This is a genomic window from Tenacibaculum ascidiaceicola (genome assembly GCF_047470925.1).
GTDB lineage: Bacteria > Bacteroidota > Bacteroidia > Flavobacteriales > Flavobacteriaceae > Polaribacter > Polaribacter discolor.
The window spans coordinates 57672-173014 of the sequence record NZ_JAZKJP010000010.1 but is presented as its reverse complement, the minus strand read 5'-3'; the positions used below and the strand labels follow the sequence as shown (position 1 = coordinate 173014).

The 115343-nt window shown below is 31.5% G+C and carries 108 protein-coding genes and 1 pseudogene (1 of these 109 only partly in view); 64 read left to right on the top strand and 45 right to left on the bottom strand.

Going from position 1 to position 115343, the window contains the following annotated elements:
- The 5 genes and pseudogenes from VBY68_RS10555 to VBY68_RS10535 all read left to right on the top strand — a co-directional run.
- Nucleotides 1-531, top strand: the 3' portion of a protein-coding gene (locus VBY68_RS10555; RefSeq protein ID WP_415269699.1) for a hypothetical protein. 225 nt of this gene lie to the left of the window's left edge; the window shows 531 of its 756 coding nt (coding positions 226-756); its start codon lies beyond the left edge, outside the window; its stop codon occupies nt 529-531.
- 71 nt (nt 532-602) lie between these two features.
- Nucleotides 603-1169 (top strand): annotated as a pseudogene (locus tag VBY68_RS10550) (cysteine hydrolase family protein).
- A 129-nt stretch (nt 1170-1298) separates the two neighbouring features.
- On the top strand, nt 1299-1472 hold the full coding sequence (locus tag VBY68_RS10545) for a YciI family protein (protein WP_201796540.1): 174 nt from the start codon (nt 1299-1301) through the stop codon (nt 1470-1472).
- A gap of 231 nt (nt 1473-1703) precedes the next feature.
- On the top strand, nt 1704-2435 hold the full coding sequence (locus tag VBY68_RS10540; RefSeq protein ID WP_415269698.1) for a helix-turn-helix domain-containing protein: 732 nt from the start codon (nt 1704-1706) through the stop codon (nt 2433-2435).
- A 99-nt stretch (nt 2436-2534) separates the two neighbouring features.
- Entirely contained in the window at nt 2535-3191 is a 657-nt protein-coding gene (locus tag VBY68_RS10535) for a peroxiredoxin-like family protein (RefSeq protein WP_099216363.1), read from the top strand.
- A 722-nt stretch (nt 3192-3913) separates the two neighbouring features.
- On the opposite strand, the gene VBY68_RS10530 is transcribed toward VBY68_RS10535, so the two are convergent.
- Nucleotides 3914-4036, bottom strand: coding sequence for a hypothetical protein (locus tag VBY68_RS10530; RefSeq protein ID WP_415269697.1), 123 nt, complete (start codon nt 4034-4036; stop codon nt 3914-3916).
- A gap of 821 nt (nt 4037-4857) precedes the next feature.
- Here VBY68_RS10530 and VBY68_RS10525 point away from each other — a divergent pair.
- The 5 genes from VBY68_RS10525 to VBY68_RS10505 all read left to right on the top strand — a co-directional run bounded on the left by VBY68_RS10525 (nt 4858) and on the right by VBY68_RS10505 (nt 11942).
- Nucleotides 4858-6018, top strand: coding sequence for a WD40/YVTN/BNR-like repeat-containing protein (locus tag VBY68_RS10525; protein ID WP_415269696.1), 1161 nt, complete (start codon nt 4858-4860; stop codon nt 6016-6018).
- A gap of 462 nt (nt 6019-6480) precedes the next feature.
- Nucleotides 6481-7911, top strand: a complete 1431-nt coding sequence (gene hglS / locus VBY68_RS10520) for a 2-oxoadipate dioxygenase/decarboxylase HglS (RefSeq protein ID WP_415269695.1) — start codon at nt 6481-6483, stop codon at nt 7909-7911.
- A 122-nt stretch (nt 7912-8033) separates the two neighbouring features.
- Nucleotides 8034-8492 (top strand): Lrp/AsnC family transcriptional regulator, encoded by a 459-nt coding sequence (locus VBY68_RS10515; RefSeq protein WP_241210203.1) that lies wholly within the window; start codon nt 8034-8036, stop codon nt 8490-8492.
- A 36-nt stretch (nt 8493-8528) separates the two neighbouring features.
- Nucleotides 8529-11426, top strand: a complete 2898-nt coding sequence (locus tag VBY68_RS10510) for an FAD-binding and (Fe-S)-binding domain-containing protein (protein ID WP_415269694.1) — start codon at nt 8529-8531, stop codon at nt 11424-11426.
- Nucleotides 11427-11489: 63 nt separating this feature from the next.
- Complete coding sequence (locus VBY68_RS10505) at nt 11490-11942, top strand: hypothetical protein (protein ID WP_099276458.1); 453 nt, start codon at nt 11490-11492, stop codon at nt 11940-11942.
- On the opposite strand, the gene ctlX is transcribed toward VBY68_RS10505, so the two are convergent.
- Nucleotides 11939-12874: a citrulline utilization hydrolase CtlX gene (ctlX, locus tag VBY68_RS10500; RefSeq protein WP_415269693.1), complete on the bottom strand. Its 936-nt coding sequence runs from the start codon at nt 12872-12874 to the stop codon at nt 11939-11941. The two genes, VBY68_RS10505 and ctlX, sit on opposite strands and share 4 nt — an antisense overlap.
- A 157-nt stretch (nt 12875-13031) precedes the next feature.
- Between ctlX and VBY68_RS10495 the strand changes: the two genes are divergently transcribed.
- Nucleotides 13032-13517, top strand: a complete 486-nt coding sequence (locus tag VBY68_RS10495) for a DUF2938 domain-containing protein (RefSeq protein WP_415269692.1) — start codon at nt 13032-13034, stop codon at nt 13515-13517.
- Between the two features lie 99 nt (nt 13518-13616).
- Here the strand turns inward: VBY68_RS10495 and VBY68_RS10490 are convergent, their stop codons facing one another.
- On the bottom strand, nt 13617-14660 hold the full coding sequence (locus tag VBY68_RS10490; protein ID WP_415269691.1) for a flavin-containing monooxygenase: 1044 nt from the start codon (nt 14658-14660) through the stop codon (nt 13617-13619).
- Between the two features lie 295 nt (nt 14661-14955).
- Here VBY68_RS10490 and VBY68_RS10485 point away from each other — a divergent pair, with 295 nt between their 5' ends.
- The 11 genes from VBY68_RS10485 (at nt 14956) to VBY68_RS10435 (ending at nt 24603) form a co-directional block, all read left to right on the top strand.
- The gene (locus tag VBY68_RS10485; RefSeq protein ID WP_415269690.1) at nt 14956-15684 is read left to right on the top strand and encodes a DUF4272 domain-containing protein; all 729 of its coding nucleotides are present in this window, start codon (nt 14956-14958) and stop codon (nt 15682-15684) included.
- A 67-nt stretch (nt 15685-15751) separates the two neighbouring features.
- Nucleotides 15752-16330, top strand: a complete 579-nt coding sequence (locus VBY68_RS10480; RefSeq protein ID WP_273693837.1) for an Lcl C-terminal domain-containing protein — start codon at nt 15752-15754, stop codon at nt 16328-16330.
- Nucleotides 16331-16561: 231 nt separating this feature from the next.
- Nucleotides 16562-17890 carry a TolC family protein gene (locus tag VBY68_RS10475; RefSeq protein WP_415269689.1) on the top strand — a complete coding sequence of 443 codons (1329 nt, stop codon included), beginning with the start codon at nt 16562-16564 and terminating at the stop codon, nt 17888-17890.
- A gap of 10 nt (nt 17891-17900) precedes the next feature.
- Complete coding sequence (locus tag VBY68_RS10470; protein ID WP_415269688.1) at nt 17901-19109, top strand: efflux RND transporter periplasmic adaptor subunit; 1209 nt, start codon at nt 17901-17903, stop codon at nt 19107-19109.
- 2 nt (nt 19110-19111) lie between these two features.
- Nucleotides 19112-19855 (top strand): ABC transporter ATP-binding protein, encoded by a 744-nt coding sequence (locus VBY68_RS10465; protein ID WP_415269687.1) that lies wholly within the window; start codon nt 19112-19114, stop codon nt 19853-19855.
- Nucleotides 19856-19857: 2 nt separating this feature from the next.
- Complete coding sequence (locus tag VBY68_RS10460; protein WP_415269686.1) at nt 19858-21078, top strand: ABC transporter permease; 1221 nt, start codon at nt 19858-19860, stop codon at nt 21076-21078.
- Entirely contained in the window at nt 21071-22105 is a 1035-nt protein-coding gene (locus VBY68_RS10455) for a sensor histidine kinase (protein ID WP_415269685.1), read from the top strand. Before VBY68_RS10460 ends, VBY68_RS10455 begins: the two co-directional genes overlap by 8 nt.
- Before the next feature lie 2 nt (nt 22106-22107).
- Nucleotides 22108-22845 carry a LytR/AlgR family response regulator transcription factor gene (locus VBY68_RS10450; protein ID WP_415269684.1) on the top strand — a complete coding sequence of 246 codons (738 nt, stop codon included), beginning with the start codon at nt 22108-22110 and terminating at the stop codon, nt 22843-22845.
- A gap of 225 nt (nt 22846-23070) precedes the next feature.
- Nucleotides 23071-23427: a hypothetical protein gene (locus tag VBY68_RS10445; protein ID WP_124590782.1), complete on the top strand. Its 357-nt coding sequence runs from the start codon at nt 23071-23073 to the stop codon at nt 23425-23427.
- Between the two features lie 346 nt (nt 23428-23773).
- Nucleotides 23774-23926, top strand: a complete 153-nt coding sequence (locus tag VBY68_RS10440) for a hypothetical protein (RefSeq protein WP_415269683.1) — start codon at nt 23774-23776, stop codon at nt 23924-23926.
- A gap of 164 nt (nt 23927-24090) precedes the next feature.
- Nucleotides 24091-24603, top strand: coding sequence for a M23 family metallopeptidase (locus tag VBY68_RS10435; protein ID WP_415269682.1), 513 nt, complete (start codon nt 24091-24093; stop codon nt 24601-24603).
- Nucleotides 24604-24606: 3 nt separating this feature from the next.
- Here VBY68_RS10435 and VBY68_RS10430 read toward each other — a convergent pair whose 3' ends face one another.
- The 3 genes from VBY68_RS10430 to VBY68_RS10420 all read right to left on the bottom strand — a co-directional run bounded on the left by VBY68_RS10430 (nt 24607) and on the right by VBY68_RS10420 (nt 26897).
- Nucleotides 24607-24831, bottom strand: coding sequence for a hypothetical protein (locus VBY68_RS10430; protein WP_099216474.1), 225 nt, complete (start codon nt 24829-24831; stop codon nt 24607-24609).
- A complete protein-coding gene (locus VBY68_RS10425; RefSeq protein WP_099216344.1) occupies nt 24818-26206 on the bottom strand; it encodes an MATE family efflux transporter in 1389 nt (462 codons plus the stop codon). The genes VBY68_RS10430 and VBY68_RS10425 overlap by 14 nt, the downstream gene beginning before the upstream one ends.
- Nucleotides 26207-26333: 127 nt before the next feature.
- The gene (locus VBY68_RS10420) at nt 26334-26897 is read right to left on the bottom strand and encodes a fasciclin domain-containing protein (RefSeq protein ID WP_415269681.1); all 564 of its coding nucleotides are present in this window, start codon (nt 26895-26897) and stop codon (nt 26334-26336) included.
- Between the two features lie 159 nt (nt 26898-27056).
- Between VBY68_RS10420 and tpx the strand changes: the two genes are divergently transcribed.
- The 7 genes from tpx (at nt 27057) to VBY68_RS10385 (ending at nt 34530) form a co-directional block, all read left to right on the top strand.
- Complete coding sequence (gene tpx, locus VBY68_RS10415) at nt 27057-27554, top strand: thiol peroxidase (RefSeq protein WP_415269680.1); 498 nt, start codon at nt 27057-27059, stop codon at nt 27552-27554.
- A gap of 6 nt (nt 27555-27560) precedes the next feature.
- Nucleotides 27561-27941, top strand: coding sequence for a diacylglycerol kinase family protein (locus VBY68_RS10410; protein WP_124590778.1), 381 nt, complete (start codon nt 27561-27563; stop codon nt 27939-27941).
- 27 nt (nt 27942-27968) lie between these two features.
- A complete protein-coding gene (locus tag VBY68_RS10405; protein WP_415269679.1) occupies nt 27969-30437 on the top strand; it encodes a DNA translocase FtsK in 2469 nt (822 codons plus the stop codon).
- 39 nt (nt 30438-30476) lie between these two features.
- Nucleotides 30477-31130 (top strand): outer membrane lipoprotein periplasmic chaperone LolA1, encoded by a 654-nt coding sequence (locus VBY68_RS10400; RefSeq protein WP_415269678.1) that lies wholly within the window; start codon nt 30477-30479, stop codon nt 31128-31130.
- A 93-nt stretch (nt 31131-31223) separates the two neighbouring features.
- Nucleotides 31224-32696, top strand: a complete 1473-nt coding sequence (locus tag VBY68_RS10395; RefSeq protein WP_415269677.1) for an LptF/LptG family permease — start codon at nt 31224-31226, stop codon at nt 32694-32696.
- Entirely contained in the window at nt 32674-33816 is a 1143-nt protein-coding gene (gene ribB, locus VBY68_RS10390; protein ID WP_099216337.1) for a 3,4-dihydroxy-2-butanone-4-phosphate synthase, read from the top strand. The genes VBY68_RS10395 and ribB overlap by 23 nt, the downstream gene beginning before the upstream one ends.
- A gap of 435 nt (nt 33817-34251) precedes the next feature.
- Nucleotides 34252-34530 carry a hypothetical protein gene (locus tag VBY68_RS10385; protein WP_415269676.1) on the top strand — a complete coding sequence of 93 codons (279 nt, stop codon included), beginning with the start codon at nt 34252-34254 and terminating at the stop codon, nt 34528-34530.
- 138 nt (nt 34531-34668) lie between these two features.
- Here VBY68_RS10385 and VBY68_RS10380 read toward each other — a convergent pair whose 3' ends face one another.
- The 4 genes from VBY68_RS10380 to VBY68_RS10365 all read right to left on the bottom strand — a co-directional run bounded on the left by VBY68_RS10380 (nt 34669) and on the right by VBY68_RS10365 (nt 38086).
- Nucleotides 34669-35592 (bottom strand): AraC family transcriptional regulator, encoded by a 924-nt coding sequence (locus VBY68_RS10380; protein WP_415269675.1) that lies wholly within the window; start codon nt 35590-35592, stop codon nt 34669-34671.
- Nucleotides 35564-36112, bottom strand: a complete 549-nt coding sequence (locus VBY68_RS10375; RefSeq protein WP_415269674.1) for an alpha/beta hydrolase — start codon at nt 36110-36112, stop codon at nt 35564-35566. The genes VBY68_RS10380 and VBY68_RS10375 overlap by 29 nt, the downstream gene beginning before the upstream one ends.
- 365 nt (nt 36113-36477) lie before the next feature.
- Complete coding sequence (locus tag VBY68_RS10370) at nt 36478-36786, bottom strand: hypothetical protein (RefSeq protein WP_415269673.1); 309 nt, start codon at nt 36784-36786, stop codon at nt 36478-36480.
- On the bottom strand, nt 36773-38086 hold the full coding sequence (locus tag VBY68_RS10365; protein WP_415269672.1) for an NAD(P)/FAD-dependent oxidoreductase: 1314 nt from the start codon (nt 38084-38086) through the stop codon (nt 36773-36775). Before VBY68_RS10365 ends, VBY68_RS10370 begins: the two co-directional genes overlap by 14 nt.
- A gap of 114 nt (nt 38087-38200) precedes the next feature.
- On the opposite strand from VBY68_RS10365, the gene VBY68_RS10360 reads away from it, so the two are divergent.
- Nucleotides 38201-38635 carry a DUF7738 domain-containing protein gene (locus VBY68_RS10360; protein WP_415269671.1) on the top strand — a complete coding sequence of 145 codons (435 nt, stop codon included), beginning with the start codon at nt 38201-38203 and terminating at the stop codon, nt 38633-38635.
- Here the strand turns inward: VBY68_RS10360 and VBY68_RS10355 are convergent.
- The 8 genes from VBY68_RS10355 to VBY68_RS10320 form a co-directional block, all read right to left on the bottom strand.
- Entirely contained in the window at nt 38630-39157 is a 528-nt protein-coding gene (locus tag VBY68_RS10355) for a hypothetical protein (RefSeq protein ID WP_415269670.1), read from the bottom strand. The two genes, VBY68_RS10360 and VBY68_RS10355, sit on opposite strands and share 6 nt — an antisense overlap.
- Nucleotides 39158-39580, bottom strand: coding sequence for a secondary thiamine-phosphate synthase enzyme YjbQ (locus tag VBY68_RS10350; RefSeq protein WP_415269669.1), 423 nt, complete (start codon nt 39578-39580; stop codon nt 39158-39160).
- A gap of 9 nt (nt 39581-39589) precedes the next feature.
- Complete coding sequence (locus tag VBY68_RS10345) at nt 39590-40339, bottom strand: LytR/AlgR family response regulator transcription factor (protein WP_415269668.1); 750 nt, start codon at nt 40337-40339, stop codon at nt 39590-39592.
- A gap of 2 nt (nt 40340-40341) precedes the next feature.
- A complete protein-coding gene (locus VBY68_RS10340) occupies nt 40342-43257 on the bottom strand; it encodes a sensor histidine kinase (RefSeq protein WP_415269667.1) in 2916 nt (971 codons plus the stop codon).
- Nucleotides 43258-43345: 88 nt separating this feature from the next.
- A complete protein-coding gene (locus tag VBY68_RS10335; protein WP_415269666.1) occupies nt 43346-44671 on the bottom strand; it encodes a hypothetical protein in 1326 nt (441 codons plus the stop codon).
- Between the two features lie 83 nt (nt 44672-44754).
- Nucleotides 44755-46917: a choice-of-anchor D domain-containing protein gene (locus VBY68_RS10330; protein ID WP_415269665.1), complete on the bottom strand. Its 2163-nt coding sequence runs from the start codon at nt 46915-46917 to the stop codon at nt 44755-44757.
- A gap of 267 nt (nt 46918-47184) precedes the next feature.
- Nucleotides 47185-49092 (bottom strand): molecular chaperone DnaK, encoded by a 1908-nt coding sequence (dnaK, locus tag VBY68_RS10325; protein ID WP_415269664.1) that lies wholly within the window; start codon nt 49090-49092, stop codon nt 47185-47187.
- 136 nt (nt 49093-49228) lie between these two features.
- Nucleotides 49229-49834 (bottom strand): NUDIX hydrolase, encoded by a 606-nt coding sequence (locus VBY68_RS10320; RefSeq protein WP_124590768.1) that lies wholly within the window; start codon nt 49832-49834, stop codon nt 49229-49231.
- A gap of 7 nt (nt 49835-49841) precedes the next feature.
- Here VBY68_RS10320 and pyrE point away from each other — a divergent pair, with 7 nt between their 5' ends.
- Both pyrE and VBY68_RS10310 read left to right on the top strand, forming a co-directional pair.
- Entirely contained in the window at nt 49842-50492 is a 651-nt protein-coding gene (pyrE, locus tag VBY68_RS10315; RefSeq protein WP_099216326.1) for an orotate phosphoribosyltransferase, read from the top strand.
- A 10-nt stretch (nt 50493-50502) separates the two neighbouring features.
- Nucleotides 50503-50892: an orotate phosphoribosyltransferase gene (locus tag VBY68_RS10310; protein WP_099216325.1), complete on the top strand. Its 390-nt coding sequence runs from the start codon at nt 50503-50505 to the stop codon at nt 50890-50892.
- Here VBY68_RS10310 and VBY68_RS10305 read toward each other — a convergent pair.
- On the bottom strand, nt 50887-51624 hold the full coding sequence (locus VBY68_RS10305; RefSeq protein ID WP_273693857.1) for a biotin--[acetyl-CoA-carboxylase] ligase: 738 nt from the start codon (nt 51622-51624) through the stop codon (nt 50887-50889). The two genes, VBY68_RS10310 and VBY68_RS10305, sit on opposite strands and share 6 nt — an antisense overlap.
- Before the next feature lie 86 nt (nt 51625-51710).
- Between VBY68_RS10305 and rsfS the strand changes: the two genes are divergently transcribed.
- From rsfS to VBY68_RS10275, 6 genes are read left to right on the top strand one after another with little or no spacing between them, the layout of a single operon-like run.
- Nucleotides 51711-52079, top strand: a complete 369-nt coding sequence (gene rsfS / locus VBY68_RS10300) for a ribosome silencing factor (protein WP_047789323.1) — start codon at nt 51711-51713, stop codon at nt 52077-52079.
- A 25-nt stretch (nt 52080-52104) separates the two neighbouring features.
- The gene (gene ftsH / locus VBY68_RS10295; protein ID WP_099216323.1) at nt 52105-54030 is read left to right on the top strand and encodes an ATP-dependent zinc metalloprotease FtsH; all 1926 of its coding nucleotides are present in this window, start codon (nt 52105-52107) and stop codon (nt 54028-54030) included.
- A 10-nt stretch (nt 54031-54040) separates the two neighbouring features.
- Complete coding sequence (locus VBY68_RS10290; RefSeq protein WP_099216322.1) at nt 54041-54631, top strand: hypothetical protein; 591 nt, start codon at nt 54041-54043, stop codon at nt 54629-54631.
- 3 nt (nt 54632-54634) lie between these two features.
- Nucleotides 54635-55429: a phosphatidate cytidylyltransferase gene (locus VBY68_RS10285; protein ID WP_124590764.1), complete on the top strand. Its 795-nt coding sequence runs from the start codon at nt 54635-54637 to the stop codon at nt 55427-55429.
- Nucleotides 55430-55457: 28 nt separating this feature from the next.
- Nucleotides 55458-55715: an acyl-CoA-binding protein gene (locus VBY68_RS10280; RefSeq protein WP_099216320.1), complete on the top strand. Its 258-nt coding sequence runs from the start codon at nt 55458-55460 to the stop codon at nt 55713-55715.
- A 5-nt stretch (nt 55716-55720) separates the two neighbouring features.
- Nucleotides 55721-56353: a YceI family protein gene (locus tag VBY68_RS10275; RefSeq protein ID WP_099216319.1), complete on the top strand. Its 633-nt coding sequence runs from the start codon at nt 55721-55723 to the stop codon at nt 56351-56353.
- Nucleotides 56354-56410: 57 nt separating this feature from the next.
- On the opposite strand, the gene VBY68_RS10270 is transcribed toward VBY68_RS10275, so the two are convergent.
- The gene (locus VBY68_RS10270; protein WP_415269663.1) at nt 56411-57949 is read right to left on the bottom strand and encodes a peptide MFS transporter; all 1539 of its coding nucleotides are present in this window, start codon (nt 57947-57949) and stop codon (nt 56411-56413) included.
- 199 nt (nt 57950-58148) lie between these two features.
- Here VBY68_RS10270 and VBY68_RS10265 point away from each other — a divergent pair, with 199 nt between their 5' ends.
- Genes VBY68_RS10265 through VBY68_RS10250 form a run of 4 tightly spaced genes read left to right on the top strand, consistent with a single transcriptional unit; the run spans nt 58149 to nt 63286 of the window.
- On the top strand, nt 58149-58835 hold the full coding sequence (locus tag VBY68_RS10265; RefSeq protein ID WP_099216318.1) for a TetR/AcrR family transcriptional regulator: 687 nt from the start codon (nt 58149-58151) through the stop codon (nt 58833-58835).
- Nucleotides 58819-60489 carry a peptidase domain-containing ABC transporter gene (locus VBY68_RS10260; protein ID WP_099216317.1) on the top strand — a complete coding sequence of 557 codons (1671 nt, stop codon included), beginning with the start codon at nt 58819-58821 and terminating at the stop codon, nt 60487-60489. The genes VBY68_RS10265 and VBY68_RS10260 overlap by 17 nt, the downstream gene beginning before the upstream one ends.
- Nucleotides 60490-60495: 6 nt before the next feature.
- Nucleotides 60496-61857 (top strand): HlyD family secretion protein, encoded by a 1362-nt coding sequence (locus tag VBY68_RS10255; protein WP_415269662.1) that lies wholly within the window; start codon nt 60496-60498, stop codon nt 61855-61857.
- 31 nt (nt 61858-61888) lie between these two features.
- Nucleotides 61889-63286, top strand: a complete 1398-nt coding sequence (locus VBY68_RS10250) for a TolC family protein (RefSeq protein WP_415269661.1) — start codon at nt 61889-61891, stop codon at nt 63284-63286.
- On the opposite strand, the gene VBY68_RS10245 is transcribed toward VBY68_RS10250, so the two are convergent.
- From VBY68_RS10245 to VBY68_RS10185, 13 genes are all read right to left on the bottom strand, one after another.
- Complete coding sequence (locus VBY68_RS10245) at nt 63281-64384, bottom strand: hypothetical protein (protein ID WP_415269660.1); 1104 nt, start codon at nt 64382-64384, stop codon at nt 63281-63283. The two genes, VBY68_RS10250 and VBY68_RS10245, sit on opposite strands and share 6 nt — an antisense overlap.
- Nucleotides 64385-65470 carry an amidohydrolase family protein gene (locus tag VBY68_RS10240; protein ID WP_099216314.1) on the bottom strand — a complete coding sequence of 362 codons (1086 nt, stop codon included), beginning with the start codon at nt 65468-65470 and terminating at the stop codon, nt 64385-64387.
- Between the two features lie 88 nt (nt 65471-65558).
- The gene (locus VBY68_RS10235; RefSeq protein WP_124590760.1) at nt 65559-66089 is read right to left on the bottom strand and encodes a 3-hydroxyanthranilate 3,4-dioxygenase; all 531 of its coding nucleotides are present in this window, start codon (nt 66087-66089) and stop codon (nt 65559-65561) included.
- A 96-nt stretch (nt 66090-66185) separates the two neighbouring features.
- The gene (locus VBY68_RS10230) at nt 66186-66962 is read right to left on the bottom strand and encodes an SDR family oxidoreductase (protein ID WP_124590759.1); all 777 of its coding nucleotides are present in this window, start codon (nt 66960-66962) and stop codon (nt 66186-66188) included.
- Nucleotide 66963: 1 nt separating this feature from the next.
- On the bottom strand, nt 66964-67182 hold the full coding sequence (locus tag VBY68_RS10225; protein WP_028893065.1) for a DUF6500 family protein: 219 nt from the start codon (nt 67180-67182) through the stop codon (nt 66964-66966).
- On the bottom strand, nt 67175-68617 hold the full coding sequence (locus VBY68_RS10220) for an aldehyde dehydrogenase (RefSeq protein WP_415269659.1): 1443 nt from the start codon (nt 68615-68617) through the stop codon (nt 67175-67177). Before VBY68_RS10220 ends, VBY68_RS10225 begins: the two co-directional genes overlap by 8 nt.
- Nucleotides 68618-68669: 52 nt before the next feature.
- A complete protein-coding gene (locus VBY68_RS10215; protein ID WP_099216310.1) occupies nt 68670-69083 on the bottom strand; it encodes a RidA family protein in 414 nt (137 codons plus the stop codon).
- Nucleotides 69084-69150: 67 nt separating this feature from the next.
- Complete coding sequence (locus VBY68_RS10210) at nt 69151-69669, bottom strand: DUF1697 domain-containing protein (RefSeq protein WP_415269658.1); 519 nt, start codon at nt 69667-69669, stop codon at nt 69151-69153.
- A gap of 11 nt (nt 69670-69680) precedes the next feature.
- Nucleotides 69681-74519 carry a DNA repair ATPase gene (locus VBY68_RS10205; protein WP_415269657.1) on the bottom strand — a complete coding sequence of 1613 codons (4839 nt, stop codon included), beginning with the start codon at nt 74517-74519 and terminating at the stop codon, nt 69681-69683.
- An 82-nt stretch (nt 74520-74601) separates the two neighbouring features.
- Nucleotides 74602-76671 (bottom strand): flotillin family protein, encoded by a 2070-nt coding sequence (locus VBY68_RS10200; protein WP_099216307.1) that lies wholly within the window; start codon nt 76669-76671, stop codon nt 74602-74604.
- 23 nt (nt 76672-76694) lie between these two features.
- Complete coding sequence (locus VBY68_RS10195; RefSeq protein WP_099216306.1) at nt 76695-77405, bottom strand: hypothetical protein; 711 nt, start codon at nt 77403-77405, stop codon at nt 76695-76697.
- A 2-nt stretch (nt 77406-77407) separates the two neighbouring features.
- Nucleotides 77408-78121: a PspA/IM30 family protein gene (locus VBY68_RS10190; RefSeq protein WP_124590750.1), complete on the bottom strand. Its 714-nt coding sequence runs from the start codon at nt 78119-78121 to the stop codon at nt 77408-77410.
- 12 nt (nt 78122-78133) lie between these two features.
- Entirely contained in the window at nt 78134-78529 is a 396-nt protein-coding gene (locus VBY68_RS10185; RefSeq protein WP_415269656.1) for a type III secretion system chaperone family protein, read from the bottom strand.
- A gap of 241 nt (nt 78530-78770) precedes the next feature.
- On the opposite strand from VBY68_RS10185, the gene VBY68_RS10180 reads away from it, so the two are divergent.
- Entirely contained in the window at nt 78771-79529 is a 759-nt protein-coding gene (locus VBY68_RS10180) for a helix-turn-helix domain-containing protein (RefSeq protein WP_415269655.1), read from the top strand.
- A gap of 1 nt (nt 79530) precedes the next feature.
- On the opposite strand, the gene VBY68_RS10175 is transcribed toward VBY68_RS10180, so the two are convergent.
- The gene (locus tag VBY68_RS10175) at nt 79531-80928 is read right to left on the bottom strand and encodes an FAD-dependent oxidoreductase (RefSeq protein WP_415269654.1); all 1398 of its coding nucleotides are present in this window, start codon (nt 80926-80928) and stop codon (nt 79531-79533) included.
- A gap of 4 nt (nt 80929-80932) precedes the next feature.
- Nucleotides 80933-82192 (bottom strand): kynureninase, encoded by a 1260-nt coding sequence (kynU, locus tag VBY68_RS10170; RefSeq protein WP_415269653.1) that lies wholly within the window; start codon nt 82190-82192, stop codon nt 80933-80935.
- A 147-nt stretch (nt 82193-82339) separates the two neighbouring features.
- On the opposite strand from kynU, the gene VBY68_RS10165 reads away from it, so the two are divergent.
- The 3 genes from VBY68_RS10165 to VBY68_RS10155 are packed head-to-tail and all read left to right on the top strand — an operon-like array spanning nt 82340 to nt 84203.
- Complete coding sequence (locus VBY68_RS10165; RefSeq protein WP_415269652.1) at nt 82340-83116, top strand: IclR family transcriptional regulator; 777 nt, start codon at nt 82340-82342, stop codon at nt 83114-83116.
- Between the two features lie 9 nt (nt 83117-83125).
- Nucleotides 83126-83692 carry a Crp/Fnr family transcriptional regulator gene (locus tag VBY68_RS10160; protein WP_273693877.1) on the top strand — a complete coding sequence of 189 codons (567 nt, stop codon included), beginning with the start codon at nt 83126-83128 and terminating at the stop codon, nt 83690-83692.
- A 58-nt stretch (nt 83693-83750) separates the two neighbouring features.
- On the top strand, nt 83751-84203 hold the full coding sequence (locus VBY68_RS10155; RefSeq protein WP_415269651.1) for a DoxX family protein: 453 nt from the start codon (nt 83751-83753) through the stop codon (nt 84201-84203).
- Between the two features lie 69 nt (nt 84204-84272).
- Here VBY68_RS10155 and serA read toward each other — a convergent pair whose 3' ends face one another.
- Nucleotides 84273-86165: a phosphoglycerate dehydrogenase gene (gene serA / locus VBY68_RS10150; protein WP_415269650.1), complete on the bottom strand. Its 1893-nt coding sequence runs from the start codon at nt 86163-86165 to the stop codon at nt 84273-84275.
- Between the two features lie 169 nt (nt 86166-86334).
- Nucleotides 86335-87144, bottom strand: coding sequence for a UbiA prenyltransferase family protein (locus VBY68_RS10145; protein WP_099216295.1), 810 nt, complete (start codon nt 87142-87144; stop codon nt 86335-86337).
- 131 nt (nt 87145-87275) lie between these two features.
- Between VBY68_RS10145 and gcvP the strand changes: the two genes are divergently transcribed.
- The gene (gcvP, locus tag VBY68_RS10140) at nt 87276-90131 is read left to right on the top strand and encodes an aminomethyl-transferring glycine dehydrogenase (RefSeq protein WP_415269649.1); all 2856 of its coding nucleotides are present in this window, start codon (nt 87276-87278) and stop codon (nt 90129-90131) included.
- Between the two features lie 51 nt (nt 90132-90182).
- Here the strand turns inward: gcvP and VBY68_RS10135 are convergent, their stop codons facing one another.
- Nucleotides 90183-90470, bottom strand: a complete 288-nt coding sequence (locus VBY68_RS10135) for a hypothetical protein (RefSeq protein ID WP_099216293.1) — start codon at nt 90468-90470, stop codon at nt 90183-90185.
- Between the two features lie 621 nt (nt 90471-91091).
- Here VBY68_RS10135 and VBY68_RS10130 point away from each other — a divergent pair.
- Nucleotides 91092-91961 (top strand): zinc-dependent peptidase, encoded by an 870-nt coding sequence (locus VBY68_RS10130; protein WP_415269648.1) that lies wholly within the window; start codon nt 91092-91094, stop codon nt 91959-91961.
- Nucleotides 91962-92068: 107 nt separating this feature from the next.
- On the opposite strand, the gene VBY68_RS10125 is transcribed toward VBY68_RS10130, so the two are convergent.
- The gene (locus tag VBY68_RS10125) at nt 92069-93700 is read right to left on the bottom strand and encodes an ABC-F family ATP-binding cassette domain-containing protein (RefSeq protein WP_415269647.1); all 1632 of its coding nucleotides are present in this window, start codon (nt 93698-93700) and stop codon (nt 92069-92071) included.
- A 1278-nt stretch (nt 93701-94978) separates the two neighbouring features.
- On the opposite strand from VBY68_RS10125, the gene VBY68_RS10120 reads away from it, so the two are divergent.
- Both VBY68_RS10120 and VBY68_RS10115 read left to right on the top strand, forming a co-directional pair.
- Complete coding sequence (locus tag VBY68_RS10120) at nt 94979-95881, top strand: protein kinase domain-containing protein (RefSeq protein ID WP_415269646.1); 903 nt, start codon at nt 94979-94981, stop codon at nt 95879-95881.
- A 2-nt stretch (nt 95882-95883) separates the two neighbouring features.
- A complete protein-coding gene (locus tag VBY68_RS10115) occupies nt 95884-97434 on the top strand; it encodes a tetratricopeptide repeat protein (RefSeq protein WP_415269645.1) in 1551 nt (516 codons plus the stop codon).
- 44 nt (nt 97435-97478) lie between these two features.
- On the opposite strand, the gene holA is transcribed toward VBY68_RS10115, so the two are convergent.
- Nucleotides 97479-98480, bottom strand: coding sequence for a DNA polymerase III subunit delta (holA, locus tag VBY68_RS10110; protein WP_415269644.1), 1002 nt, complete (start codon nt 98478-98480; stop codon nt 97479-97481).
- 221 nt (nt 98481-98701) lie between these two features.
- On the opposite strand from holA, the gene VBY68_RS10105 reads away from it, so the two are divergent.
- The 3 genes from VBY68_RS10105 (at nt 98702) to VBY68_RS10095 (ending at nt 101439) form a co-directional block, all read left to right on the top strand.
- Entirely contained in the window at nt 98702-99145 is a 444-nt protein-coding gene (locus tag VBY68_RS10105) for a type I restriction enzyme HsdR N-terminal domain-containing protein (RefSeq protein ID WP_120187398.1), read from the top strand.
- Between the two features lie 258 nt (nt 99146-99403).
- Nucleotides 99404-100033, top strand: a complete 630-nt coding sequence (locus tag VBY68_RS10100) for a hypothetical protein (protein ID WP_099216505.1) — start codon at nt 99404-99406, stop codon at nt 100031-100033.
- A 407-nt stretch (nt 100034-100440) separates the two neighbouring features.
- Nucleotides 100441-101439 (top strand): glycosyltransferase family 2 protein, encoded by a 999-nt coding sequence (locus VBY68_RS10095; RefSeq protein ID WP_121147056.1) that lies wholly within the window; start codon nt 100441-100443, stop codon nt 101437-101439.
- Here the strand turns inward: VBY68_RS10095 and VBY68_RS10090 are convergent.
- The 3 genes from VBY68_RS10090 to VBY68_RS10080 form a co-directional block, all read right to left on the bottom strand.
- A complete protein-coding gene (locus VBY68_RS10090; RefSeq protein WP_415269643.1) occupies nt 101431-102099 on the bottom strand; it encodes a hypothetical protein in 669 nt (222 codons plus the stop codon). The two genes, VBY68_RS10095 and VBY68_RS10090, sit on opposite strands and share 9 nt — an antisense overlap.
- An 86-nt stretch (nt 102100-102185) precedes the next feature.
- Nucleotides 102186-102806 (bottom strand): L-threonylcarbamoyladenylate synthase, encoded by a 621-nt coding sequence (locus VBY68_RS10085; protein WP_099216508.1) that lies wholly within the window; start codon nt 102804-102806, stop codon nt 102186-102188.
- Nucleotides 102807-102809: 3 nt separating this feature from the next.
- Complete coding sequence (locus VBY68_RS10080; protein WP_415269642.1) at nt 102810-103310, bottom strand: IS1096 element passenger TnpR family protein; 501 nt, start codon at nt 103308-103310, stop codon at nt 102810-102812.
- 58 nt (nt 103311-103368) lie between these two features.
- On the opposite strand from VBY68_RS10080, the gene VBY68_RS10075 reads away from it, so the two are divergent.
- From VBY68_RS10075 to VBY68_RS10065, 3 genes are read left to right on the top strand one after another with little or no spacing between them, the layout of a single operon-like run.
- Nucleotides 103369-103785 (top strand): PaaI family thioesterase, encoded by a 417-nt coding sequence (locus VBY68_RS10075; RefSeq protein ID WP_028893045.1) that lies wholly within the window; start codon nt 103369-103371, stop codon nt 103783-103785.
- A gap of 1 nt (nt 103786) precedes the next feature.
- Nucleotides 103787-104638 carry an alpha/beta fold hydrolase gene (locus VBY68_RS10070; protein WP_415269641.1) on the top strand — a complete coding sequence of 284 codons (852 nt, stop codon included), beginning with the start codon at nt 103787-103789 and terminating at the stop codon, nt 104636-104638.
- The gene (locus VBY68_RS10065) at nt 104635-105672 is read left to right on the top strand and encodes a chorismate-binding protein (RefSeq protein ID WP_415269640.1); all 1038 of its coding nucleotides are present in this window, start codon (nt 104635-104637) and stop codon (nt 105670-105672) included. The genes VBY68_RS10070 and VBY68_RS10065 overlap by 4 nt, the downstream gene beginning before the upstream one ends.
- Nucleotides 105673-106054: 382 nt before the next feature.
- Here the strand turns inward: VBY68_RS10065 and VBY68_RS10060 are convergent, their stop codons facing one another.
- Nucleotides 106055-106417 carry a PUR family DNA/RNA-binding protein gene (locus VBY68_RS10060; RefSeq protein WP_099216511.1) on the bottom strand — a complete coding sequence of 121 codons (363 nt, stop codon included), beginning with the start codon at nt 106415-106417 and terminating at the stop codon, nt 106055-106057.
- 82 nt (nt 106418-106499) lie between these two features.
- The gene (locus VBY68_RS10055) at nt 106500-108254 is read right to left on the bottom strand and encodes an ABC transporter ATP-binding protein (RefSeq protein WP_415269639.1); all 1755 of its coding nucleotides are present in this window, start codon (nt 108252-108254) and stop codon (nt 106500-106502) included.
- A gap of 155 nt (nt 108255-108409) precedes the next feature.
- Between VBY68_RS10055 and VBY68_RS10050 the strand changes: the two genes are divergently transcribed.
- The 8 genes from VBY68_RS10050 (at nt 108410) to VBY68_RS10015 (ending at nt 115340) form a co-directional block, all read left to right on the top strand.
- Nucleotides 108410-109510 carry a Glu/Leu/Phe/Val family dehydrogenase gene (locus VBY68_RS10050; RefSeq protein ID WP_099216513.1) on the top strand — a complete coding sequence of 367 codons (1101 nt, stop codon included), beginning with the start codon at nt 108410-108412 and terminating at the stop codon, nt 109508-109510.
- Between the two features lie 77 nt (nt 109511-109587).
- Nucleotides 109588-110526: a transcription antitermination factor NusB gene (nusB, locus tag VBY68_RS10045; protein ID WP_099216514.1), complete on the top strand. Its 939-nt coding sequence runs from the start codon at nt 109588-109590 to the stop codon at nt 110524-110526.
- 39 nt (nt 110527-110565) lie between these two features.
- A complete protein-coding gene (locus VBY68_RS10040; RefSeq protein WP_415269638.1) occupies nt 110566-111033 on the top strand; it encodes a DUF1573 domain-containing protein in 468 nt (155 codons plus the stop codon).
- On the top strand, nt 111033-111353 hold the full coding sequence (gene yajC / locus VBY68_RS10035; protein ID WP_099216516.1) for a preprotein translocase subunit YajC: 321 nt from the start codon (nt 111033-111035) through the stop codon (nt 111351-111353). Before VBY68_RS10040 ends, yajC begins: the two co-directional genes overlap by 1 nt.
- A gap of 80 nt (nt 111354-111433) precedes the next feature.
- On the top strand, nt 111434-112363 hold the full coding sequence (locus tag VBY68_RS10030) for a YbbR-like domain-containing protein (RefSeq protein ID WP_415269637.1): 930 nt from the start codon (nt 111434-111436) through the stop codon (nt 112361-112363).
- Between the two features lies 1 nt (nt 112364).
- Nucleotides 112365-112955 carry a dephospho-CoA kinase gene (coaE, locus tag VBY68_RS10025; protein WP_415269636.1) on the top strand — a complete coding sequence of 197 codons (591 nt, stop codon included), beginning with the start codon at nt 112365-112367 and terminating at the stop codon, nt 112953-112955.
- A gap of 109 nt (nt 112956-113064) precedes the next feature.
- Nucleotides 113065-114630: a sensor histidine kinase gene (locus VBY68_RS10020; protein ID WP_099216519.1), complete on the top strand. Its 1566-nt coding sequence runs from the start codon at nt 113065-113067 to the stop codon at nt 114628-114630.
- Nucleotides 114631-114641: 11 nt separating this feature from the next.
- Entirely contained in the window at nt 114642-115340 is a 699-nt protein-coding gene (locus VBY68_RS10015; protein ID WP_099216520.1) for a response regulator transcription factor, read from the top strand.
- Nucleotides 115341-115343: the final 3 nt, after the last annotated feature.

Below are 115343 nucleotides of genomic sequence, written 5' to 3'. Positions count from 1 at the left end.
TTCTTTCAAAAGTTCTTTTATATAAGAGGCTCAGCTCTTTCTCTTTCAGAAAATCCTTTGCTAAAAAAGTACTATAAAAAATGGCAAGAAATAGTGCCAAATGAAAAGTTAACCAAAAGTGTAAATAATCAAATTATTGAGAATTATTGCTCTGGTGTTTACATTCCTCAAAATAAGGTTACTGAATTATTAAATGATTATGAAAGCGATTCTGAAATTAAAAAAGAATTAAACTATTTGTTTTCACACGATAGAATTAACGTTTTCCTTAAAGCTTTAAACTTTTCAAAAGACAATAAATTAGGTTTATTAGAAGCTACAGAAGTTATAGAACCTAATCCGATGGACTTAAATAATTCGTCATGCTTTTCTAACTTGTTTAACTGTGATCCTGAAGGTGCACTACTGTATCAACAAGCTGCTATGGAACAAATTGCAGCTATTAAAAAAAGTGATAGTGTAAATGAAGAAACTTCAAAAACGAAACCTCAAGAAAAAAAGAGTTTCTGGAAAAAACTATTTGGAAAATAAGTTAAGAACTAGTTATCCTAAGTATTATTCATATTTAAAACTTTTATACTGTATTAAATAATAACTTAAGCATGAAATTAAGAGAAAAAAATCCAGCTTTAATCCTTGTAGATGTCCAAAAAGCTTTCTTAAACGAAGAATACTGGGGCGGTAATAGAAACAATAAAGATGCTGAAATTATTTGCGGAAAAATATTAAACAAATGGAGAGAACTAGATTTACCTATTTTTCATATAAGGCATAGTTCTACAAACCCAAATTCAAAACTTAATAAACAAAATGATGGTTTTAATTTTAACGAAAATGTAATACCGTTAGAAAATGAACCTATAATAACTAAAGAAGTGAATAGTGCTTTTATTGGAACCGATTTAAAAGAACTATTAGATGAACAAACCATTACAACTCTTGTTATTGTTGGGATAACAACCAACCATTGCGTATCAACAACTACTAGAATGGCTGGTAATTTTGGATTTGAAACTTATGTAATTTCAGACGCCACAGCTGCTTTTGATAGAATTGGTATTAATGGATAAAAATATGATGCTAAAACAATACATTTAACCTCTCTTGCTAACTTAAGTGAAGAGTTTGCTACAGTAATAGATTACGAAAAGTTAATACACAAAATTTAATTTTTTAATGTTTATAATAAAGCTTACTTACAAAACTGAACTCGAAAAAATTGACTGTTTTTTAAACGAACAACATGAATTGGAAACTTCCTTGCTTCTGAACGATAAGCTCCAAAAACTGGTGGCTTCATGTTAGCGAAAGCTGAAAGCAAATCTGAACTAGAAAATACTGTTAAAAAAGATCCTTTCAAAGCAAACGGATTAGCTTATTATCAATTAACTGAATTCATTCCAATCAAAACCTGTGATAAACTAAAGTTTTTAATGAAAAAAGAAAATACATATAACAACTTAGAACTCTAAAATAAAACCCCACTTTTATAGTTGTTTTACTTTAACAAAAGTTTGAATATTATCTCTCCTGTTTCTCTTAACAAACACTTTTTTCCCTATAGCAAGCCTCATTCAAAATTGATTACTTAGACTTCTAATCTAGAATTAACATATTTTTGCGCATAGCTTAAGGATTATATAAATATCCCGACAAATTTGGAGCTGAATAATTAATTTAAAGCTCTGTTTTAAAGAAGTACAATGGTATACACTATAAAAAATAACGAGAAAATAATTCCAAATAAAAAGAACCTACTCATTCTTTTTAATGGAAATATAACTATAGAAAAAGACGGAAGCGTTTTTGCTATTCCTGCTAAAAGTTACTTCTTTTTTGATGCTAAATTTGATATTATAGCAACCTCCCCTTTTATAGAAGGTTTTGTAGCCGAACTAAATGAACACGACTTAAAAAAATTTCCCGATTTGGAAAAAGATTTGTCAAATATCAATATCCCTTTTGAAGTGTTGAAAATTAAAAATTATGACAATAAAAAAAGTAAGATACACTCGTTGTTAAAGGCTAAAAACAATAGTCGTCTTTTAGAAAGCTATACTCATGTTTTATGGAGTGAATTTATAGGTGATTTTAAGAATAGCTTAAAAGCACAATCCATTACAGTACAATTTTCAGAATTAATTGATCAAAACATAGAACACAATTATTGCGCAGGTACCTATGCAGAAATGATGGAAATACCTCTTAAAAAATTAATACAAGAAATTAAACAGACTGAAAATAAAACACCTTGTAAATTTATTACTGAAAAAGTAATTGAAAAAGCCAAAGACAAGTTACTAAATACCAAAGACACTAGCCAAATGATTGCCTATCAATTAGGTTTTGATGATCCTTATTATTTTATCAAGTATTTTAAAAAGCAAACAAAACTCACTCCTACACAATTTAGAACACAAAACTCAGCAACTTAATAGGTTGGGAATTTATTCCATCATTTTATAATTTATTCCATTTTTCTGCATAGCAAATTCTTTGACATTTGTAGTATTAAATAAAACCTCTTACTAAAAATGAACTTATCAAAAAGTCTTGCTGAAAGAAAAGCGACTAATAAACAAAACATACCAGCCGAAAAATGGACTATTATGGAAGCCAGTACAAACAAACTAAAAGCACAATCGTTAAGTACTGAAGCTTTACAAACAGGAGATACACTTCCTTCGTTTACCCTACCCAACGTAAACAATAAAAACATATCACTTACTGATTTTAAAGAAGATTTTTTAGTAATTTCTTTTTACAGAGGTGGATGGTGTCCTTTCTGCAATATGGAGTTACGTGCCTTACAAAACATCCTCCCCCAACTTAGCAAGTTAAATACTGCGTTAGTAGCCATTAGTCCAGAAACTCCAGATAATTCATTAACTACTTCGGAAAAAAACGAATTAACTTTTAGTGTTTTAAGTGATTTTGAAAACCAATATGCAAAATCATTAGGGTTAGTTTTTCAACTACCTAAAGATTTAAGAGCCGTATATCATTCTTTTAATCTTGATGTAGACAAACACAATGGAAACAAAGATTATGAATTACCAATGCCTGCAACCTACATTGTTAATAAGGAGAGAGAAGTTATATACAATTTTACACCAGAAGATTATACAGAAAGATTAGATCCAGAAAAAGTACTAGCAATAATATCAGAAGCTACTTTACAAAAGCAATAACACCTTTTTTAACCACAACATTTTAACCTCCTACTTAACAAACATTTTTCTATAGTAAAGTTTGTATACAATGCTTCTCGCTTAAGGGGAATAACGCTCTCCCTTAAGTAAGGAGTATTGTTCTTGTTACCTATGGAGTGTCATTCCCTTTAGGCTTGAGGCATCCTCCTGATAATAAAGAGATTCTTTTTCCTTATTTATTTCCCTATATTTGAGAGAATAAAAATTGCTAAAAATTAAGTTATTCCATAAAAAATTCAACACAGCATTTGAAGCTTTACTTCTATGGTTAGCTAAATTGACTATAAACTCAAAAAAATGATTAAACTTATATTTAAGTTAAGCTCTATCCAAATTGGACTCCTTTTATTTTTCATGCCTTTTTTTGTTGGAATATTAGAAGGATTAATATCTTTAATTTCTTTTTTCTTAAATTTTGACTTTAACTTCCCTTTATTTGAAAGTGCTCTTTTAATAATGCATTTTCTTTTTCTTATGTGGATTTGGTGTATTGCTGTAACGATAAATGAGAAAAAAATTAAGATTAAAAACACCTTATTTAAAGTTTGTTTTTTATTCTATTCTACACATAGACTTCTAGACTTTCTGCTTAATTTAAACTTAGATATATTTAAGGAAGGATGGTTTCTTGATAATAAAACTATAATTTTAATAGAACTTTTAGTACTTCTTTACGGAGTACTTGTCTTTGCCTCATATATCTACATAGCAGTTTTTACAGGCAAGATAATATCTAAAATACCCATTAATAACTCTAGATTTAAGTTTATTAATGATTTTCCTAACTTTTTACTTATTCTTGTTTTTCCTTTGGGTATTCCCATTTTACACTCAAAAATTCAACTTTTCTTAAAAGAAAATGAATTATTTTATTTTACAAAATCAAAAAATAAGTACCCAGTTAACTTTAGTAAAAAGCCTTCCAAAAAAAACAAAAATGATGTCATAGCTAATAAAGAAAAAATCGACAAAGAAGACCATACTAGATTTATGCCCAAATAAATAATTTTATACAAACGCAAAACCATTACTCTTTATTTTGCATCGTTTTAAGCAAACTAATCCAAAATATAAAAAAATCAATATGCAAAATCATTAGGACTAGTTTTTCAACTACCTGAAGACTTAAGAAGTGTATACTACTCTTTTAATCTTAACGTAGATAAGCACAATGGAAACAAAGATTATGAGTTACCAATGCCTGCAACCTAAATTGTAAATAACGAGAGAAAAGTTATATACAACTTTACACCAGAAGACTATACAGAAAGATTAGATCAAGAAAAAGTACTAGCAGTAATATCTGAAGCTACTTTACAAAAGCAATAACACCTTTTGTAACCACAACACTTTAACCTTCTACTTAACAAACATTTTTCTATAGTAAAACATTGTATACAATTACTCGCTTAAGGGGAACGAAATTCCCCTTAGTTAGAAAACAACATCTCAATTAAGCCTGAAGTATTGTTTCCTCATTATTGTAGTATTACTCCTAAGCTTAAATTATTACAAATAACTAAAAAAGAAAAGTTCTATTATAAAGGCTTTAATCCTGTTTTGTTATGTTTGTATAACACAAACTATACAAAACTTGTATAGCTGAAATGTACCTAGTACAAACAGACAAAAATTACTTAGAATTATGAAAATACCCCAATTACCTATCTTATTATTTACAATTACTCTTTTCTACTCTTGTATCAATAATAAATCAAACAAAAATGACCTTACCCCAAAAGCATACAAGGTTAGTAAAAGCTTTATACCAATAAATAAAGCTCCTGGAATAGAATACAATACTTATAATAATATTACCCAAAATCAATATAAATTTACCAATACATCCTCTAATCAAGAAGTTTCGATACTTCATCATCTAGATGAAACTGGATTTCATTTTTATCAAGGCCTTAAGTTTAAAAATAACAACCTTGGTGTTATAGTTGGCGGAACCAGATTAAGCGCTAGAATCACCCAAAATGGTGGAAAAACCTGGAAAGAAGTTAGTTTTTCTAGATTTGCCAACTCCTTTCTATCTGTAGATTTTTCTGGAAATAATATTTTTATAGTTGGAGCTAATAACTATATTTATAAAAGTGAAGATTTTGGAAAAAACTGGAGTGTTTTTGATACTAAATACTTTTTTAAAGACAACCAAAGTAGGTATCAAAAATTCAAATATTATAAAATTAGATTTTTAACAGAAAAAATAGGTTTTATTGTCGGAGAACATGAGCGCCATTCCGTAATATTAAAAACAATAGATGGAGGCGAAAACTGGAAAATCATTAAAAATAATAACCTCCCTAAAAATGAAAAAGGCATATCAGATATAGCAAAACTTTCTGCTGATGAATTAATAATAACCACATTATCTGGAAAATGCTATAAAAGTATTGATGGAGGAATTAACTGGCAACTTCTATACTCTGGAGAAAATACTGTATTATCTTCTGTTGCTTTTTTTAACCCCAAAACTGGTTTTATTGGCGGTTTAAACAGTATATTATTGTATACAAATGATTCAGGGAAAACTTGGAAAAAAACACACATGCCTTATGGAGAAATATCTGATATAGCTATTCATAAAAATAATGCGTTTATAACAACCTCTTTTTATACTTCTGGTGAAGCTATATCATTTGTTTTTAAAATTGATAGTAAAGGAACAAATACTCAGCCTTTTTTAACAAAAAAAGATGACTCTGTGTTTTTTGAAGCAGATTCATATGCTATTCAAGTACTTAATAAGCATATTTATATTCTAGACAGAAATAACTTATATCAAACAATTATAAATTAAAAAACTACTCCTCTTAGGCAAAAACAACAAACCTATTAAACCTTGGGTATTGTCCCAATACTAATGGAACACCTTTTTAATTTATAATTGTTTGAGAGAAGAAAATTACTGTAAATTAAATTTTTCCATATAAAATTCAACTGGAACTCTATCTACTAAACACTTATTTACTATTATTCTTAAAGTTAAGAAACTCTTGATTTTTTGTTTAAGATATACATTCCTTGCTTATTCTCTAATAGAATTAAGAACTCAGAAATATTTTACTAAGGCTTATACACAGGAACAAAGTCAAATTGACTTTTAAAAAACATTTTTTCAGTAAAAATTGTCTTTTTGTTTTTAAAAAACGCATTAACAAAAGCAAATCAACTCAAAATAAACATCAATAAAACAAAATTCACTTTTATAGACTCTAAAAAAAATTAAATTCATTTAATTTGTAGCAAATTTCAACAAACTATGTCATCAAAAAATAAACTAGAAAGTTTTACTAATACGGCTGAAGGACTTGTCTCTCCAGAGTACATTCGTAACCGTTTCTCTAAAATTATGTCTGATATGTACAAGAAAGAGGTACCACTTTATGGTGATCTACTTGATTTGGTTCATGACATAAATGAAAACGTTCTTTCAGAGTCTAAAGAAATTGAAGAGCAGTTAGCACATACTGGAGAATTAACTCGACTAAATATGGAACGCCACGGAGCAATTCGTTTAGGTAAACCCTATGAGCTATTTACTATGAGGCGTCTGTTTAAGGTTATGGGAATGTATTCTGTTGGTTACTATGATTTAGCCCCAGCTGGTGTTCCTGTTCATTCTACGGCGTTTAGAGCTATTGAAAGCACCGCTCTTAACCAAGCTCCATTCAGAGTTTTTACCTCTTTATTACGTATAGATTTAATTGATGATGCTCAGCTTCGTAGCAATGTTGAAACTATTTTAGAAAAACGTCAAATTTTTACAGAAAAAGTTTTACAACTTATTGATAAATCTGAAAAAGAAGGAGGTTTAAACAAAGAAGATGCTGAAACCTTTGTTCAAGAAGCATTAGAAACTTTTCGTTGGCACGATACTGCTACTGTAGATTATGAAATGTACGAAGCTTTACTAAATCAACACAGATTAATTGCTGATGTAGTTGCTTTTAAAGGACCTCACATCAACCACTTAACTCCTAGAACTTTAGATATAGATAAGGTACAAGTAAGTATGGAGGATCGTAATATTCCTCCAAAAGACAATATAGAAGGACCTCCTGCAAGAAAATGCCCTATTTTACTACGTCAAACAAGCTTTAAGGCATTGACCGAAAAAGTAACTTTTAAAAACAATGTTGAAAAAGAAGAAATAGGCGAACATAAAGCTCGTTTTGGTGAGATTGAACAACGTGGTGCAGCATTAACTCAAAAAGGACTTGACTTGTATCATGAACTGTTAGGTAAAACACGTAAAGCTATTGGTGGATCACCAACTGCTGAAAATGCCTCAGAATACAATGAATTATTAGCAGAAAATTTTAAAGTTTTTCCTGATAACTACGAAGAGTTACAATCAAAAGAGCTGGCTTACTTCCATTACTTTACCACCGATAAAGTAAAAACCTTATCTAAAGATAAAGTGTATACAAAAGAAGATGTAAACCAATTATTAAAGGATGGTTATTTAAGCATAGAACCTATGGTCTACGAAGATTTCTTACCTGTAAGTGCAGCAGGAATTTTTGCTTCAAACTTAGGAACAGATGATGCTAAACGTGAATATAAAGGTACTTCTAATCAATCATTATTTGAAAAAGATTTAGGTGAACCTGTTTATAAGTTAACAAAATGGTATGAAGATATGCAAGATGAAAGCATACAAAACTGCTTGTCAGTAATAAATGCTTAATCATAAAATCGAATATTGAAAAAGTGTAGCCGTATATTTGCATTATCGGCTACACTTTTTTCGTTAAAAACGATTGTTTATCTTGTAGCTTATATTAAGTTTATTCTAACAAAATTATTCTTTTGGAAAATCAATTTGATTATATAGACAAACAAATACTTTCAAAATTACGTTTAGACGCTCGTAAAGCCTATTCACAAATTGCGGAAGAATTAAAAGTTTCCAACTCCTTAATTCATCAGCGCATTAAAAAGCTAACCGCTGAAGGTGTTATTAAAAATGCTGAGTTTGTTTTAGAAGAAAAGAACTTAGGTTATAAAACCAAATCATACACAGGTATTCGATTACGTGAAGCTCGCTTTGCTAAAGAAGTAATGCATGAGTTGGAAAAAATACCTGAAATCACCGAATGTAACTTTGTTTCCGGTTACTACGCTATTTTTATTTTAATCTTTGCTAGAGACAATGAACATTTACAAAAAATACTATACGATAACGTACATTTAATTAAAGGAGTGGCAGGAACCGATACTTTTATATGTTTCGATACCTGTTTTAAGCGTCACATTCCAATAGAATAATTAACAACACTACCCACATTTTAGGTATTTAAGATAATGGTACAAACAACACAACTAGAAACGTTCAAAAAATCATTAACTGGCGAACTATTTTTTGACGACCTACATAAAAACATTTACGCAACCGATGCTTCAGTATATCGTAAAATTCCACTAGCAGTTGCCTACCCTAAGAATATACAGGATATTCAACTGTTAATTGATTTTGCTACTAAGAACAATATTACCTTAATTCCTCGTACTGCAGGAACTTCGTTAGCAGGACAGTGTGTAGGAGATGGAATTGTTGTAGACGTTTCTAAACACTTTACCAACATATTGGCTTTTGATGAAATTAACAAAACCATTACCGTAGAGCCAGGAATTATTCGTGATGATTTAAACCGCTTCCTAAAACCTTTCGGATTGTTTTTTGGTCCGAATACCTCAACCTCTAACCGTTGTATGATTGGCGGAATGGTAGGTAACAACTCTTCAGGAAGTACTTCTATACGTTACGGAGTTACCCGCGATAAAGTCATTGCTATTCAAGGTTTGTTAAGTGATGGTAGTGAAGTTACTTTTTCTGAAATTACCTCAGCTGAATTCAACCAAAAGAAAATAGAGAATTCATTAGAAGGAAACATCTATCGTGCTATTTATACAGAGCTTTCTCAAGAAGCTATTCAGCAAGAAATTAAAAAAGAATTCCCAAAGGAAAGCATTCACCGAAGAAATACTGGGTATGCTGTTGATGAGTTTTTAACTTTCGATTTATTTGGCGGAACTGAACCAACTATTAACCCTGCTAAATTTTTATCAGGAAGTGAAGGTACTTTGGTATTTTCAACCGCTATCACCATTCAACTAGACGACTTACCTCCTACCCAAAGTATTATGGTGTGTCCACATTTTACTAGTGTAAATGAAAGTTTAAAAGCTACCGTTACCACCATGAAACACACGCTCTATGCTTGTGAATTGATGGATAAAGTAATTTTAGACTGTACTAAAAACAACCGTGAACAAGCAAAAAATCGTTTCTTTTTACAAGGAGATCCTGAAGCTGTATTAATGTTAGAAGTTTCTGCAAATACCATTGAAGAAGCAGAAGTACTAGCCGATAAACTTATTGAAGATTTAAAAGCAAACAACTTTGGATACCACTATCCTAAAGTGTATGGTGAAGACATTGCTAAAGTGCATCAATTACGAAAAGCTGGTTTAGGATTATTAGGGAATATAGTGGGAGACGATAAAGCGGTAGCTTGTATTGAAGATACTGCCGTAGCCCTAGAAGATTTGCCTAACTATATTGAGGAATTCACCAAGATTATGGATAAATATCAGCAAAGAGCAGTGTATTATGCACATGCAGGAGCTGGTGAGTTACACTTACGTCCTATTTTGAATTTAAAGAAAAAGGAAGATGTAGTACTGTTTAGGAAAATAACTACTGAAACTGCTGAGTTAGTTAAGAAATATCAAGGGTCCTTTAGTGGTGAACATGGTGATGGTATTGTGCGTGCAGAGTTTATTCCATTGATGATAGGTGATAAAAACTATCAACTATTACGAAGAATAAAAAAGGCATTCGATCCAAATAACGTATTCAATAAAGGAAAAATTACGGATGCTTTTCCTATGGATCAAAGTTTACGTTATGAAATTGACAGAAATGAACCTGAGATAAAAACTATTCAAGATTTTTCAGATAGCGAAGGTATTTTAAAACTAGCTGAAAAATGCAACGGTTCAGGTGACTGTCGTAAGTCTCCTGAAGCAGGCGGAACACTCTGCCCAAGTTACCGAGCTACTCGAAACGAAAAGGAAACTACACGAGCTAGAGCAAACACATTACGTGAAGTGTTAACCAATAATACTGCTAAAAACAAGTTCGATTCTAAAGAACTAAAAAATATTCTTGACCTATGTTTAAGCTGTAAAGCTTGTGCTAGCGAATGTCCGAGTAATGTAGATATTGCTTCGATGAAAGCAGAATTCTTATACCAATATCAAGAAACAAACGGGTATTCTTTCCGCAGTAAATTGTTTGCTAACAATGCCAAATACAATAAATTAGGAAGTAAGTTCCCTGTGCTAACAAATTTCTTTACCAATACTACCCTAGCTAAAAAAGTTATGGGAGTTGCTACAGAACGTTCTGTTCCTAAATTAGCTAAACAGCCATTAAGTACTTGGTTAAAAAAATACCAATCGACAAACTCAAAAAAAACCGTTTATATATTCAACGATGAATTTACCAACTACTACGATACTGAAATTGGTAAAGATGCCGTAGTGGTATTGGAAAAGTTAGGATACGAAGTAAAAACGGTAGATCATGAAGAAAGCGGACGTAGCTATATATCTAAAGGTTTTTTAAAGGAAGCTAAAGAAATTACTAATAATAATATTACTATTTTTAAAGAATTAATTTCTGAAGAAACACCACTCGTTGGAATTGAACCTTCTGCTATTTTAACCTTTAGAGACGAATACTTACGTTTAGCAGATGATAAAATATCTGCCAAAAAGCTTTCTGAAAATTGTTTTACTATTGAAGAGTTTTTAGCGAACGAACATGCTAATGGTTCCCTAGATACAACTAAGTTTAGTAATGAAACAAAGGAGCTTAAAATACATGGACATTGTCATCAAAAAGCATTGTCTAGTACACATGCTTCTTTTTCTATATTAAATATTCCCAAGAACTATAAAGTAACCATTATGAATACCGGTTGTTGCGGTATGGCTGGATCTTTTGGATATGAAAAAGAACATTATAAAGTAAGTATGCAAGTGGGTGAAGATACGTTGTTTCCTAAAGTTCGAAATTGTTCAGTTGATACTGAAATAGTAGCCGCTGGTACGAGTTGCCGTCATCAAATTTATGACGGAACAAAGCGTCTAGCAAAACATCCTGTAACAATTTTAAGAGAAGCTTTACTATAAATAATTGATTTTCATATCATTATTTTGTACTTTTAAGACGATTAACTCTTAAAATGTACTATTATGGCGAGCAATAAAATAATATTTAGCAATGCGCTGCTAATTTTTGCGGGCATTGTTGGCTTCTTTCTAATTATGAAAATTTTTGGATTGGAAGATGTTTCCGAACTGCGTTTTTTAAACTTTGCTTTCGTTCTTTATGGTATTAACAGAGCTATAAAAACCAATATCATTAAAAACCACGAATCGTTATATTTTAGCAATTTTTTATTAGGGATTGGAACCTCTATAATTGCTGTAGCCTTAACCATTTTAGGTCTTATTATATATGTAGATTTTATAGATCCTGGTTTTATGACTATACTTGAACAATCTTCTTTTTGGGGTCAGAATTTAAGTTTACCTCTAGTTGTATTTGCATTAGCTATTGAAGGAATTGCTTCTTCAGTAATCTGTTCTTTTATCTTAATGCAGTACTATAAAAACTATAAAGTCTCAAATACAATGGTTGCTTAGGCTCTTGGTAAAAAAACCTCAGCCATCATACAACGAGCACTTCCACCACCACAGGTTTCTATAGTTTCTAGAGAGCTGTGTAGTATTTTGCTGTGCTTTTCTATAGCTTTAACTTGATTAGAATTCAACGAATTAAAAGCAGAGGAACTCATTACTAAGTAACGTTCATCATTTGTTCCTTTAACTTGTAACATGTTTCCTGCAAATTGTGTTACTTGTTGTTCTGAAATGGCAATAACTTCTTTTCCATCTGACTTTAAGTGTTTTAATAAGTTTTTCTTTTCTTTTTTATCATCTATCGAATCTAAACATACCACCGCAAAACTTTCTGCAACACACATCATTACGTTTGTATGATAAATAGCTTCTCTACTTCCCTCAACCGTTTGATTTGCTGTAAAAATTACAGGAGTATATTCAAAATCTTCACAAAACTCAATAAATAGTTCTTCATCTGCACGAGGAGACAAAGCACAATACGCTTTTCTGTTGTGCCTATCTAAAATCATACTTCCAGTTCCTTCTAAGAAAACCTCTTCCTCTTCTGCTTCAGAGTAGTCTACAACATTTTCTATTACAAACCCTTTTTCTTCCAAAATCTCTAGTACATCTTCTCTACGCTCTAAACGTCTATTATCTGCAAACATTGGATAGATAGCAACATCTCCATTTTCATGAAAAGAAATCCAATTATTTGGAAACAATGCATCGGGTGTATTTGGTTCTTTAGTATCTTCAACAACTACTACAGTAACACCAACAGCTTCCAATTTTTCTACAAAAGCATCAAACTCTTCTTGTGCCTTAGCATTGATTGATGCAGGTAACATTCCTGACAATTCTTGCTGGTAATAGTTATTTACTGCTGTTTGTTCATTCATCCTAAAACTTGCAGGACGAACCATTACTATTGTATTTGTTGTTTGTTGCATACTGCGAATGTAATAAGATTTTGGTTTGTTTTAACAACCAAAACAGTAAAGAAAAGCTACTAAATTTAGTTAAGTAGTATTAATTTATCCTGTTATTTCTATGTTTTGTCCTATCACAACCTTCTTCACTCATTTTACTTTTGTCTAAAAAAACAACATGAATAATTTATTTCAAATAATTTTAATAGGTGTTGGAGCAACAGCAACTATGGATGTTTACTCCGTAATCTTAAATTACTTTGGCATCAAAACTCTTAACTACAAGTTTCTGGGGCGTTGGATTGGGTATTTTTTTGATGGCAAATTTTCACATCATACAATATTTACCACTCCTTCTATAAAACATGAACATATAATCGGCTGGATTGCGCATTATACTATTGGAGTTATGTTCGCTTTACTCTTGGTGCTTATTTTTGATAAAAAATGGCTTGAAAGTCCTACTCTTTTACCAGCTTTAATCATAGGGATAGTAACTGTTATAGCTCCTTTCTTTTTTATGCAACCTGCTTTCGGATTAGGTATTGCCGCTTCTAACGTTCCTGACCCAATCAAAGCTAGAATAATGAGTTTAATTACACATACCGTATTTGGTTTTGGATTATTTTTAAGTGCAAAGATTTTAAATATTCTAATTAAGTAATTAGACTTATTTTTTTAGGGAAGTACCCTTAATTCTATAAACTCATCTAACAAAACCCCTAAATAATACTTTTAGTGGTTTTGCTATTATACTTAAAATTTATTTTTTACTAATTATATCTGCCAAATAGCTAGCATCTTTTGATACACCTCCTAGAGTGGCAGAACCACGCGTATACATCCAAGGTAAACCTATAAAATACAGCCCTTCAATATTACTTACTCCTCTATAATTTTTTGGATAGTTATCTGAGTCTAACTCCAAACCTTCTATCCATTTAAAATTAGGACGATATCCTGTTGCCCAAATAATATTTTTTATTGATGTTACTTTTTTGTTTTCAAAAACAACTTCATTATCCAACGCATCTTTAGTTCTTCCAACAGTAACTACATTTTCACGGGATAAAATTTCTTTTACATCAGTACCAATTACAGGTTGCAACGATGTGCTTATTTTTTTCCCTATCCAACTGTACTTGTTAAACTTTAAAAAACCTATAAGTGTAAACCACCACCATAAAGTTTTACCTAAAAATTGCTGAGGTAAGGTTTTCACCTTCGTATCACCCGAAAAATAAACCGTTTTTGATTTTTTATCCTTAGATATTTCATCCAGAATTTGATATCCAGAATCTCCTCCTCCAACAACTAACACATCTCCTTCTTGCAACTGTTTACTATTTTTATAGTAATTACTGTGCATTTGCAATACTTCATCAGATAGTTTAGTATGACAAGGTGGTGTGTATGGTATATGAAACGGTCCGGTTGCTACAATTATATTCTTAGCTAGAATTTCTCCTTCATTATAGATTACATGAAATCCTTTAGCCGATTTTTTTACAGAAGTAACTAATGTGTTTAGTTGTACAGGAATATCAAACTTCTTTACATACGATTTAAAGTAATCGCTAACCTCATATTTAGATGGATAATGCCCTTTAGGAGCATTAAATTTTAAACCAGGTAAGTGATTATATTCAGTTGGTGTAAATAATTTTAAAGAATCCCATCTATTTAGCCAAGAGGCTCCTATTTCTTCTTCTCCATCTACTACTATAAAACTTTTTTCCATCTTTTTTAAGTGGTAAGCCATGGATAAGCCTGCTTGTGCACCACCCATAATCACAAAATCTAACATCTAAAATCATTTTCATTAAGAGCTCAAATATAGATACTTTAAACAAGCGCGTCAAACTTTTCTCGGAACTGTAAATATTCCTAAAACCACAGAGCACTTATTTTCAACACATTAAACTCATTACAAGCAAAATAACTTAAGTTTTGTTTATACAAATAAAAGCATGTAACCAAATAATCTCAATTCATAAAAGCAGTCGTAACACAAAATTCTCATCAACCTTTACTATATTTTAACAAACTTTATATCAATACCTGTTGCTTTTATAAATATTTTCACCAAAAAAAAACAAACTATGGGATGGTTTAACAGAAAAAAAACTTCAAAGAATAATACACCTAAACCTGAAGTAACTCAAAGAGATTCTTCAACAATTAGATCTCAATCAATTGCTACTTGTCTTGACGCTGGATTTCGTCCTGCAAGTTCTCTTCCTACAATAAGAGAAACAAAATTAAGACCTGCTGACGAAATTGCAGGAAGACTCCACGCTATAAAAGCTCTTGTTTTATGGCTTATGGTGCCTACAGAAAACTTACCTGACGAAAAAATAATTAACTTCATTAATCAAAATAAACTTCTTGGTTACATGACCACAGAAGAAAAAGAAATACTTAATGCTTCTAGAAATAATATTGAGTTAAGAAATTCTATTGGTTGGAAGTTTGAAAACGCATGGGCACTTGCTTGGTACTTTGGTTATGATGAACCTGAGATTTCTGGTCAAATGATGACAGGAGAGCAAATGCAGGAAATCTTAATAAATCATACATGTTCACTTGATACTTTAATTAGTGATTGGTTTCCTCAGCAACACACTCTAGAAGAAGAAAAACTGGTAGAAAAAGAGGATTTATTTTACTGCTTACATAATGCAGTAAGAAGTGCTCAACTAGGAGGAAACACTGCTCCTGATGGCTTCGACCCTATTGGAAATGGAGGAGTTATACATGAACGTAGACATTCGTTAACATGGATGCTTTCTAACGGTACTGAATGGGAAGATACCGATCTTAGCACATAAACTTAAATAAAACAGGAGAAGTTAATTTATAGACTCATAAATTTGTAAAAATTGAAATTTTAAGAATATGAGAATACTTATCCTTGCTGTTTTACTACTTAACTTTTCTTCATGTAAGAACTCTAAAAAAGAAAATAACGAAGCTAAAAAGAAACCTGAAGTAAAAGTAGAAAAAGTTACTGCTGATAACAACCAAAAGACTATTGATTCTACTCTAATTGTGTTAGACTCTACTACAAACTTGGTTTGGATGAAAAAAGATTTTAGTACAATTGAGAAAAGGTTTTTAAATAAATGGAATGAAGTTTTTGAGTGGCAAGAACAAATGAACTCTATTAACTACGCAGGATTCAGCGACTGGAGAGTTCCTAGTATAAAAGAATATCGTTCTATCAATAAAAATAAAAAAGACAGAGTTAATTATAAACAAGTATTTACAGAAATTGACTCTACTTTTTTTTGGGGAAAAGGAGCCTATGCTTTCTGGAGCTCAACAACACCTAATAAAAACACTGCCAGCTACATAAGTTTTAAAGAAGGGTTTGCTGTATCTGGAAACAGAGAAAAAATTATAACATACACAAAAAAAGATAAAGGAAAATCGTTTGGTATGAGTGTTAGATTAGTTAGAAGTAAAGTCAATTAAAATATTTACAATGATTGTTATAAAAGCTACTACTAAAGACACTAAAGAAATTGTTTTTGTATGTTATTAGCAATAGAAGACATTGTTTATAAATTTATTGGAGAAAGTTCTACAGAAAATCTTATCGATAAAATTTAATCTTTTATATAGACAATAGCTTCAAACTTCTATTACAATTTATTAAAATTGAGATATGTTTCATTTTTGAAGTGTTAATTAAAAACACATCAAATGAAAGTATATCTTTTCATAACCTCTTTATTTTTTGTACAGTTAAATTTTGCACAAGAAAAAGAGGTATCTAAGTCTAAAATTTGGACATTAAGTGATTGCATAACCTATGCTGTAGAACATAATATTACCTTAAAAAATGCTTCTTTAAACAAAACTCAAGCATCAGTTAATTATCATAAAGCTAAAGCATCAAGGTTACCAAATCTTTTCGGTTCTGCCTCACAATCTTTTACAAATGGTAACTCTATTGACCCTATAACAAGTAACTATGTAACAGACCAAATATATAGTACCAATGTAGGATTAAACAGTACTATTACTTTATTTCAAGGGAATCAAATAAATAATCAAATTTCTCAAAACAAATTACTATTAAATCAGAGTGCCTTTTTAGAAGAAGAAACTAAAAACAACGTCATTTTAAGTGTTTTAGAAAATTATTTACAGATTTTGCATGCAAAAGAAGGTATTACCATTGCTAAGAACAATCTAGAATCTACCCAAAAAGAGGTAGAAAGAGCTAAAGCTAGATTAGATGCTGGTACAATTGCTTTAAGCGACTATACCGAAGCCATCAGTCAGGCTGCAATCAATAAATATGCTTTTATCAATGCTAAAAACACCTATCAACAATATCTAATTGCTTTAAAACAATTGTTAGAATTAGCTCCGACACAAGATATTGAAATTGAATCTTTAGATAATGAAACAGATTACTCTACAATTCTTATAAACAAAATAGACATCTATAACAAAGTATTGGGTATTTTACCTGAAGTTGAAGCGAGTAATTTAGAGATTAAAGCAAGCGAAAAGGGCTTAGACATTGCTAAGGGTGCATACTTACCAACCTTATCTTTAACCTCTAGTCTTGGTACAGGGTATACAAGTATCGATAATAGTTCATTTTCTAACCAATTTAATGTGAATTTTAATCAAAGAATTGGGCTTTCTCTCAATATCCCAATTTTTAATCGTAATCAAACTAAAGCAGCTGTAAAAACGGCAGAAGTTAATATTGAGAAGTCCAAAATAAACAAGCTAACTACAGAAAAAGAAGTATATAAAAAAGTAGAAACTGCTTACCAAAACGCACTTTCTACCCAAGAACAACTAGTTGCTGCAAAGGCTTCAATGGAAGCTGCAAAACAATCTTACACGCTTGCTCAGAAAAAATACAAATTAGGAAGCTTAAGTACAACAGATTTAGTCATTAGTCAAAACACTTATACCAGTGCTCAGCAAGATTATTTACAATCTAAATACCTAAGCATTCTATACCATCAATTATTACAATTTTACCAAGGAAATCCTATAACACTTTAATTAAACACTTATGAAATCTAAAAAAAATATTGTCATAATCGGCATTGTATTAGCCATAACTGCCTTAATACTCTACAATCTATTTCAACCTAATGAAAATGTTGTTATCGAAGCCAAAACTGTTTTAGCAAAAAAAGAAAATGTAACCACTTTGGTTACTGCAACTGGTACTATAGAACCTATTACACAAGTAGAAGTTGGTACACAGGTTTCTGGTGTTGTTAAAAAAATTTATGTAGACTACAATAGTGTTGTAAAAAAAGGACAGCTTATTGCCGAACTAGATAAAACCAATTTAAAAGCAGCTCTTACACAAGCACAGGCTAGTTATAACAATGCTATCAATCAACGTAATTATACAGAAACCATTTACAAAAGACAAAAAACGTTATTTGACAACCAAGTAATTAGTAAATCTGATTATGATGATGCTCTATTTAATTTTCAAACCGCAAAAAGTACTGTTACACAACGCTCATCAGAATTAAAAACAGCTCGAACAAATTTAGAATACGCTAATATTTATTCGCCTATTGAAGGGGTTGTATTATCTAGAAATATAGATGAAGGACAAACCGTTGCTGCAAGCTACAGCACTCCAACATTGTTTACCATTGCTCAAGATTTAAAAGATATGCAAGTAGAAGCTGATGTTGACGAAGCCGATATAGGCAATGTTAAAAAAGGACAACGCGTAACTTTTACCGTTGATGCCTATATAGGAGAAGTTTTTGAAGGTGAAGTTACTCAAGTACGTTTAAATCCGAAGGTTACCTCTAATGTTGTTACTTACACTGTTGTAATAAAAGCTAAAAATCCTGATTTAAAGCTAAAACCAGGATTAACAGCAACCATTTCCATCTACACTTTAGAGTTAAAAGATGTGTTAACTGTTGAGGCAAAAGCTGTAAACTTTAAGCCAGAACCAACAGCTTTCGCTCAATATTTTCAGCAACAAAACCTAACTGAACCTACTAATAAGCCTCAAAAGGAAGGATCTACACTTTGGCTTTTAAACAACAATGGTTCTATAACATATAAACCTGTAACTCTTGGTGCAAACGATGGTGTGAACGTACAAATTGTAAATGGAGTTAAAGAAGGAGACAAACTAGTATACAGCCTTAAAAGTAAAAATCCTGTAACCAATAATGCTCAAGGCGCTAGTGAAAGTCCATTCATACCTAAACCTCCAGGGGCTAATAAAAAAGGGAAATAGTTATGGCAAAAAAAGCAATTAAAATACAAAACTTAAAGCGTGATTTTACTATGGGATCAGAAACCGTTCATGCTTTAAAAGGAATTTCATTTGACATTCATAAAGGTGAATTTGTTACTATAATGGGGTCTAGTGGTTCAGGAAAAAGTACCATGCTTAATATTTTAGGGTGCTTAGATCAACCTACATCAGGCTCATATGAAATTGACGGTGTTAGAATAAAAGATTTAAACAAAAGTGAACTAGCTACAATTCGTAATGAGAAGATAGGATTCATTTTTCAATCTTATAATTTATTAGCAAGAACATCTGCTATAGAAAATGTAGAGTTACCCTTACTTTATAATAGTAAAGTAACTTCTGAAGAACGAAGAAAACGTGCTATTAAAGCTTTAGAAATGGTTGGTTTAGGTAAACGATTGTACCATACCCCTGCTCAGCTTTCTGGAGGACAACAACAACGGGTAGCCATTGCCAGATCATTAGTAAACAATCCTGTAATGATTCTTGCAGATGAGGCAACGGGAAATTTGGACACTAGAACTTCTTATGAAATCATGTCTTTATTTCAAGAACTAAATCAACAAGGTATAACGATAACTTTTGTAACACACGAACCTGATATTGCCACATTTAGTAATCGAACTATTGTACTTAAAGACGGAGAAATTATACAAGATTATAAAAACAACGACGTGCAATTTGCAGCTGAACACTTAGCTAAATTACCTATAGAAAACCACTAATCATGAGAATGTTAAACCTACTAAAAATAGCATATAAAGCTATAATCCTTAACAAAATCCGAACACTACTAACCATGCTTGGCATTATTATAGGTGTAGCATCAGTAATTACTATGTTAGCTATTGGTGAAGGATCAAAAAAGAGTATTCGTTCAACTATTTCTAGTATGGGATCTAATATGGTTACTATTAGGCCTGGTGCCGATATGTTTGGTGGCGTTAGGTTAGATCCTAATTCTATCAAATCTTTAACACTAAATGACTATCAAGCTATAAAAGAACAAGCCAGTTTACTAACATATATAACTCCAATAGTTAATAGTGGTGGACAAGTTATTAACGGCTCTAATAACTGGCCTTCTACAATTTACGGAGTAAATCCTGATTACTTAAACATTAAAACTGTAGGTTTACAAAACGGTAGTATGTTTACTGATGCTGAAGTACGATCAGCAGCTAAAGTAGTTCTGTTAGGACAAACTGTGGTAGAAAATCTTTTTTCCGATGATGAAAATCCTGTTGGACAAACTATTAGGTTTAACAACATTCCGTTTAAAATTATTGGTGTCTTAGAAAAAAAAGGTGAAAACACTTTTGGTCAAGACCAAGACGATGTCGTTATTGCCCCTTACACAACAGTTCAAAAGCGTATTTTAGCTATTAATCATTTGAATCAAGTTATGGCTTCCGCTATTAGTGAAGAACGTGCTCCTGATGCTGTTACTCAAGTTACCGAAATTTTAAGAAAACAACACAAACTAACAGATAATGAAGATGACGATTTTAATGTACGCTCTATGGAAGAATTGATTTCAACCTTTAGTGCTACAAGTGAAATGCTAACTATTTTATTGGTAGCTGTAGCAGGTATTTCTTTGTTAATTGGAGGAATTGGCATTATGAATATTATGTATGTATCGGTAAAAGAACGTACTAAAGAAATTGGTTTACGTATGGCTGTTGGTGGTAAAGATTCTGATATTTTAATGCAATTCTTAATTGAAGCTATTTTAATTAGTGTTACAGGTGGTTTATTAGGCGTAATCCTAGGTTTAAGCGCTACTATTTTTGTTGAAAAATTCTTAAATTGGCCTACAAGCGTTGCCCTATATTCTATAATTATATCATTTGCAGTTTGCGCTATTACAGGTATATTTTTTGGCTGGTACCCTGCTAGAAAAGCATCGGCTTTAAACCCAATTACGGCTTTACGTTATGAATAAAAACAAAAAAATAACACTCTTTACACATGCCTTAGTTTGGTTTGTTTTAATATGCATGCCCTATGTATTATCTTATGGTCAAGGGCAAGAAATAAATCGAGTTATAGCTCATTTTTGGATCCCCCTAGTTTTTTATGCTGTTATTTTTTACTCTAATTATTTCATATTTATAGATCGGTTTCTATTTAGAAAAGAAACCGTTCTATTTGTTCTTACTAATGTATTAATGATTGCTGTTTTTATTACTTTAAAAGAACAAATTGAAGATGCTTTTTTTAATGATTTGATAAGTCCTCCAAATGAAAAAAAAGGTATAGAACCTCCTTTTAAAATGCTTATTTATGTGCAAATGTCGTTGTACATGGCTCCTTTACTGTTTTCAATAGTAATAAAAACCACCCAACGTTGGGTTAAGACTGAAGCCGAACGTAAAGAAGCTGCTAATTTTAAACTGCAGTCAGAGTTAAAACATTTACACTATCAATTACAGCCGCACTTCTTTTTTAACTCACTAAACAATATTTATGCTTTGGTTGATATTTCACCAGATCAAGCCAAAACATCTATACACAGTTTGAGTAAACTAATGCGTTACATGCTATATGAAACCAATGTAGAATTGATTCCACTTTCAAAAGAAATTGATTTTATGATCAAGTACATAGAGTTAATGAAGCTTAGACTATCAGACAAAACTGTATTAAATTATAATTTTCCTTCTGAAAAAACAGGTATTAAAATAGCTCCACTGCTATTCATTTCACTAATAGAAAATGCTTTTAAGCATGGTGTTTCTGCTACTAAAAAAAGTACTATTACTGTGGAGATGTTTTGCAAAAACAACACTGTATATTTTAAAATAGAAAATGATAATTTCCCTAAAAAAACAGACGATAAAAGCGGTTCGGGTATTGGTTTACAAAACTTAGAAAAACGCTTACAATTATTATATACTAACAAGTATAAGTTTGAAACTTCATTAAAAAATGAACGCCTTTCAGTACTTTTAGAAATAGAAACAGTGTAATTATGAGTAGTCTGAAAATTTCTTGCATTGCTGTTGATGATGAACCTATGGCACTTAATTTAGTAGAAAGCTATATAGAAAAAACTCCTTTTTTAGAGCTCAAAGCTAAATGTAGTAATGCCTTAGAAGCAATGGACTTTATTAAAACTACGCCTGTAGATTTGTTGTTTTTAGACATACAGATGCCCGATTTATCAGGTATCGAATTTTCTAAAATGTTGTCAAAAAATTCACGTATTATTTTTACCACAGCATTTGACCAATATGCCATAGAAGGTTTTAAAGTAGAAGCTTTAGACTATTTACTAAAGCCTTTTGATTATGCCGAATTTTTAACGGCTGCAAATAAGGCACAACATTGGTTTGAGCTTGTAAAGAATCAAAAAATAAATCCTAAATTATTATCTAAAGAAAAAGAATTTCTATTTGTTAAGTCTGAATACAAACAACTTCGTATTAAATTATCGGATGTTTTATATTTTGAAGGGTTAAAAGATTATATCAAAATTTGGTTAAAAAATCAGCCAAAGCCTATTCTTACTCTAATGAGCTTAAAATCATTAGAACAAGAGCTACCAGAATCGCAGTTCATGCGTGTGCATCGATCATTTATAGTAGCATTAAACAATATCAATATTATAGAGCGTAGCCAAATAATTATTAACGACAAACGTATTACTGTATCTGAACATTACAAACCTAATTTTTTAGAATTTATAAACAAAAATTCACTTGATTGATATGAAAAACACTCTAATTTTAAACAATTAATAAACTAAAACACAACATTTAAAAATGAACAAAATAGAAATTCACAAAAGTCTTAAGAAATAAACGAAACAATTAGGACTAGCTTGACAAATAAACACACTTCAAATTAGAAAGTAAAAACTATTATTTAGCTTATTCATTTTACAATTTAACCTATTATATAGACAAACAGAAAAAGTAAAAACATAAACAATATGAATAACACATTCGTTTCAATCAAATCTGGATATTGGGAATCTACAGGTAAAAATCCATTTTGGATAAGTGTCAACAGCAATAAAGTTTATTGGTTAGGTATGAATAATAAGTCTAGTGAAAATAATCTTGGAGAAAACTGGTGTCATGTAGGTCATGGAGAAATCAATGATAATAAAATTACCTTGTCTTGGTCGGATATTCCTGTTGGTAAGGATAAATTAAAAGGAACCATAGTAATTGAAATAATTGATGCAACTCATATGAAGGTTGTTGAAGATTCTGGAAATTTTGGAAAATCAGAATGGACTTGGGTATCTGACTCTAAAAAGTTCTCGGAATTTGTAAGCCAATAGAACAACTTGATAAAGCATATCAAACTTCATTATAGATGAAGAATGGAATTCATACATAGCTATGGAAAAGCTGCTTTATCAAATAACAATTAATATATTGTAGTTAGCGATTAATCTTTTGACCATTGAGTAATGGACAGCGAAGGAAACCAAATTAGAAAAATAGGTCCACAGTCTTCTTATCCTCATTTTTGTCTTTTTTTCTAAAGACGACAAACAACTTATTATAAATTCTTGCTATTTTTATAAGAGCATTATTATTGGCGTAGATACTAACAACTTAAATGGAACAGAGGTTGAATCTTATGTAGATGAAGCCGATAATTTTAAAGTTATTGATGATGAAATGAGAGTTTATGTTGGTACAACTACTAAGGATTACTATATCTTAAGAGATGAAGATGGGTATATTAAAGCCTTTGACCAAAACGGAAATTGTATTTGGAGGCATTTTTTAGGAGCTACCATAAGTAGTATTGTTATTTCTGATGATAAATAAACTCTATGGGTAGGTTCTTACACTGGTTTTGTTCACAAATTAAGGCTAGGTAAAGGACATAGAGATACGCACACAATAGGTAATGGAAATCATTACGAAGATTTCAGATTAATTCTTTGGAAAGGAGAAGAAACAGAACTTTGGTGGTAAAACTATAAAACAACATGTTTAAAATAAAAAAGAAACTACTTATTCTTTTAATAATTCTATTAACAGGCTTTTTAATTCCTCAAAACTTAAAAATGCCTGTTAATGGAGCTACCAAATCTGATTACAATCCAAAATCATTTTGGTATTACCCTTGGGGAAAATCAGTTACCCATAAAGGGGTTGATATTTTTGCTAAAAAAAATACTAAAATAACCTCATCAACCTATGGACTAGTTCTATTTTCTGGAAAAATAAGTATGGGCGGAAATATTGTTGTTATATTAGGTCCAAAATGGAGATTACACTACTATGCACATTTAGAAGAGGTAAAAACAACTTCTTTAACTTTTGTAAACAATAATTCGGAAATTGGAACTGTTGGCACTAGTGGAAATGCTGTGGGGAAAGCTCCCCACCTACACTATTCCATTTTATCTCTAATACCTTATGTTTGGAAAATTGATTCAGAAAAACAAGGGTGGAAAAAAATGTTTTATCTAAATCCTATTGATTACTTAGAAGAATAGCTCTTATTCTAATCCTTCCATTTCAGCATCATAAAATAATCCTGCTGCTTCAATTAACCCTTCTAACTCATTAGCTAAGTCTTGTTCGTTTTCGTTAGACAAGTCTTCAAACCACTCAATTTCATCATCTTTTAAATTTATTAAAAAACGAGGATACTCAGTATGTAAAACAAAAATATCTTCTGGGTGTTCGCTATTATCTGCTAATAAAAATTTAGGTAAGTTCATGGTGTTTTGTTTTAATAAGTTCAATAGTTAATTTGTTAAATCGTATAAACAGTAAAATTGATGCTGTGGTTAATCCTGCTAGTAAACCTAGCCAAATACCAAAGCTTCCATACATTTCTTCTGAACCGAAGAAAAAACTAATAGGAAAACCTACTACCCAATACGATATAAAAGTAATTAATGTAGGCATTTTTACATCTTGTAAACCACGTAAAGCCCCTAACATTACAACCTGTATACTATCACTAATTTGAAAAATTGCAGCTGCAATTAACAAATTTGCTGCTATAGTCATTACCTCCATATTATCTGCATAATTTTCAGCATCGCTTAAATCAACATATAAATTTGGTAATGATTTATGAAAAACAAAGAAAAAAGTAGCAAATATAACTGCCAGTATAGTTCCTAAGAAAAATATTGAAAATGCTATTCTACGTAATTCTTTATAATTTTTTAATCCTTTTTGATTTCCTACTCTAATCATAGAAGCAACACTTAATCCTGTCGCTACCATAAATGTCATAGAAGATAAATTCAATGCTATTTGGTTCGCTGCCTGCGGATTTTTCCCTAACAATCCACTTAACCAAATTGCTGCCGTGAAAATGGCTACTTCAAAAAACATTTGCATAGCACTTGGTGTTCCTAAATTGATGATTTTTCGAATCATTAAAGTATCTAACACAAAGATTTTGATATTCGTAACCAAACGTTTTGAACGTTCTTTTTTACTTAACAACCACCATAAATATACTACCATTACAAACCTTGACAGTAAAGTTCCGTATGCAGCTCCCACAATACCTAATTGAGGAAAACCAAACTTCCCATAAATGAGTAAGTAATTCAACAATACATTCAACACATTAGCAATCAATGTTGCATACATAGGGTAGCGAGTCATTGACATTCCATCACTAAACTGTTTAAATGCCTGAAAAATAATCATAGGAATTAACGAAAAAGCTACCAAATCTAAGTATGGAATCGCCAACTCAACCACTTCTATAGGTTGTTTCATTAAATACATTAATGGCTTAGAAAAAAACACCACTAAAAACAACATAATTCCCATCATAGTACATAAGAAAAGTCCATGTTTAAATGCGGACTTTGCCTGTGTAAAATTGTTAGACGAATCAGCCTCAGCAACCAAGGGTGTTATTGCTGTAGAAAAACCAATACCTAACGACATCGCAATAAACATAAAGCTATTACCCAATGAAACCGCAGCTAATTCAGCAGTTCCTAATTGTCCTACCATTATATTATCTATAAAACTCACAAAAGTATGCCCCAACATACCTAACATTACAGGAGCTGCAAGTTTTAAGTTATATTTAAATTCTGATGTATATTGCTTAATGTTCAATTTAGTACTCTTTTCAGCTTGCAAAAATACAACTGTTATCTAAAATAATGCAGGGTTATAACAAAATAAAAACCGCTTAAAAAAGCGGCTTTTATAACATCAAAATAATTACACTTTATTCTTGTGCTTACGATTTAGGTAATAAAACACTATTAATTACATGAATTACTCCATTAGATTGATTTACATCTGCAATAGTAACCTTTGCTTTACCTCCATTTGCATCTGATATATAAACATTTCCCCCTTTCATCCATGCAGTGATTTTACCACCATTAACAGTATCTATAGAAACCTTACCTCCTTTATCTTTTATTAATTTCACTAGTTCATTTGCACTCCATTTACCGGCAACAACATGGTACTTCAAAATGGCCTGTAATTTCATTTTGTTTTCTGGTTTCAATAACGATTCAACTACCCCTTCTGGAAGCTTATCAAAAGCCTTATTTACAGGAGCAAAAACTGTAAAAGGTCCTTTACTTGATAAAACATCTACTAAGTTTGCTGCTTTTACAGCAGCTACCAATGTTGTATGGTCTTTAGAGTTTATGGCATTCTGTACAATGTTTTTTGATGGATACATTTCTGCACCTCCAACCATTTTTGTTTCCTCTTGTGCCGTAATACTATAGCTGGTAAATAAAGCGACTGCTAAAACGGTTACTTTTAAAAAGTTTAAGGTTTTCATAAATAATGATTTTTAAATTAATATATTTCTATTTAATCATACCTACGAAAAAGATTATCTCTTGGTTTTATAAGAAATTAAAATCCTAAGGAAAACTTAGAATATCCTTATAAGTTATTTAATTATTCTTATTTTTGATTTTCCTAAAACACATATAAAATGGCTTCAATAACTCTAAAAGGTAACACAATAGAAACAATAGGTAACTTACCTGAAACTGGAACTAAAGCAATTGATTTTTCGTTAGTTGCAACTGATTTATCTGTTAAGAATTTAGGTGACTTTAGTGGTTCTATATTAATTTTAAATATTTTTCCAAGTGTCGACACAGGTACTTGTGCTACATCTGTTAGAGAATTCAACAAAAAGGCCGCCAACTTAGAAAACACAAAAGTTTTATGTATTTCTAGAGACTTACCTTTTGCTCAAGGTCGTTTTTGTGGTGCTGAAGGCATTGAAAATGTAGTAATGCTATCTGATTTTGCTGCGGGTCGATTTGGTAAAGACTATGGTTTAGAAATTGTTACAGGGCCTTTAGCAGGCTTACACTCTCGTTCTATTGTTATCATTGATGAAAATGGTAATGTAACCTATACAGAACAAGTAAACGAAACTGTAGATGAACCTAACTATGAAGCTGCATTAAAAGCTCTTTAAAAGCATATGAAAAACCCGAATGACGGCTTTTTAAAAGGACGCATACGTAGTATTAAATTTGCAGTAAAAGGAATGTGGTTATTAATAACTACAGAAGATAGCATAAAAGCTCAACTTACATTTGCTTTAATTGCTACTATCTTCGGATTTTACTTTAATATATCTGCAACAGAATGGATGATTCAAACTTTGGCTATTGGTATTGTTTTAGTAGCAGAAGCCTTAAACACAGCTATTGAAAAAGTAGCTGACTTTATACATCCAGATTATCATAAAAAAATAGGCTTTATAAAAGATATTGCTGCTGGTGCTCCTGCGTTTGCGGCCTTTATATCACTAATTATTGCTGGGATAATTTACCTTCCTAAAATAATAGCTATATTGTAGCGTTCAATTTATTTCTAACAAAAATACATGGCAAAAAAGAAGACAACTGTTCAAAAAAAACAGCCAAAAATATCTATCATAAAAAAGATTAAAACCTTTTTTTCAAACAGGCAAAACCAAACTATTTTAGGTTTTTTTCTGTTATTGTTTTCTATATTTTTAACTGTTGCTTTTATTTCTTTTTTCTTCTCTTGGCAAGAAGACCAGAGCACACTAAGTCAATTTACAGATAGAACTATCCCTACTAAAAATCTACTAGGAAAAATAGGTGCTAAACTAAGTGATTTCCTTGTATACAAAGGTTTTGGTTTAGGAGCTTTTATTATCCCTTTAACATTGTTTTTAACTGGTGCTAGAATTTTACTACAGACCAATTTAAAAAGAATTATAACCTCATGGAATTGGGCTATTTTAATTATGCTTTGGTTTGCTACAGCTCTTGGTTTTGTTGAAAAAAAGTATGCCCTTTTATCAGGCGTTATTGGTTTTGAATTAAATGAATACCTACAAACTTTCTTAGGTAAAACAGGGCTAGCAATTTTACTCATTTTCTTTTTAGTAGCTTATTTAATCATCCGATTTAGTATTACTCCTGAAGCAATTAGCGAAAAAGTAAAAGTTAATAAAGAGAAAAAAGCTAATGCTATAAAAGATATTCTAAAAGTTAACAGAGACGACTCTACTATTGTAAACGATACTGATGTTAACACCAATTCTGAAGTTCCTAAAACTGAAGAAGCTAAAAAAGATAAATCAGATTTTGAATTATCTCTAGAAAATTTACAACCAACTATTTCTAACTATTCTGGTGTTGATGAAACTACTGATAATGAAAAGAAAAAAGAAATTTCTTTAGACATCTCCCAAAACAGTGAGCCTATAACAAATATATCAGAAGACAGTAAAAAAGAAGTAGAAGTTGCTATTGAAAAAATTGCAGAAGAAAAAAGCGTTACCGAAAACTTATCCGATCAATTAATAAAAGATTTTGGTGAATTTGACCCTACATTAGAATTAGGAAACTTCAAATTCCCAACCTTTAACTTACTAAAAGAATACAACGAAAGTATTTCTGTTGACCCAACTGAGCTTGAAGCAAAGAAAAATCAAATTGTAGAAACTTTAAAAAACTACAAAATAGGTATTGCACAAATAAAAGCTACTGTAGGGCCAACTATTACCTTATATGAAATTGTCCCTGAAGCTGGAGTACGTATTTCAAAAATTAAAAACTTAGAAGACGATATTGCTCTATCGCTATCAGCTTTAGGAATTCGTATCATCGCTCCTATTCCTGGAAAAGGAACCATTGGTATTGAAGTACCTAATAAAAAAGCAACTATTGTTTCTATGCATTCGGTAATTTCTTCAAAGAAATTCCAAGAGTCTCCAATGCAACTTCCTATTGCTTTAGGTAAAACTATTTCAAATGAAACCTTTGTTATCGATTTAGCCAAAATGCCTCACTTATTAATGGCAGGTGCTACTGGACAAGGTAAATCGGTAGGATTGAATGCTATTTTAACATCACTTCTATACAAAAAACACCCTGCTGAAGTAAAATTTGTATTGGTTGACCCAAAGAAAGTAGAATTAACATTATTCAACAAAATAGAACGTCATTACTTAGCAAAATTACCAGATGATTCTGAAGCCATTATTACAGATACTACTAAAGTAGTAAATACTTTAAACTCTTTATGTATTGAAATGGATAACCGTTACGACTTGCTTAAAAATGCCATGGTTCGTAACATTAAAGAATATAACGCTAAGTTTAAAGCTCGTAAACTAAATCCTGAAAACGGACACCGCTTTTTACCATATATTGTATTAGTAATAGATGAATTTGCTGATTTAATTATGACCGCTGGTAAAGAAGTAGAAACTCCTATTGCTCGTTTAGCACAATTAGCACGTGCAATTGGTATCCATTTAATTGTAGCAACGCAACGTCCTTCTGTAAATGTAATTACAGGAATTATTAAAGCAAATTTCCCTTCTAGAATTGCTTTTAGAGTAACTTCAAAAATTGACTCTAGAACTATTTTAGATGCTCCTGGAGCAGACCAATTAATTGGTCGAGGTGATTTATTATATTCAGGAGGAAATGATATTATACGTATTCAGTGTGCTTTTGTAGACACACCTGAAGTAGAAAAAATTACTGATTTTATTGGCTCTCAACGTGCATATCCAGAAGCTTATTTACTTCCAGAATATGTTGGTGAAGAAGGTGGCACAAATCTTGATGTTGATATCGCAGACAGAGATAAACTGTTTAAAGAAGCAGCTGAAGTTATTGTTACCGCACAACAAGGTTCGGCATCGTTATTGCAACGTAAATTAAAGTTAGGCTACAACCGTGCTGGTAGATTGATAGATCAATTAGAAGCCGCGGGTATTGTAGGTCCTTTTGAAGGTAGTAAAGCACGACAAGTACTTGTACCTGATTTAATTGCCTTAGAGCAATTATTAGAGAGTGAAAAGAATTAATAATTATAAACTATTCCGAAAGTGGAAATAAGAAAGACGATGAAAAAAATAGGATTATTATTTATTGGATTATGTATTAGCATTAGTGCTATGGGACAAACAAATTCTTCTGAAGCAAAAAAACTGCTTGACGAAGTTTCAAATAAAATGGGTACCTACAGAAATATGGTTATCGGTTTTAACTCTTCTTTAATAAATAAAGAAGCTGGTATTACCAATGACCCTCCTATTAGAGGAGAAATTACTTTATCTGGTGAAAAATATAACTTAGACTACCTTGGAAACACCTTTATTTTTGATGGAAAAAAGTTAGTTGTTATCAACCAAGACGAAAAAGAAGTTAGTATTAATAATGGTAACTTAGATGAAGAAGACGGTTTTATTTATCCTTCTAAATTACTAACTTTTTACAAAGAGGGGTATAATTATCAAATGGGAACTTTAAAAAACAGTAATGGACGTAAAGTTCAGTATATAGACCTTACTCCTATTGACAGTAACTCTGATATTGTTAAAGTTCAATTAGGTATTGATGCTAAAACAAAACATATTTACAAATTAACACAAATAGGATCTAACGGTGCTGAAACTACCTTTACTATTACTAAGTTTAAAAGTAACCAGCCTATACCTGCTCAACTTTTTTCTTTCGACAGAAATAAGTACACTAAGCAAGGATACTATATTGACTAAAAAATTACACAAAAGTTTTGTTCTTGATTTACTTTAAAAATCATTAACAAAACTTTTGTGTTTATATTCCACTAACCTACTACCTTTGCATCTGTGAAAACATTAGACAGATATATATTAAAAAGCTTTATAGTTCCCTTTTTAGCAACCTTCTTTATCATTCTATTTGTACTGGTAATGCAAGCGCTATGGTTAGCTTTTGATAATTTTGCTGGTAAAGGTATTGGTATTGGTATTATTTTAAAATTCTTGTGGTATACAACACTTCTTGTAGCTCCTCAAGCCCTACCTATTGGTGTTCTACTATCTTCTATTATGACACTTGGTAGTTTATCTGAAAACTACGAATTCGCTGCAGCAAAATCTGCTGGAGTTTCGTTACAACGAATGGTTCGCCCAATTGTTTTCTTAGCTATATTTTTAAGTGGTATTAATTTTCTATTTCTAAATTATGTTTACCCGTATGCAATGCTTAAGCAATTAAATATGAAGGTTAACATTAAGAAAAAACAACCTGCCATTGCTTTAGTTGCTGGAAGCTTTAACACAGAGTTACCTAACTTCCAAATAAAGTTTAAAGAAAAATACGGAGAAGAAGACAATCTTTTAAAAGAGGTAATGATTTATGATTTATCTTCTAAAAAAGGAAATAACAAAATTATTACTGCAAAAAGTGGTGAAATACTTTCAGAAGAAGGTAGTCGTTATATGACCTTAGTATTAAAAGATGGTTACTACTTTGAGCATCACTTAAAAAATGGAGCTTCGTTTAAGGAACGAGAAAAAATGCCTGCTTCGTATGCTGACTTTGAAAAGTACACCATTAATATTGATATTTCTTCTTTTAGTAATGATGATTTAGAAGAAGAAAAATATAAAACAAACTACAACATGTTAAGTTTGGCTCAGCTAAAAGATACTTTGCCAACGTTGAAACAAAATTACGATGCTTTTGTTAAAAGTAGAGCCAAAAATCTATTTTTGAGTATTGATGTGGAGGATTTACATCAGTATCCTGATTCACTTATAAACAAAGACCTTTCATTAGATATTCTTGAAAACTTTGAGTTAAAAGCGAAACAAAATATTCTATCTACAGCTACCTCTAAATTAGAGCGTACTATAAACAACAATAAATCTAACAAAGACACTTTAAAAAACAAACGTAAGTATTTAAACTTATATGATATTGAGTTTTACAATCGTGTAGCCTTTTCACTTTCTTGCTTATTACTCTTCTTTATTGGTGCTCCTTTAGGTTCTATTATTAGAAAAGGCGGTATGGGATTACCTATGATTTTAGCAATCGCAGTTTACGTTTTGTACTTTTTCTCTAATACTTTTGGAAGAAACTTAGCAGAAGAAAGTTCACTTACAGCCATTACTGGCTCTTGGCTAAGTGTATTTTTAATGCTACCTTTGGCTATAACTTTAACTGTTAGAGCTACTAAAGACAAAGGACTATTTGACATTAATGGTTTTTTTGCTCCAATACGAAACTCTGTAAAAAACTTATTCTCTAAAAAGGGAAAATCACAACATAATGACAACACAAACTCCAACTAATATTCAATTAAATACAATTGAAGAAGCTATAGAAGACATTAAAAACGGTAAAGTTATTATCGTAGTTGATGATGAAGATCGTGAAAATGAAGGTGATTTTTTAGCTGCTGCTGAAAAAATTACTCCTGAAATGATCAACTTTATGGCAACACATGGTCGTGGATTAATTTGTACTCCTCTTACTGAAACTCGCTGTAAAGAATTAGAGCTAGGAATGATGGTTAGTAACAATACCGACCCAATGGAAACTGCTTTTACCGTATCGGTAGACTTACGTGGAAATGGTGTTACTACTGGTATTTCTGCTTCAGATAGAGCTAAAACCGTGCAAGCATTGATAAATCCAAGTACTAAACCTTTTGATTTAGCTAGACCAGGACATATTTTTCCTCTGAAAGCTAAAAATGGAGGTGTATTACGTAGAACTGGACATACTGAAGCTGCCATTGATTTTGCTCGTCTAGCTGGTTTAGAACCTGCTGGCGTTATCGTTGAGATTATGAATGAAGACGGTACTATGGCTCGCCTACCCCAACTAATAAAAGTTGCTAAAAAATTTGACTTAAAAATCGTTTCTATTGAAGATTTAGTAGCTTATAGAATGGAACACGATTCTTTAATTGAAAAGAAAGAAGACTTTAATATTCAAACTCGTTTTGGTGATTTCCGTTTACGAGCTTACCAACAAACTACCAATAACCAAGTGCATATTGCTTTGACTAAAGGTACATGGAGTAAAAACGAACCTATTTTAACTCGTGTAAACTCTACTTTGGTAAACAATGATATATTAGGAACCTTAACTAACAACGCTGATAAAAAGCTTGACCAAATGTTTAAGGTTATTAACGATGAAGGTAGAGGTGCTATTTTGTTTATTAATCAACAAATGCAAGCATTGAACTTATTAAATAGACTTCGTATTTTAAAAGAAAACCAAGCTAAAGGAGAAATGAAAGCTCCTAATGTAGTCATGGACAACAAAGATTTTGGTATTGGTGCACAAATTTTGCACGATTTACACATTCACAAACTACGTTTAGTTTCTAACACTAAACAAACCAAACGTGTGGGAATGATTGGTTACGGACTAGAAATTGTTGATTACGTAAATTACTAATCAAAAAATAATATAAGACAAAAATCCCGAGTTAATTAACTCGGGATTTTTGTCTTATATAACTATCGGTAATTACAGTCTTCTTTTTCAATCTTACTAATTAACTAACATTTTTCTACAACAAATAGTTTGTTTGAAAACACATCTATTAGGCAGTGAATATTACTCTCCTTACTATGGAAGTGTCACTCCCCTTATGCAGGAAAAGACACCCCAATTAGGCTTGGTGTATCATTTCCATTATCCTTGGGGTATAACCTCTATAATAATTAAATATCTTTTATGTTTATTTTTTATATTTGACGCTATAAAAGTTGCTATAAATTCCTTCCTATTTATTATTGAAGAATACAATAGTAATTTTTATTATGCTCATATGTTAGTTGCATACATTGAGGATTAAAAGTGAAAAGAAAATTTAATCAATACAAAAATATGTTAGAAATATTAGCAATAGTTTTTTTAGGTAAAAAAATAGCTGAATTGGCAGAAGAAAAAGGAGAAAATCCTAAAAAGTGGAGAGGTATAATGATTGGCTCTTGGTTTGGAGCAGAAATTTTGGGAATTGTAATATTTGCCTCTACAGTAGGAATAAGTGATGACACTATTTTTCCTGCTGCAATTACAGGTCTAGCTTGTGGGTTAGCTAGCTATTTTATTGTTAGAAGCATGCTATCTTCAAAGCCAAACACTTCTCTAAAAGAATTATCATAAGGAACAGCTGTAATAACTTACTCTGCATATAACCTTAATCGTTAGCTCACTAGATAGTATTATCTTATAAAATTTAAATATTGCATAGTATCCTAAGGGGTTCTATGTAATATACACCTATAGTATTACGATAACTTTCTACTCCACAGGAATACAGAAATCTACAATACATTTCCCTTCTGGATGTTCATTAGGGTTATTGTAAAAAATCTCATACGGATCTTGATCTGCTTTTTTGAAACCATGTTCACTCATCCACACAAAACTACTTTCCCATGCTTGTTGAAATTCTGACGGAGTAATTTCTAAACGAGATACTATACATTTTGCTTCGGGGATTTTTTTTACACTCACTTCTCCTTCAGTTTTTACCTCTGAATTTAAAGTTAAACAAACACTCATTCTTATTTTGTCTTCATCAGTAATTTTTGGACTGTCGTGATATACCGTTAACATTCTTAAATTTTCCTGCTGCATTAACCCTTTAGGATAAGCCCATTGCATCAATTTATTGTAGGTATTACCAACCGCTTCCATTTTTCCTTGATGTGTCAGATAGGCAACTTTTAAGATTGGCATTTTTTTCACTTCAGTTTTAGCTTTCATTTGCATCCATTTTAAGTTTGTATGTATGTTACAAATGTATTGCTCAAACTGTGTTTCTATTTTTCCTTTCTTGCCTTCTGTTTTACAAATCTTGCTATATTTTAGTGGACTTTCTTTTTTAAAATCAACAGGACTTATTCCATAAAACTTTTTAAAAGCCCTTGAAAATGATGACAAAGTTGCAAAACCTACTATTTCGGATACTTCTGTAACCGTTTTATTCTTTTTATTTAGTAAAAAAGAAGCTGCCTTTTCTACTCTCTTTCTAGTAATAAAATCATTAACCGTTTCTTTAGTTACTGCTTTAAAAAGTCTATGAAAATGATATGGAGAGAAATATGCCTTTTCTGCTATTTCGTCTAAAATAAGTTTCTTTTCTAAATTCTCTTCAATAAAATCAATAGCATTACTTATGCGTACAGCTGTTTTATTGGGTATTTTTTGATGTGGATTCATAACTACTTTTTATTTGTAAACATAACCTTTTAGCAAACTCTTCTTCCTTATACATTTCATGTACTTTCTCCGGAATTATACTATAATCTACCTTCATCTTTTCAAACCAATTATTATTTGGCTTGTAGTTATCTTCTTCTCCAAAATAAAGTATTGCTTCGGCTTTCGGTTTTTCTGTTTCATAACGTAATCTTGTGGATGAAATAGCATAAAGTTTTTCAATATCTAAACCTTTTAAACAGGCTTTCCAAGCTATAGTTCCTCCTATACTGAAAGCTAGTACAGTGAATCGTTCTTTTTCTAACTCTACTAAGCTTTTAACTGCCCTCTCAAGTCCTCCATTTACAAAAGAAATATGTCGTTCTTCTTCTGATAAATTTTCCCTTGGCATCTCTGCTAGTTCACAACTACTATAAAATGTAACTTGAAAGTCTTCTGACAATTTATCCACATACATAGCAACCCAACTAGCATCTGTAACTCCCCAAAGGTCTGATAAAATTATTAATCGATGTTTCATGTGCTACTATCCTTTTTTTGCAAAACGAAAAATACAAAGCCTCCAGCAAAATATAAAACAACATCTAACACATCAGCTGTATACCTTGTATAATATTTAGGTAAAACAAACTCAAATAGCACTGAATACATTACACATATATAAAATACTACTCCTAAAGAAATTTGAAAGCACTTATCATTTCTACTCCATTGCAAAATAAAGAGACAAACTGTTAATACAATAGGTATTATTAAAAAGTCGTTTACATAATTATTAATGGTAGAGGGAAGTTTTACGCTTAACTTTTGCGCAACATAGATAAGACTTCCTATAATTATTGAAACTATAAAGTAATATGTAAGTATTTTTTTTTGCACGTTACCCTACCCTGCTGCAACCATAGCTACAAACCATGCTATTAAAGCACCAATAGCACTTACTAATAAATATGCTGAATATAAAATCCATCCAGCAACTCGATACAACCAGAATGAATGCTTCTTTAATCGTTCTGCTAAATTTGGATTTTCTATTTCATGTTTTGCCTTTTTAAGCTCTTCTTCTTTATATTCAGTAACTTTTTGTTCTTGTTTTTTTTTAAAAGAAATTAATGTGTTACAGTTTTTACAATAATCCCTATTCTTATTAAAAACTCCACAGTTTGGACACTTAACATTTCTAGTGATTGCCATTTTCTTGTTCTTTAAAACTATACTTGTTTTTCTTTTTGTAAGGACGGATGATAAGCCTTGTTTCTCTATCAAAACGTACATAGTTGTATACCCAATTCATAAACACTACTGCTTTATTTCTAAATCCGATAAGTGAAAATAGATGCACAAACATCCAAATAAACCAAGCAAAAACTCCTTGAAATTTCCAACTAGATAAATCTACTACTGCTTTATTTCTTCCAATAGTTGCCATTGACCCCTTGTTATTGTACACAAATGGTTTTTGCTTTTTACTTTTTAGTTTTGCTAAAATATTTTTCCCTAGCAATCTACCTTGTTGAATAGCTGGTTGTGCCATCATTGGATGCCCTTTTTCATAATCCTTAGTTTCCATGCATGCTACATCTCCAATAGCATATATATTATCATATCCAATTACTTTATTATATTCATCTACCTTAAATCGATTGGCTCTTTCAACTATACACTCTTTATTTAAACCATTTACAGCAGCTCCTTTTACTCCCGCAGCCCAAATAACTGTTTGTGCTTTAAAATGATCGTCACCATTAGTAGTTACAGTCTCTCCATCGTAATCCAATACACGAAGATCTTTCCATACATCTACCCCAAGTTTTATTAAAAAGTCTTCTGCTTTTTCTGAAGCTTTATTACTCATTCCTTTTAATAACTCTCCTGAACTTTGAATAAGGTTAATTTTCATTTGTCGAATATCCAAATCAGGATAATCTTTAGGTAAAATTCCTTTTTTCATTTCAGCTAAAGCTCCGGCTAACTCTACTCCTGTTGGTCCACCTCCAACGATAACAAAATTCATTAACGCTCTTCGTTTCTCTAAATCGGTAACCAATAATGCTTCTTCAAAGTTTTCTAACACCAAACTACGAATATTTAATGCTTGTGGAACCGATTTCATTTCCATAGCATACCTTTGAATGTTAGTATTTCCAAAGAAATTTGTTGTTGATCCTGTAGCTATAATCAACTCATCATACTCTAAGTCTCCTATTGTAGTTTCTATATAGTTTTTCTCTGTATTTATTTGAGTAACTTTTGCTAACCTGAAGAAAAAGTTTTCTACATCGTTAAATCTTTTTCTTAAAGGAAATGCTATACTATCAGGTTCTAATCCTCCTGTTGCCACTTGATATAATAAAGGCTGAAAAGTATGGTAATTGTGTTTATCTATTAAAACTACCTGTAATTCTTGGTTTTCTAGAGCTCTTGCAGCTGCCAATCCTGCAAATCCTCCTCCGATAATAATTACTCGAGGAAAACTTGTTTGAGGTATGTTCATTGTTTACTAGGGTTTTATATCTAAAAAGCAAATTTAACTAAAAGAGAAAGGAGTTAGTTGAAATTTATTTTTTAGTTTTACGTTAAACCCCCGTTAATCAAATCAAGAACTGTCATGTTTAATTTTTTAAAAAAGAAAAAAGTAAAGAGTTTAACTATAGTGTGCGATACAGACGTTATACATATTAATAGTAAAGCTCTTACATTCCCCACTAATTACGACGCTTTGGTTGAAGTTTTAGGCAAGCCAAGTAGAGAATTAAAGAAAAGTAATGATTATATTATTTGGGATACACATGGTATTTTTTGTGGTTATACTGAAAGAGATAATATTTTATCTATAAATATTTATCAGAATAAAAAAGATAGAAGTGAGTACAACACCAAAAAACAGTTTAAAGGAAAGCTTTTTTTAAATAATGAAGAAATTACTAATAATGAGTTTGGTAAAATTCCATTAGGAAAAGTTGCAATTCACAGACTAGGTAGGGAAAGCGACACTCGTTTTGGATTTAGTCTTGGCGTTAATAGAGATTATAAAGACTCATAACTCTAACTTTATTTGCTGTAGAGTTTTGTTTGTTATTACCAGTTTATTGATTATTTTTTTCCTCAAAACATCAATATCTTCTTCGTAATAACGCGCCCATTTATACTCTTTAAATAAGGTTTGAATTTGCTTTAGGCGTTGATGTACTAATTCTGAATTCATTAAAAAGTGATTATTTTCTAAACCTTCTTCAACTCTTTTTATGCTTGCTTTTGCTTTTGTATAGTCTACCTCTAAATAGAATACTTTATCGATACTGTTTAATGGATAAAAGCTTGACCAATTCGCATACCCAACATAATATTGCTGATTTTTATAATTATCTATTCCTTGAATTTTCCATCTGCAATTGGCAACTCTACCCCAATGGTTTGAATAGCGAAAAACTCCATCTTCTGTATAATAGTAATAACTCCCCGATTTGCTTTGAAAGTGCGCTTTCATATCATCAAAAAAATTGATGTTTTGCATTTCAAACTCACAATACGTACTTCTATAAAAATTGAATTTATGATACCTCATTTAATTTCCAAAAGCGGTTAGTACTACTTTTCTTCTTCCTCCATAATTTCTGTGTTCTCCTAAATATACTCCTTGCCAAGTTCCTAAATTAAGTTGTCCATTGGTTATCGGAATTTGTACCTGACATCCTAATATAGAGCTTTTAATATGTGCTGGCATATCATCGGCTCCCTCATAATCGTGTTTGTAGTATGGCATATTTTCTGGAATCATTTTGTTAATATGCGATTCGAAATCCATTCGTACAGTTGGATCAGCATTTTCATTAATTGTTAAACTTGCAGATGTATGTTTAATAAATGCCTGGAACTGCCCTACCTTAATATTTTTAAGTTCTGGAAGTGCTTCCAACAGAATATCTGTAATCAAATGATAACCTCTATCAAATGCTGGTAATTGAATTTCTTTTTGGTAAAATTGCATTTTACAAATCTAAAATACTTCTTTTATAATTTTTAGAAATTCTTGCTTTTTTGTTTTTGAAATAGGAATTGTTGTTTGATTTTGCATTAGTAAAAAATCTCCGTCTTTTTTTACAAATTTTTCTAAATAATGAAGGTTTATTAAGTAAGATCTATGACATCTAAAAAATAAGTTATTTCCCTGAAGTTGATTTTCAAAGTATGCTAGTGGTTTACAAATTAATTCTCTTTCTTTATTTGCTAAATGTACTTTTGTATACATTCCATCTGCTTCTAAGTATAAAATATCTTCATGCGAAACAAAAATAATTTCTCCAGGTACTTCTAAAGCTATTTTATGTGATGATAACGATTGAATGGCTTTTTTTAACTCTGAAAATTGTGCTGTTACCTTTTTTTGGTTAATATTAACTTTTGCTTTATTTATAGCTATTCGTAACTCTTCTCTATCAATTGGTTTAACCAAATAGTCTATTGCAGATAATTTTAATGCTTCTAATGCGTATTGTTGATATGCTGTTGTAAAAATTAATTGAAACTCTATAGGTTCTGAAATGAAATCTAATATTTCTAAACCTGAGTACTCAGGCATTTCAATATCTAAAAAAACAATATCTGGATTGTTTTCTTTAATTGACTTTACTCCATTTACTAAGTTATCTGCTGTAATAACATTTTTTATTTCAGGAAAAAACTCTGTAAGCATCGTTTTCATTACACTACGTGCTTTTGCCTCATCATCAATTATTAAAACTTTCATTATTAAATTCTTTTTATTTTTAGTGTTACTATCGTTCCAGTAGCATTATTGTTTTCATCTACTTTATCCGTAAAATCTACTGAAATATCAAATAACTTTTCTTTCTTATACAACGATACTCGCTCTTGGGTAGCGTTTACAGCAAAAGACTTATGTCCTTTTCTTTTCTTATTAATTTCTGAAGATTTTTTTCGTCCAACACCATCATCTTTTATCGTTATAATTAAAACCTTGTTAATATTTTCTTCTACTGTTATCCATAAATTCCCTCGGTCTTTCTTATGAACAAGTCCGTGTTTTATAGCATTTTCTACAAAAGGTTGTATAAACAACGGCGGAACTTCAATTTGATCTTTATTTATGTTTTTATCTACTAAGAAGTGAACCTTAAATTTATTTTCAAATCGTAATTGCTCTAATGATATATAAATCTCGAGTGAACTAAGTTCTTCTTTGAGTAGTATTACATTTACTCTACTATGATTTAAATACATTCTTATTAAACGAGAAAATTTAACTAAGTAATCACTTGCTAAATACTTCTCATTCTTCATTACATAATCTTGAATAGCTCCTAAGGAATTAAAAATGAAATGAGGATTCATTTGTGAGCGTAAGTTTTCTAGCCTTAACTTACTTATTCTACTATCTAAAATTACCCTTTCTAGTTCTCGTTCTCCTTCCTCCTCTTTCCATTTTAATTTAATTCGGTAATATATTATTATTCCTAAAACAGATATTATAAATATTGTCACGATAAACCACCAACTTTCCCAAAAAGGCTTTTGTACAATTATTTTAACTCCTTTACTTTCTTTTCCTATACTTCCATCTAAACTTTTGGTTCTAAGTAAAAACTTATATTTTCCTGATGGAATTCCAATATATCTTACTACATCATCGTTTAACTCAGATGTTTGCCATTCTGTATTAAAACCTAAAAGTTTATATTGAAAAACATTTTTACTACTAGATTTAAATCCATTAGCTTTAAAGTTAAATGTAATGTCGTTAGTTTTGTAAGGCAGTTTGTATTTTGTTTTTATTTCTTGTTCTATTCCTCCAATTTTAACATTACTTATGTAGGCTAACGGAGCTAATTTTGGTTCTATTAACTCTGGAACAGATGTGTTTATTCTACATAAAAAATTGTTACCAGGTATCCATAAATAATTATTTTGTATTACTGGAGTTTTAAATTTTATAGCACTTTTATCAGTTAAGTTTATTATATTTATTATTTTTTTATCTGTATCGTATCGCTGTATTCCTTTTTCAGTAACAATCCATAGAAAATTGTCCTTCCCTAAAATTCCTTTTATTTGAGATTGTAACAATCCGTTTAAACATGTTATGCTGTCAGTTACTTTTCCTGCCTCTAAACCTAAAATTTTATCTCTTGTAGTTGCCCATATTTTACCGTTAGTAGTTTGAGTATATTCAGAAAAAATAATAGGTTTATTTTGATGATGTACTGGAATAGTTTGTAGTTTACTGTTATAGGCTACCGTTCCATCAATATAAGTAACGTAAATAAGTTTGTTTTTTGAATCGTAATGAGTACTAATAGGTCTTTTGTTTTCTAAAACTATATATTCTTTATTCCTAGAAAGTTGAGTATAAATAATAGCACGTCGATATGATAGATACACCAATGAATCTTTATTTATTTTCGTAAAACCTTTAGCTGTGGTAAACTGATTTCCTACATTAGTAATTTTTAACTTTTTTATATCATATGTATAGCTACTAGTTCCGTTTGTGCTTATATATGCTTTTTGTAGGTTTTTATTATATTTTATTTTATTAACAGGTCGTTGATTAGATAAACTGATAATTTTATAATCGTTACCTTTTGTATTGTAATCTATTAAATTACCATTTTGAGTTCCTAATAACAGCCTATTATTACCAATAGTTTCTATTGAGATAATATCTTCTTTTATCTCTAAAAAACTTTTCTTCGTTATTTCTAAACTTGGCACAACGAAAATTCCATTTTGCAGTGTTGTAAGCCAATAATTATTCTCATAATCTTTTAAAACATCGGTTATATGATAGTCTTTAAAAATTTGTTTAGTATTATTTACTTTATTCTTATTTAAAGTTCTGTAAATACCTTTTGATGTTAACAACCAGTTTTCTTTAAACTTTTTGGTGTTATAAATCTGTGCTTTTTCAAGAGTTTGAGGAAGTTTTGCTGTGGTAATTTTTCTTGTATGTATATTAATTGAAAATGGTTTTAAGACATCTTTATCTAACTTAATTACAATCTCATCGAACCATTGAAACATTTGAAAATTTCCATTATCTAAAAAATATTTTTCTTTATTACATTTTACTTTTCTAAAAACAGGTTCATCTTCATTTTCATAAACATGAGTAATTATATTTCTTTCTTTTAAATTATAATAAAAAAAACCGTTTTCAGATTTTGCTATTTTTGAAATTTCTGCATTTAAATCTTTTTTTACAAATCCAGTTTTTTTAGCTATAAGATAGCTCTTCTTCTGTGATAGAAAAAAGATATTATTCTTCATCACTATTAAATGAGCATAGGTTCCTTTTAAATCATTTGAAAAATCTTTAAATAATTGTAATTCTTTATTTACTACTTTATAAATATGTCCTGAAATGGTCGAACACCAAATTTGTCCTTCCTCATCTATTTGTAAGTTAAAAATACTTTTTGTGGTTGAAATAGTATTTTTAACTTGCTTAAACCTTTTGCCATTGTAATAAAACAAACCTTGCTCCCCTCCCACCCAAACTAGGTTATTTTTATCTTGTATAATATTATAATTTGCTAAAGATACTAATCCATCATCAGATGTAAATTGTGTATAAAAAGGCTCCTGTGAAAATACATTTTCAAAGAGAAAAGAAATAAAGACTAGTATATAAAAAGTTTTTTTCACAAATTTAATTTTACTATAAAAAAAGGTGGTTATGCAATAATACGCAAAACACCACCTTTTAGAACTACTCTTAACTTAAAGTCTATATTTAGTTTTTAGGTTTAGCATCACATTTTACATATCCTCCATAAGGAGCTCTAACACTTCCTCTGTTAATTCCATTAAAAAAAGGACTTCCATATTTTCCGCCTCCAGTGTAATCTCTTCTTACTATAAACTGTTGTAACATACATTGTCCATCTGAATTTTTCTGTACAACAGCTCCTACAGCCCATTGATATAAAGGCACTCCTGTTACCTTATGTTTTACTGTTGACCACCTATTTGATGCCATATATTGATATATATTTTGCATACTCATTTTACCGTAGTACTTATTCAACCCACTTACAGCTGCATTTTTAATTGCTGAATTTTTATCGAAACTTCCTTTTGAAGGCATTACAACACTATTTAACTTTGCTCCTAACCAATCTTTACGTAAGTTATCAAACTTAGCAAAAGTTGTTTGAGATGTTAATTCAGGATTTTTATAATACTTCTTAATTTTTTCTGGATTTTTAGCAGCAATTACAAACTGTTTTGGTTGAGCATTATTCATCCATTTATGGCCTTCATTATCATTTTTATGATATACTTCAGCCCCTATTAACAACACCCCTGGTTCTAATAAAAGCACATTAGCATTGGTCCACTCTGGTCCACCTCCCATTCCAAACTGAAACTGAATGTTTCCTTTGTCTGCAGATTTTCTATATTGCTCTGGAACTACACCATAACGTTTTTGTTCTGGAGTGAAATAAGCGTTTAATTGATACGTTGTCGGATCATATTCAATAGAAAAACCTTCATAAATATCACCTGGATTGCTATCAAAATGACTTGACGGATTTCTAACAAAATATTGTGATAAATGGTAGTAACCAGACAGTTCCATCTTATCAGAAAAACCACCATCGTAAGCAGGCATTTTTTTAAATTTCGTTCTGTTTAATACATAAATTTGATTGTCTTTAAATTTATCATTTTCACTACTTTCTATAGGTGAAGGAATTTCGCTCACAACTGTTCCTTTACTATTTTCTTTAGCTAATAAGGCTTCTTTTTCAGCTACTTGTTTTTGTTGATACTCTTTGTACTTTTTAAAATAAAAATCTTGCTTTTCTTTATCGTTGGGATACTTTTTAGCTAACTCTTTTTTAAACTCTTCATCTGAATATTCATTTGTATTAGACGTTGAATTAGTATTTGAACTTGTAGTTGATTTTTCTATTGATGAAGAAGCTTTCTCTTCTATTTTTTTTGTTACTTTTTGCTTAGCTTTTTTTAACATGTTACCAAACTGAGCATTGGCTGTTTGATGAAACAAAAAACTAGCGAAGAATAAACAAACTAATATTGTATATTTTTTCATCTTTATTATTGTTTTTACCGTGAAAAGTCACCTGCTTTTACACAGGTAACTTTTTTTGAATTATTATTTAAAAGGACTATTTTTTATTGACATGCGACTGTACTCCAAGAAGCTCCAGATGGCTTAGCCCATTGGTTTGCTTGCGTATTTGGTGGGTTTAAAGGATCAAAACCAGCATCATGTTGAATACACGTTAAGTCATCATTTCCATCTGCAATCATATAAATGAAATTTACATTATTACCATTTGCTACGTTTAAACTTGTTAAATTATTATTTCTTAAATGCAATGAAATTACTCTTGAATTATTAGAAATATCCATGCTTGATAAGTTGTTATTATAAGCAACAAGTGTTCTTAAATCTGGATACATAGAAACATCTAACGTACTAATTTGATTCTGTTCTAAATATAAAGTTCTTAAACCGTTTGCAATAGTAGGTAACACTAACGTAGAAATATTGTTACCTCCACATTGAAAATTCACTAAGCTAGAATGATTTGTTAAATCTATTGTACTAATACTATTTTGCTGAATTAATATTGTTTGTAAAGCTGTATTAGCTGAAAGATCTAATGAAGTTAAGTTATTGTTTTTTAACGACAAATGTGTTATTGCTGTGTTTTGGCTTAAATCTATACTTGTTAAAGAGTTGTTCATTGCATGAAATTGTGAAATATTTTCAAAAACCTCTAAACCAGTAACATCTGAAATACTAAGACCATCTACACGAATGACACCTGTGTAAGCTTGTGCTTCTGAAACCTGAATTTCACCATCTCCATTTGTATTTATCGATGAATTCCCTACCAATGCTGACTTAAAGTTGGCATCTGGTATGTTTACAATATTACCTGTAGCAGCTTGCAACCCCTTTCCACTAATAATAATAGCATAACTCGGTTTTGTAGGATCATTACTTTCTACAACTATCATTGCTTGCTTTTGTCCTTCAGATTGTGGTGTAAAACGTGCTGTTACCTCATAAAAGCTATTAGGAGCAATCGTTTGTGGTGCAGATACATTTACCAAAGTAAAGTTATTAGCATTGGCTCCGCTCATTCTAATATTACTTACCTCTAAATTTCCTTGACCATTATTCTGAATAGCAAAAGTTAAATCATTTGAAGAGTTCCCTACAGTAACATCACCAAAACTCAATCCTGTTTCACTAAAAGCAATTGCAGGTTGTGCTGGCGCTGTTCCTGTTCCATTCATAGGTAAAGACACTTTATTTTCACTAGAATTATTAAAAAACCTAATAGATGCTGAAGCAAATCCTTGTGAACTTGACGTGAACTTAACTTCAAAAGTATATGTATCACCTGGAGCAATAGTTCTTATTAATGAACTTGTTCCTCCTATTACTGTAAAAGATGATGATGAACTACCTCCTATAATATTCACATTAGTAATCTCTAAATCTGCATTTCCTGTATTAGAAACTGTAATATTTTTAGATAAGTCTTTACCTACTTCAACATTCCCAAAACTTACAGGTGATTCACTAAATTCTATAACTGATATAGGTGTTGCTGTAGCTTTACCACTTAAGGCAATAGCTTTAACACCTGCATTAGTTGTCACCTCTAAACTTGCTGTTTTTTCTCCTACATTGGTTGGCTCAAATACTACCGTAATGTTTTTTGTTTCTCCAGCAGCTAAAGTTTCTGTTGTTGCTGAAGTTGAAAAATCAGCAGCATTGGTCCCTTTTATTTCAAAGCCCGTAATTTCTAAATCTGCATCTCCACTATTAGTTATAGTAAACGTAGCGTCTTTTGTTTGGTTAATCTCTACGTTTCCAAAAACCAAAGCCGTTTCACTTAAATCAACACCTGGTAATGGTTTTGGTTTTGCAATTCCTGTTACTTTTACTTCTTTTTTTCCAATATTAGTCGTAATTTCTAAGATAGCCTCTTTTTCTCCTTCTGTTAAAGGAGCAAAGGAAATTTCAAAAGTATACGATTCTTCCTTTTTAATTACTTTCGGTACTGCACTAGTTGAAAAATCAGCAGCATTTGTTCCTTTTAATACAAATTCATCTATTTCTAAATCTGAACCTCCCTCATTTGTTACTTTAAACGAATAGTTAATAGTTTGTTCTACTTCTACTGTTCCAAAATTCTTTTCTATATCAGTAATAGAAAACTCTGCTGGAATAATTTCTTCATCTTTATCACAACTTGTGATACTTACAAGTACAAAAAGAATAGCACTTGCATACATGTTAATTTTTTTTCTCATGTGTGTTTATTTTTCTGATTTAATTTTTTGTGCTTCCTTATAGTTATAAAGCACTTCTCCCTTATATTGGAAGTAAAATTACACACAAGACACCTCTTACAATGAAAAAACTGCTGAAGTGATTTTATCTTTTTCTAAAACACTTTTTTTTGTTTCTAAAACACCTAATATCTATTTAAAAGCAAAAAAGCTCGTCAAATGACGAGCTTTTTATATCTATAGCCCTAATAAAACTTGTAATGCTTTTTAGGATAATACAATCAAAATTTATTTTACTTCTTCAAAGTCTACATCTTCTACATTATCTCCGCTTTCTGATGAAGCTCCTGCATCAGCACCTCCTTGCGCACCAGCTCCATTAGCTTCTGCATCTTGTTGTGCTTTATACATTTCTTCAGAGGCAACTTTCCAAGCTTCATTAATCTTCTCCATTGCAGCATCAATTGCATCAAGGTCTTTAGATTCGTGTGCTTTCTTTAACTCTTCTAAAGCAGCTTCAATTGGCTCTTTTTTATCAGCTGATAATTTGTCACCAAACTCTTTTAATTGCTTTTCTGTTTGGAAAATCATAGAGTCTGCTCCGTTAACTTTTTCAGCAGTTTCTTTTGCTTTTTTATCAGCATCAGCATTTGCTTCAGCTTCTTGCTTCATCTTTTGAATTTCTTCATCAGATAATCCTGAAGAAGCTTCAATACGGATATCTTGCGATTTACCAGTTGCTTTATCTACTGCAGATACTTTGATAATTCCATTTGCATCAATATCAAAAGTTACTTCAATTTGAGGAACACCTCTTTGTGCTGGTGGAATATCTGTTAATTGGAAACGGCCAATTGTTTTGTTATCTGCCGCCATTGCTCTTTCACCTTGTAATACGTGAATATCTACCGATGGTTGATTATCTACCGCTGTAGAGAATACTTGCGACTTTTTAGTTGGAATGGTTGTGTTTGCATCGATTAACTTTGTAAATACATTACCCATTGTTTCAATTCCTAATGATAAAGGTGTAACGTCTAATAATAATACGTCTTTTACATCACCTGTTAACACTCCTCCTTGAATTGCTGCTCCTAACGATACAACCTCGTCTGGGTTTACACCTTTACTTGGTGCTTTCCCAAAGAACTTCTCAACTGCTTCTTGAATTGCAGGAATACGAGTTGATCCTCCTACTAAAATTACTTCATCAATATCAGATGTTGACAAGTCAGCATTCTTTAATGCTGTTTGACATGGCTTGATGGTTCTCTTTACTAAATCATCAATTAATTGCTCAAACTTAGCTCTACTTAATGTTCTTACCAAGTGTTTTGGTCCACTAGCTGTAGCTGTGATATATGGTAAGTTAATCTCTGTAGAAGTTGTGCTTGATAATTCGATTTTTGCTTTTTCAGCAGCTTCTTTTAAACGTTGTAATGCCATAGGATCTTTACGTAAATCCATTTTTTCTTCAGCATTAAACTCATCTGCTAACCAGTTAATGATTTTTTCATCTACATCATCACCTCCTAAGTGCGTATCTCCATCAGTAGCTAATACTTCAAATACTCCATCTCCTAATTCTAGGATAGAAACATCATGTGTACCTCCACCAAAGTCAAATACTACGATCTTCTTATCTTCACTTGCTTTATCTAATCCATAAGCTAATGCTGCTGCAGTAGGTTCATTGATAATACGACGAACTTTTAATCCAGCAATTTCACCTGCTTCTTTTGTAGCCTGACGCTGTGCATCGTTAAAATACGCTGGTACTGTAATTACAGCTTCAGAAACTCCTTGACCTAAGTAGTCTTCAGCAGTTTTTTTCATTTTCTGTAATATCATTGCAGAAATTTCTTGAGGAGTGTACATACGATCATCAATCTTTACTCTTGGTGTATCGTTGTCTCCTTTTACAACATTGTAAGGAACTCTATCTGCTTCTTTTTGAGACTCAGAATATTTGTTCCCCATAAAACGCTTAATAGAATAAACTGTTTTAGTTGGGTTAGTTACTGCTTGACGCTTAGCAGGATCACCTACTTTACGCTCGCCTCCTTCAACAAATGCAACAATAGAAGGGGTTGTTCTTTTTCCTTCTGCATTTGGAATTACTACTGGCTCATTACCTTCCATTACAGACACACATGAGTTCGTAGTACCTAAATCTATACCTATAATTTTACTCATAATCTTTATTTATCTTTTTTAAAGTTTTAAATTCAATTTTACGAGTAGTATTAGTCAAAGTGTATGCCATTGGTTTTTTGCTTGTATTTTGACAGGAAAAAGTATGAAACAAGTCATTTTTTATGACAGAGTGTCATTAATCGGCATTATTTAGATAAGATTCGTATACCATTATTATATTAGCAAATGTATTCTGAAGTGCCTTATATGTTTCTTCTTCGTCTTTAAACTGGGCTTTAGTTATGCCTTCTTCTAATTGAGGTGTTAAACTTCCTTCATAACTTGAAAACATTAAATACCAATGGGTTTGTTTTAATCGATATTTATTTTGATGCATAAATAAATGGTAGGTAACTAGTAGTTTTCGATTAATTATAAGTTTTTCAATACCACATTCTTCTTCAACTTCCCTTATAGCTGCTTCCTCTAAATTTTCACCTTCTTCAACACGTCCTTTTGGTAAATCCCATTTATTACCTCTATAAATAAACAGTACTTTTTTGTTTTCATTTAAAACTAATCCTCCTGCAGCTGTAATTACTTTAAACTTAACTTTAAAGTCTAACCAATCTTCTACTAAATTACTAGAATAGATATAAACACCGTTTAACTTACCCACTTTTAACTTGTAAATAAGTTCCTCAATAATTGTATTTTTGTAGATATAAACTGGATAATCTTCTTCATTTTTAAGAGAAGTTGTAAAGATTATTGGTTTATCATTAACAAAAACTTTATACATTTGCGCTATGGATTTTAACAAAGATACAGCAAAAAAAACTGCCGAGCTTCTTTTGCAAATTAAGGCTATAAAATTAAGTCCCCAAGAACCTTTTACATGGGCTTCTGGCTGGAAGTCACCAATTTATTGTGATAACAGAATTACATTATCTTACCCACCTGTTAGAAACTTCTTAAAACAAGAAATAGCTAAACTAGTAGAAGAAAAACATGGTAAACCTGATGTTATTGCAGGTGTTGCTACTGGTGCTATTGCAATTGGTATATTAGTTGCTCAAGAGTTAGGAGTACCTTTTGTTTATGTTAGACCTGAACCTAAAAAACATGGTAGACAAAACCAAATTGAAGGTCATATAGAAAGTGGACAAAATGTTGTAGTAATTGAGGATTTAATTAGTACAGGTAAAAGTAGTTTAAATGCCGTAAAAGCATTAAAAGAAGCACATGCCAATGTAAAAGGAATGATTGCTATTTTTTCTTACGGATTTAATATTGCCACAGAAAATTTTAAAAATGATGAAGTAGAACTTACTACTTTAAGTAATTATGAACATTTATTAGAGCAAGCTTTAGATAGTAAATATATTACTAGCGAAGAACTTCGAACTTTAGAAGATTGGAGAATTGCCCCTAGTGAATGGAATCAAAACGATAAATAACAGCACGATAATGAATATAGAAGGAAATACAGTTACTGTAAAAAAATCATCTAAAGATTTATTTGAATTTCTAAACAAATTAGAAAACTTTGAACAGCTAATGCCTGAAAACACTCAAAAATTTGAAGTTGACGGAGACAGCTTTATTTTTGGCTTAAAAGGTATGCCAGAAATTCGTTTAATTATGAAAGAAAAAACTGAGTACTCTAATATTACTTTAGGTGCTGCAAGTAGTAAGTTACCTTTTACATTAGCTGCTGACATTAATGAAATTAGTGATAATGAAAGCCAAGTTACTTTAAAATTTAATGGTGAGTTTAATGCAATGATGGCAATGATGGTTAAAGCTCCTTTAACCAAGTTTATTGGAACTCTAACTGAAAATTTAGAAAAACTATAAAGTAGCGAACGAAAGCTCTTTCAAGCCAAACTCTTGAATTGTTTCGTTTTCTAATTCAATTTGGAGATTTCCATTTTTTGAAACTCCAATAATTTTACCCATAAATAAAATGTTCTGACTGTTTTTAAACATTGTTGGAACATTTTTTTTATACAAAAACTTTAAGTAAGCTTCTTCTAATAAATCATATTCTTTTTTTTCTAAAAACGTAAAGTAATCTTCCAGCTTCTTTAAAATATTTTCTAACAATATATCCAAGTCAAATTCTTTACCTAAAATATTTTTTACAGAAGAAGCATTCGGTAAATTTTTAGAAAATGAATCTTGATTTACATTTATTCCAATTCCTATTACTGACGACACTATTTTACTACCTTTTAGTGTATTTTCAATTAGTATGCCTCCCAGCTTTTTATTTCCTGACAGAATGTCGTTAGGCCATTTTATCGCCAAATTAGGTAAACCTAACTCTTTTAAAACTTCAAAAACACTTAACGAAACACTAAAGTTTAAGTACTTATGTTTTTCAACATCTAAGTCTGTAAACCTAGAAAACACACTAAAAGTGAGGTTTTTTCCTTCTTCAACAACCCATTCAGAATTCATTTGCCCCCTCCCTTTAGTTTGGGTTTTAGCTACTACAACTGTAAAATCATCAGCTACCACTTTTGACACCATATTCTTCAAAAAGGTGTTGGTAGAGTCGATGGCATTAAGTTTGATTATTTTCATGTAGATTTAGCGTGTAAAACAAGTATCAATATTACATAAATTACTCGCAAAAAAATAATAACTTTGCTAAAACTTAATTTTTTTTAATGACAATAAAACAAACAAACACAGACGATCTTTTAGCTGTGATTATTAAAGGGATTGATGATGTAAAAGGAGAAGATATCCAATTACTAGATTTAAGAGAGATAGAAAACACTGTTTGTGATTATTTTGTAGTTTGTTCTGCTAACTCGAACACACAAGTTAACGCCATTTCAGGCTCTGTACAAAAAATAGTAAGTAAAGAACTAAAAGATAAACCTTGGCATATTGAAGGGCAAGGAAACTCTGAATGGGTTCTTATGGATTACGTAAACGTTGTTGTACACATCTTTCAAAAACAAGTTCGTGAATTTTACGACATTGAAAGCCTTTGGGGTGATGCTAAAATTACAGAAATCAACCCAGCATAATTGCTAACATTTTATACACCTTTTTATGAGTGATAATAAAAAAAACGCGCCAAAATTTAGTTTCAGCTCATTTTGGCTATACATACCAATAATAGTTATCTTACTAGGGTTAAGCTTCTTTAACTCTGGAAACTTAGGTTCTCGTAATATTACAAAAAACGAGTTCACTAAAATTCTTCAAGCAAACGATATTAAAGAAATCGTTGTAGAAAACAATAATGTTGCTCAAATATTTTTAAAGCCTGAAGCTTTAAAAAAAGAAGAACATAAAAAAATAGCAGATTCTCCTTTTTACAGAAAAGGATCTCCTCTTTATACATATAACTTTGGTGATTTACAAAACTTTGAAAACGAAATCAACAAAGAAAAAGAAGAAAAGAACCTTGATTTTGATAAAGTAAATGTAGAAAGAACTAGTATGATGGATACCATCATTAGCTTCCTTCCTTTCATTTTATTAATTGTTATTTGGCTTTTCTTTATGAGAAGAATGTCTGGAGCTGCTGGAGGTGGTGGTGCTGGAGGCCAAATTTTTAATATCGGTAAATCTAAAGCTAAGCTTTTTGATGAAAACACTAAGGTTAAAACGACCTTTAAGAATGTAGCTGGATTAGAAGGAGCTAAAGAAGAAGTTCAAGAAATTGTTGATTTCTTAAAAAGTCCAGAAAAATATACCAAATTAGGTGGTAAAATACCTAAAGGAGCTTTATTAGTAGGACCTCCTGGTACAGGTAAAACTTTATTAGCAAAAGCAGTTGCTGGTGAAGCTGGTGTTCCTTTCTTCTCTTTATCTGGTTCAGATTTTGTTGAAATGTTTGTAGGTGTTGGTGCTTCACGTGTACGAGATTTGTTTAAACAAGCACAACAAAAATCGCCTTCAATTATTTTTATTGATGAAATTGATGCTATTGGACGTGCCAGAGGTAAAAACAGTATGACAGGTGGTAATGATGAGCGTGAAAATACATTAAACCAATTACTAACAGAAATGGACGGTTTTGGTACTGATACCAATGTTATTGTGTTAGCTGCAACCAACCGTGCAGATGTATTAGATAAAGCATTAATGCGTGCTGGTCGTTTTGATCGTCAAATTTATGTTGACTTACCAGATTTACACGAGCGTAGAGAAATTTTTGAAGTTCATATCAAGCCTTTAAAATTAGCTGCGAATGCTGATTTAGAATTTTTAGCACAACAAACGCCTGGGTTCTCTGGTGCAGATATAGCTAATTTATGTAATGAGGCTGCTTTAATTGCTGCTAGAAAAGGTAAAGATGCTATTGAACACCAAGATTTCTTAGATGCTGTTGATAGAATTGTAGGCGGATTAGAAAAGAAAAATAAAGTGATTACTCCTAAAGAAAAGAAAGTAATTGCTTTTCATGAAGCAGGTCACGCAACTGTTAGTTGGATGTTAGAGCATGCTGCTCCTTTGGTTAAAGTAACAATTGTTCCTCGTGGTCAATCATTAGGTGCTGCTTGGTATCTTCCTGAAGAAAGAAAAATTGTTCAAACAGAACAAATGTTAGATGAAATGTGTGCTACCATGGGAGGTAGAGCTGCTGAAAAATTAATCTTCAATAAAATCTCAACTGGAGCGTTAAGCGATTTAGAAAAAGTTACTAAACAAGCTCGTGCTATGGTTACCGTTTATGGTTTAAACGACAAAGTAGGTAACATTACTTATTATGATTCATCAGGTAATGATGCCTTTGTAAAACCTTATAGTGATGCCACTGCTAAAAAGATTGATGAAGAAATTTCTGAAATAATAGAGACTCAATACAAAAGAGCTATTGAAATACTTGACAAAAACAGAGATAAGTTAACAGAACTTGCTGATTTATTACTGGAAAGAGAAGTTATCTTTAAAGATGATTTAATAAAAATCTTTGGAGACAGACCTTTTGGTAAGGAAGAAAAGCCTCAAATTACAACAGAAGAATAGTTTTTATTTAATGAATTTTTTTAAAAAATTATTTAAAACATATCAAGAATCATCTAAAGAAAAAAAAGCCAACGAACAAGAAGTTTATTTGTCTTTAGATGATTCTTTTGTTCATCATTTTATTAATAAAGGAGGAAAGTTTTTATACTGTACATCAATAAACGAGGTAAGTAAAAATTTAAAAAACATCTTACAAGAAAACAATTGGCGCAAAATTACTTGCACCGATTTTGATTTATTAAAGATTACCGAGAAAATTGATATTTCTGTACAAAACCATTCCTCAGAATCTGTACCTTTTTTTACCTCTTGTGAACATTTAATTGCCGATAAAGGAGAAATTTTATTTTCTTCTAATCAATTAGGCAGTCACAAACTAGCGTCTCTCTCAAAACATTTTATTGTTTATGCTACTACGAGTCAGTTAGTAAAAAACACAGGAGAAGGATTAACAGGTATTAAAACACATTTTAGCGGCAACATACCAACCAATATTAGTTCTATTAAGAATTATACGTTTGAAGTTGAAGATGATAATTTTTTGAGTTATGGTAATAATAACACAAAAGATTTATATTTGCTGCTCTTTGAAGACCTTTAAAATATGTCTAACTTTTTTGTAAGAAGTCTTTCTGCACTTGTCTATGCTATTCTATTTATTTCTGCCATTCTTTTTTCAGCAGAAACATATATAGGACTGCTTGCTCTATTTGCTGCTGTTTGTGTCTGGGAACTTTCTAAAATTATACAAATAAAAAATATAACACCTTACATTCTTTTAGCTTGTATTATTTATATATCATTTCAAAACACTTCTTTTAAATATAACAACTATTTATTAGGTATTACCTTGGCTGGTTCTATTAGCTTACTATATTTACTTATAAGCTCAAAACCAATTAAAGTAAACACTTTGGTTCAAAAGTTATTTTTACAAGTTATATATTTAATACTACCTTTTTACTTTTTAATGAACCTTCCTTTTATTGAAAATGCCTATCACCCCAATATAATTATTTATATAATTTTTATTATTTGGACTAATGATAGCTTTGCCTTTTTGGTAGGTAAAAACTTCGGAAAGCGAAAACTATTTGAAAAAGTATCTCCTAAAAAAACTATTGAAGGTTTTATTGGTGGTTTATTATTTTCAATAATTGCTGGCTTTATCATAGGTCAATACTCAGGAATTTTTTCAATTTTTAACTGGATTATCATCGCTATTATTGTAGCTATTTTTGGCTCTTTGGGAGATTTGGTAGAGTCTAAGTTTAAAAGACAAGCTAATGTAAAAGATAGTGGTACTATTATGCCAGGGCATGGAGGCTTATTAGATAGGCTAGATAGCTTGTTTTTCCTTGCACCCTTCGTATATTTGTATGTACATTATATAATGTAAACTATCTACATAAATAACTATCCACCCCATGGAAGATAATTTAGATTTGAAGTTTAAAGAAGCTTATCAAAAAGCATCTGGATTAGAGGAAAAACTTCCTCCTGATGTTATGTTGCGTTTATATGCTTACTATAAACAAGCCGTTAAAGGAGATAGGTTTACATTTAATGACAATAGTGACTTAAGAAATGCCTTTAAGTTTAATGCTTGGATGCAGCTTAGAGGTATGAGCGAACGAGAAGCAAAAAAAGAATATATTAAATTAGTAAATTCAATCATAAAATAAATCTCATGAAAAAAATCGTTTATTCTTTAGTTATCTGTTTTACAGCTTTTCAAATGATATCTTGTAAATCAGAAGCAAAAAAAGAAACAGAAACTACAAAGGAAGAAGTTAAAGTAGAAAAGAAGGCTGCATTTGTTTTACAAGATGCTGACAACTTAATAAACTGGACAGCTTATAAAACTACTGAAAAAGTACCTGTAAATGGACAGTTTCAGAAAGTAAACATTACTGCTGGTGGTGAAGCTGACACAGCTAAAGACGCAATTAATAATGCTGAGTTTTCTATTCCTGTAAGTAGTATTTTTACAAAAGACACAAGTAGAGACTTTAAAATTAAAAAGTTTTTCTTCGGAGTAATGGACAACACTGAGTTACTTTCTGGTAAATTAGTTTTAGAAAATGACTCTATTGGTTATGCTAACTTAACTATGAATGGTGTAACTAAAAAACTTCCTTTTAAATATACTTTAAACGGAAAAGAGTTTAGCTTAAATACAACTATGAAAATTACTGATTGGCAAGCTGAAAACGCTTTAGACTCTTTAAATACTGCTTGTAAAGATTTACATAAAGGTGCTGATGGTGTTTCAAAAACTTGGGATGAAGTAGCTTTAAACATTACATCTGTTTTTAAATAAAAACAGTTTAACACATATTTTTAAAAGCCTCAGAAATTATTCTGAGGCTTTTTTATTTTAATGCACTTCAAACATCCATTTTTTTACTGGTCTATAAAAAAAAACTACCAATAAGCCTATTAATGCGGAAATTACTCCCAAATTAGCATATACTGAAACATACGAATATAACTGATGAAAAACTTCTGATTGTTCCATAATAGTTTTTGATGACAAACCTGTAAGTAATTCAGTAACCTCTCCAAAAAAACCTTTCGAAAACACTCCTAAACTACCATTAACAACTGTAGTTAACTTAGCTATTTTTCCCGCAAAAAAATGTCCATAAAAATTAGCCGAAAACCATACACCCATTATAAAAGCAATATATTTTACGGGTGATAACTCTGTCATTTTAGACAATCCTATAGGAGATAAAAACAACTCTCCAGTGGTTAGTATAAAGTATCCTAAAATTAAATACACCATTGGGGTTTTTGCTAAATCATCCACCTGATAACCTGACAATCCAAAAGTTATAAATCCTACCCCCAAAAACAACAAGCCTAATCCAAATTTCACAACAGAATTTGGGTTTCTATGTATTCTATGTAAATACCCCCAAAGCATAGAGAAAGGGATTGCCATTAGAATTATAAAAGTTGAATTGATACTATTGGTTTGAGCCGCGTTTAATCCTATTAGGTTTACATTTCTATCAGCAAACAAAGTCAATGAACTACCTGCTTGTTCAAAAATTGCTGCAAACAAAGTATATAAGACAGTAAAAAATATAGCTACAGAGAGCTTTTTACGCTCTTTTAAAGTTACAGTTCGTAAAATCTTTACCAAAAACAATATTAAAAATAACGAAACAATCCAAACCAAGTAATGTTCAAATTCATGATAATAAACTATCAATGCGAATACAGGTACAGACAAAATTGCGCCAATTGTTACTAAATCTCCTTTTTTTATTCCAAATTGTTTTTCTTCAAACAATTCTTGATTTGGTACTAAACCTTTATTTTCAAAAACGTTTCTTTTAAGACCTCCTTTAAAAACAACCAATCCTAACAGCATGCCAATTCCTGCCAAAACAAATCCGTAATGCCAACCATATAATTCTGCCAACCATGCACATAATAGTGGAGCAACTGCTCCTCCTATATTTATCCCCATATAAAAAATAGTAAATCCAGCATCTCTCCTACTATCTCCTTCAGTATACAGTTTACCTACAAATGAAGATATATTTGGTTTAAAAAAACCGTTTCCAACAATAATTAAGGATAATGATCCATAAAAAAATACTGGATGTTCAAAAGTTAAAAAGAAATGCCCAAGTGCCATTAATACTCCTCCTAAAACAATTGCTTTTCTAAACCCTAAAATTTTATCAGCTAGCATTCCTCCAATCATTGGAGTTACATATACTAACGACATATATGCAGCGTACACCCCGAATGACATTTCATCAGAAAATAATAAATGTTTGGTCATGTATAACACCAATAATGCTCGCATTCCATAGAAAGAAAAACGCTCCCATAATTCAGCAAAAAATAAATACAGTAATCCTCTTGGATGTCCTAAAACATCAGTTCTTGAACTCATATGTTTAATAATTTTTAAGTTTTTACGAATATATTTTTCAACATATAAAATCAGAAAACCTGTAGTTAATTGTAGCAAAAAATAAGCTTTTGTGAGTTTTTGTAACTCTTATAAAAAACAAAAAATTAACATGTATTTAATACTTTTAAATGCTTTATTGATAGTTTTACTATTATATTTGCAAAACTAATTTTCAACTATGAAAAATTTACTTTCAAATTTAAAAATAGAAATACCCTCAGGGATTTATATCAAAGACCCTGAAACCTCTGATTTAGGTAAAAGAATTATAGAAAATAGTATTATACTAATTGAAGAAATTGGTTTTGAAAGTTTCAATTTTAAGAAACTTGGCAAAGTAATAGGCTCTAACGAAAGCTCTATATATCGTTACTTTGAAAGCAAACATAAACTATTAGTTTACTTAACTTCTTGGTATTGGGGTTGGATTCAATATTTATTAGTAATAGAAACTTATAGTATAAGTAATCCAAAAGAAAAATTAATTAAAGCTATTGAGATCCTAGCAAAAGAAGCTGAACAAGACAATAATTTCTCACATATTAATGAGGCATTACTCAGCTTAATTATAATTAACGAAAACTCAAAATCATACTCTACAAAAGAAGTTGATACCGAAAATAAAGAAGGTTTTTTTAAATTGTACAAGGAAGTGGTAAAACGTTTTGCTGAAATAATTAGTAATTACAACAGTTCTTATAAGCATCCTTTAACGCTAGCAAGTACAATTATTGAAGGTATTTTACATCAGCAATTTGTAAGATTACACTTTAAATCACTCACTAATTGTAATGAAAACATAACTACTACGTCTTTTTTTATTGAACTAACTTTAAATGCACTTTCTAATGAAAGAGAAAAATAAACTAACTCCTTGGCAACGGTTTTTGGGATTAGTAAACCTAGAAAAAAAAGACACCTTACAAATAGCATATTACGCTATTTTTGAAGGTATTGTTGCTTTATCATTACCTTTAGGGGTACAAGCAATTATAAACTTACTACAAGCAGCACAGGTTTCTGCTTCTTGGATTGTATTGGTTATACTTGTAACTGCTGGTGTTGCTTTTAGTGGAATCTTAAAATTAATGCAGTTTAGAATTATTGAAACTATTCAGCAACGAATTTTTACTAGAGCATCTATAGAGCTTAGTTATCGTTTCCCTAAGATTAAAATGATTGAGCTTAGAAATTATTATCCGCCTGAGCTTGCAAATCGCTTTTTTGATACATTAACTATTCAAAAAGGTATTTCAAAAATATTAATAGACGCTCCTTCTGCCCTATTACAAATAGTATTTGCCTTATTACTTCTTTCGTTTTACCATCCGTTTTTTATCATTTTCGGATTGTTAGTTTTACTATTAATCTACGTTGTTTTTAAGTATACAGCAAAAAAAGGATTAGAAACGAGCTTAAAGGAGTCAAAAAACAAGTATAAAGTAGCCCATTGGCTACAAGAAATTGCAAGAACTATCATAAGTTTTAAATTATCTGGAAAAACAAAATTAGCCCTTGAAAAAAGTGATATTCTAGTAGATGATTACTTAAAATCAAGAGAGAGTCACTTTAAAGTACTCGTTATGCAGTATATTCAAATGATTAGTTTTAAAGTAATTATTACCGCAGGTCTATTACTTATAGGAGGTTTTTTAGTGCTTACACAACAAATGAATATTGGTCAATTTGTAGCTGCAGAGATTATTATAATTTTAATTATGAATTCTGTAGAAAAATTAATTCTAGGGCTTGAATCTTTTTATGATGTATTAACATCTATAGAAAAACTAGGAGAAGTTATTGATAAACCAATAGAACCACAAGAAGGTAGTAGTGTTAACAGAGATAAGCCTTTTAAAATTGAACTTCAGGATGTTTCATATGTTGTTAACAACAGACCAAAACCAGTAATTAACAACGTTTCATTTGAAATAAATCCTAATGACAGGATTTTAATTCAAGGAAGCAGTAACTCAGGAAAGTCGAGTTTAATACAACTAATCTCTGGTTTGATTGAACCAACATCTGGAGATATTTTTGTGAACGATTTATCACTAAAAGGTATTTTTACTAATAACTACAGGGCTAACTTAGGATTATCTCTTTCTGAAGAAACTCCTTTTGAAGGAACTATTAGAGAAAATATAACCTTTGGAGATTCATCTATCTCTGACGAGGAAATATACAGCATTTTTAAAATTACAGGGCTAACAGAATTTTTAAAACAACAACCTAAAGGTTTAGATACCTACTTAAAACCTGAGGGAAAGCTTATTGCTTATACGGTAGCTAAAAAAATTATTCTTTCAAGAGCAATCATTAAAAGACCAAAACTTCTCATTTTAGAAGACCCTCTTGATTTATTTGAAAAGGATGAAGCTAAAAAGATAATTAATTTCATTACTGATGTTTCTCAACCATGGAGTTTAATTATTGTAAGTCGTAATGAGCATTGGAAAGAGAAATGTAACAAACAAATTACCCTTGAAAAAGGTAGTATAACTAACTTTAAATCCTAGGTAATCATGTTAAACATATCAAAAAATACAGTTTCAGATCAAATAGATATAACAAAGTTCAAATCTGGAAAAGACATTTTTACAAAAGAGTACCACAAGTTATTTAAAAGGTTTTTACTAGTATTTTCTGTAATCTTAGTTATCATCTTGTTTTTACCTTGGACTCAAAATGTTTCTAGTGAAGGACGCGTAACTACATTAAAACCAAATCAACGTCCACAAACATTACAATCTCAAATACCTGGACGTATAGAAGAATGGTTTGTACAAGAGGGTGATTTTGTAAAAAAAGGAGATACCATTTTAAGAATTTCAGAAGTAAAAAGTGGGTATTTTGATACTAAACTTGCCGAAAGAACTGGTAAACAGCTAAACTCTAAAACACTATCTGCCAAAGCCTACAACAATAAAATTAGTGCTTTACAAAATCAGATTATAGCAATTAAAAGAGAGCGTAAGCTTAAACTAGAGCAAGCAAAAAATAAACTAAAACAAGCTTATTTAAAAGCGAAAAGTGATAGTATTGATTTTGAAGCTATTAAAATAAAACAAAAAATAGCCCAGACTCAGTTTGATAGAACAACTACCTTAGAAAAAGAAGGTTTAAAAGCCGTAAAAGATGTTGAAGAAAAAAGAGCGAAACTTCAAGAGCTATCAGCTAAATTGATTTCTCAAGAAAATAAATTCTTTACTTCAAAAAATAATATTATCAATGCACAATTAACTATTAGTAGTACTCAAGCTTCTTATACTGATAAACTTTCTAAAACAGAAAGTAGTTTATACAGCGCACAGTCTGGTGCTTATGACGCAGAAGTTCAAGTTTCTAAACTAGAAACTAGCTTAGCTAATTATAATAAGAGAAGCTCTTTACTATTCATTACAGCTCCACAAAATGGATACATTAATAAAGCTATTAAATCTGGTATTGGTGAAACTTTTAAAGAAGGTGAGCAATTAGTAAATATTATGCCTGCTGATTACGACTTGGCTGTTGAAATGTATATACAACCTATTGATTTACCTTTGATTCATATTGGTGAGGAAGTACGTGTTCAATTTGATGGTTGGCCTGCTATGGTATTTAGTGGTTGGCCTAATGTATCGTACGGAACTTACAGTGCTAAGATTGTAGCTATCGAAAATTTTATTAGTAGCAACGGAAAGTATCGCGTTTTAATTGTTCCTAACAACAAACAAGAACCATGGCCAAAAGCTATTAGAGTAGGTTCTGGTGCAAAAACCATTGCCTTATTAGAAAACGTACCTATATGGTTTGAGTTATGGAGACAGATTAACAGCTTCCCTCCTAACTTCTATCAACCAAAAAATAAAGAGAGTGATAAAAGCTCAAAAAAAGAAGACTAAAAGCTCTTAATAAAACAAAAAAAACAAATAGATGAAAAGGTTAAGCATCCTTTTTTTATTAATAAGTTTTGTAGCAACAGCTCAAAACAATATAAATACTCAACTTAGTTTAGAGGAATATTTAGGTTACGTAAAGAAATATCATCCTATTATAAAACAAGCTGAACTAATTACAAGTACTAATGAGGCTAAATTATTAAAAGCCAGAGGTGCTTTTGATCCTAAAATAGAAGTAGATTATGACAGAAAGGAGTTTAAAGGAAAAAATTACTACAAAAAACTAAATTCAACCTTTAAAATACCAACTTGGTACGGAATAGAGTTAAAAGGTAGTTATGAAAACAATTCTGGTCAGTATCTAAACCCAGAACATAACACTCCTGAAAATGGTTTGTATAATGTTGGCATATCGGTTTCTCTAGCTAAAAACTTATTTATTAACAAAAGAATGGCTACTTTAAAACAAGCTAAACTCTATACTCAACAAGGTGAGTTAGAGCAACAACTATTGGTTAATGATATTTTATTTGAAGCTATCAATACTTACTTAAATTGGTTACAATACTACCAGAGCTATAATGTTTACAAAGATTATTACACCAATGCTGATACCAGACTGAAAAATATAAAGAAAAGCTTTAAAGCTGGTGATAAACCTGCTATTGATACTTTAGAAGCCAATATAAATTTAAAAAACAGAAGTTTAGACTTAGAAAAAGCTAAAATTAAATATATTAAATCTAAGCTAGAACTCTCTAATTACTTATGGATAGGAAACAATATTCCTATGGAAATAAAAGAAGAAATAGTTCCAGATATTGCTACTTTTTCTAATATTGATGTTATTTTAAACACTTCTATAACTACATTATTTGATAATGAATTTGAAAATCATCCTAAGTTAAAGTTACTGGAGTTAAAGAAAAGAAACCTAGAAATAAACAAACAACTTAAAGTAAATAATTTATTACCTAAAGTAGATTTTCAATATAATTTACTTGCTTCAAAAGTGAACAATTTTGATGCTTTTAGTACTGCGAATTACAAAAACTCTCTTCAAGTTAGCATTCCTCTATTCTTACGTAAATCAAGAGGGGACTTAAAACTTGCTAAATTAAAGCTACAAGATATTGACTTTGAAATTGCATCAACTAAAGTCTCATTAAAAAACAAAATAACAGCTACTGAGCAAGAAATTACATCATATAAAAAACAGAATGATATTTTAAAAAATCTTGTAAACGACTACAATACAATTGTAAAAAGTGAAGAGCGTAAGTTTTCTTTGGGAGAAAGTTCTATTTTCTTAATTAATTACAGAGAGGTAAAATTAATTGAAAGTAAATTGAAAGAAATTAAAAATCAGTACGAATATGCTAAAACTAAAGGAAAACTTATAAAGCTATTAGGTAAACTAAATAGTTTATAATTGTTGTTTATACTCCTCCAACAAAGCTTCGTCAATAACTATATGTTCTGGAAGAATTCGCAAACGATACTTACTCTCACCTATAAATGTGATTAGATCTTTGCGTTCTAATTTTTCTTCTTCTAGATTCAGAATTGAATTTATATTATCTATAATTCTAGTAACGTATGTTTGACTTTTAATGTCACCTCCTGAATTTACTATAATCGCTTGTTTGTCTGCTTCTAAATATTTTCTCCTGAAAGCAAATGTTAACAGGTTCTTATATTGTGTTGTTTTAGATCCAAAATCTATTTTAGCATTAACAATTCCTTTAGACGGAATGGTTAATTTTATCAGCGACCAATCTAAAAACTGAATTTTCATTTCATTAGGTTTTGGCGTATGCGCTAGTTGTATTACCCAACTTGTCGCTAATACCAAAAACACTGATACTAATGATGTTTTGGATATAACTCTAATTAATTGGTTTGTAAACTCATTATCAAAGCCAATTAAAACATCTGATAATTGAGAAACAAATAACAATACAATTGCTATAACCGATATAAAAGCGACCAACTTTAAATCCCTATACATAAAAGTTCTATAAAAAGAAACTCCCATTAAAAAACACAAGAAAGTCGTTAATAAAACATCAGGAAGCGCTGCTATTTTTACTCCATAATAAAATTCATTTCCATATAAAGAAGAGAATAATAACGTTATAGAAGCTACTACAACAATTATTAGTGCTATAATTTTTACATTCTTTTCATTCCTATAAATAAACTTAGGAGCATCGTGTACATAATACAATGCCATCAACCAAAATAAGTTATTTACAGTTGATAGAATATTCACCCCTACTTGATGTGTTGTTGTTTTTTCAAAAGTGAAATAATTCGCTAGTAGTGCCCAAATACCAGAAGTTACCCAAACTAGCATTCCAAAACTGAAATACAACAAGCCTTTATCTACTCTTTTTATTGAATTTCCTTCTTCTAGAACTTCTTTAAATCGCTTTCTAATATTATAGTAGATTGCTAGTAATAACACAGCTCCAATAAAAGAAATACATGTATGTAATAAGTTATGAAACCGTGTTACTTCAGGCATTTATTGTAAGATTTTAGATACTAAATCTTTTTTTGCTTTTTTATCATCTCCAAATAACCATTGTAGTACATTATCTTCCCATATTTCATCTTTTTCTTGCTCATTAATAATGTTTCTTTCAATAGCTAAATCTAAAATTTTCCCTGGATATGATGACTGGATTTCACTCTCCATTTCTCCTAACGGATAAGGATCATCCAACCCAATTAACACTTGCTTTGATCCTTGATTTTTAATTAATAAATCTAAAGAACCAGTATCGTGCACTAATGTATCAAAGAAAATATTCTTATGACCTACTGCTTTACGAGGATGCTTTTTTCCTTCAAACAAATCAGGTCTTCCATCAAATCCTTGTATACGACGTCCTAAATTCATTTGAGCTAATTGACCTCCGTGAGCAAAACACACACGCATATTAGGATATTTCTCGTAGTAGCCATTCAACGTTAAGAAGTGATAAGCATCGGCACATTGTGCTAACATCCAAATCAAATGAAAACGCCAACTTGTGTTTTGTAGTTTAATAAATTTCTCTCCATCATATGGATGAATTTCAACTGCTAAATTGTATTTATCTGCTAATTCAAAAATTGGTTCGTTTTCCTCATCAAAAATACAACGCCAGGTACCAATGGTATCCATGTAGTGTGTAGGTAAACATAACAAACGCATACCTAATACCTCAACACAACGCTCTATTTCCCATAAAGCACCTCGAACAAACCCAGGATGTACCACAAAACCTGTTGTAAATTTCGACGGATTTTCATGCTGCACACGTGCGTTAAAATCGTTTTGAAAACGTAAGGCCTGTTTCATTTCTTCCAAACGAAGTCCGTTTCCATATAATTGAGATAGATTTAAAACAACTGCATGGTCGATTTTAAAATGCTCCATCCATTCTAACTTCTCGTCTAAAAAGAAACTAGAATCTGTTACAGGTCGACTCCAATCTTTTTGTAGCATGAATTTCCTATCCTTATCTACCCAAAAAATTCCTTTGTCTTTCATAAACTGCGGAATTTGTTCTGGATAAGGCAACAAATGTGAATGTCCGTTTATTCGTAGTTTGCGTTTTGTCATCTTATGTATCATTCCCCTTTAAATGGGAATCATTTTAATTTTTAATTCTTGATTATTGCAGGATTCCTATCTTCGTAGGAATAATAAATTACTTGATTTTATTAGGCGCTTCCATTACTGTACCGCATTTTTCACAAGTACATTTTTCTTTATCAGAATAATATTTGTCAAAAATTATTGGCATATCCGTTTCAATATTATCTAAAGCAAATTCTTCACGATATAATTGATGCCCACAGTTTTCGCAATACCATTCTAAAGCATCCATCATTCCCTCATCACGCGGATATTCAATTACCAAACCTACTGTATTTGCCTTACGTTGTGGTGAATGAGGCACTTTACCAGGTAACAAATAAATATCTCCTTCATTAATTTCAACATCAATCATTTCACCTTTACCATCAATAATTTTCAGCACCATATCTCCTTCTAGTTGATAGAAAAATTCTGGTGTTTCATTATAGTGATAATCTTTACGATTATTAGGACCTCCAACAACCATTACGATATACTCTCCGTTATCCCAAACTTGTTTATTTCCTACTGGTGGTTTTAGTAAATGACGGTTTTCATCAATCCACTTTTTGAAATTTAAAGGTTGTACTAACTTGCTCATTTTATTTAGATTTTTAGACTTTTACATACAAAAATTAAGATTGTTTTAAAGATACTTAAATAGTCTTGTTTCTAAAAGTCTTTATTCTTGATTCTTTTATAAAGATTTTGTTCTACCTCCATCTACAGGAACATTAATTCCGTTGATAAAACTTGCTCTTTCACTAGCTAGAAATACAATTGCATTAGCTACCTCTTCAGGTTTTGCAAAACGTTTTGCTGGCGATGCATTTTTCATCATTTCAGCAACTTCTTCTGTCGATTTACCAGTTTTGGCCGCTTTGTTATTGATAATTTCTGTCAAACGCTCTGTAGCTGTCGCTCCTGGTAATACATTATTCACCGTAATTCCGAATTGCCCTAATTCATTCGCTAAGGTTTTACTCCAGTTAGCCACAGCTCCACGAATAGTATTAGAAACTCCTAACCCGTCTAGTGGTTGTTTTACCGATGTAGAAATTACATTGATAACTCTACCATAACCTTCTGACTTCATAAAAGGAACTACCGCTTGAACCAATACATGGTTACACTTTAAATGCATCGTAAAAGCTCGTTCAAACTCTTCTAATTTCGCATTGAATACTGGACCTCCAGCTGGACCTCCTGTATTGTTTACCAAAATATGGAACTGTAAATTCGTTGCTTCTAACTTTTCTTTTAAACCTGCCGGATTGGTAAAATCTGCTACCAAATACCCGTGATTTTGATTATTGTTTGGTAGTTCTGCCAACACAGCTTTTAATTTATCTTCGCTACGAGCTACTAAAGTTACATTTACGCCTTCTTGAGCTAATTGTATTGCTGCTGCTTTTCCTATTCCTTGTGTACTACCACATACCAAGGCATTTTTATGTTGTATCTCTAAATTCATCTTATTCGTTATTCTGAATCATTTGTTTAATCTTAATTGCTTTCTCAAAATGGTCTAACTGATGTGTTTGAATCCACCAAGTTGCCACTTCCATCAGTACTTTCGGATTATCATTCTTATTTTTAAAAAATGCATAAAACGAAAGCCCTACATTTTCTCCTTTCTTAGCAATCTTCTCTTCACAAACAGCAATTATTTTTTCCTTTATTTCCTTATTCATATTTTATACATACATTCTTTGGTTCTGTAAAAAAACGTAACGCTTCAAAACCTCCTTCTCGTCCTACTCCACTTGCTTTTTGCCCTCCAAAAGGAGTTCTTAAATCACGTAACAACCATGTATTTACCCAAACAATTCCTGTATGCAATTCTTTAGACATTCGCATGGTTCTGGTTAAATTGTTTGTCCATAACGTTGATGACAATCCATACACCACATCATTTGCTAACTGCAAAGCTTCTTCTTCTGTTGTAAAAGACATCAAGGTTACTACGGGGCCAAAAATCTCCTCTTGATTTAATCTACATTGGTTACTAGAAACCTCTATAACAGTAGGCTCTAAATAGTATCCATTTTCACTACCTTCTACACTTACCTTATTTCCTCCATAAAGGATTTTACCACCTTCTTCCTCTGTAATATCTATATATGATTTTACCTTTTCTAAATGTGGTTTTGATACTAAAGCTCCTATGTTGGTATCTGCATCAAAAGGATTTCCTATTTTTAGCTGTGATACTTTTTGAACAAAGTCTTTTTTGAATTGTTCATAAATACTTTCCTCAACAAGAATTCTACTTCCACACAAACAAATCTGACCTTGATTCGCAAATGATGAACGCACCGTAGTTTCTAGCATTTTTTCATAATCACAATCAGCGAAAATGATGTTCGGATTTTTACCTCCTAACTCTAACGATAATTTCTTGAACATCGGTGCAGCTGTACGTGCAATATGTGCTCCTGTAGCCGTTCCTCCAGTAAATGAAATTGCTTTGATATCTGAATGCTCAATGATCGCTTGACCTGTAGTAGTTCCTAATCCGTGAACAATATTCAACACACCTTTAGGCAAACCAGCTTCATTACAAATTTCTCCTAATAAATACGCTGTCATTGGGGTAACTTCACTTGGTTTTGCTACCACACAATTCCCTGCTGCTATTGCCGGAGCAATTTTCCAGGTAAACAAATACAATGGTAAATTCCAAGGAGAAATGCACGCTACTACACCAATAGGCTGACGCAAGGTAAAGTTCATGGCTCCTAAACCTACGCTCTCGTGAGCTTCTGAGGAAAACTGTGTAATTGCATCTGCAAAGTATTGAAAATTTGATGATGCTCTTGGAATATCAATCGCCGTAGCCAAACTTAATGGTTTTCCATTATCCTTTGCCTCAGCTTCTGCCAATTCAGGTAATCTTTGCTGAATTAACTGTGCTATTCTAGAAAGGATATCTCTACGCTCATTTAACGTAGTATTCGACCAAGAAGGAAAAGCTGCTTTAGCTGCTTTATACGCTAATGCTACATCTTCTTTAGTAGAGTTTGGAATTTGTCCATACACTTCTCCAATAGACGGATTATAATTATCTATATAGTTATTTGCTAAGGGTGCTACTAATTCTCCGTTTATGTAGTTTTTAATGTTCATTTCATTTACAGATTAAAGAAAAAAGACTTCTTTCGTCTTGGTTCTTGGTTCTTTACCCTTGTTTCTTATACGCCACCACTTTAATCTCAATTAATAAGTGTGGATGTGGTAATTGATGTACTGCTACTGTTGTTCTGGTTGGTCCATTATAGTCAAAATATTCAGCATACACTTGGTTATAACCTCCAAAATCATTCATATTTACCAAGAACGAGGTTACATCTACGATATCTGATAAGTCTGCTCCTACTTCTTGTAAAATATCACGGATATTTTCAATCACCGCTCGGGTTTGTTTTTTTATATCTAAGTTAGTGGTGCCAAATTCATCTACCTCAACGCCTTCAAAAGAATTATCAGGTCTACGAGAACTAGTTCCCGACACATAAATAAAATCTCCTACTTGTTTTACATGTGGAAACTTACCTCTTGGTATTGCTTTTCCCTTGATTACTTTACTATCCATGTTTTATATTTTTTGCTTCCTTACACACTTTCTTTGAGCTTTCTCCCTTAGGTCGAAAGCATTTTTTTTATAGTGTAGCTAGTTCTACTAAATAATTTGTGGTTTTAAAGTTACGAGTAGTTGCCGAAACTTTTAACTTTCTTTCAAAAAAATTATTCGTCAATTTTGTTTTTCCATATCCTCCTACTGCGTTCACATAAACCACGTCTTTTAAAATTGTGAATTCATCTTCTTTTGCTTCAACTTCTATTTTATTAACCCCAATCGGTTTGAATAAAAACGTAAAATATATTTGTTTTTCAGCTAAATGACTATAAGGGTTATTTTTAAGAATTCCTTCTATTTCTTTTACTTCTTTTGCTAGAACATGAACATCATAACCATATTTTTCTTTAATTTTTACATGAATGTTCTTTTCTATCTCTTTTAACCCTTCTGCTGTTTTTAACACAATATTTCCACTTTGAATATAAGTTTTCACATCATCATACCCTAGGTCTTCTAACAGAGTTCTTAATTCCTTCATGGGAATTTTATTTTTTCCTGAGACATTAATTCCTCTCAATAAAATAATAATTGTGTTCATTTTTAACCTGCTTAATCTTCTAACCCTTTTCTTAAAACTTCTTTAATTCCTTCTAAATTATCTGAAAAAGACATCATTTGGTTTAATATCTGAGCCATTTCATTTTTATTTCCGAAACCTTTTAGCTTATTATTCTTAACAAATATTTCTTTTATATCACTCCATCTATCTGCCTCATTCTCTGACATATCTCCTATCAACTCTTTATATTTCAATAAATTTGCCTCTGCAGAAGAAGTTAACGTTTGAGACTCGCTTTCATAATGAGACAACACTAATCTTTTCAACTCATTATTATTCATTATTGGTACTACTTTAGCTACTAACTTATTCATGTCTCGGTATGAACCTTGTAATTTAAAAGATGGCTCTGTTCTATATTCATCTTCCTTTGCTGCCGACTCAATATATGCTTTATTTACTTTTAAGATTGTGTTCCTTATAGTTATTACTTTTTCTAGTACCGAAATATAATCTTGTATTTCTTGTTTGGTATGATTTCCTTTTAATTCTCCTTCTTGAGTATTATTTTCAACTCTATCTATCAGCGCATAAACATCTTCAAAATACTTACTACTTAGTTGATGCAGTACAGGGTTTGATGTTAGTGAGTTTTCTATTAAACTAAGTTTAAATAACTGATCTGTATCTCCTATAATATCTCCTAAATTATAGATATCGGCTCTGTTTGCCAACATATCAGGTATTTGAAACTTATCTCCACTTTCTGTATAGGGATTTCCTGCCATAATTACACAAAACTTTTTACCTCTTAAATCATAAGTTTTGGGCTTTCTATTATATACTCCCTCTATTTTTCTCGTTCCATCAGAAAGAGAAATAAACTTCTGTAAAAATTCAGGATTACAATGCTGAATATCGTCTAAATACAACATTACATTATCACCCATCTCAAATGCTAAATTTAATTTTTTGAGTTCTTCTCTAGACGCCGAATTTGTAGCTGCTTCTGGATCTACAGATGTTACTTCATGACCTATTGCTGGACCATTAATTTTCATAAAAATTAACCCTAATCTGTTAGCTAAATACTCCATCAAAGTAGTTTTTCCGTAACCTGGCGGCGATATTAAAAGTAACATCCCCATTCTATCTGTACGTTTATTATCTCCAACAGTTCCTAACTGCTTCGATAAATTATCTCCTATTAAAGGAAAATAGACTTCGTCTATTAACTTATTCCTAACAAAAGAAGATAGTACTCTTGGTTTAAACTCATTTAACTTTAATGACTCTTTTAAGTTTTCTACAAGTGAGTGCTTCGCTTCTTTATATGCTATAAAATTTGGAACATCTTCTTTTGAAAAAACCTCTAGTTTTTCAATAAATTTATGATAATTAAAATTAATTTTTCCTTCAATTATACTTGGGTGCTCTCCTTTTAATTCTTTTATTACTTCTTCAGAGTTCGCATGTATAGCCGTGTTAGGCTCATGGTTAAATAATAATAACGAAATTATTTCGTGTATATAATTTTCATCTCCTTTTATTGACATAATAAAAGAGCTTACCCATTGTCTTGTTAATTTAATTTTTGCTGTATAATTTGTAGTTTTTTCAAGGCTACTGTTAAATACATTAAACGCATCTTGTTGTGTTAAGTATTTTATAAAAGCTTCCTTTAACTCTAAAGCAACAGCACTAATTACAAATGAATTAGTATTGTTTAATTGACTAAATAGATAGTTAGCTATTTCTCTTCCTACTTCTTTAGAAAACAAAGATGTTTCTTCTGCAAAAATGCATATCTCTTCGTATAACTTATCTATTAAAAAATCATACTCTTTACTTTTAGGGAAGTATCTTAAAACTTCTCCAGAAGCCTTAATAGAAAAGTTATAATAATCTTGACTTTCTTTAGCTAATGAATTCCAAAAATACTGAGCAAATGCCCTAATATTTGAGGAATACCTTAACAATCCTAGTTCATGATGTTTATGAGTAAGTGTATATAGTATTTTACATGCATCAACATCGTGTACTCCTTTTACATACCCTTCAGCAAATAAACCACCACTTTCTTTTTGAACTAATAGCAGTAAATCTTGTTCATTATGTTTTAGTAACTCTTCAGTAGCATAAGAAGTAAACAGCTTATATGCTAAATAAGAAGATCGATAAACTAAATTATTTTCAGAAATTAATTCTTGATCCCAATACTTCTCAGATTTCAGTATAGTTCTATCTTGAACCTCTTGATAAAAATTTGTCCCAGTTAAGTGATAGTATAACGTCTCTTCTTTATAAACTATTGATAAGTCGAGTGGTTGTTTATTAACTCCAAATTTATGCTTACCTAAACGAATTATATTTTCTCCATCTTCATATAACTCTTGTTTATCTTTTAATTTCCTTAACGCATCTTCTTTAGCTACTTTCAGTTGTGTTTCAATAGCTTCTGCTTTACCAACTGATTCTAATTCTTTTAATTGACCAACAATATCTCTTAATTTGTTAATCATCAAGTCAGCAGCAAAATACCCATTGATATCCTCTACAGTAGGAAAACTTTGAGCCTTTTTTACGATACTTTTTAAAATTCTTTCAGAAGCAGCACTTAAAGCCTCTATCCTTTTGTTTCTTTTTTCAAGAATCGTATTTTTTCGAGTATCGAAAGCATCATTAACCTCTTCTCTCTTTTCGAGAATTAAAGAAATGAATTCTTCAAAATCGGCAAACTTCCCTTCTATTTCTTCTAATTGAATGGCCACTTTTGTTAGAAACTCATCACATTTCTCTGGCGTATTAGCCATATCAATATAATTGATAATACTTTGATCGATGAGTTTTAACTGGGCTGCAAAATCTGCTTTTGCTTCTTTATTACCAAGAGACTTAATAGTGTTTTTAATCCCAGATTTTAGTTGATTAAGTGTGGCAAAAATTAAAGATATACTATCTATAATTTTAGTTGATTGAGAAGTATCCTCAATCTCTAAATTGGTCACTATTTCAATTAAGAGCTCTAAATCTGTTGTAATTTTGTCGACTTCATTTTCGAGCTTTTTTGCTTCTACTACTTTTTTAATAGATGTTAATTGTTCTTGCTTTTCTTGAACACGATTATGATATGGCTTTAAGGCTTGATCGTTTAGCAAAAACTCTACACATCTTTTTGATATGATTGTACTCTGTTCTTCTATAGAGTTTTCAATTTCTTCTAATACATCAATTGCTATGTAACGAACATCTTTTAAGCTAATAACTTGCCCTCGTAGCACTCGTAGTTGATTCAACAACTCAACAAAATCTTCTATAGATTTAAAAGATGTACTTTTAATCTTACTTAAAAGTTCATCTGATTTTTCTTTAATAACCTTACCTTCTTTTGCGGCTTGTTGTTTCAGTTGAGTTACTTTCTCAAATTCATCAATCGCAGCACTTGCAGCATCATTAATTTCTGCAACAGGTATACTTAATTGTTCTGTTTCAGGCTCATTAATCCAGTAATAACTACTGTTAATATCATTAGACTTCTTTGCTATATCATTATAAAGACCTGCATAACTATCTTCTTTGTTTAAAAGTGTTATCAGTTCATGACATTCTGCCATTGCCTTTACAATATCCTTGTTCCCTATTTTATACAACAACGTGTCTTCATGTAAAGAAGGAATAGTATCTGTTTTTACATAAGGTGTTTGCCAAATTTGAACAACATGGTGCTTTGTTTGTTCATTTTCAGTTTTGAAGTAACACAACTCTCCATCCTCTAAAATCGTAAAACCATTACAAACAATAGGAGTTTTTACCTCTTGCTCAATAATATTATAAGACATTAATATGTAAAGCCCTCTTATCGTTGCATAAAAAACATATAAAAAATCCTCTCCGTTAGGAGAAGTTATTTTCTCTTGAAACTTTACATCTTTAGTGTTATTTTCAAAAAGTTTATACTGGCCTGTTTGTAAATAATACCCGTCAGGGAAAATAAGTCCTTGATCATCTGGCAATAATACCGCACAATCTTTAATACTATCAACTTTTTGAACTTCTTGTAGTTTGTGGTTATAAATAAAGTAACGTGCTTTTTCTTGGAATGGTTTTATTTCAAGAAGAATAAGGTTACCTAAATCAGCATAACGAAATTGACCGTCATCTAATGTTTGATCAACATGTTCAACAGGCTCTTCTAGAATTCCTTTTCCCTCATCAGTATTATCTTCTATCTTTATAGTAAGATCTCCTCCAATGGTTTCTACAAAAACCTTATCTAAAATCGAAATATGCGAATGAATTCCATAACGATGCATATCTCGGGTTACTTCTTGCCAATTGAATTCGTGTTGTTTAGGAAATCTGTATTCGTGTTCACTTCGATTATCAACGTATACTAACTCATTGTCTTTTATTAACCATTTAAAAGTTTTTATATCCGTTTTATTTTCACTCAACTGAAAAACCATATGAAGGTAATTATCGATAATTGCAAATTTTGCAAAAATGGTGTTTCGATAATATTTATATAAGTTAGTAAAGTCGCTTATGAAAGTTTCGTCATGAAGAAAGTCTAGCGGTTTAGGTTGAAAACGATTCTCCTTAAATTCATATGCACTAAAAACATCTGATAATTTAATAGATGTTCTTAATCCAAAATGAACATTATATCCAAAGATTGATGTATTTCCTAAAGAAACAATATCTCTTGCAATACAGTTATTTTCTGTATTGATTCTATCGTTTGCTATGAGCTTTGTTTCAACAGTACCAAATACATCTTTTCTAGCTTCGTTTAATCTTTGTAACCTGTCTAATAGCTCTTTTTTTTGTTTTTGAAGACGACTCTGAATAATTTCATAAGTTCCGCCATCAAGTTGTTGATTATCCATACAAAATTACGAGTTAAAATTAATATTATAACACTTAAACATGTTCCGAGCATTGAATATTCAATGCTCGGAAAAGTGTTTTTTAACTCATTTTCTTGTTAGAAATATCTAATCCTTTTGCTAAGCTAAAAAGGTTTCCTAAAAGCGTTTGATCATCATCAGATGTTGCTCTATCTTTTAGTGTCATTAATAAGTTAGCTATTGTTAAGTTTTTAATATCATCAGAAGAAATCCCATATTTTACAGCAAAATCTCTTACACGTTCCATTAAGTTCCCTTTTACATCATCACTACTTAATATAGCATCCTTTACCTCTTGTAAATTACTACTATTTTCAATCATCTTATCCAGTCCTTTAGCTTTAGTAATTTGTCCCATTATTTGCTCAAAGAACATAGTCTCCCCACCAACTATATCAATCTTAGCAGATTTTAATGCTTGTCCAATTACATCTGCTTGAGCATCTGCAATATCTTTTTGTATGTTGATATGTGCTAAGTCTACTTTTAAATCTTTTTCTAAGCGCAGTTTAAATTCTTCATGCTCTTTACCTACTCCATCTAACTTTTTCATTGCTGCTGCTTTCTCTTCAATTCCAGCCGCATCTGCTAAGGCTTTTTCTCTTATAACTTCAGCTTCTGCCATTCCTTCTTTTCTCAACGCTTCTGCTTTTGCTTCAACTCCAACAGCTTCTGCTTTTGCTTTCTTCTCTATAATAAGAGCCTCCATAGTACCAAATCGTTCACTAGCGTCAGCTTTGGCGTGCATTACTTGCGCTTCTGACATTCCTAAAGTAGCTTCTTCTTTTGCTTTTGCATCTGCTAATGTTTTACGAGCTTCTGCTTCTTTTTCACTTGCTTCTTTTTGTGCTTGTGCCTCTATGTTAATTTCTTCAGCTTTTTGTTTTGCTGCTTCTTTCTGTGCCTCAGCTTCTTTAATAGTTTTAATTAAATCTTCTTGAGCTTTTGCTTCTGCTAATGTAATGGTAACTTGTTTCTCTCTTTCTGCTGTTTTGAATGCTTGAATATCTTTCATATTCTCTTGCTCTTCAACAACTCCTTTTTCTAAAGTAACTCGATCACGAATAACATCTTGAATATTCTTCTTTTCTACTTCAACTACTTTTTCTTTTTCAATTTGTGCCAATGTAACTATTCGTTCACGTTCAGTAGCTTCTAACATTCTGTCTTTTTCTACTCTTTCTGTTTCAACAACATCTGTACGCAATTTATTCTTAGCCGCTACAATAACTTGTCTTTGTTTATTCTCTTCAGCTACTTGTACTTTCTCTTCTGTTGCTATTCTTGCCGATTCAGATTTTAGTAATTCTTCTTGATTAACTTTTAGTATTTCAGCTTCTTCTCTAGCTTTAACATTAGCTATTTCACGTTTTTGTTGTTCTTCTTTTTCTGCTAATTGTTTATCTAACTCTAAAATAGCTTCACGCGCTTCTACATCTTGCTTTCGAATAGTTTTCTCTTCGTCTCTTTTAATCAAATTTGCTTTGATATTCTGTGCCGCTGTTAATTCAGTAATTTTCTTAATCCCTTCAGCATCTAAAATATTATCTGCTTTTAAATAAGATACCGAAGTTTGCTCCAAGTAATCAATGGCACAATCTTCAAGCGTATACCCATTTAAATCGGTTCCAATAATATCTACAATCTCGTCTCTGAACTCTCTACGAGCCTCGTATAGCTCAGTAAATTCAAACTTCTTACCTACAGTTTTTAACGCTTCAGAAAATTTAGCTTCAAATAAATCTTCTAATGTTGAAATATCTGATGCTCTATCGCAACCTATAGTTTGTGCTACTTTTTTAATAAAATCTACTTCATTATTCACCCTCACAAAGAAGGCTACTTTAATATCTGCTCGCATATTATCTTTACAAAGTAATCCATCATTACCTAAACGTTCTATTTGGATTTTCTTCACAGATATATCCATAATTTCTACTCTGTGAAACACAGGTATAACATACATTCCTTTATCTGTAGCTACTTTGGTTCCCCCAAAACCTGTACGTACCAAAGCTTGTCCTTGTGGTACCTTTTTGTAGAACATTGCTATTATAGCAAAGTATAGAATAATTAGGAATAGAATTAAACCTACTCCTACTCCGATAACCTGTAATAAACTGTTTGTCATAGTTCTTTTTTTAAATTTTGTTTTTAATTAATATATGATTGTGCGTAATAAAAAGACTTATCTTGACTCTGTTTTATAATCAAGATTTGCTCTCTATATTGTATTGGACTACCGTCTAACGATTTAATATTTATTGATAAATGAGTCCCTTCAGCTTTTACCTCAGCTGAACCTAATTTTTTTTCTTTGATATTGGATAAAGAAACACCTACTCTACCTACTATTTCTATCGGTAAATCTCCATGCTGGTTTAAGTTCTTAAAAAAACTTTTAAAAGGTGTTGTGAAAATTTTATTAATAAATAGCGACGGTAAAAACCCTATTAACATTAATACAAAACCAAAGCTATTATTTATACTACCAGTTAAAACTGTAGAAAACGCTGTACAAATCCACCAAATAAAAATCCAGCAAGTAAATGTGAACATAAAAGGCAATCCAACAAAGTTGAAATAAATAAGAAATATTTGCCACCATTTTAGTGGTTTTCTTTTCTTTCCTAATACATCTTCTTTATTTACTTCTGCATTAGAAACATCATGAAAATCTGCATTTCCTCCTTCAATACCTGAATCTGTATCTATATCGAAATCTGCATCAATATCTACGTCTACATCTAAATCGAAATCAACTCCAGAAATCATGGTTACTATCCAATACAGTAATAGTATGATTACTAAAATTGTTAGTGGTAAATTTACTGATGAAAATATAATATCGGTAAAAGTGTTCAATTCTATGCGTCTTTATCGTTTAACCCTAACTTTTCTTTTAATTTCAACAAACTTTCCTCAGCTGTAGTTTCAGTAACATCTGCAGCTTCAGACAATTCTTGATCTATTGATTTAGAAGATTTTGCTATTTCTCCATAAGCTTCAGCCAGAGCTTCTTCTTGTTGTACTTTCTCCTTCATGCGTTCCAACATAGAAACAGTACTTCCACTATCAATATCAGCCATTTGTTTATTCAAATTCTTTGTAGCTTTAGAAACTTTAACTCTAGCTTTTAATGTTTTCAACTCATTTTCCCATTTACTAATATTCTGTTTGATTTCTTGAATATTATGCTCTAATTTACTTACAGAATCGTTGAATTGAACTTCTTCTTTTTTCACCATTCCTACTTTATGGTTTGTTTCTTCTTTCTTTATCAAAGCCTCTTTTGCTAAACGATCTGCTTCTGATGCCTCCATATCACCATTTTGTGCTTTCTTCAAAATTAATATTGCTTTTTGCTCATAATCTTGACTTTTAAAAGTTAGTTCTTCTCTATCGTTTTTAGCTCTAATAGCCAATGCTTTTACTTGCGCAAGCGATTCTAAACTTTTTTCAAGATTTAATTTTAAATCTCTAATTCCCTGCTCTGTCATTTTAATAGGGTCTTCCATTTTATCTATTGCAGAATTTGCTTCTGATTGTCCTATTTTAAAAAGTCTTTTAAAAAAATTCATATCTATTTTTTTTTAATATTTTGAAAAATTAATAATGTGATCTGAGTATTCACTCAATAGTAAGCTAAGCGAGTTTAAGCTAGCTTCAAATTCATTAGCGTCTAAGTTTTCCAACTGAAGTGTATCTCTAAAGATAACACGCTCCCCACTTTCATCCAAAACAAAAGCGCCATGAATAATATCTCTATTCTTCTGCAACAGGCTCTTAAAAACCTCTTGATTTGGCTGTTTAATTTTAAAGATATATTGCTCAAAAATGATTATTGGATTTGCAACACCAATAATTAAGTTTTTAATCCCTTCGTTTTCTTTCTCAACAACAAAAATACCTTCTTCTTGATTTTCTTTTATAATATCGAAATTCAACCCCAGTAAAAATTCTTTTACTTTACTAAAATGTGTATTCATTTTTAAGTAGTTTGATTAGTTTGTATAGCATTCTTTTTAAGCGATAATATTACAAAAAGTTTCTAAATCCAAAGACACTCAGCATAATATTATTAGTAACATAAATTCTATAATTTTTAATTTTAAATATTCTCTACTAATTTTTAAACTAAAAAAATTAGCAAAAACAAAAATAATTAGCTAATATTGTTTGCTCAAATATACGGAAATAAAATTATTTAGCAAATAAAATTAGCAAAACATGTCATTATTTGGTAAAAACATAAGAAAAATCAGAAGTATCAAACGCCTAAGCCAACAAGCTTTTGCTGAACTCTTCAACCTTAAAAGAGCTACACTAGGCGCCTATGAAGAAGGTAGAAGCGAACCTAAAATTGACACTATTATAAAAATTGCTAATTATTTTAGCATCCCTATAGATAATCTACTAACTTCTGAACTTACTGTTAATAACTTACTCCAATTTAAAGAGAGTCTAACTCTAGAAACTGAAAAACTCCATAAAGAGTCTATTACCAAAATCCCTTGTATTACCAAAAAAAAAATTACACAATACCTAGAGCACCACAACAAAACTTCTTTTATTAATGATCTACCTATAATCCAACTTCCAATTCGCTCTCAAAAAAAACTTAGAGCTTACACTATTTCAAATTTAGAAATGGCTAATCACGACAATGGACTATACCCTAACGACATAGTAATAGGTGAACTTACACCAAACAACAATATAAAGAACTTAAAAAACGGAGTACTTACCCTAACTCTTGTCAAAAACGAATTGATTTTACGTAGACTTTACATCAATAACGATTCTGTAATACTACGTGCAAATCATAAAAACATTCCTGACAAGACATTTTCTCTTAAAGACATTAAAGAATTATGGGAAATACAATACGTTTTTTTTAACAGAGTTCCAGATTTTAACAACTCAATAGAAAATAAACTCTCTTTTTTAGAACAAGAGTTCTTTAAATTAAAAAGAGAATTAGAGTAACCTACCTAAACCCTGCGATTTTATCTTCTTCTAAAATTTCGTTGGTTTCTTCTTGTACCTTTTTTAATGCCTCTTTTAAATCGGTAATTGTGTCCAAATCATGATGTGCTACCATATTCAATAAGGCTTTATCTTGAGCACGTCCTTTTTTCATCGCTTCTGCATATGGTATTTCTTCATTAAAGGTTACCATAGAGTATTTTGAAAAATATTCGGTTGGGAATGTTTTTTCTAAATCCATCTCCAACTTTCTTTTTTGCTTAAATAGCGGATTTGCTACATGATCGCGCATTTCATAAAAGTTATCAATTGCTAAATCGGCGATGGCATCAGTATCTTCTTTACGTGCTTTTTCGTATGCTTTAAAAGTAACTTCCCAATCTCCTTCGTGTGCATCTAAAATTGTATCAAATACAGTTACATCTTCAAAAGAAGCATTCATTCCTTGTCCATAAAACGGAACAATTGCATGTGCTGCATCACCCATTAACAAGGTTTTATTTTGATAATGCCATGGTGAACATTTTACAGTTCCTAAAGCTCCTGTTGGGTTGTTAAGAAACTCATCTTTTATACTCGGAATCAAATCCAAGGCATCTGAAAATTCTTTTTCAAAGAACTCGGTTATTTTTTCTTCAGTAGTTAGGTTATTGAAATTGTACTCTCCTTCATCATAACTTAAAAACAGAGTCACAGTAAAACTCCCATCTAAATTTGGCAACGCAATTAACATGTACTCTCCACGAGGCCAAATATGTAAATGATCTTTACTTATTTGATGGTTTCCTAATTTATCGGCAGGAATTTCTAATTCTTTATATCCGTGTGCCAAAAAGTTTTGTGAATAGCTGAATAAGAATTTTCTTTCTAAATAGTAGCTTTTTCTCAATGCAGATCCTGCTCCATCTGTTCCAAAAATCACATCTCCATCCACCGAAAACTCTTCTTTGGTATTGTAATCTTTAAAATGTGCTACAGTATTTTCAATATCTACCGAAGTACACTCTGTATTAAAATGTATTGTTACATTTTCGTGTTTCTCTGCTTCCGTTAATAAAATTCCGTTTAAATCACCTCTTGAAATAGAGTTGATATACTCTCCTTCTCTACCTGAATAATTAGACGCAAAGGTATTTCCTTCTCTATCGTGCATTAAGCGCCCATACATTGGAATACAAATTTCACGTGCTTTTTCTTCCACACCACATAAACGCAAAGCTTTAAAACCGCGATCAGATAATGCTAAGTTGATGGAACGTCCTGCTGAAATATCAGTAACTCGTAAATCTGGACGACTTTCATACATTGCTACTTTATATCCTCTTTGTGCTAAACGAAGTGCCAATAAACTTCCGCATAAACCAGCACCGATAATTACTATGTTGTCTTTTTTACTCATTTTTTTACAATAAGGTTTTTAAAGTTTCTACCATTCTATACACATCCTCAAAACTGTTATACATAGGCACCGGTGCACAACGAATTACATCTGGTTCTCTCCAATCGGTAATAATATTATTCTCGGTTAGTTTTTTGTGTAAACTTTTATCGGTATTCTTTACTTGAATAGACAATTGACAGCCTCTTTCTTTTGGATTTGAAGGCGTGATTATTTTAATTCTATCCGTATCAATTTGATTGATTAAATATTCAAAATATCCCGTTAGTTTTTCTGATTTAGCTCTCAAAGCTTCCATTCCTACTTCTTCAAACATGTCTAACGAAGCTCTAATTGCTGCCATGGATAAAATTGGCGGATTTGATAACTGCCACCCTTCTGCTCCTGGCATAACATCAAATGGCTGACGCATATTAAAACGAGTTTCCTTGTTATGATTCCACCATCCGGCAAAACGTGGTAACTCTTTGTTGTGTGCATGTTTTTCATGTACGAACAATCCAGCTAAACTTCCAGGTCCTGAATTCAAATATTTATAGGTACACCAAGCTGCAAAATCCACCCCGCTATCGTGCAATTCTGGAGATATATTTCCTGCTCCATGTGCTAAATCGATTCCAACCATACAATTTTTCGCATGTCCTATTTCAGCAATTCGCTTGATATCTAAATATTGGCCTGTGTAGTAATTTACACCACCAATTAATAACAAAGCGATTTCATCTCCTTGTTCATCAACTATTTTTTCTAAATCCTCAATACGTAATAACTCTTCTCCTTCACGAGGTTTCCATTCTATCAAACCATTTTCAGCATCAAGTCCGTGAAATTTTAATTGCGATTGTACTGCATATCTATCCGAAGGAAAAGCATCACTTTCTATAACAATTTTATATTTTGTTTTAGTTGGTTGATAAAACGATACCATTAGCAAATGCAAATTGGTTGTTAAGGTATTCATCACCACAACTTCTAATGGCTTTGCTCCCACTATTTTTGCCATCGAATTCGTTAAAAATTCGTGATATGGCATCCATGGGTTTCGTGCTTCAAAATGTCCTTCTACTCCATATTTTGCCCAATCGTCTAATTCTTGTTGAATGTATTGTTGCGTTTGTTTAGGTTGTAATCCAAGGGAATTTCCTGTAAAATACAACCAGTCATTTCCATCTTTGTCTTTTGGAATATGAAATTGCGCTCTTAAATGAGCTAATTTATCTTCTTTATCTAACTGCTGTGCGTAATCAAGTGTTGGTTTATACATACTTATTTATATTTCTAAAAACCATTTCAAAAACACTAAAGATACTTTATTTTAATCTCAAAATAAAACCAAAAGCGTTTCACATAATAAAACGGTGTTTTATAAATCTACACATTTTTATTATATTAGTCAAAATATTTTCACTAAATGAATGCTGATTCTAAAAACTTAAATCAATCTATCATAAAAGCTTTTTCTGTTTTAGATGCTTTTACCGATGACAAAAAAGAATGGGGTGTTAGAGAACTAGCTACTAAAACTAGCTATAACAAAAGTACTGTATACCGGTTACTTAGTACTTTAGTTTCACTAAACGTTGTACAACAAAATGACAACGAAAAATATCAATTGGGTAGTAAGTTGTTTGAATTAGGAAATCGTGTTTCTATTTATAAATCACTTAGAAATTTAACCAACACACCAATACAAAAAGTTGCCTTAGAAATTCAAGAAACGGTTTTGTTAGGTATTTTAAAAGAACAGCAAGTATTCCACATTAACAAAGCAGATAGTTTACAAGGACTCAAAATAAGTACCTCTATAGGTTCTTATGCTCCTATTAACGGAAGCGCTATTGGTAAGTTATTGTTAGCTTTTACTTCACCAGACGCACAAGAAGCCTTTCTAGATTCGGTTACACTAAAATCTTTTACCAAAAACACCATTACCTCTACTTCAAAATTTAAAGAAGAATTACAACTAATTCAACAACAAAAATTTGCCTTAGACATAGAAGAATCAGAATTAGGTTTGGTATGTATTGCCATTCCTATCTACAACAACAAAGGAAAAGTAATCGCAAGTATTGGTGCCTCTGGACCTTCTAGCAGGTTTAAAATGGAAAATGTTTCTAGTTATATTCAAATTTTACAAAAAGGAGCCAATACCATAGAACAGAGTTTAAGTGATTTTGATAGTTTATAAAATTGACTCATGAAACAAATAACAACTCTTTTACAATCTTTTGCTAACATTTCTGACAAAGATTCAGCCTATTTTACTTCAAAACTAAAAAAAGTTGAGCTTCAAAAAAAGGAAATACTCTTAACTAAAGGAACAACAGAAAACTATCTATCATTTGTTGAAGAAGGCACTTTGAGATTATTCATTCCTAAAATTGAAAATGATGTAACATTTGGTTTTGTATTTAAAAACAGCTTCGTTAGTGCATATGACTCTTTTTTAACTCAAACCCCTTCTGAGTATAGTATTGAAACTTTAACTCCTACTATTTTATGGAGATTATCCTTTGAGGATTTAGAAGACATTTATCAAAACACTATGATAGGCAATGAAATAGGGAGAAAAAATGCTGAAAGTTTATTCTTACTAAAATCAAAAAGAGAGCTTTCTCTATTAAACAACACTCCAGAAGAAAGGTACCTCAACCTTTTTCATGAAAGACCTGAACTAATCAAACAAATTCCACTAAAATACATAGCTTCTTATATTGGCGTAACTCCACAAGCACTGAGCAGAATTAGAAAACGAATTTATTAACCCAAGTTCATTGATTACTCTTAAAAGTTTCTTCAATTTTGAATAAATTTTATAATCAATGAAACCTTTATTTGTTTTACTATTTGTATTCTTAATTTCAATAGGAATCCAAAAATTACTATTGAAAAATATAAACTACTCCCTTTCTGGTAGAATTGCCATGTGTGCAATGCTCTTATTTACAGCTTTGGGGCATTTTTTATTTACTGAAGGTATGAGCAAAATGATTCCTGATTTCATTCCTTTAAAATCACCAGTTACTATACTAACTGGTGTTTTAGAAATTGTAATAGCCATAGGTTTATTATTTCCTAACTACCAAAAAACTACAGGTTGGATTCTTATCGCATTCTTACTACTTATGTTGCCTGCCAACATAAAGGCTAGTTTAGAAAACTTGAATTATCAAACGGGAGCTTATGATGGAAAAGGACTTTCTTATTTATGGTTTAGAATTCCATTACAGGTCTTTTTTATCGCTTGGGTTTACTTTTTTACTTTAAAAAAGTAATCACAAACAAAAACAAGGTCTACATTTTACTGTAGACCTTGAATAGTATAAATTACTTAGAATACGTTTTTAATACAGTACTCTAAATTTAATTGTTCCTTCAACTTTTTTAAGTTTCGTTATTACCTCTTGATTATACTCTTTATCAACATCGGTAATTACATATCCAACTTTCTCATCTGTAGACAAGTATTGCCCAGTAATATTCAATTCATATTTTGCTAATACCTTATTAATCTTTGCCATTACTCCAGGTACGTTTTTATGAATATGTAAAAAACGGTGTGCGTTTTTATGTTTTGGTAAACGAATATTTGGGAAATTAACCGCATCCACCGTATTTCCTGAATTGATGTACGCCATAATTTTATTCGGAACAAAATCCGCAATATCTCTTTGAGCTTCTTCTGTACTACCACCTACATGCGGAGTTAAAATCACATTATCCAACCCTTTTAATTCAGTGTAAAACTCACCATTTTTTCTTGGCTCTTCTGGATACACATCTACCGCTGCTCCAGCTAATTTACCAGATTTTAACGCATCCACCAATGCTTCAATATCCACTACAAAACCACGAGAAAGATTTACCAAGTGCGCTCCATCTTTCATTTCTGCAAACTCTTCCCTACCTATGTAGTTTTTATTTGCTGAATTATCATCAACATGTAATGTAACTACATCTGAAATATTCAACAACTCTTTTAATGTATCTATTTTAGTTGCATTTCCTAAAGATAACTTATCTTCTACATCATAATAATACACATCCATTCCTAGAGCCTCTGCTAAAACAGATAGTTGCTTACCAATGTTTCCGTAACCAACAATCCCTAGTTTTTTACCACGAACCTCTCTTGAACCTTGTGCTGTTTTATTCCACTGACCGTTATGAATTTCTGTACTTCTTTGAAATACACTACGCATTAACATAATAATTTCACCAATAGCTAATTCAACTACCGAACGTGTATTACTATAAGGAGCATTAAAAACTACTACTCCATTCTCTTTACACGCATCTAAGTCAATTTGCTTTGTTCCAATACAAAAAGCAGAAACCACCATTAGCTTTTCGGCAGCTTCAATAACTTTACGAGTTACTTGTGTTTTAGAACGAATTCCTAACACATGAACATCTTTTAATTTTTCAATCAATTCATCTTCCGATAAACTTCTTGAAACAGTTTCTACAGAAAAACCATCACCTGTTAACTTTGTAAAAGCATCAGGGTGTACATTTTCTAGTAATAATATTTTAATTCTGTTCTTTGGGTATGATAGGTTTCTAGGCAACTTGTTAACGTATAAAAATTCATCTAAATTTGGTGTAATATGGTCGGCATTTGCGATAGTTTTATCTCTCGACACATTTTCTGTATAAGCAAAAAAAGTATCAGCAACACCTGCTTCTTTGGTAACAGCATCACTATAGCCATCTCCAATTACTTGTACTTCACCTTCTAAATTTAAGGATTTTAAACAATCTATCTTTCCATTATGCTTAGATAATGGGTTTTGAGTATCGAACCCTACAATAACTCCATCTGCATCAAATTCAAAAGTATTTGCAAATACTCTTTCAGACGGAATGTTATACTCAGCTACGATAGGGTCTATAAATTCTTTAAACCCTGCTGAAATCACGTAAATATCATCAGAAAAGCTTTCAAAAAACTCTTTATTTCTTTCTATAGAAGGAGAAACTTTTTGTTTTAATTCTTCAATTAATAATGGTAAATCAGATTTTTTAGCACTTAATAACCGAATACGTTTTTCTAAGGATTCCGTAAAGGACATTTCTCCATCAATTCCTTGATTGGTAATGCGGGTTACTTCTTGAATAACCTCTTCTTTTTTCGGACTTCCATTTAAGGTGATTTCGGCCAAAACATCTAATGCTTCCACACTGGTAAGTGTGCTATCGAAATCGAAAACGAAATTTCGTTTTACTAAATTCATGTTACTTAATTTGTGTTTTTGTTGTTGTGTTGTTAAGCCAACGAATGTACAAAGGTTTTCTTAAAAACACATATTACAAAACCCTTAAGTTTCAGTTTTTAACTATAAAAAATATGCTACTTACAAGCTATTACTTTTTAAGTTCTAATACTTCTAAAAAACTTCAGTTTTAAACTAACAAAAATAACCACCAAAAAATCGGTATGCCTTCAACCCAAAAAGAGCTATAGTATTTAGACTGATTTGTTTTTGCCCTCATCAACAGAAATAGTAATACAGTAAACAATACTAAAAAAACAGTTCGAAAATGAGTATTCGGGCTAATCATAAATTCCAACACCAAACATAATCCAAGCAGAACAACTCCAAACTTCTTAGTGTACTCTATACCTATCTTTTTAGGGATTGTTTGCAAAGAAATAGCATCATATTGCACATCTCTTATATCAAATGGAAGGATTAATACTACCACCAATAAAAAACGTTGTATTGCAGATAGGTACACCTCAGTTGTAAAAGAAGTTTCACTGGCATATATAGGTAACAATACCGTAGTTGCAGCCCATACTAAAGCCACTACTATTATTTTTAAATAACCAATACTTCGTAAGTTTTTTTGGAATCCACTTAAAAAAGGCACTGCATATAAAAAAGTTAAAACTCCTAGAGGCACAAAAAACAATAATGTTCTTAGAGGTAATAACCATGCATAGTAGCACATTAACAAGAAGCAAATCAATGAAAATATTTGAATGATTTGCAGGTTTTTAGTCAAACTTCGGTGATGGAGTTTCGCAACTCCTGCATATTTAACAAAATTATACCCAGTAATTGTGGCAAAAAACACAAAAAAACTCAATGACTCATCGTATGAAAAACCAAAATATAATTCTGTAATTCTAAACAAAGAAAACACCGCTAAGGCTACATGGATACTAGAATTTATATAAAAATCGAGTGCTTTTTTAAAAAGGTTCATCTAACAAAAATAACTTTTATGTTTATAACCAGCTGTTTTGGTTAATAAAATATTGTTTTTAACAAAAAAATATGTAGTATCAAATCAACCAATTTCACTATTTTTGAGGCACGAAAAACAACAACACAATAATGAACACAAATTCATTTCAACTTAGGCATATAGGTCCTCGTGTTAAAGATCAGGATCAAATGCTTCAAACAATTGGCATTGAGAGTTTAGACCAATTGATTTATGAAACTATTCCCGACGATATTCGTTTACAAAAAGAGCTTGATTTAGCTCCTGCCATGAGCGAATATGAATACCTAAATCACATCAATGAATTAGGTGCTAAAAACAAAGTTTTTAAAAGTTATATAGGTTTAGGGTACCACGAAGCTATTTTACCTAGTGTTATCCAACGTAATATTTTAGAAAATCCAGGATGGTATACTGCTTATACTCCTTACCAAGCTGAAATAGCACAAGGACGTTTAGAGGCCTTGTTAAATTATCAAACTATGATTTGTGATTTAACAGGAATGGAGTTAGCGAATGCTTCGTTATTAGACGAAAGTACTGCTGCTGCTGAAGCTATGGCTTTATTATTTGATGTTCGTGAAAGAGCACAAAAAAAAGCTAACGTAAACAAGTTCTTTGTTTCAGAAGAAATTTTACCACAAACCTTATCGGTATTACAAACACGTGCTATTCCTATCGGAATTGAATTAGTTGTTGGTAACCACCAAGAGTTTAACTTCTCAGAAGAATTCTTTGGAGCTATTGTACAATATCCTGGCAAGCACGGACAAGTATATGATTATACCGATTTCGTTGCTAGCTGTAATGCTAATAACATTAAAGTAGCTGTAGCTGCTGATATTTTATCGTTAGTAAAATTAAAAGCTCCTGCTGAATTTGGTGCTGATGTTGTTGTAGGTACTACGCAACGTTTTGGTATTCCCTTAGGATACGGAGGACCTCACGCTGGGTATTTTGCTACTAAAGAAGCTTACAAGCGTAGTATTCCTGGTCGTATTATTGGAGTTACAAAAGATGTTGACGGTGGTCGTGCTTTACGTATGGCATTACAAACACGTGAACAACACATTAAACGTGAAAAAGCAACTTCTAATATTTGTACTGCACAGGTATTATTAGCTGTTATGGCAGGTATGTATGCTGTATACCACGGTAAAGATGGTTTACAATACATTGCAGATCGTGTACACACAAGCACTACAACCTTAGCAAAAGCTTTAACAGATTTAGGTTTCAAACAAAAAAACAGCGCTTATTTCGATACTATTCTAGTTGAAGTTGAAGCAGACAAGTTACGTCCAGTAGCAGAAGCTAACGGAATCAACTTTAACTACATCGATGCAGAGCATGTTTCAATCTCTGTAAACGAAACTGTTGGTTTAAAAGAAATCAACGAAATTGTTGACTGTTTCGAACAAGCATTTAATATCAAAGATATTTTAGTTACTGAATTTACTTCAGCTGACGTAATTCCTGCAGATGTAAAAAGAGCAACTTCTTTCTTAGATAACGACATATTCAATACGTATCAATCAGAAACTGACATGATGCGTTATATCAAAAAATTAGAGCGTAAAGATTTAGCATTAAATCACTCAATGATTTCTTTAGGGTCTTGTACCATGAAGTTAAATGCTGCTTCTGAAATGTTACCGTTGAGTAATCCTCAATGGGGAAATATCCACCCATTTGCACCTTTAAACCAAGCGGAAGGATACCAAATAATGTTAGATAACCTTGAAAACCAATTAAACGTTATTACTGGTTTTGCAGGTACTTCTTTACAACCTAACTCTGGTGCACAAGGTGAATTTGCTGGATTAATGACTATTAGAGCATATCACGAAGCAAATGGAGACACCAACAGAAACATCTGTTTAATTCCTGCATCTGCTCACGGAACTAACCCAGCATCTGCTGTTATGGCAGGTATGAAAGTGGTAGTTACCAAAACAGATGAAAGAGGAAACATCGATGTAGAAGATTTACGTGCAAAAGCTGAAAAACATGCTGATAATTTAGCTGCTTTAATGGTAACTTACCCATCTACTCACGGAGTATTTGAAAAGGCTATTAAAGAGATTACTCAAATTATTCACGATAATGGCGGACAAGTATATATGGACGGAGCAAACATGAACGCACAGGTAGGATTAACAAATCCTGCAACTATTGGTGCCGATGTTTGTCACTTAAACTTACACAAAACATTTGCGATTCCTCACGGTGGTGGCGGACCAGGTGTTGGACCAATTTGTGTAGCTCCTCAATTAGTTCCGTATTTACCTACCAACCCTGTAATAGCAACTGGTGGTGACAATGCCATTACTGCTATCTCAGCAGCTCCTTGGGGTTCTGCATTGGTATGTTTAATTTCTTACGGATACATTACTATGTTAGGTGCCGACGGGTTAACAAACTCTACTAAGAATGCAATTTTAAACGCAAACTATATTAAAGAGCGTTTAAGCGGACACTATAGCACTTTATATACAGGTGAAATGAACCGTGCAGCACACGAAATGATTTTAGATTGTCGTGAGTTTAAACAAAACGGAATTGAAGTTACCGATATCGCGAAGCGTTTAATGGACTACGGATTCCACGCGCCTACTGTATCTTTCCCTGTAGCGGGTACAATTATGGTAGAGCCAACCGAATCGGAAGGTGTAGCTGAATTAGACCGTTTTTGTGATGCGTTAATCTCTATTAGAAAAGAGATTGCTGAAGCGAGTAAGGAAAATCCTAACAACCAGCTTAAAAATGCACCACATACGCAAGAAATGTTAACTGCTGATGAATGGGATTTACCATACTCTCGTAAACAAGCAGCATTTCCTTTAGATTATATTGCAGACAATAAGTTTTGGCCTTCAGTACGTCGTGTAGATGATGCTTTTGGTGACCGTAACTTAATTTGTTCTTGTAATCCTATTGAAGATTATATGGAAGCGGAAGCTTAATAAATATAACACCTATAAAAAAAGACCTCGAAATTTCGAGGTCTTTTTTATTTATGCAACTCTTACAATTCTTTCTAACGGAATAATGGTTGCCTGTTTTAGAATTACTGAAGTATCAGTAATACCCCAAACAGTAGTTTCTACTTTTTTTAAGCCATCCATATCCATAAAAAATATTTTTACCTTTTCTCTTTCTAAGTTTCCTAAAGATAGTGCTCGTTGTAAATCTAAAATACGATTTACCATTGCTTTCTTTTTGTTTAACACCTCTTCTTTTGGAAATTTCAAGAACTTGATTTGTTCTTTTGCTACAGTCTGAAAATTTAAGTTTGTAGTCATATATATTGGGGAATTTATGGTTACTAATTAAGTGGTATGTATAAATACAATACATTAATCTTATTGCCAATGTATACATTCCAAATCTTATTTACAAATAATTTAATAAAACAATATAAATTTTAACACTTACAAAAAACAAATGCCTATTTTTTAATAAACACTCAACAAAACAAATAAACAATTACAAAACACTCAACATTAAAAACTTAAATATCATTACTAAAGAAGATTACTTCGTTTCCCTCACAATAACGAAACCATCCCGTCATCTCGAACTGGAGCAACGCGGAATGTGAGAGATCTTAATAATGGAAGTTACTGACTTCATGAGATTCCTCTCATCCGTTCGGAATGACATAAAATTAATCGCAATGACGAAACATGCTGTCATTTGAACTAAAGCAACGCGGAACGTGAGAGATTTTAACAATGGGAATTACTCACATGAATAAGATTTAGCTCCGCTGAACTTTACGGTTTCTCACATCCATTCGGAATGACACTTACCTAACGTCATTACGAAGGAGGTATGACTGAGAAATCTCAACAAAGTACTCCCTCTCTACCCTATTTTTATATATTTGAAAAAAATTACTACTAGTCGCAACGCTATTTTAAATGACTTATCTATCTATAATTATACTCGTAGGTATTTTTCTTGTATTCAAAAAAAACACCTCAACCACTAAGTGGAAACAACCAACAACTCCATTCCCCAGTAAATGGAAAGTTATTTTAACTAAAAAAGTTGCTTTTTACAACGCACTCACTCCTGATGAAAAAGAATTGTTCGAGTTTAAAGTTTTTGAATTCCTATTAAATCATGAGGTTATTGGTGTTGATGTTACAGTTACAATTACCGACAAATTACTGATAGCTTCTAGTGCTGTAATTCCTATTTTTAATTTTCCTGAATGGCACTATCCTAACATCAAAGAAATCATTTTATATCCTGCTATGTTTAACGAGCATTTTGAAACCGAAGGAAACAACCGAAGAATTTTAGGAATGGTAGGTAATGGGTATTTAGAAGGAAAAATGATTTTATCTAAACCTGCTTTACATTTAGGTTTTGAAAATGAAACTGATAAAAAGAATACTGCCATCCATGAGTTTGTACATTTAATTGATAAACTAGATGGTAATATTGACGGTGTACCACATGTATTATTAGAAAAGCAATACAGTATTCCGTGGGTAGACTTAATCAACAAAAAAATTGAAGAAATATACAACGACGCTTCTGATATCAATCCGTATGGCGGAACTAACAAAGCGGAATTTTTCTCGGTAGCAAGCGAATACTTTTTTGAGCGTCCGAAATTATTAGCCAGAAAACATCCTGAGCTTTATGCATTGCTAGAGCAAATCTTTAAACAAGATATGGACGACATGAACTTACACTTAAAACGTCTGGATATTTCTAGAAACGATCCTTGTCCTTGTGATAGCGGTGTGAAATACAAGAAGTGTTGCGGAGTGAATTAACCGTCATAGCGAGGAGGCTCATTGAGCGAAGTCGAAATGAATAACGTGGCTATCTTTTGCTCAGTATACGATAAACAGATTGCTTCGTTCCACTCGCAATGACGTTTTTATAAATCAATCTCCTTTAACGCTTTGATATTATTACGTTCTAAGAATGCATCAATCGTTTCAAAGTGTTCAATAACACGTTGGTCTTTAAACTCAAATACTTTTTGAGATAATCCTTGTAAGAAATCACGATCGTGCGATACTAAAATCAACGTTCCATCGAAATGTAATAAGGCTTCTTTAATTACCTCTTTTGATTTTAAATCTAAGTGGTTCGTAGGCTCATCTAATATCAACACGTTTACAGGTTCTAACAACAGCTTTACCATTGCTAAACGGGTTTTCTCCCCTCCAGAAAGTACTTTTACTTTCTTTTCTAAATCATCTCCCGAGAACATAAAACGTCCTAATATATTTTTGATTTGCGTTCTTATGTCTCCTTCAGCAACCTCATCTACGGTTTGGAAAATTGTTAGTTCAGGATCTAACAATGATGCTTGATTTTGTGCAAAATATCCCACTTTGGCATTGTGCCCTAAACCACATTCACCCTCAAAATCAATTTCTCCCATAATTGCTTTAATCATGGTCGATTTTCCTTCTCCGTTTCTTCCTACAAACGATACTTTTTCGCCACGAGCTATAGAGAAACTTGCATCTTTAAATACGGTTAAGTCTCCGTATTGCTTCGTCAATCCTTCCACTTTTACAGGATAATCTCCCGAACGTGGTGATGGTGGAAAACGTAATTTTAATGCTGAAGTATCTACCTCATCTATTTCTACAGGAACTAATTTTTCTAACATTCGTTCACGCGAAGCTACTTGATTCGTTTTTGAATAAGTTCCTTTAAAACGCTCGATAAACGCTTTGGTATCGGCAATAAACTTTTGTTGTTCTTGGTAAGCTTTTAACTGATGTGCACGACGTTCTTTACGCAACTCTAAATAGTGTGAGTAGTTAGCTTTGTAATCGTGAATGGTTCCCATGGTAACCTCAATGGTTCTGTTGGTAATGTTATCGATAAATGCTTTATCGTGCGATATTACTACTACCGCCTTGGCTTTGTTTAATAAGAAGTTTTCTAACCAAATTACCGATTCAATATCAACGTGGTTGGTAGGCTCATCTAACAAAATTAAATCGGGTTTTTGCAGTAAGATTTTCGCCAGCTCTATACGCATACGCCAACCTCCACTAAACTCTGAAGTAGCTCTTTCAAAATCTTCTTGTTTAAACCCTAACCCTTTTAAGGCTTTTTCTACCTCAGCTTCGTAGTTTACTTCTTCTAACGCGTAGTACTTCTCTCCTAAATCCGATACACGCTCGATGATTTTCATATAATCGTCCGATTCGTAATCGGTACGGGTTTCTAATTGTTTGTTGAGGTCGTCCATTTCGGCTTTCATAGCAAAAATAGATGCAAATGCTTTGGACGCTTCTTCTTTTACCGTGCAGTTGTCTTCCATTAACAAATGCTGAGGTAAGTAAGCGATTACGGTATCTTTCGGACTACGAACGCCTCCTTTAGTTGATTTAGAAACTCCTGCTATAATTTTCATCATGGTGGATTTTCCTGCGCCATTTTTACCCATTAAGGCAATTTTATCGTTCTCGTTTATTACAAACGAAACGTCGCTAAACAGGGTGTTACCACTAAACTCAACCGTTAATTGATCTACCGTAATCATACAAAATATTTTAAGCGGCGAAATTAGCAAAAATGGTGTATACCTTTGATAAAATTTTGGTATAACCTGAGTTTTATAAATTAACTAAAATCAATAGGTATCATATCGGTAGCATAAAGTATGAATGATGAGACATCTCAACAATAGATGTTACTCACTTTAATGAGTTCCCTCTTTTCAGTTGGGATGACGCTTTCTAGTGTTCTTTAAAGGTAAAAACCAATACTATATACACCTGCTTACTCATACTACAACTAACAAAATTCTACTTTTAAGTATTGGTTGGTAGCTTTTTCTTGACCTTTTTTAATGTTTACATCGAGAGCGTTTTGTAAAATCTGTTGGGATTTGAGGCTACGGCTAGCACCGCTGTCAACTTTTTTACGAGTGCTATTAATTTATCTATTGCCTTAATATTAGCGCTCCATGCCGCGGTATCTTCGGAGCATGCCGTGATATCAGCAACCCGTGCCGTGGTGTCTTCGGAGCATGCCGTGATATCAGCGACCCATGCCGTGGTATCTTCGGAGCACGCCGTGATATCAGCGACCCATGCCGCGGTGTCAACGGAGCACGCCGTGATATTAGCGACCCGTGCCGCGGTGTCTTCGGAGCACGCCGTGATATCAGCGACCCATGCCGCGGTGTCAACGGAGCACGCCGTGATATTAGCGACCCGTGCCGCGGTGTCAACGGAGCATGCCTTGATATTAGCGACCCGTGCCGCAGTGTCTTCGGAGCACGCCGTGATATCAGCGACCCATGCCGCGGTGTCTTCGGAGCACGCCGTGATATTAGTGACCCATTCAAGCTTTTATGATAGCTAAAACAACTTTTATTACCTAAATAATTGGGCTTATGGGTTTCCGTAAGAATATATGCTTGTCTTTTTTTAGGTTCGCAGGAATCGTATAATTAATTAACAAATAACAATAATTCGTTAATAACTTTATTTTAGGTAAAGCATTGGTTTTGATATATTTGATAGCATATAAAAATTGCTAAACTTCATTATATCACTTTCTAATATTGGAATAAAAGGGATAGAGTTTGGTGTATTAATGAGTTGAATTACATTTAAAAAATAATATGAATAAAAATCAAGATAACGCAGCACATTCCTTACTTGGAAAAGAATTAAAAAATGGCTGGAAGGTTGTAAAGAAAATAGAACCAAAAGAAGGTGCTACTGGTGGTTTCTTTAGTGTTTGTTATATTGTTAATCGAAATAAAGAGAAAGCTTTTTTAAAAGCTCTTAATTTCCAAGCCTTTTTTCAAATGTTTCAAGGTCGACCAATCGTTGAAATTATTAATGAGCAAACCAATGCATACCAATTTGAACGAGACTTACTTCTTAGATGTAAAAATAATCGATTAAATAAAGTTTCAATGGTTATTGATGAAGGTGAAAAAATATTAGATGGATTCACAATACCCAATGTCCCTTATCTCATATTTGAAATGTCCGATGGTGATGTTAGGTCTCACATGAACTTCAGTAAAGATGTAGAAATTATATGGAAACTTCGTTCTCTTCATAACGTTGCCGTTGGATTAAAACAATTGCATGGAGTTGACATAGCACATCAAGACTTAAAACCATCTAACATCCTCTTATATGAAGATGGTATTATATCAAAAATAGGTGATTTAGGAAGGTCTCTATGTTCAGATATTAAAGCACCTCATGAAAACGGAGGGGACTTCCCTGGAGATATAAATTACGCACCACCTGAATTTCTTTATCGATATATTGAACCTGATTGGAATTTTCGTGTTCGTTCAACCGACATGTATTTGTTTGGAAGCTTAATTGTTTTTTACTTTTCAGGCGCTAACATGACTGCTTTAATTGGAAAAAACCTTGATCAACAATTTAAATGGACCAGATGGCGAGGAACGTTTTTTGATGTTCACGATTACTTAGTAGATGCATTCTACAAAGCTCTAAAAGAATTTAAAACCTCACTTACAAATAGTGAACTAGCAAATGAACTTTCCGAAATAATTGAATATTGTTGCTTCCCCATCCCTGAAAAAAGAGGACATCCAAAGGCAATACATCTATCAAAAAATAGAGATGGGACTAAGAAACAAAATGTCAATCAATTTGATTTTCATAGAATTATTTCGAGATTTGACGTCTTGTCTAAAATGGCTAATTACAAATTTAATAACTAAGCATGGCAGTTATTTATGAAATAAAAGAAAGGAGGGTTATTCCAAACTGGAGAGATTTTAAGAGAACTCTTCAACTCGGAGAATTAGGTCAATCTAATAAAAATGTAAATCCAGTAGTGATGAACATAAAACGACCTATACAAGATTGGAATGAAGTAAAAAATTTAGGTTCAGCAGCTGATTTAATAAATGCATCTTTCGTTTCTGACATTAAAGACCCAACAGTTGTTGAAGCAATTAATTATGTGAATGAAAATCAAGACAAGGCTTCTTTAAGTTTACTTAATCTTATCAAAAAAATTGAGTCTAATACGAACACCACTACCAGCCTATCAAATAATTCTTTATTAGAAACTCATGTCGATACAATTAATGATTTTCAAACATTTATAAATAATAAATCTTTTCATAAGGTAATCAACCGTACAAAAAACAGGTCTAAGACAGAATTACGAAACCCTATTGTTTGGGTCGAACTAGCAAGACTTTATACTATGCAAGGGCATGAACATAAAGCTGAAAATGCAATTCTAACTGCTCTCCATCTTGCACCTAATAATAGATTTGTACTACGGTCAGCTACAAGGTTTTTTACACACAAAGATAAATTCGACAAGGCTTTGTACTACTTAAGAAAAGCTGAAAATTTAAAAAATGACCCTTGGCTTATTTCAGCACATATAGCAACCTCTTCAATAATGGGAAGGTTTTCTCCACTTATCAAGGATGGGGTAAGACTAGTAAACTCAGACAACTACTCTGATTATGATTTGACAGAGCTAACAAGTTCACTTGGAACCCTTGAATTTGAAGATGGATCATTCAGAAAAGCAAAAAGTTTTTTTGATAGATCAATGAAAAAACCAAATGACAATAGTTTAGCTCAACTCGAATGGATATCTAAAGATGAACAACGGTTTCATATAAATCCATCAATTTATGATAAAGTAATAAACCCATTTGAAGCAAAAGCACTGGAATTATATGAACGAGGAGATTGGAAAAATGCTTTCTATAATTCTATCAAATGGTTTCTTGATATGCCATATTCAAGACGCCCTGTATTATTTGGATCGTATATTGCTGATTCTTTACTTCAAGACAAACAAGCAGCAATCATTCTTTGCGAAGTAGGTCTACAAGCTAATCCTAATGACCCTACATTACTTAATAACATGGTTTACAGTTTAGCTGCTTCAGGTATTACTGATCGACTTGATTATTATGTTCACCAAATGATGGAGGTTGACATTCAAAATCTACCTAACAAAAGTAAAATAACCTATCAAGCAACTTTAGGTTTGGTTTCAATAAAAGCAGGAAAAGTAGATTTTGGTGTAAACTTGTACAAAAAAGCTATTAAAAATGCTACAAATATTCGAGATAATTACCTAAAGAACTTAGCGATAGCTAACTTAACCCGAGAACTTATTTTAGTTAACCATCCTGAAAAAGATAAATATGTAGACATCGTGAAAAACATGAAAATATTGGATAAACATGAAGATTTATTACTCCTTCAAAAAGAGGTATTAAAAAAATATAAAGAATAACAACAAAACCTGTAAAAAAAGACCGGATAATAATAACTAAACCTTTAATGCAAAATCTTGAACAGTAACTCTTTTAAAATATCAGCATGAGTTTGGTTGGCTCCTACTCCTTTACTTTTTACATCAGCATCACGTAATAAGGCTATAATTTGTGATACTTTACGCATCGGGTAGTTACGGGAAGCATTTACATAGTCGTCCACAAAATAAGGGTTTACTCCTAAGTTTTTAGCTACCGAAGCTTTCGATTTGTCTTTTAATCCGTGGTACATTAATAACTGTGTAAAGAAGCTATTTAGTAAGGAAATGGTCATTACCAACGGATTGTTCTTTGGGTTCTGTGCAAAATAATTGATGATTCTGTTCGCTTTTACCACATCTCGCTGTCCTACAGCTTTACGCAACTCAAAATTGTTAAAGTCTTTAGAAATACCAATGTTTTCCTCAATATGCTTATCGGTAATAATGGTTTCCGCAGGCAATACTGAGGTTAGTTTATCTAATTCATTGCTAATCTTACTCAGGTCGGTTCCTAAAAACTCTACCAACATTTGTGCAGCTTTCGGTTCTATGTTAAACTTTTTTCCGCCCAACACCTGACGTATCCAATCGGCTACTTGGTTATCATACAGTTTTTTACTTTCGTAAATAAGTCCGCTTTTTGCTATGGCTTTGTACGCCTTTTTACGTTTATCGAGCTTTTTGTATTTGTAGTTAAACACCAATACGGTACTCGGTTGCGGATTGGCAGCATATGACTCTATTTTATCAATCGAACGGCTTAAATCTTGGGCTTCTTTAACAATAATCACCTGCTTTTCTGCCATCATCGGAAAACGTTTTGCCGACGATACAATTTCTTCTATCGACACATCACGACCGTACATAACTACTTGATTGAACCCTTTTTCAGATTCATCTAACACATTGTCTTCAATATAATCTGAGATTTTATCGATGTAATACGGTTCTTCTCCCATTAAAAAATAAATGGGTTTGATGTTGCCTCCTTTTATATCGGATATGATAGATTTAATTTCGTTCATGTGTCTTTCTTCTACCTTCTTCTTGGTGTTGTTGTTATTAAAATGTTGTAGCTAAGTATTCATTCCTTAATGACACTCTTGGTCATTTCGAAGGAGGTAACGACTGAGAAATCTTAAACATGTGAGTTAATCCGCTGAATGAGACTTATCCCTCTGGTCGAAATGACGGCTTCTCCTTCTTCTCCGTTAGAAATAACTTATAATTTTCTTACTTTTGGGTTATGCAAAAGCTCAACCTTCCTAGCTATACATTCAAGCTCAAAAGTAACGAAAATAAGACGCTTATTTTTGATAATTTGAGAAAAAAATATATGGTCTTAACTCCCGAGGAATGGGTACGTCAGCATTTTGTTCAGTGGTTAATTCAAGAAAAAAACTATCCTGTTTCGCTTATTGCTATTGAAAAACAATTGGTTATCAACAACCTTAAAAAGCGTACAGATATTGTGATTTTTGCTTCGGACGGACATCCGAATATTATTGTAGAATGTAAGGCTCCACATATAAAAATAACGCAAGATACCTTTGATCAAATTGCACGTTATAACTTAAAGCTCAATGCCGATTACCTCATCGTTACCAACGGGCTACAACACTTTTTTTGTATGCTCGATAAAGAGAAGGAAACCTATGTGTTTTTAAGAGATATTCCTGAGTACCAATAAACTTTACGAAAACAGATTTTACTGCTGAACTGGTAACTATTAAGGAGCTAACGACTGAGAAATCTTAAACAAAAAAGTTACTCTCCTCATTAAATTCCTCCATTACGTTCTCAATGACGACAGCTTCTTTAAGGATATCCAACACACACTTTAACACAAAAAATTATGCGCTTATAACATTCGTTTATCTTTTTTGCTATCAAATTCTTAAATTCACATAACAAAACAACTTTATACCAAACTTTAAAAATTGACTTTATGAGTAACTCTATTAAATTAAACTTTGTAAACAAATCAAATGATGCGAATAATAGTGATGTTGTAATTTTTCAAAAGAATGTTGCGAGCAATTTTGATGAACGTCATACTGCATGGAAAGTGATTAAAAATCCAAGTCACGGGGAAAGCCATCCTATTAATTATTCTACTAACTTTCAAGTTGCTGCTGCTGATTCTTACGGAAACTACACACCCAAATTAGCCGCTTATGATGGAAGTGCTTTTGAAATGGTTGAGAGGGCATCTGGACACACTTTACAGCCATCCCAACACTTCGCATCTAACATAGATGAAGTAGAAGTACGAAACAACCTAACACGAAGCGCTATTGATGCTAATTGTTATAAGGATGGTAAGCTATTAGCTATAAAAACTAATCTTGCACCAGGTCAAAAAGCTGTTTTTAAATTCAATCCTAAACTTTATATAGGTGTTGCTTCTGGAATTGAAGAAGGAGAAATTCTTAATTCTGCTATTATTTCAAAAATAAACACGGAAATAAATTTATTTGAGGTTCAAAGCGCTGATATTGTAATGACTGGAGGAGGTTCTGAGCCTTTTAATTTTAGTTTAGAGAATGTAACGTATATACCTGTAGAATTAGAATAGAAGTTATGCTGTTTAAAGAGAGTTACTCGCCTCATGAGATTCCTCCTCCTTTGTCGTTCGGAATGACAAAACTGTACGTCATTTCGAAAGAGGTAACGACTGAGAAATCTTAAACATAAGAGTTACTCCTTTAAATGGGGCTTCTCCCATACAGTCGGAATGATGGAAATGCGAAACGTCATAGCGAAGAATGATAATGACGTAGCTATTCTTACTCTCGATAAAAAAGATTGCTTCACTATCGCTCGCAATGACGAAACACGATTGTCATTTCGAACTGGAGTGCAACGGAAGGAGAAATCTCAAACATAAAAATTACTCTCCTTATGAGATTCCTCCTCGTACCTCGTTCGGAATGACGAGAGGTTTTTAATGTAATTTCATTTTTAAACTGTAAATTTGCCGTCTTGAAAACAGCAATCGTCATATTAAACTGGAATGGAAAAAAATTGCTTGAGCAGTTTTTACCTTCTGTCGTGAATTTTAGTTCTGAAGAAGCGGAAGTATATGTCGCTGACAATGCTTCTACGGATGATTCTATTGAATTTATTAAGCAGCATTTTCCTACTGTTAAGATTGTAAAAAATACCGAAAACGGTGGTTATGCAAAAGGTTACAACGACGCATTACAACATATTGATGCTGATGTATATTGTTTGGTAAATTCTGATATTGAAGTTACCAAGAATTGGTTAACTCCTATTATTGATACTTTTAAGAAAGAAGCTAACACTGCGATTATTCAACCAAAGATTTTAGATTTTAAAGATAAATCGAAGTTTGAATATGCTGGTGCTGGTGGTGGCTTTATTGATGCTTTTGGATACCCATATTGTCGTGGTCGTTTGTTTAGCGATTTGGAAACTGATAACGGACAGTTTAACGATACTTCTGAAATTTTTTGGGCATCGGGAGCTTGCTTTTTTATTCGTTCTGAAGTTTTTCATCAACTCAACGGTTTTGATGAAGACTTTTTTGCACATCAAGAAGAAATTGATTTGTGCTGGCGTGCTAAAAACAGTGGACATACTATAAAGTACGTTGGAGCTTCAACTGTATATCATGTAGGTGGTGCTACATTGGATACTTTAAACCCTAGAAAAACGTTTTTAAATTTCAGGAATAGTTTACTCAACTTGGTTAAAAACTTACCTTCTACGAAATTGTTTCCAATCATTTTTTCTCGTTTGATCTTAGACGGTTTGGCAAGCCTTAAATTTTTATTAGAAGGAAAACCTAATCATTTGTTTGCTATTTTAAAAGCTCATTTTAGTTTTTATATGCATCTTCCTAAGTTCATAAAAAAGAGAAATGAATCTCCTAAAAAATCGAATTACTACGAACACAAGTCTATAGTTTGGCAGTATTATGCTAAAGGAAGGAAGGAATTTACTGAACTACGTTAATTCTTGTTCATCTTTATAGATATAATATAATAGGAAGAAGACTGCAATTCCGCCGAAAGTATGCCATAACCAGTGCGTTCCCATAGGTAGTAACTCTACTTTATTATCCAACGTTCTAAATAGTAACGCTATTCCAAACACCATTCCTCCATACATTATATACTTTACGTTTTTCCAATGTGTTTTGTAAGCATACCAAATTAATGGAGTTATTACTGCAAATGCTGTTACTGCATATCCAAACGATGTTCTATATCCAGAAGGTATTGGTAAAAATCTTGGTAAAACAGATACTAAAAGTATAGCTACAATTATTGCTAATCGTTGCCACCATTTCTTTTTAATTTTTCCTATGAAATAAATAATAGCTCCTAAACATACAATCATAATAGGAACCCAATCTAACAACAACCAAAACTCATGACTTCGTGTTCCGTGAAACATGGTACCTCCTATCCAACTGATAAATATTACTGGAATGGCAAACAGAAAAAATGGGTATTGTTTAGAGTTTTGATAGATTCTTCTTCCGAAGTAAATCAGTAGTACTATAAAAATTAAGTTACTAAAGGTATTGAAAGGTTCAACAGGCAATCTGCCTGCTATGGTTTCTTGATATATTGGTCCGCTGTCGTTAGGGAATCTATCCAGTAAAAACATATATCCTTTTTTCTATCTTTACTAAGATAAGAATTGTGTTTTTAAATGGAAAGTGATTTTTTTAAAATCTAAACTAAGCCTTACTATTACAAAATATCTAAACTTCCTTTTCCTTCACGAAGTACTTCTGGCTCATCTGTTGTTAAATCGATTACCGTAGACGCATGATTATCTCCGTAACCTCCATCAACTACAACATCAACTATATTTTGCCATTTCTCGAAGATTAATTCAGGATCGGTTGTGTATTCTAATACTTCATCTTCGTCATGTATAGACGTAGATACAATTGGGTTCCCTAAAGCTGCTACAATGGCTCTTGCAATATTATTATCTGGCACACGAATACCTACCGTTTTACGCTTTTTGTAAGCTCTTGGTAGTGAATTACTTCCAGGCAACACAAAAGTATATGGTCCTGGTAGTGCTCTTTTTAAAATTTTATAGGTGGTTGTATCAATTTGTTTGACATAATCTGATAAGTGACTCAAATCGTTACAAACAAACGAAAAGTTAGCTTTTTCTGGCTTTACTTTTTTTATTCTCGCTACTTTTTCTAGTGCTTTAGTATTGGTAATATCGCAACCTAAACCATAAACAGTATCGGTTGGATAAATAATCAACCCTCCATTTTGTAAAACTTTTACAATTTTTTCAATCTCTTTTGGATTGGGGTTGTCGTTATACAATTTTATAAATTGTGCCATAGCTTAATAATTATCAAAGTCAAAATCATCTAGACTTTCAAAATTATTGAATTCATCATCAATTTCATCGTCTATATTTTTTGAAAGATCTTCTGCTTTAAATTCTTTTTCTGGAGCTTCTTCTGGGATTTCTCCAACAGATAAAATCATTTTTGTTTCAGTTACTGCTTCGTTTGATTGCTCTATCAACTCTACATAAAACGTCCACATTTGTAAGAAATCATACACATAAATTAACTTATCGTGTTGATTCGGTAAGGTTTCATCTAAAATACATGTTGCCATTGAGATTCCATCACCTGCTTCTGACATATTAAATAGTGGAATTTCTTCTCCTTGATTCCAATCTTCATCGGTACGGTAAAAAGAAGCCATTTCTTGTCCGTTAAAACCAAACGCTTTTGCAATATCAAAGTGTAGGCTTTCTAACGATGTTTTTTCATTTACCAATAGGGTTCTTATTACATCTTCTTTCGTATCTAAAATTACGCGTACTTTATACATTCTATCATTTTTATTCAATGCAAAAATACGTATTTTTGGGTGATAATTTCTAGTAACAATGAACAAGCAAGAATCTCTTACAATCTTAAACAACTACAATAAAAACACCTTAATGGAAACTTTAGAAATAGAGTTTGTTGATTTAGGAGATGATTTTATTACAGCAAAGATGCCTGTAACTCCTAAAGTACATCAGCCTTATGGAATATTACACGGTGGAGCAACAGCTGCCCTAGCTGAATCGGTAGGTAGTTGTGCTTCTGCTTTTTTCTTAAGAGATTCTTCTAAAATTGTAAAAGGAATTGAGTTAAGCATCAATCATATCAAAAGTAAGCGAGAAGGACATGTTTTTGCTACCGCTAAAGCTATTCATAAAGGTAGAACTACACATTTATGGGAAGTGAGAATTGTTGATGAGGATGATAATTTGATTTCACTTTGTAAGATTACCAATATTGTTTTAGATAAACAGTAGCATGAAATTGCTAAAGAAAATCTTAAAAATTGTTGGAGTTACTCTCTTTGTGCTCTTTCTTATTTTGTATTATTTATTCTGGAATTTTTCTGCTCCAAAATCTGATACAAAAGTACTTGAAAAGTTTTCGGATAGTTCTCACACTCCTATACTCACTCATGAAAACTTTAAAGGGTTTGAGTTTAGGAAACTTTCTATTATAAAAGACACGACTTTGCCTACACTCGTTTTTGTTCATGGAACCATAGGTTCTTCTACTGATTTCGTAAGATATATGAAAGACAGTGTATTGCTTAGTAAAGTAAACATGATTTCATACGACAGGATTGGTTATAATTATCAAGACAAAAACCCTGTTCAAGAAAGTATTGCTTTTGAACGTGATATGTTAAAGAGTATCTTACAAGATTATAACCCCAACAAAACAATACTAGTAGGCTACTCTTATGGCGGTCCTATTGCTTTGACTATACAACAAAAAATTCGAAAAGTGATTTTGTTGGCTCCAGCAGTGTATAGCGAAATAGAACCTATGCCATGGTCTTTAAATTTATATAAGTGGAAGCTTACTCGATGGTTGGTTCCACCTATTTGGCAAGAAGCTAGCAGAGAAAAGTTATCTCATAAACAAGATCTACAACTTTTTGAAAACAACTGGAATTCTACTCCTAACAACATAGTAAGCATTCATGGAACCAATGATTGGATTGTTCCTTTTGAAAACTCTTTATTTTTAAAAGAACGGTTTCCTAAAAATCAGTTTGAGTTAATTAGCATTTCTGATGTTGGCCATGGATTTATTTGGAGTAAATTTGACACGATTAAAGAACTTTTAATACAACAACTAGATTGAATATTTTTTCAAACATAAAAGAAACTTTAGACAAACAATTACCTTTTGTTACGTATAGAAAACCTAACTGTTCTACAATTAAGGGGTGGTTTCAACAAAATAATAACTTAATTACCTCGAAAGATTATAGTGAAAGTGGATTTATTTTTGCTCCGTTTGATAATAAAGAGGATGCTATCTTAATTCCTAAAAATCAATCTACCTACATTGAAGAAGGTACTACTATTAATGGTTTCCTAACTAGCAACACAAATCATAACCCTGATACAACTTCTGAAGAAAATCACATTCAACTGGTTGAAAAAGGAATAGCTGCTATTAAAAACCAGGAGTTTAAAAAAGTGGTACTATCTAGAAAGGAAAAAGTTGAATTGCGTGATTTTAATCTTATTGAAACTTTTCAAAAGCTCTTAAACAGCTACCCTACTGCTTTTGTATATGTATGGTATCATCCTAAAGTTGGGATGTGGTTAGGAGCTACTCCAGAGACCTTAGTTAGTATTCATAATAAGAATTTTACTACTATGGCTTTGGCCGGAACACAAGTTTACAATGACACAATTAATGTTACTTGGCAACCAAAAGAGTTAGAAGAACAACAGTTTGTAACTGATTACATCATTGACAGATTATCTGATATATCTTCAGAAATTACTGCGTCAGGTATAGAAACTATTAAAGCTGGAAAGTTACTTCATTTAAGAACTATACTTAATGGTAAATTAAAAACTAATACTGCTTCATTAATTAAAAGTTTGCATCCTACTCCTGCTGTTTGCGGATTACCTTTAGAAACATCAAAACAGTTTATTTTAGATAATGAAAGCTACCATAGGAGCTTTTATACTGGTTTTTTAGGAGAGTTAAATATTAACGATAAAGAAAGTAATTTGTTTGTTAATCTTCGTTGTATGGAGGTTTCTAATAAAACTGTAAATATTTATGTTGGTGGAGGAATTACACGCGACAGTAATCCTGTAAAAGAATGGCAAGAAACGGTTGCAAAAACAACTACCATGAAAAAAGTTTTATAAGAAAAACAACTATCTGATAAAATACTTTAGCTCAAACACAACATAACCCATTGAAATTCAGTTTTTTTTATTATATTTAGGAGAACTCAAAAACTAGCTTTCCTATGAAACAAAAATTACTTAGGATTAGCCAGCGTGAAGATAAACTTAATAGTAGAGTAGGTAGAACTTTAACTTATAAGCAGCTGGTTGAATTCGCATCAAAACTACCAAACAAAATAAAATCACTTATGTAAAAAGTAAAAAACCACCAATTGCTGTGCAACAACTGGCGGTTTTTCTAGTGTAAATTGAATTTGAATTGATTTTTTCCTGCACAACATGGCTTCTAAACACAAATTATACATTTGTGTTTAGAGTTATGCAAAACAGTTTCTTCTGCTTAAATATCGTCGAAAGAAACGTCAGTAAAACTTTCTGTTGAAGTTGCTTCTGTTGCTACGTTTTCTTCTTTTTTATAGTCTTTTTGATGACGCTCGCTGATTACTTCAGCTCCTTTTTCGTTTACTATAAAGTCTGTTGCCTTATTCAACATTTCTTTAAAGTCGCTAAAATCTTCTTTATATAAATAAATTTTGTGCTTTTGATAGTGAAAAGAACCATCATCATGAGTAAACTTCTTACTCTCTGTCACTGTTAAATAATAATCATCTGCCTTTGTAGATCTAACATCAAAAAAATATGTTCTTCTTCCTGCTCTTAAAACCTGTGAAAAGATTTCCTCTTGTTCTACTCTCTCGCTCATAATTCGCTACTTAAAATAATAGTTGTTTACTTAAATTTTCTCAACAAATCTAACAAAATATTTGACTTGACAATACGAAATGCTATATTTCTTTTTCTAAAAGCTGTTGCTCATACAACTCTTTGTAATAACCCTCTTGTTTTACTAATTGATTATGAACACCTTGCTGAATTATCTTTCCGTTATCTAGTACAATTATTTTATCTGCATTTTTTGCTGACGATACCCTATGGCTTATTATTATGGTTGTTTTATCACTAGAAACTCGTTCTAAACTTGATAAAATTCTTTCTTCTGTCTCAGTATCTACTGCTGATAAACAATCATCAAAAATTAAAATCTTAGGGTCTTTTATAATTGCTCTTGCAATAGAAGTTCGTTGCTTCTGTCCTCCAGAAAGCGTAACACCACGTTCTCCTAAAATAGTTTTATAGCCTTGTTTAAAATCGATAATATTATCGTGTATGACAGCATTTTTAGCCGCTTCAATAATTTCTTCCTCCGTAGCATCTTCTTTACCAAATTTTATATTATTTTCAATGGTGTCTGAAAACAAAAATGGTTCTTGTGGTACAAAACCTATTTGGTTTCTTATATCATATAAATTACAGGTTTTAATATCTTTTCCATCCATTAACACAGTTCCTCCTGTAGTATCATACAAACGTGAAACTAAATTAATAATAGACGACTTACCACTTCCTGTTTTTCCTAATATTGCTAATGTTTCTCCTTTTTCTACTTTAAAGCTCACATCTTTTAAAGCTGTGATATTTGTGTCTTCATAAGTTAACGAAACATGCTTAAACTCTATTTCTCCTTCTATTACAGTTTCTTCTTCATTTGCATTTTTAATTTCAGGAACTTGTTCTAAAAATTCATTTATTCTTTCTTGAGAAGCTTCTGCCTGCTGTACCATGGAAGTTACCCAACCAACTACAGCTACTGGCCACGTTAAAATATTTACATACATAACAAAAGCACCAATGGCTCCTACTTGAATTTCTCCATTGATATATAATGTACCACCAACATACAAAACGATAATGTTACTAATTCCTATTAATAAAATCATTAATGGAAAAAATAATGCCTGCACTTTATATAAGTTAATGTTTTTGTCTTTGCTTGCATCAGCCAACGTATCAAAATTTTTAATCACAGCACTTTCTATTGCATATGATTTTACCACATTAATTCCAGAGAAAAATTCCTGATTAAAAGTAGTTAATTTTGAAAGGTATTGCTGAACTACTGTACTTCGCTTATTTATTTGCTTGCTTAATACAAAAACTGATATCGATAATACTGGAAAAGGTATCATTGTATACAAAGTAAGTTTTGGTGATATCGCATACATTTGGGTAAATCCAACTGCAAAAGAAACCAACATATTTAATGAATACATAATAGCTGGCCCAAAATACATACGAACCTTAGACACGTCTTCACTTATACGGTTCATTAAATCACCTGTTCTATTTTGCTTATAAAAATTAAGTGATAGTCGCTGGTATTGTTGGTAAATCTCATTTTTTAAATCAAACTCTATTAATCGAGACATTACTATAATAGTTTGACGCATTAAAAAAGTAAAAAAACCGCCTAATAAGGTTACTCCTATTATAAGTAAGATATTCTTGAAAAGGATACTTTTTACTTCAGACATTTCAGTTATTTTCCCTAACTGATAATCTTCTACAACATTTAAAGAGTCTCCAACAAAATCAGGAATTTTTAGCGTTAGTATTTTTGATAATATCGTAATTAAAATTCCTAGTAATAACCTCCATTTGTATTTAACAAAGTACTTGTTTAAGTATTGTAATGCTTTCAATTCTATTCTATTATAAAAATTAAACTTTATAAAGGGGTCCTGTTAAAGATACCTTAATTAAGACCACTTTTTTTGCTTATGTTTTAACGATTTCTTATTTTTGCCCTCGAATTTTTGAGATTGTCCAAATCATCTCAAATTAAAAAACAAAACAAATGACATCAGAAATCATTGATACTAAAGATCTTAAGAATGACCCAGTGTTTGGTCAGTTATCTTTTGACAATCACGAGCAAATCGTTTTTTGCAACGACGAAGATACAGGTTTAAAAGCAATTATCGGTATCCATAACACAACTTTAGGACCTGCTTTAGGAGGTACTAGAATGTGGCAATATAAAAGTGAATGGGAAGCTTTAAACGATGTTTTACGTTTGTCTCGTGGTATGACTTATAAGTCTGCTATTACTGGATTAAACCTTGGTGGTGGTAAAGCAGTTATTATTGGTGATGCTAAAACTCAAAAAAACGACGCTTTAATGCGTAAATTTGGTGAGTTTGTTAATTCTTTAGGTGGAAAATATATTACTGCTGAAGATGTTGGAATGGAAACTCGTGACATGGATATTATCCGTGAAGTTACTCCGCACGTAACAGGTGTTTCTGAAAGTATTGGAGGTTCTGGAAACCCTTCTCCTGTAACTGCTTATGGTGTTTACATGGGAATGAAAGCTGCTGCTAAATACAAATTTGGAACTGAGAACTTAGACGGTAAAAAAGTATTAGTTCAAGGTGTTGGTCATGTTGGTGAAACTTTAGTAAAGCATATTACTGATGAAGGAGCTCAAGTTATTTTAAATGATATTAATGAAGCTCGTTTAGAAGAGTTAAGTAAAAAATATGGTGCTAACGTGGTGTTAGGTAATGACATTTTTGGATTAGATGTTGATATTTACGCTCCATGTGCTTTAGGTGCTACTATTAATGATGAAAGTATTGCTCAATTAAAAGCTAAAGTTATTGCTGGTGCAGCTAACAACCAATTAGCCAACGAGTTAAAACACGGTACAATGTTAAAAGAAAAAGGAATTGCTTATGCTCCTGATTTCTTAATTAACGCTGGTGGAATTATTAATGTATATGCAGAGGTTGTTGGTTACGATAAAGCAGAAAGCTTAAAAAGAACTGAAAACATTTATAATACTACATTAGAAATTTTCAATTTATCAGAAAAAGAGAATATAACTACACATCAAGCTGCTTTCAATATTGCACAAGCAAGAATTGATGCTCGCAAAAAAGAGCAAAATAGCTAGATAAAAAATAAAAAAGTTTTACTTTTGCAGAGCGTTAGAAATGGTTTCTATCGCTCTTTTTTTTAAAGTTCTTTAGAATGATTAACAGAAGACATATTCGTGTTAAAGTAATGCAATCGGTTTATGCGATGCAACAATCGCATAGCGATGATTTAGTTAAGGAAGAAAAATTCTTAAAACATAGCATTCAAAAAATGTACGATTTGTACGTTTTAAACCTTCAATTATTAGTTGAAGTACAAAAATTAGCTCGTAAGAGAATAGAGCTTTCTAAAAAGAAAATACTAGCTACAAAAGAAGAACTCAACCCTAATACAAAATTTATAGATAATAAACTTTTAAACTCGCTTAGCGAAAGTGTAAGTTTAGAGGGGTATGTTGAGCTTAATAAGCTAAATTATTGGGATCTTGATGATGAATACGTAAAGATCTTATTAGATGAATTACAGAAAAGTGACATCTACAAAAAGTACATGGACACTGTTGAAGATTCTTATAATGTAGACAAAGCTTTTGTTATTGATTTTTTCAGAGAAATAGTAGCTCCTAATGAAAAATTAGCTGATTATTTTGAAGACAAAATGATTTCTTGGGTTGATGATATTCCTTTTGTAAATACTTGGATTCTTAAATCTTTAAACAAACAAAAAGCAAATAAGCCATTTATATTAGGAAGTTTGTATAAAGATAATGATGATAAGGTTTTTGTTTCTGATTTATTTACAAAAACAATGTTACATCAGCATAAATATGAAGAAGACATTAAAGAGAAAACTCCTAACTGGGAAGCTGATAGAATTGCCGATATTGACATGATTATCATCAAGATGGCAATTACAGAATTTTTACACTTCCCATCTATTCCAAGCAGAGTTACCATTAATGAATATATTGAATTAGCAAAAGATTATTCAACAAACAAAAGTGGTTACTTTATTAATGGTGTTTTAGATAAATTAGCCAAAGACTATCTAAGTTCAAACAAGATGGTTAAAATTGGTAGAGGTTTATTATAATAAATTAGTATTTTTACAACAAACTAAAAATATTTTAAAATGAAGAAAATAGCAGTAATAGTAGCATTTGTTGTTTCAGCTGGAATGTTAGTTTCTTGCGGACAAGGAAATGCTTCATCAAAAGTTAAAAAAGAAAATGTTGAAAACGCAGAAAAAAGGGATAGCTCTATTGGTTTAGGCTCACCTATTATTTCTTTTGACAAAGAAGAGTTTGACTTTGGTACTGTTAACGAAGGAGAGGTTGTTAAAACTACCTTCGTAGTAACAAATACTGGTAAAAGCGATTTAATTATTACGAATGCGCAAGCATCATGTGGATGTACTGTTCCTGTATGGCCAAAAGAAGCTATTGCTCCAGGTAAAACAGGAGATATTAAAGTTAGCTTTAATACAAACGGAAGAGTTAACAAACAATCTAAATCTATCACTTTAACTACCAATACAGAAAAAGGTAGAGAGGTTATTAAGATTTCTGGAATGGTAACTCCTAAAAAGAAGAACTCATAATGTTTACAACCATTTTTTTACAAGCTAGCTCACAAGAAAGTTTAATGAACATGCTTCCTTTTGTGGCAATGATTGCCGTTTTTTATTTTTTAATTATTCGTCCACAAATGAGACGTCAAAAAAAGGAAAAACAATTTCAAACAGAAATTAAAAAAGGAGCTAAAGTAGTTACAACTAGCGGAATTCATGGTAAAATTGTTGAAATTAATGATACTGACAACACTGTTACTATTGAAACAGGAGCTGGTAAAATAAAGTTTGAACGTTCTGCCATTTCTATGGAAATGAGTAAAAAATACATTACTGAAACTAAAAAATAACAGTATACAATTTTATAAAAAAGTGAGCTCATGAGCTCACTTTTTTGTTTTTTACGTAGATTGCATCAATAAATTATTTCTTGAAAACAAAATTTAACATACCTAAAACTTTCTTTGGTTTTTTAACTGCTTCAATATTTTTTTGGCTACTTATTAACCTGTCAAAAGAATATGACACAACCATAGTATATGATGTTGAGTATACGCAATTACCACAACAAAAAACATTAATAGAAACACCTATTAACAATCTTTCTTTAAAACTAAAAAGTAGTGGGTATAATCTACTAGTTGCCAGCATTAACCATAAACCCATTAAACTAAACATTAATAAAGCTTCAAGAAATACTGGTACTAATTATTATTTTTTATCTAAAGATCTAATTTCTGAAGTTCAAGAACAACTAAAATCTAGTATTGAGTTAATTGAAATTAAAGAAGACACTATTCCTTTAAAAATTGGTACTCTTAGTTCTAAAAAAGTTCCTTTAAAACCTAGCTTAAACATTTCTTTCCAATTAGGTTATGATCTTTCTAAACCAGTAACTATTGTTCCTGATAGTGTTTTAATTTCCGGTGATGAAACCTATGTTGCTAAAACCGACTTTCTAAACTTAAAAAGTATAACTTTGGAAAACTTATCTAAGAGTACTACTATCTCCTCTCCTATTATTTTTCCTGAAAACGTACAACTTAAATCAAGTCACTCTAAAGCTGAAATTAACATTCATGTTGATAAATTTACCGAAGGTGAAATAGAGGTTCCTGTATTTGTTAAAAATGCTCCTAAAGGAATCAATGTCTTTCCAAAAAAAGTTAGGATTATCTATAAAGTAGGTTTGCAAAATTTTAATGAAGTAACTCCTGATTTATTTAAAGTTGAGTGCGATTACCTACAGTCTAAAGACAAAGACATCAATTATCTTACTCCTAAAATAAAAAATCTTCCAAATATGGTTACATTAGTAAGGGTAGTTCCTAATAAAATTGATTTTTTAATATACGAATAGTATGGTAGTAGGTCTAACAGGTGGTATAGGTAGCGGAAAATCTACCATAGTTAAAATGTTTTCAGAGTTTGAAAATATCGCCATTTATATTGCTGATGATGAAGCAAAAAAATTAATGGTAACATCGCCTAAAATTAAAACTCAATTAATCACCGAATTTGGTGAGCAAGTGTATATTAATAATAAACTAAACAGAGCTTACTTAGCTTCAATCGTTTTTAACAATAAAGAAAAGCTAGCTATTCTTAATGCTATTGTACACCCAGTTGTTAATGAGCATTTACAAAACTTTATAAAAGAAAATAGTAATAAAAACTATATCCTATATGAGAACGCAATTCTTTTTGAAAACGGAAGTGACTCTTTTTGTGATAAAGTTATTACAGTTACCGCTCCTGAAAATATAAGAATTGACCGAGTTATTAAAAGAGATAACTCAACAATTGAAAATGTAAAAAATAGAATAAAAAATCAGTGGAACGAAACTAAAAAAACACTTCAATCTAACTACTTAATTGAAAACCTTACACTTACAAACTCAAAAGAACAAGTCTTAAAAATCCACAATTCTTTAACAAAAAAGAGAAGTTAATTTACGCTTTGTTAATCCTTTCTGTTAAAATTATCTTAATTTTATAGTAACTTTGTTAATCTAAGTTAAAAGATTATACGCCTAAATTTTATTAATTTATTTTTGAATAATGGGTAAGAAAATTTTTATTCTCATTGTTGTTTTAATGAGTATTTCTTTAATAGGAATCATCTCTATTCAAGTATATTGGATAAATGATGCTATTAAAAATAAAAAAGAACAATTTAAGAACAACGTAAAAATTGCTTTAGCTCGTACCTCTGAAAATATAAAAGAGAGAGAGTATCTAGAGTTTCAGCAAAATTATAAAGACTATTTTGAAAATGATAAGTTTAGAACTGAAGCTGAAATAACAACTTTTCTTTTTCAACAAGTTGATACAGTAAGCAAAAAAAAGTTTTCTTTTGGTAGTACTATTTTAGAAGAGAGTATTAAAATGCCCAGTGATTTTGTTGATAATGATTCCATTATTATAAAACGTTACTCGGGAAAAGAAGACATTTATTTTTCTCAAATAATAAAATCTGAAAGTAAAGATTTCAAGCCTTTTTTAGATGAAAGCCGCCATTCTTCTTTCAGAATATATAGTACATGGAATGATGAAGTAATGGAACATGCCTTTAGACGAAGTAAAGCTGTGTTTCCTATTAATCAAAGAATAAGCAATAAAGAATTAAGCAATACACTTAAAGAAGAGTTTGCTAAGATGAATATTACACAAGACTTTAAATATGTTGTTTATGAAGATGGCTTAGCAACACAATTAAAGTCTGGATATTTTAACATACAACCGGAAGATATTAACTACCCATTGCTGGAAGATGAAAATGGAAATAGTAAATATAAGTTATATGTTAAATTTCCTAACGAAAAGAAGAATCTACTTTCAGGTATGATGAAAGTACTGATACTTTCCTTATTTTTTATAGGAATTATCATCGCCGCTTTTTCTACATCGTTATATCAACTTATTCGTCAAAAAAAGATCTCTGAAATAAAGACAGACTTCATTAACAATATGACACATGAGTTTAAAACACCTATTGCTACTATCAACCTAGCTTTAGATGCTATTAAAAACCCAAAAATCATATCTGATGAAGAAAAGGTTAAGCGATATGTTCAAATGATTCGCGATGAAAACAAGCGCATGCATGGACAAGTAGAAAATGTATTACGAATTTCAAGATTAGAAAAGAACCAAATTGAAATGAGTAAGGATGCTGTTGATATGCACGACATAATTGAAGAGGCTATTGAACACATTCAACTCTTAACCGATGACAAAAAAGGAAGTGTTACAACTCATTTTGAAGCTATTTCAACAGAAGTTCTTGGAAATCAGTTTCACCTAACAAATGTTGTGGTTAACATGTTAGAAAACGCATTAAAATACTCAGAAAACGCACCAAAAATTGATGTGTTTACTGAAAACACAAATAAATACTTTATCTTTAAGATTAAAGATGAAGGGATAGGAATGAGCAGAAATGCTCAAAAGTATGTGTTCGATAAGTTTTATAGAGAACATAAAGGGAATATACACAATGTAAAAGGTCATGGATTAGGCTTAGCTTATGTAAAAGAAATTATAGACAGCCATCAAGGTACCGTTTACGTTGAAAGTGAGAAAGGTAAAGGAAGCACATTTACAGTTAAATTACCATTAATATAAATTATTAAAAAATGGGGAGTAAAAAAATATTATTAGTAGAAGATGATCCTAATTTTGGAACAGTTCTGAAAGATTATTTAGCATTGAATGATTACAATGTTACACATGCTAAAGATGGAATAGATGGCTTAATTATGTTTAAAAATGCAGAATATGATTTATGCATTCTAGATGTAATGATGCCTCGTAAAGATGGTTTTTCTTTAGCTGAAGACATTCGTGCAACTAACAAAGAAATTCCTATTATCTTCTTAACTGCAAAAACGCTAAAAGAAGATGTTTTAAAAGGATACCAAGTAGGAGCTGATGATTATTTAAATAAACCTTTTGACTCTGAAGTTTTATTACATAAAATCAAAGCTATTTTACAACGTAAAGAAACTGAAAAAACTAACGATAGCGATGAGTTTGAGTTTAAAATTGGAGCTTTTGACTTTAACTCTAAACTACGTCATTTAACTTACAAAGGTGGTGAACCTCAAAAACTATCACCTAAAGAGAGTAAGCTTTTACGAATGTTAGCTATTCATAAAAATGACTTAATGCCTCGTGAATTAGCATTGACAAAAATATGGAGAGACGATAATTATTTTACCTCTCGTAGTATGGATGTTTATATTGCTAAACTTCGTAAATATTTAAAAAGTGATGAAAATGTTGAAATATTAAACATTCACGGTGAAGGGTTTAGACTTATAGACAACAAATAGCCC

Bases quoted from the DNA above. Each gene is read 5' to 3' on its own strand.
- VBY68_RS10230 (WP_124590759.1), bottom strand. From the start codon at position 66,962: ATGAATTTAGAGATACAACATAAAAATGCCTTGGTATGTGGTAGTACA.
- VBY68_RS10445 (WP_124590782.1), top strand. From the start codon at position 23,071: ATGAATAACACATTCGTTTCAATCAAATCTGGATATTGGGAATCTACA.
- VBY68_RS10430 (WP_099216474.1), bottom strand. From the start codon at position 24,831: ATGAACTTACCTAAATTTTTATTAGCAGATAATAGCGAACACCCAGAA.
- VBY68_RS10335 (WP_415269666.1), bottom strand. From the start codon at position 44,671: ATGAAAAAATATACAATATTAGTTTGTTTATTCTTCGCTAGTTTTTTG.
- VBY68_RS10485 (WP_415269690.1), top strand. From the start codon at position 14,956: ATGGGATGGTTTAACAGAAAAAAAACTTCAAAGAATAATACACCTAAA.
- VBY68_RS10480 (WP_273693837.1), top strand. From the start codon at position 15,752: ATGAGAATACTTATCCTTGCTGTTTTACTACTTAACTTTTCTTCATGT.
- VBY68_RS10015 (WP_099216520.1), top strand. From the start codon at position 114,642: ATGGGGAGTAAAAAAATATTATTAGTAGAAGATGATCCTAATTTTGGA.
- VBY68_RS10350 (WP_415269669.1), bottom strand. From the start codon at position 39,580: ATGCAATTTTACCAAAAAGAAATTCAATTACCAGCATTTGATAGAGGT.
- holA (WP_415269644.1), bottom strand. From the start codon at position 98,480: ATGAACGAAATTAAATCTATCATATCCGATATAAAAGGAGGCAACATC.
- VBY68_RS10060 (WP_099216511.1), bottom strand. From the start codon at position 106,417: ATGAGCGAGAGAGTAGAACAAGAGGAAATCTTTTCACAGGTTTTAAGA.
- VBY68_RS10405 (WP_415269679.1), top strand. From the start codon at position 27,969: ATGGCAAAAAAGAAGACAACTGTTCAAAAAAAACAGCCAAAAATATCT.
- VBY68_RS10050 (WP_099216513.1), top strand. From the start codon at position 108,410: ATGACATCAGAAATCATTGATACTAAAGATCTTAAGAATGACCCAGTG.
- VBY68_RS10220 (WP_415269659.1), bottom strand. From the start codon at position 68,617: ATGAACATTAAAAACTACATAAACGGAGAATTAGTAGCACCCTTAGCA.
- VBY68_RS10210 (WP_415269658.1), bottom strand. From the start codon at position 69,669: ATGAACACAATTATTATTTTATTGAGAGGAATTAATGTCTCAGGAAAA.
- VBY68_RS10040 (WP_415269638.1), top strand. From the start codon at position 110,566: ATGAAGAAAATAGCAGTAATAGTAGCATTTGTTGTTTCAGCTGGAATG.
- VBY68_RS10235 (WP_124590760.1), bottom strand. From the start codon at position 66,089: ATGAGCAAGTTAGTACAACCTTTAAATTTCAAAAAGTGGATTGATGAA.
- VBY68_RS10175 (WP_415269654.1), bottom strand. From the start codon at position 80,928: ATGAGTAAAAAAGACAACATAGTAATTATCGGTGCTGGTTTATGCGGA.
- VBY68_RS10115 (WP_415269645.1), top strand. From the start codon at position 95,884: ATGGCAGTTATTTATGAAATAAAAGAAAGGAGGGTTATTCCAAACTGG.
- VBY68_RS10245 (WP_415269660.1), bottom strand. From the start codon at position 64,384: ATGCCTGAAGTAACACGGTTTCATAACTTATTACATACATGTATTTCT.
- VBY68_RS10200 (WP_099216307.1), bottom strand. From the start codon at position 76,671: ATGACAAACAGTTTATTACAGGTTATCGGAGTAGGAGTAGGTTTAATT.
- VBY68_RS10255 (WP_415269662.1), top strand. From the start codon at position 60,496: ATGTTAAACATATCAAAAAATACAGTTTCAGATCAAATAGATATAACA.
- VBY68_RS10120 (WP_415269646.1), top strand. From the start codon at position 94,979: ATGTTTCAAGGTCGACCAATCGTTGAAATTATTAATGAGCAAACCAAT.
- hglS (WP_415269695.1), top strand. From the start codon at position 6,481: ATGTCATCAAAAAATAAACTAGAAAGTTTTACTAATACGGCTGAAGGA.
- VBY68_RS10090 (WP_415269643.1), bottom strand. From the start codon at position 102,099: ATGTTTTTACTGGATAGATTCCCTAACGACAGCGGACCAATATATCAA.
- ctlX (WP_415269693.1), bottom strand. From the start codon at position 12,874: ATGCAACAAACAACAAATACAATAGTAATGGTTCGTCCTGCAAGTTTT.
- VBY68_RS10375 (WP_415269674.1), bottom strand. From the start codon at position 36,112: ATGAAACATCGATTAATAATTTTATCAGACCTTTGGGGAGTTACAGAT.
- VBY68_RS10495 (WP_415269692.1), top strand. From the start codon at position 13,032: ATGAATAATTTATTTCAAATAATTTTAATAGGTGTTGGAGCAACAGCA.
- VBY68_RS10345 (WP_415269668.1), bottom strand. From the start codon at position 40,339: ATGAAAGTTTTAATAATTGATGATGAGGCAAAAGCACGTAGTGTAATG.
- VBY68_RS10270 (WP_415269663.1), bottom strand. From the start codon at position 57,949: ATGAGTTCAAGAACTGATGTTTTAGGACATCCAAGAGGATTACTGTAT.
- VBY68_RS10420 (WP_415269681.1), bottom strand. From the start codon at position 26,897: ATGAAAACCTTAAACTTTTTAAAAGTAACCGTTTTAGCAGTCGCTTTA.
- coaE (WP_415269636.1), top strand. From the start codon at position 112,365: ATGGTAGTAGGTCTAACAGGTGGTATAGGTAGCGGAAAATCTACCATA.
- VBY68_RS10075 (WP_028893045.1), top strand. From the start codon at position 103,369: ATGAACAAGCAAGAATCTCTTACAATCTTAAACAACTACAATAAAAAC.
- kynU (WP_415269653.1), bottom strand. From the start codon at position 82,192: ATGTATAAACCAACACTTGATTACGCACAGCAGTTAGATAAAGAAGAT.
- VBY68_RS10070 (WP_415269641.1), top strand. From the start codon at position 103,787: ATGAAATTGCTAAAGAAAATCTTAAAAATTGTTGGAGTTACTCTCTTT.
- serA (WP_415269650.1), bottom strand. From the start codon at position 86,165: ATGAATTTAGTAAAACGAAATTTCGTTTTCGATTTCGATAGCACACTT.
- VBY68_RS10525 (WP_415269696.1), top strand. From the start codon at position 4,858: ATGAAAATACCCCAATTACCTATCTTATTATTTACAATTACTCTTTTC.
- VBY68_RS10145 (WP_099216295.1), bottom strand. From the start codon at position 87,144: ATGAACCTTTTTAAAAAAGCACTCGATTTTTATATAAATTCTAGTATC.
- VBY68_RS10355 (WP_415269670.1), bottom strand. From the start codon at position 39,157: ATGAGGTATCATAAATTCAATTTTTATAGAAGTACGTATTGTGAGTTT.
- VBY68_RS10240 (WP_099216314.1), bottom strand. From the start codon at position 65,470: ATGACAAAACGCAAACTACGAATAAACGGACATTCACATTTGTTGCCT.
- VBY68_RS10085 (WP_099216508.1), bottom strand. From the start codon at position 102,806: ATGGCACAATTTATAAAATTGTATAACGACAACCCCAATCCAAAAGAG.
- yajC (WP_099216516.1), top strand. From the start codon at position 111,033: ATGTTTACAACCATTTTTTTACAAGCTAGCTCACAAGAAAGTTTAATG.
- VBY68_RS10130 (WP_415269648.1), top strand. From the start codon at position 91,092: ATGACTTATCTATCTATAATTATACTCGTAGGTATTTTTCTTGTATTC.
- VBY68_RS10135 (WP_099216293.1), bottom strand. From the start codon at position 90,470: ATGACTACAAACTTAAATTTTCAGACTGTAGCAAAAGAACAAATCAAG.
- VBY68_RS10125 (WP_415269647.1), bottom strand. From the start codon at position 93,700: ATGATTACGGTAGATCAATTAACGGTTGAGTTTAGTGGTAACACCCTG.
- VBY68_RS10535 (WP_099216363.1), top strand. From the start codon at position 2,535: ATGAACTTATCAAAAAGTCTTGCTGAAAGAAAAGCGACTAATAAACAA.
- VBY68_RS10360 (WP_415269671.1), top strand. From the start codon at position 38,201: ATGTTTAATTTTTTAAAAAAGAAAAAAGTAAAGAGTTTAACTATAGTG.
- VBY68_RS10370 (WP_415269673.1), bottom strand. From the start codon at position 36,786: ATGGCAATCACTAGAAATGTTAAGTGTCCAAACTGTGGAGTTTTTAAT.
- ribB (WP_099216337.1), top strand. From the start codon at position 32,674: ATGACAACACAAACTCCAACTAATATTCAATTAAATACAATTGAAGAA.
- VBY68_RS10225 (WP_028893065.1), bottom strand. From the start codon at position 67,182: ATGAATAAGGAAATAAAGGAAAAAATAATTGCTGTTTGTGAAGAGAAG.
- VBY68_RS10465 (WP_415269687.1), top strand. From the start codon at position 19,112: ATGGCAAAAAAAGCAATTAAAATACAAAACTTAAAGCGTGATTTTACT.
- VBY68_RS10380 (WP_415269675.1), bottom strand. From the start codon at position 35,592: ATGAATCCACATCAAAAAATACCCAATAAAACAGCTGTACGCATAAGT.
- VBY68_RS10440 (WP_415269683.1), top strand. From the start codon at position 23,774: ATGAGAGTTTATGTTGGTACAACTACTAAGGATTACTATATCTTAAGA.
- VBY68_RS10180 (WP_415269655.1), top strand. From the start codon at position 78,771: ATGTCATTATTTGGTAAAAACATAAGAAAAATCAGAAGTATCAAACGC.
- VBY68_RS10205 (WP_415269657.1), bottom strand. From the start codon at position 74,519: ATGGATAATCAACAACTTGATGGCGGAACTTATGAAATTATTCAGAGT.
- VBY68_RS10460 (WP_415269686.1), top strand. From the start codon at position 19,858: ATGAGAATGTTAAACCTACTAAAAATAGCATATAAAGCTATAATCCTT.
- VBY68_RS10285 (WP_124590764.1), top strand. From the start codon at position 54,635: ATGTCTAACTTTTTTGTAAGAAGTCTTTCTGCACTTGTCTATGCTATT.
- VBY68_RS10470 (WP_415269688.1), top strand. From the start codon at position 17,901: ATGAAATCTAAAAAAAATATTGTCATAATCGGCATTGTATTAGCCATA.
- VBY68_RS10155 (WP_415269651.1), top strand. From the start codon at position 83,751: ATGAAACCTTTATTTGTTTTACTATTTGTATTCTTAATTTCAATAGGA.
- VBY68_RS10475 (WP_415269689.1), top strand. From the start codon at position 16,562: ATGAAAGTATATCTTTTCATAACCTCTTTATTTTTTGTACAGTTAAAT.
- VBY68_RS10310 (WP_099216325.1), top strand. From the start codon at position 50,503: ATGAATATAGAAGGAAATACAGTTACTGTAAAAAAATCATCTAAAGAT.
- VBY68_RS10365 (WP_415269672.1), bottom strand. From the start codon at position 38,086: ATGAACATACCTCAAACAAGTTTTCCTCGAGTAATTATTATCGGAGGA.
- VBY68_RS10215 (WP_099216310.1), bottom strand. From the start codon at position 69,083: ATGGATAGTAAAGTAATCAAGGGAAAAGCAATACCAAGAGGTAAGTTT.
- VBY68_RS10290 (WP_099216322.1), top strand. From the start codon at position 54,041: ATGAATTTTTTTAAAAAATTATTTAAAACATATCAAGAATCATCTAAA.
- VBY68_RS10280 (WP_099216320.1), top strand. From the start codon at position 55,458: ATGGAAGATAATTTAGATTTGAAGTTTAAAGAAGCTTATCAAAAAGCA.
- VBY68_RS10435 (WP_415269682.1), top strand. From the start codon at position 24,091: ATGTTTAAAATAAAAAAGAAACTACTTATTCTTTTAATAATTCTATTA.
- VBY68_RS10105 (WP_120187398.1), top strand. From the start codon at position 98,702: ATGCAAAAGCTCAACCTTCCTAGCTATACATTCAAGCTCAAAAGTAAC.
- tpx (WP_415269680.1), top strand. From the start codon at position 27,057: ATGGCTTCAATAACTCTAAAAGGTAACACAATAGAAACAATAGGTAAC.
- VBY68_RS10490 (WP_415269691.1), bottom strand. From the start codon at position 14,660: ATGTTAGATTTTGTGATTATGGGTGGTGCACAAGCAGGCTTATCCATG.
- VBY68_RS10505 (WP_099276458.1), top strand. From the start codon at position 11,490: ATGGCGAGCAATAAAATAATATTTAGCAATGCGCTGCTAATTTTTGCG.
- VBY68_RS10160 (WP_273693877.1), top strand. From the start codon at position 83,126: ATGAAACAAATAACAACTCTTTTACAATCTTTTGCTAACATTTCTGAC.
- VBY68_RS10455 (WP_415269685.1), top strand. From the start codon at position 21,071: ATGAATAAAAACAAAAAAATAACACTCTTTACACATGCCTTAGTTTGG.
- VBY68_RS10410 (WP_124590778.1), top strand. From the start codon at position 27,561: ATGAAAAACCCGAATGACGGCTTTTTAAAAGGACGCATACGTAGTATT.
- VBY68_RS10450 (WP_415269684.1), top strand. From the start codon at position 22,108: ATGAGTAGTCTGAAAATTTCTTGCATTGCTGTTGATGATGAACCTATG.
- pyrE (WP_099216326.1), top strand. From the start codon at position 49,842: ATGGATTTTAACAAAGATACAGCAAAAAAAACTGCCGAGCTTCTTTTG.
- VBY68_RS10185 (WP_415269656.1), bottom strand. From the start codon at position 78,529: ATGAATACACATTTTAGTAAAGTAAAAGAATTTTTACTGGGGTTGAAT.
- VBY68_RS10260 (WP_099216317.1), top strand. From the start codon at position 58,819: ATGAAAGAGAAAAATAAACTAACTCCTTGGCAACGGTTTTTGGGATTA.
- VBY68_RS10165 (WP_415269652.1), top strand. From the start codon at position 82,340: ATGAATGCTGATTCTAAAAACTTAAATCAATCTATCATAAAAGCTTTT.
- VBY68_RS10545 (WP_201796540.1), top strand. From the start codon at position 1,299: ATGTTAGCGAAAGCTGAAAGCAAATCTGAACTAGAAAATACTGTTAAA.
- VBY68_RS10320 (WP_124590768.1), bottom strand. From the start codon at position 49,834: ATGTATAAAGTTTTTGTTAATGATAAACCAATAATCTTTACAACTTCT.
- VBY68_RS10080 (WP_415269642.1), bottom strand. From the start codon at position 103,310: ATGTATAAAGTACGCGTAATTTTAGATACGAAAGAAGATGTAATAAGA.
- rsfS (WP_047789323.1), top strand. From the start codon at position 51,711: ATGACAATAAAACAAACAAACACAGACGATCTTTTAGCTGTGATTATT.
- VBY68_RS10305 (WP_273693857.1), bottom strand. From the start codon at position 51,624: ATGAAAATAATCAAACTTAATGCCATCGACTCTACCAACACCTTTTTG.
- VBY68_RS10530 (WP_415269697.1), bottom strand. From the start codon at position 4,036: ATGGGAATACCCAAAGGAAAAACAAGAATAAGTAAAAAGTTAGGAAAA.
- VBY68_RS10540 (WP_415269698.1), top strand. From the start codon at position 1,704: ATGGTATACACTATAAAAAATAACGAGAAAATAATTCCAAATAAAAAG.
- VBY68_RS10100 (WP_099216505.1), top strand. From the start codon at position 99,404: ATGAGTAACTCTATTAAATTAAACTTTGTAAACAAATCAAATGATGCG.
- VBY68_RS10265 (WP_099216318.1), top strand. From the start codon at position 58,149: ATGAAAAATTTACTTTCAAATTTAAAAATAGAAATACCCTCAGGGATT.
- nusB (WP_099216514.1), top strand. From the start codon at position 109,588: ATGATTAACAGAAGACATATTCGTGTTAAAGTAATGCAATCGGTTTAT.
- VBY68_RS10330 (WP_415269665.1), bottom strand. From the start codon at position 46,917: ATGAGAAAAAAAATTAACATGTATGCAAGTGCTATTCTTTTTGTACTT.
- VBY68_RS10400 (WP_415269678.1), top strand. From the start codon at position 30,477: ATGAAAAAAATAGGATTATTATTTATTGGATTATGTATTAGCATTAGT.
- VBY68_RS10275 (WP_099216319.1), top strand. From the start codon at position 55,721: ATGAAAAAAATCGTTTATTCTTTAGTTATCTGTTTTACAGCTTTTCAA.
- VBY68_RS10250 (WP_415269661.1), top strand. From the start codon at position 61,889: ATGAAAAGGTTAAGCATCCTTTTTTTATTAATAAGTTTTGTAGCAACA.
- VBY68_RS10020 (WP_099216519.1), top strand. From the start codon at position 113,065: ATGGGTAAGAAAATTTTTATTCTCATTGTTGTTTTAATGAGTATTTCT.
- VBY68_RS10385 (WP_415269676.1), top strand. From the start codon at position 34,252: ATGTTAGAAATATTAGCAATAGTTTTTTTAGGTAAAAAAATAGCTGAA.
- gcvP (WP_415269649.1), top strand. From the start codon at position 87,276: ATGAACACAAATTCATTTCAACTTAGGCATATAGGTCCTCGTGTTAAA.
- VBY68_RS10190 (WP_124590750.1), bottom strand. From the start codon at position 78,121: ATGAATTTTTTTAAAAGACTTTTTAAAATAGGACAATCAGAAGCAAAT.
- ftsH (WP_099216323.1), top strand. From the start codon at position 52,105: ATGAGTGATAATAAAAAAAACGCGCCAAAATTTAGTTTCAGCTCATTT.
- dnaK (WP_415269664.1), bottom strand. From the start codon at position 49,092: ATGAGTAAAATTATAGGTATAGATTTAGGTACTACGAACTCATGTGTG.
- VBY68_RS10510 (WP_415269694.1), top strand. From the start codon at position 8,529: ATGGTACAAACAACACAACTAGAAACGTTCAAAAAATCATTAACTGGC.